Origin of the sequence: Affinundibacterium amnicola (genome assembly GCF_014284275.1) — a bacterium.
Lineage (GTDB): Bacteria > Pseudomonadota > Gammaproteobacteria > Burkholderiales > Burkholderiaceae_D > Undibacterium > Undibacterium amnicola.
The window spans coordinates 57,672-173,014 of the sequence record NZ_JACOFU010000003.1 but is presented as its reverse complement, the minus strand read 5'-3'; the positions used below and the strand labels follow the sequence as shown (position 1 = coordinate 173,014).

Genomic DNA, 115,343 nt, shown 5'->3' with positions numbered 1-115,343 from the left:
GCTGGTCGATGCTGTAAGGCACTGATAATTGCTCATCAAATGCTAATTCCAACATCTTTATTCTTTGTTCTGCTGTCGCTTTTAAACCGCCTTTTTGCCAAGGTTGGCCGGCAGGTATTAAACGCACTTCATCGACCTTAAGCAGCTTGGCAAAATGCTGTACCAACGCGACATGCCCTTGATGTACTGGATCAAAACTACCGCCAAATACCAACACTGAGCGCTGGATGTTTGTTGCGGCAGGATTTGCAGGAGCGGATTTTACACCCATTCCTTATGCACCAAAAAATCAGTCGCCAATTTGGCTTCTGCACTACCTGCTTCGGGCTTCCAATCGTAACGCCATTTCACTATCGGTGGCATCGACATCAAGATCGATTCGGTACGTCCACCCGATTGCAAGCCAAATAGCGTGCCGCGATCAAATACCAAATTAAATTCCACATAACGACCGCGACGATAAGCTTGGAAATCACGTTCAGTTTCGCCGTAGGCGAGATCCTTACGGCGTTCAAGAATAGGGCGATAAGCCTTCAAAAATCCATCGCCAACGCTCTTCATCATCGAAAAACTTTGCGCAAATGGCTGCTCATTAAAATCATCAAAGAAAATGCCGCCTACGCCACGTGCTTCTTTACGATGTTTGAGATAAAAATACTCGTCACACCATTTTTTAAATCGTGGATGAAGGTCAGTCCCAAATGGCGTTAAGGCATCTTTGCAAGTTTGATGAAAGTGTTTAGCATCTTCTTCAAAGCCATAATACGGCGTGAGATCCATACCGCCGCCGAACCACCACACTGGATCTTTACCTTCGGCATACGTAGTGAAAAAACGCACGTTCATGTGTACCGTCGGTGCATACGGATTGCGCGGATGCAGGACCAAAGACACGCCCATCGCTTCCCACTTGCGCCCCGCTAATTCAGGACGACTCGCCGCCGCAGATGGTGGCAAGTTATTGCCCATCACGTGCGAAAAATTCACACCGCCGCGTTCAAACACATTGCCTTCTTCAATCACACGCGAAATCCCACCACCGCCTTCCGGGCGCTCCCAGCTATCGGTAATAAAACGGCAACCATCAACTTCTTCCATCGAGGCGACGATGGAAGCTTGTAAGCCTAGTAAATATTCTTTTACGGAGTTAGCGTCGGTCATGGGATGTCAAAAATTGCGTGTGTAAGTTTATTTTTTGCGCCTCTGCGGCTTAAGTCTTTGACTCTTAATGCTTTCTATCAAGGCTTAGGTTCGGTGCTTACGCTCAGTGTTTTCTATTAAGCGCACGCCATCCAATATCTTTACGATACTGCGCACCTTTAAATTGAATTTTTTCAACCACATCGTAAGCATGTTTTTGCGCTGTCTTCACCGAGTCACCGAGACCTACCACGCACAACACACGACCACCCGTGACGCTGAGTTTGCCGCCAGCTAAGGCCGTGCCCGCATGGAAGGTAATGCAATCTGTAGTCTCTGCTGGGATGCCTGTAATGTCTGCACCTTTTTCAGGTGCATCTGGATAACCAGCGGCTGCCATCACCACGCCCATCGCTGTGCGTCTATCCCATTCGAGTTCGACGGTATCGAGCGTGCCATTGACTGCATGTTCCATCACGCTGATCAAATCAGTTTTGAGACGCGACATAATCGGTTGGGTTTCTGGATCGCCCATGCGGCAATTAAATTCCAAAGTCTTAGGGTTACCCTGCTCGTCTATCATCAAACCAGCATACAAGAAACCAGTAAACACGATGCCATCTTTGGCCATGCCTTGTACGGTAGGCTGAATAATTTCGCGCATAACACGTGCGTGCAACTGTGGAGTGACGATAGGTGCTGGAGAATAGGCACCCATGCCGCCTGTATTTGGTCCTTGATCTTGATCGAGCAAGCGTTTGTGATCTTGGCTGGTCGCCAATGGCAAAATATTTTTACCGTCAACCATGACGATGAAACTCGCTTCTTCGCCCGCTAAAAACTCTTCAATCACGACGCGCGCACCAGCGTCACCTAACTTATTATCCGACAACATCATATCGACTGCGGCGTGCGCTTCTTCCTCAGTCATTGCAACGACCACGCCCTTACCAGCCGCCAAGCCATCGGCCTTAATGACGATAGGTGCACCTTTTTGATTCAGATAATCATGTGCCGCTTGTAAATCGGAGAAGGTTTGATATTCCGCAGTTGGAATATGGTGGCGATGCATGAAGGCTTTGGCGAAATCTTTGGAGCTTTCTAACTGCGCCGCTTCCTTCGTTGGTCCAAAAATCTTTAGACCTTTTTCACGGAAGATATTCACGATACCAGCAGCAAGTGGCACTTCAGGGCCGACTACGGTCAAACCGATATGCTCTTGTATCGCAAACTCCGCTAAGGCATGCGGATCAGTGATGTTGATGTTCTTTAAGTTCTTATTTAATTCTGTGCCGCCATTACCAGGCGCAACAAAAATCGTTTGCGCGCGTTCTGATTGCGCTAATTTCCATGCCAGTGCATGTTCACGACCACCGGAGCCGACCACAAGAATTTTCATTTTTTACTCTGAATAGTTGAGTTGAATTGATGTTTGCTACGAATTGCGATAAGGCTTTTAGAAAACGATAACCATAAGATGAGATAGAAATTCAATTATAGGGATGCAGCGCAAGGCACCAAGCACAGCAATACGTCGGTATTGCGAGCATTGGTAACGAAGTGCTGCGCCCTAGAATTGGATTTATACTCATCTTATTCTTCGATGATCGCGTTAGTAAATACCTCTTGCACGTCATCGAGATTTTCCAGCGCATCAATAATCTTTTGCATCTTGATCGCATCATCACCAGTGAACACCGTTTCTGTTTGCGGCTTCATCACGACTTCTGCGACTTCTGGTTTAAAGCCAGCTTTTTCTAATGCGTCTTTGATCGCCGATAAATCATGCGGTGGGCAAGTGACTTCGATACCGCCTTCATCATCGGTGACTACATCGTCAGCGCCCGCTTCTAAAGCAGCTTCCATCAGCGCATCTTCATTCGTGCCTGGGGCGAAAAACATTTGACCGCAGTGTGTGAACAAGAAAGCCACGGAGCCTTCGGTTCCCATATTGCCGCCAAATTTACTAAAAGCATGGCGGACTTCGGCAACCGTACGAACACGATTATCGGTCATGCAGTCAACGATAATCGCCGCACCGCCTATGCCATAACCTTCATAACGAATTTCTTCATAATTAGCGCCTTCCAAAGTACCCGCACCGCGTTGAATCGCGCGTGTAACGTTTTCTTTCGGCATATTTGCATCTGCTGCTTTATCCACAGCCAGTCGCAAACGCGGATTCGATGCGACATCTTCGCCACCCATGCGCGCCGCCACTGTGATTTCTTTAATCAAGCGTGTCCAGATCTTGCCGCGCTTTGCGTCGGTCGCTGCTTTTTTATGCTTGATGTTGGCCCATTTACTATGTCCTGCCATGATTGCTCTTTCTAAAATTGACAATGCTTTGCACTTATCGATACCGATTTAAGGTAATTTTCATCATTCGCTGACAATTTGGACATGTCGCGATGGAAACTTTGCAAAGGATTGGTTTTATAATGAAGACCGCTATTCTAACATAGAGCACTTGCGCAAAACCGCCGCTGGCTTTCTCAGGTGACGAGGATTGCAGAAGTTTTCGACGCAGATCTGAATAATTATCTCTATTTACGCATATTCAACCCAGGCAAATCATGTCAAAACCACTCTTAGTCGCTAAATCTCTTGCGAAAAATCAATCTTTTGATCTCAATTTGCTCTCTGACTGGGCGAATCGCCACGGTTGCATTACCGGCGCGACAGGCACCGGCAAATCAGTCACTTTACAAGTGTTAGCACAATCCTTCTCTGATATTGGCGTACCGGTGTTCATGGCCGATGTCAAAGGTGATTTATCGGGCATGTCACAAGCAGGTCAATTAAGCCCTAAGATGCAGCAACGCCTAGAGATGCTAGGCGTAACAGCGCCAAATTGGCAAGCCTGCCCGGTGACGTTTTGGGATGTATTCGGCAAACAAGGCCATCCAGTACGCGCCACGATTTCAGATTTGGGGCCACTATTGCTAGGTCGCATGTTGAATTTGAACGAGACACAAGAAGGTGTATTGCAACTCGCATTTAAGATTGCCGATGATAATGGCTTGCTATTATTAGACGTCAAAGATCTGCGCGCGATGCTGCAATATTTGGGCGATAACGCCTCAGAGTTTCAAACCGAATACGGCAATATTTCTGCAGCCAGCATAGGCGCAATCCAACGTGCTTTGTTAGCGATGGGCGAACAAGGTGGCGAAGAGTTTTTCGGCGAACCTATGCTCAATCTGGACGATATGATGCAAACCGATACCAACGGTAAAGGTTTCATCAATATCTTGGCGGCCGATCAACTCTTGCAATCACCGCGTCTGTATTCCACATTTTTGCTATGGATGCTATCCGAGTTATATGAAAACTTGCCAGAAGTGGGTGATGTTGAACAACCGAAGATGGTGTTTTTCTTTGATGAAGCCCATCTCCTATTTGACGAAGCGCCTAAAGTTTTATTGCGAAAAATTGAACAAGTAGTACGCCTGATACGCTCCAAAGGTGTCGGCGTCTATTTTGTGACACAAAATCCGCTCGATATTCCTGATGCGGTATTAGGACAATTAGGCAATCGCGTACAACATGCTTTACGTGCGTACACGCCGCGTGATCAAAAAGCAGTGCAAGCCGCCGCCGAGACTTTCCGCCCGAATCCTGAATTAGATACCGCAGCGGTGATTAGCGAATTGGGCGTGGGTGAGGCTTTGATTTCTTTCTTAGATGAAAAAGGCCGACCAAACATTGTGCAACGTGGATTTATCGTGCCGCCTGCCTCGCAAATAGGTGCGATTACGCCGGAGCAAAGAAAAACCATTATGGCAAATTCTATTGTCGCAGGGGTCTATGAAAAAGCGATTGATCGTGAATCCGCCTACGAAAAAATTAAAGGCCGCGTGCATCAGGACAATGCGCCAGCGAATTCGTCAACACCACCGGTCGCTGATGACAATGCTGCTTGGGGGCGCTCTACAGGTTCCCCATCAGTGCCACCAGCTCAGCCAACTCAGCCCCGTTCGCAACAATCTGCACCAGCACAAGCAGAATCCGAAGGTGGCGGCATCGCAGGCGCTCTGGGAGGCATGTTCGGCAATCTGTTCGGCGGCTCAGGCATACGACGCAAAGATAATGTCGCCGAAACCATGGTGAAATCCGCAGTACGCACCATAGGTTCACAAGTCGGTCGCGAAATTATTCGCGGCGTGCTGGGTTCAATCATGAAGAAGCGATAGGTGGCAATAAATGGTGCTAAAAATTCCCGCAGCAGTTTATGGAAATGAAGTTATTGAGTTCGCTGAATTGCCGACGAAAATTTTGCCAAGCGGGTATATCGTGCCTCGGAACGATCAAGCCCCACTTCAGCCAATTAATCTCGTTGTCATTACAATCAGTGCGGGTATCGATAGTGAACTTGCATATTGGGTAAGCTGCTTAAATGACCAACAGGAAGTTGTTACTGGCGACATGTACTATACAGTTGAAACTGCTCGCGATTTTCTTAAGACTGAATACGGTGTCGAGGACGTCATATGGATAAAAGTTTGAAGCGCTTCCGTCATCAACCACCTAACAAAATGATCGATCGGACTGGCCGCTATGCGGCTCAGTATTTTTTTTAATTTATGGACGGCCATCCGTTCACCGTTGAGATAGTAATCCCCAGGATGACGGTAGGCTCGAAAACCTACCGTCCCAAGTATAATCGCCCCCCCTCAAAACAACTACACCAAGATCATGCAACTCATCATCGCCGCCGTCGGCCACAAAATGCCATCCTGGATAGAAACTGGTTTTCAGGAATACGCCAAGCGCATGCCACCTGAGGCACGTATTCATCTGAAAGAAATCAAACCCATAGAGCGCTCAGGTAGCAAAACTGCCGAAACAGTGATGGCACTCGAAAAAGAAAAGATTGAAGCGGTCATCCCCAAAAATGCACGCATCATCGCGCTCGATGAACGCGGTAAGGACTTGACCTCAGTCGGCCTTGCCAAACAACTTACCGAATGGCAGCAAGAAGGTCGTGATGTGGTGTTTGTGATCGGCGGCGCAGACGGATTAGACGCAGAATTTAAAGCAAAAGCCGACGGTTTGATTCGTATTTCGAGTTTAACTTTGCCACATGGCATGGTGCGTGTATTATTGGCAGAACAACTTTATCGCGCTTGGTCAATTACCCAAAATCATCCATATCACCGGGTCTAGCAAAAGCAGATACCACGCTCGACTTCTTTAGACTGTTTTTAATCGCGGGGTGTCGCTATGCAGCCATTCCATTCTATCTTTTTGTCTGCTTGTCTTGGACTAGCATTAGTCTGCCTTCCTTTTTCACAAGTTTGTGCACAAGAGACCAAGCTTAATGAAAAACATGACCTCAGCATGCGAGGAATGATTCGACTCGTTCATGAAAGACCCGCTCAATTCGACAAACTTTGGATGGAGCGCCGCCGCGAGCAAGAACACGCTCTTTCTCCCGACCATGCTCCCAACTTAAACCACACCGAACGCGCAGCGGCACTGCAGAATATCCAGTGGCAATGGGCAGCGGGCTTAATCAATTATCCTTATTTTCATCAACGAGAAACCAGTGGCTCCATTGCCGCCAATTGGAAACCGAAACATGATGCCATTCAATCGATCAACTTTAATGACGAAGCGAGCTTAGAGGAAAGCAACTTCCAACTCTTAATTGCAGCATGGCTACATGACACTGCAGGGCGACTGGTGAAGCAAGACCGTGAACTTCAACGTGGTGACAACCGCTGGTTACGAGCGAACTTTAGTGCACTCGACAAGGCCGTTCGTAGCAGCAAAGTGAAAGCCCATTTCATGGGTAAGCTGCTATCAGAACATATTGATGAGAACGGCGCCAAAAACGTGCTGCCGCAAATTCTGACCGCCGAGAAAAACGGTGTGGCCGCGGCGCAAATCAGCAAGTTCCGAGCGTCTTACGAACAAGAGATTCAAGCACCGAAAGACCACCTAGCCCACACTTACCAAACGGTCGACGGTGTTGATCTGCAACTGCACGTATTCCCTGCAAATGGAAACATCAAAGATGCGCCTGTATTCATTTGGTTTCATGGTGGCTCATGGAGTACAGGTCACTGGAGTTACTGTCCTGTCCTGTGCCGCGCACTGCAAAATAGCGGCTTCGTCGTAGTACAAGTCGAATACCGCACATCACAACGTTTTGCTGGCACACCGCTGAATGCTCTGGCCGATGCCGAGCGGGCAATTGACTGGACAATTACCCACAGTGACGAATTACAGATTAACCCCAAGAAATTGATGGTGGGAGGTTTTTCCAGTGGTGGGGCACTAGCATCACAGATGGCGGTTCTCAATCACACGAAAGTCAAAGCTGCCGCTTATGTTTCTGCAGGATTTGATCCGTCAAAAGACACTTGGTATAACAGCGTAGTCGGTCCGATACGCGATACCAAACAGCTGTCTCCGCTACTGATGGTCAACCATCATAGTCCACCACAAATTCTATTCCATGCTAAAGATGATGAAATGTGTGCATATCAAGATGCTCAAGCGTTAGCAAACAAGTTAAGTGCGCTTGAGATTCCCCACCGGCTAGTGAGTTTCGAACGAGGCGGACATTTCTTTGTCTTCAAAAATCCGACCGACCGCCAACGTATTACGACCGAACTGGTTAATTTTGTCGAGCAGCTGAAATGGTAACGGCTGTCCCTTGTTTTCCTTTGCCGCATGGCATGGTACGTGTATTATTAGGGGAACAACTATACCTAGCGTGGTCACTCACTGAACAATTCCCTTACCTTTGGGTATTAAGAATATAAAAATAATGCGACCACGCTCCGCATCGGGATTTTAGCTATGTCGCAACACCGTAAAATTTATCTCGCATCCAAAAGCCCACGTCGGCGTGAATTACTGCGCCAAGTCGGCATCGACTTTGAAGTATTGCTGTTACGTGATGCGCCGCCACGCGGCCCCGATGTCACAGAGATCGTGTTACCGGGCGAATTACCGGATGCTTATGTCGCCCGCGTCACCCAAGAAAAAGCTCAGGCAGCATGGGATGCAGTACTCGCGCGACGCCTATTCCCGCACCCAGTATTAGCCGCCGACACCACGGTCGTCATCGCCCAAGAAATTTTAGGCAAACCCACCAATCGCGATGAAGCTGTTGCCATGCTAAGCAAACTCGCTGGCAATACCCATCAAGTACTCACTAGCATCGCGATCAAATATCAACATCAACTTTTACAATGCACGCAAACCTCTGAAGTGACATTTGCGGCACTAGACAACGCACAAATTGCAGCCTATTGCGACAGCGCTGAACCTTACGACAAGGCTGGTGGCTATGGCATACAAGGTATGGCTGCGCGTTTTATCACACATATCAGCGGCAGTTATTCCGGCATCATGGGTCTCCCTTTGTATGAGACCACCGCCCTACTTGACCGCTTCAAACCAAATTAAATTTAAAAATACGATAGAAACCTAGCCATGAGCGAAAATCTTTTAATTAACGTCACGCCACAAGAAACCCGCGTGGCCCTGATTTTTCAGGGAGCAGTACAAGAGTTACACATAGAACGCACCTTATCGCGCGGCTTGGTCGGCAATATTTATTTGGGCAAAGTGGTACGTGTTTTGCCCGGCATGCAATCAGCCTTTATCGACATTGGCCTCGAACGCGCGGCGTTTTTGCACGTTGCCGATATTTGGGATGCGCGCCCACAAGGCCATGAAGGCAATTCCAACAATGTGCCGCTCACACCGATAGAAAAACTCTTATACGATGGACAGGCAATCACGGTGCAAGTGGTAAAAGATCCGATAGGCACCAAAGGCGCACGCCTTTCAACCCAGATCTCGATTGCTGGTCGTATGCTGGTGTACTTACCGCAAGATTCCCACATCGGCATTTCACAACGCATAGAAAATGAAGAAGAACGTGAGTCGCTTCGCACCAAAGTAAAGGGCTTGATGTTAGAAGACGAAAAAGGCGGCTTCATCGTGCGCACCATGGCCGAAGACGCTTCCGAAGAAGACCTGCGCGCCGACATCGAATACCTGCGTCGTACTTGGTCCACCATTACCAAGCTCGCCAAAACCAAGCCGCCGTGCAGCCTTTTGCATCAAGACCTGAATTTAGCGCAACGCGTCCTACGTGATTTCGTCAACGAAGAAACCAGCAGTATACAAATTGACTCACGTGAGAATTTTTTGATGCTACAAGAATTCGGACGCACCTATACGCCATCCGTATTACCGAAGCTCCAGCATTACACGGGTGAACGCCCACTGTTTGATTTGTACAGCGTAGAAGAAGAAATCGAACGCGCATTAGGGCGACGCGTCAATCTCAAATCCGGCGGTTATCTAATCATCGATCAAACCGAAGCCATGACGACCATCGACGTCAACACTGGCAGCTTTGTCGCCGGGCGCAATTTCGACGACACGATTTTCAAAACTAATCTAGAAGCAGCACTTGCGATTGCGCGCCAACTTCGCTTGCGCAATCTAGGCGGCATCATCATCCTCGACTTAATCGACATGGAAAGTCAGGAACACAAAGACGCCGTGTTAGCTGAACTCAACAAAGCCCTGTCACGCGACCGCACCAAACTTTCAGTTTCTACGTTCTCTGCATTAGGCTTAGTCGAAGTTACACGCAAACGCACGCGCGAATCGCTTTCACACGTACTCTGCGAACCTTGCCCCGCTTGCAGCGGCAAAGGCCAAGTCAAAACCGCCCGCACCATCTGCTACGAAATCCTGCGCGAACTCCTACGCGAAGCCAAGCAATTCAACCCAAGAGAATTCCGCATCATGGCATCACAAGTCGTGGTCGATATGTTTTTGGAAGAAGAGTCGCAACATCTGGCAATGCTGGGGGATTTTATTGGTAAACCGATTTCACTGCAGGTAGAGAATGTGTTTCATCAGGAGCAGTATGACATTATTTTGATGTAATTATTTTATCCTTTAAAATCAATTACTTAAAAATGTTCCCACAATAAACATCGACTTAACTACAAAGCTAGCTACAAATCGTTTTACGACTGTCACTCCCTGTTTAAGTCAAAGTCTCGGATGAAAGGCTATGGAAAATTCATGAACAATTTAAAACGTTTGAGCGACGAAGAGTGCCAAAATATTCGCGATCAACTTTTTCTTAAGCTCAATTCTGATGAAGCACCATTTGCTTTAAACAAAGATGAAGAGAAATTTGGCCCAGATGATTGGGCATGGCTATTTCTTAGGATGAATAAGCATTACCAGTTTGCTTATTCTAATCACCCCAAAGCCATTAATGAATTCAAGATTTTGGAATTCGTTCACGAAAAAGATCTATGCAATATTCAACCTGACCTCGATGAACACTGCAGAAGAAGTTTCGGGCTGGCAGCTTGGTTAGACTACGCGCAGCCAATTTTACCGAAACTAAAAAATGAAGATGATTCCTGGTTTGCACCTCTAAAGGCAGCAATTCCCGAAGATCACTCGCGCCGAACGGTAAGCAAAGAAATATATATTAGGCCGCTGGGTCCACAATCACGAAAGCTAGACAGGTATCCTTATCATCTAATCGAAGAAACACCTTTTGGCTATCGAATTAGAGGACTACCATCTACATCTGGCCATGGATTTGGAGGTGAGCGGGGTTGTATCGCTTTCGCTGTTGATTGTAGCGTTCCTCCAAGTGGACAAATCACGACCCTGAAAAAGATTGCACACAAAATCCGAAGCATCTTAATGGATAGTGATGAACAAACAGACGACGAGTTGAATGAGACGATGATTTTGGAAATCAAGAGCAGTGAGAATTTTAATTATATGAACTTCAAAATAGCAGGTGGAGCGGAAGATATTGTTCGAGATTATGAAATTGTGTGGCGCGCCGTTTACCTTAATGTACTTGGTCCAATAACAATGCAGATCGAAAAAATATTAGGTGAAGTAAAGGATGTATATCAAGAGTTGCAAGATGATGGCTTTGCAAAGCCATCCAGCCTCCTACGATTTAAGTACAATCTGGTCAATTCAAAGGATCTCGATGGGTTATCTCGGAATGGGGGCAACTATTTAAAATGCTTAGTCTTAATTGCTCAACTACACGATCAAGGATTTGGCAACAATCAGATTGCGCAAATTTTCGATCTTTGCAGCGAATCCGGAAAATACAAGAATACCTGGCGGGAGCAACTACACAACAAAATTGACAAATACATTGTCGAAGCCAAAGATATGATTAACGGTGGATATCGTCTATTAATTCAAACACAAAAGCCCGACCAAAACCAAAGCTAAACCTAAGAACCAATTCAAATCACGAAAATGGCCGCTTGTCAAACGACAAGCGGCCATTTTCGTTTGCAGCACTGTTTTCAAACCACCTCCCTCGCTTCTGACGTCCTGTCTTTAACAGTTCAAAGTATGGGCTGATTCGGGCCTGAATCTTTCATAAATCAATTGGAGCTTAAACATGAAACATTCAATCAAAGTGTGTGACGATGAACAGAGAACAACTAATAAAAATCAGGTCATGAGTCCAGAACTACTTGCGCTCATAGAACGTGTGCGAGCAGTCGTCAATGATCGCCTTCTTAGACTTACTCAAGTCAAAGTGAAGACTGGGCTAGCGTCTTCTACGATTTGGAAATATGTAAAGCACGGAACACTACCCCCACCCATACGCATTGGTTCTCGTTCTGCATGTTGGAAAGAATCAGAAATTAGTGCATGGATTGACGCTAACGCTTTTGCTTCGCGTTCTGAGAAACCCGTGAATATAAAAATGTTTGTCGCCTTACTGATCAATTCAAAAGTTCATTCAGATTGATTCAAGCGCTAGTTGAAGTGAATAAATGTTTGATCCAGAAAATATATTGAATGAAACCAAAATCAGGAGCGGCAAAAATGAGAAATACTAGACGTCATCAACAACAACCGCATGCATTGCGCTTAGGTGACATGCTAAAGGTGGTTTTACCACCCGACGAACAACTCCTAGGTGGAATGATGCTTGCAAAATCAATTGGGATGCTCGCTGGTCCGCGAGGTTCTGGAAAGTCATGGCTCGCACTTCTAATCGGTTACTCAATAGCCTGTAGCAAGGCACTTCCCCCATGGGGAACAGGTGCCGGTGTACCAGTTGCGATTCTTGACGGAGAAATGCGAGCCGCTGGCTTACAAGATCGCATCGCACTAATTCATGCTTACAACACCAATCAAAAATCTATCAAAGATGCCGAAAACAATCTTCATATTATTAGTAGAGACTTTATGGGTGATGCGATTGGCTCAATCGATACAGAAGAAGGGCAGAAAAGTATTAATGACCTCATCGAGCCTGAAGTGAAATTAATCATAATTGACAATTTATCCGCATGGACATCTGGGGGACGTGAGGACAGCAATTCATGGGCTAAGGTAAAAAATTGGTTGATAAAAATGCGTCTGCAAGGTGTCGCCATTTTATTAATTCATCACACAGGAAAAAATGGTCAGCAACGTGGAAGTAGTTCGCATGAAGACTTGCTAGATTACTCTATTTTGCTAAGCCCACTCCCGAGTAGCCAAAATCGACAAGATACTCGCTTTTCAATTGAGCACACGAAACTTAGGGACTACATTCCTGAATTGCGACAAACTTTCGAATACTCAATTTGGAGCGAAGACGGCGCATTCCGCTTCGATGGAGCTCCAGCAGGAATCAAGCTCTCCGTGAATGAAGCAGATATGTTGCGCTTACGTGAAGAGGGTCTCTCACTTGAAGCCATCGCAATCAAATTAGGCATCAACAAATCAACCGTCAGCCGCTGCCTTAAAAAGTTACGTAATTCATCACAGGATAACGATTTAATCGAATAGGCTGCATTTTTTGACTACCGTTGCACTGTTGCATGCGCTAAGTGAACGCAACAGTGCAACATAAAAAAGACTGGCATGGGTGTGTACTCATATGGCAAAACACCGCAATCGCGAGCGGTAATTTTCACGGCAACAGCTGTCGTGCCATCACAGTAATACCGTAACTAATACACTCACATCACCAACACCAGTCAGACAATATTTAGATATGCCGATGTATCAATGGTCACTACTTAGGCAATCGATACATGCTGCCAACGTACCTCACACAGAGATATAAGTATTACTAAACTAAGGACATTAAATGAATAACGATAAAAAGAACCTAAAACATATCGCAGATTGCATCATGGTAGATACGCTTGGCTTGCGAGTCAAAAACGTACACGGTGCTAAGCTACCTAAGACTTTTTCACGAGTTAGTGATGATCCTCAATTTGCAGCTAGTACGGAGTGGTCAAAAGCCAGTATAAAGGCTGTATCAGGCAAACTATCACTTCGAGTTCGTGGCATCAAAAAAAGCGGCGATCTCCTTGTTGAAGGTAGTAATGGATTCCACTACCAAGGTCACAATATAGTCTCGTCTAATGATGTAACTATGAGTGCTTTCTCTATGCTGCATGCACTTAAAGAACAGCATGAATTAGAGATCGACAAATTCCGCCAGCGGAACTTCATCCAAGGTGACGATATCGAGATCACGAGAATTGACACGCCGATTATGCTTAAAATCCCTGATGGTCTTCAGAAAAGCAGCATCATTAATGCACTTGCATTTGCCGGATTTCGTAGCGGAGTAAATACTAGCGTGTACATAGACGAAACTGTGTATTTCGATCAGAGCTCTCAGGACGTATCCCTTAAAGCGTACGATAAAACATCTGAGATGCAAAAGAAGCGGCCAAAAATCCAGTTGTCAACTACGACCAATACTCCCACGCTTCTCCAACTCTCGGAGAATACTATTCGTTTTGAGGCTGTGTATCGAAAGAAATACTTTAAGAATGATCCATTTTTCAAGCAGCATGAGATGGTTACGCCCGTTATGTTGACACCTCCAGTGCTCGCTGCAATGTTAATGGAATTATTTGAAAAATATGATTTGAGGTGTAGTTTGCGCCAGCGCTTAAGGGAAGAAGATTTGTGGCGCATACGTTCACCATATCGAACGACTGTCGCCCTCTGGCAAAGTGGCGTATCACTACTCAAGATGTTTGATAACAAAATCACTTTGCTACAAAAACACCAACGGATCATTAAAAATGACTACGGAATAAATATTTCTGCACCGCCACCTGGAGAAATTTATGTCCCGATTGAGCTTGGTGAAATTCTGGCCATCGAAAATTTTGTGCCAGTACCAGCGGCAATTCGCTCGGACCCAGTGCTATTCTACGAACGCGATATGCGCACAGAATGGAAACAGATTTGTGGCGAATTGGGATTTACGAGAGGAATAGGCGCAACATACATCAGTGCCGACCAGACGACAGATGTTGAAGAATATCGTGCGATGCGCAAACCACGAGGAATATATTAGCGGAACAATGTCCTAATCAAGTGGGCTGGCCTATCTACTAATCACTTAGTGCCGCCCCACCATTCCACTCAAAAGCATCAATTGAATTACCAACAAATGGTTCATCAAATAGTTACTTTGTCATCAATCCAGCAGCACCACCTTGAAGAGCCAAACTATTTAACTGGGCTCCACTTTCTTGCATAACCACAACACTGCTCTTGGGGCTTCGTTTGAACCTATCTGGGCGACCATCTTCGTCGATATTTTTAAGCAGCTGTTTATAGTTCAACTCTAAGCCTTCATAGTCTTTTCGCAGTTGAGTTACTTCACCTTCCAATTCCCGGATTCTGTCGTTTTTAACGATATCCGCTTCCGCCATTTTCTGATTCCGCATTTCATCTAACTTCTCATTAGAGCTTTGAGTTAACAATTTGTAGGCATTTTTTGATTTGCTAAGACTCAATTCCAAAGCAGTTACTCGCTCTTGCAATTCATAATTTTCCGCAGCGATATTCCTATTATCTAAACGAGCAGCGTTGAGTTTCTTTTTTGCATCCAGCAAGGATTTCAAACGCGCACCTTGCAATTCCACGTACCATTCGCGCACGCCTTGCAATCGCTGCTCCGCAACGGCAAAGAAGTTGAATTTGGAAAGAAATAGTAATTCCTCTGGAAGTTCCTCTTTGCCAGAAACAATATCTTTTTTCAGGAATCTTTTAAATTTTGCAGCCATCATTAATCCTTAATATTAGTATCTATTAATCAGGTCTATACCAGTTGATACCACAGAAGAAATGAAAATGTCAATGAAACAACCGCCCTAGCGGCACAGGTAACACGAGCCAGCTATTTGAAGAGTAACGGCTGATCCTAAATGCAGTGACTGCATTGCGCCTAACTCATCGTTTTCGCACCTCTATGCCTCAAAACATAAGTACAAATGGGCACTGGAACCGCCAATTTAGCTGATACACAATGGCTATACATTTTTAATTAGGAGAAAACATGCCAACTATCTGCAAATGGGGAAATTCACTGGGTCTTCGGTTATCGAAGTCTGTCTCAGAAGAAGCTGGACTAAAGTCCGGCACCTTCGTTGGAGTGCGCCTTCTTGATAACGGTTGTATCTTGATCACGCCGCTAAATAAGACTATCAAAGTGGCCGATGAACAATCGCTCGAAGTAACACCACAGCCAATCGGAAAATGGTGACACTGTCAGAAAATTCATCTGCCTTTAGTCAAAATCCGATTTACGTCTCGTGAAAAATTCAATGATGCCCTATTATCACTTGGTGTCTTTGGCACCGTCAGGACGGGTCGGCCAATGGGGTGCCTTATTCGTCCATGTTTAGCGCCCCAGTAAAAGAACCACCCTTGGCGAATCAGTTTTTGCACGATAACGTTTATTTCCTTGTTGGCACTGTATTTCATGCAAGTACCTCTTCGCTTATCCGCTCATAACGACCAATAAATTTTTCGGTCGAAAAAGTAAGCTGGGAAAATGCTGCCTCAATACCCTTAGATAAGATCGGTTCACTGTAAAAATAACCTGATCCGTTTCGCCTTTGCTTATTTTGAAAAAACCTACCATAAGGATCGACCATAATGTATGACTCAGTCATGTCACTATTATCTTCAATGCACATCACGTTCTTTAAGGCCAGATGACGATCAACAAAGCTATTGAATTCATCGTCCGAAACTGCCAAGTCATTGTTTAGCACCGGAAGCATCCGTAAGACTTTCCATCGCTCTGGTTGTAAAGTCTGGATAAGACAGGACATATCCTCGCTGGCATTCAAACTATTCACGACCGTGTTCACCTTTAATCGTATTTGGGGGTTAATTTGCCTACCCTTTACCAAAATTTCCTCAACACTCTGGGCTCTGAGCAACAGTCCATTCTTATCGATACGTCCTATTCCTCGGTTGGTTTGGTTATTGCTAGAATCAAGGCTTATACCCAATAGTGAAATGTCAGGCGCCATTGCCTCGATCAAAGGCTTAGTCAACCTACTTCCGTTTGTGATAATAGAAACATTCATACCAATATCACGAGCAACTCGAATAACTCGCAAGACTTTTTGTTCATACAGCAATGGCTCTCCGCCAGCGACATTCAATCTAACACTAGCCCACTGAAGACGGTTTTGTAGTGAATTTCCCTTGTTTTTAGCACAAAAGAAGCCATATAGCATTTCAATCAGTTTTTGTGATCGAGTCTCATCATGAATAATTTCACTTCGTATGTCAGATTTATTCCAGTGCGCATAGCAATAACGGCATGAATAGTTGCATGCTTCTGTCACATGCCAGTTGATGACTAGCTCATTGATTTGTCGCGGCTCGTACATATTGGGTTTCCTTGAAATTAAAAACCCCAATGTACAAATTTCCACTAATAGAAAAAATGAAGCTTCCTTTCTACCCCTTCTTTAATGCATTACAACCAAAACATTGAAGGGGTAGCAAACAAGTTTCAGTGACTTCGATCGTTGCGAATAAGATCATTCGCTCTCTATCATTATTTATAGGTATTACAAAATGGCGACTATTCCCTCAACTGAGCAACTACTTTTAGAGGTTCATCAAAGCCTAGGCCTGAGCGCACCAACGAAAAAAAAAGAACTAATAGGCTTTGAACGACCACTCGAAACGCATCAAAGAATCATTTCTGAACTTATAAGTGAAATATTCACAGCGTTAAATATCGATGAGCAGGCAAAGAATGATGCGTCCATTAACCTATGCCACTTACTAGGCATTAATAATTCTATTGAGCGTTCAGTTTGGACTCATGAAGCAAGCATGCAGCAAATAGTCTGGAATATGGCAGCATATTTATATGCGCCTTACCTCGGCCGCACCGTTGCATTTTGGAGCCTATGTCAAGCTATGGATGAGGGAATGCCTGGCGGAAAATTTTGGTATCTACCAAACGTCATCGAGAGAAATGATAAAAAAGAATTACGCCTGCCTGTTCCTCAAGTTCTTGATTGGCTATTGGATCTATCAGGACAGACCATCAGTGAACTTGCTCAAGGATTGGCTGGCAAAATAAATGCGGCAGGAAAATCAATCAGTGTTGGTGTCGAACTTGAATCTATTGAAAAAATCCTCTCAAATTGGGATAAAGGTGATGTGCCACGTGTAGGCAACATCAATCTATATTTTTCCAATATAACAGCACTTGATTTCAGAGGTGCATTTAAACTTGATACGGCATCAACTAAAGAAGAACAGTTTCAATCTACGCTCCAATTTATTAAACGTAAAAACCTTTCAGCTCCACTGCTGCGTGAGCAAATTCCAATGTCACAACCCAACCGCATTGAAGACATACTCAATGGTTTCGCAGATGAAGATGAAAAAAACAATTTCGTGGAATTGATCGCTACCCGCTATGCCGCTCCCACAATACAAACGATACGCCAAAGATTCCTTGTGGCGCGTGCAGTTCAAGATGGATATTTCCGCTTAGGTAAATTCTTACTTGAAAGTGACTTTGATAAGACCTGTGCAGATTTTTCCAAAAATAAAGTTCTACAGTTATTTGAGCTATTCAAACTGAGTTACAACCTTACAGTAGACGCACATAAACAGAGCTCTGATTGGCAGATTCAAGACGCATATTTCGAAAATAAAATTCCCCCTTGGGATAAACTCGGGGTTTTCCTTTCTGTCGTACCATCATTAAGACCCGACGTAATCAATATCTTGGCAGATAGGTTGAATCATTTATTCCCCAACGAATATCAAGGAAAGCCACTCGTTGACCATATTGGACATGATATCGAATCAGCGAAATTAATTGCTACACGTAATTTGGTCACACTGAAAGCAGAACAACAAAAATCTAAAATCGTGAAGGAATGCTCACAAAAACTGCGGACTCATTCACCTTGGCGCACATTACAAAATGTTCACAGCTTTTGGGTTGCTAATGAGCTAGCTCAAGATGATCACCATAGCTTCAAAATTCGTCAAATGGCGGCAAACCGTATGCGAGAGTTAGCTCAAACTCCCAGTGAAAAAATGGGTGCTATTTTCATCGAGCTTAGTCATCTTTTGAACAATGATGATCGCCAATACCGCGACAAAGACGCAAAGAAAAGAGTTGAATCACTGCTGATAGAGGCAAAAGAAAATCCAGCATTAAACGCATGGCACGCAGGCATTTTGCAATATGAAGCAAAGCACCATCTAGCCTTCAATGATTTTGATAACGCGCGTCGTCTTTTCAAGGATGCACTCGAAGCTTGTAAGGATAATGGATTTGGATCACTACGAGGAGAAATTGCGCGTGACGGTTTTGCACTAGTGGTTGAACAACCACCCACAAAATTCGACCTCAACAATTATGAATACTATTTCAGAAATGTTTTGGCATATGGTGAACTAGAAGGTGAGGAAGAAAATAAAACATTCGAGGATACGGCTTGCGCTATGTCCACTTATTTTTGGGAAACACTTTATCGCCCTTATCCGAATGAAACTAGCGTAGCACCATTATCGAAGGAATTGGGTGAAACATTTATCAAAGGGGCGATGCCATTTGTTTTTGAAGGGAATTTTGACGGCTTACTCAACTGGTTCAAAAATAATTCAAAACTGAAGGATAAGAAGTTTAGAGAGGTTCGAGGCAATACTGCACTAATGAGCTGGTTAAAAATGTTCTATGAGCTTGAGAAAAAATTGCCTGCTTTAGACCATTTTTTGTCTGCCGATAAAACCCCAGAAGATACAAAGCTTGCAGTTAATTGGCGAAAAGCGATATGCCTTATGATTGGAGCCTGGCCTAAATTGGTGAACATGCCCGACTTCAAGTTGCAATCCCCCGCCATGCTGGCAGCTAACCATGGTGATATCGTTGTTGTGAATGCTCTACTCAAGGAAAATGCCAATTTGAGGCAACAAGATTTCAAGGGAAGGACCGCTTTACACGCAGCCATCGCGTCAAATTCGCTTGAATGTGTAGAGGCCATACTAAATCACGATGCAGAGGTCGCGAATATATACGCAGATAAAAATCAATCAGTACTGCATACTGCCGTTAGATTTGGACAACCGAAGATCGTCGAGACGCTAATCTCAGGCGCACCTCATTTACACAGCCATACGGATACATATGGCAAATCCGCGCTTGAAATTGCGACGTATTTCGCTATTCCAAGCAATTGGCAGGAACATCATAAATTCATGAGTCGTGAGCGCAGGACAATTGCAACGCTCGATGATTTTCAAAAAGTATCTTCATTTTTATCGACACATTAACAACGCTGAAGTTACATATTTTTGAGCTAAAAAAGCAATCACACCATTATTGTTAGCCGCCGCTGACTATCGATAATGGTGGCTTTTCGATAGTTGATGACGAAGCGAAACTTAAAGTACTTCAAATAGCTTACGTACCTGCAATAGTCCGCTCCGTCTTTAAGAAAGAAAGTGACTCAAATAGGCGTAAGGAATTCATCAAATGACATGAGCATGTCTGGCTCACTTCGAAACCAAACTTTTGAGCCGATTGCAAGTTCACTAAAACGCTTTTTGAATGCAGAACTACTTCGATCTTCAAATGCCGTGACAAGTAAAACCCGTGTAGCGGGAATTCCAGCATCAGCAGCAATTCTCAAAAGAGCATCCTTTCGAAGCTCTGTTATAGGGCCGTCTGAGTGTACAACCTCTATAAAAGCGACCTTACCGTCGTCACTTCCCACATCGACGATAACAATATCAGGCAATTCTGAAGATGGATTGAATTTCAAATCATAGGCAGCGGCTTCGCCAATAAGTTCGGGGAAAGTTTTCTGATCTGAAATACTGACATGTACAACAATAGGTAGCTTCATGATTCTACCCGCCAACTCCTCGCACACATCACGGGTGATAACCGAGGCCTCACCAGCGGCTAATCGAAGGACTTTATTAGTTGATGGCAACCTGACACTAATCTGCCCCTCTTTCTCTGTCACACCTCTGGAAAGAAGTTTCATGCGTTTCAGTGTCATGGGATTTAAAGCTTTTTCCTGCCACTGAGAAATCGCTTCACTCAATTCAATACCCTGCAAAGCTGGTGATAAAAGCTTAGCAAAATCATTGGAAAGAGCATAAATGGGCGCAGGACTGGTCGGCGCGACCCCTTCTCGTTTGATAATAAGTCCAATAGGAACAGCTCTATTACGGATCATGTCATCTCGCAGAGGCTCACGAGTATTATCTGCATACCATTGTTTGCCAAGAGGCTTGTGCCCAGGCGTTTGGCAAGTTGACAACCAAGTTAGACGTTCGAGGTCATTTGTAAGTACAGATTGCTCAAGGCTAAATCGAATCACAGTGGATGGGCGAAAAAAGCGTCCACTGCCTTCAGTAAAGCCGCCGTAGAGCGTGACAAAATACACCCTAGCAGCCATTTCTCCAGTGAGAATGCGCCGATCAGGAAAGTTATCGGGAAAAATTACGTTTATACGTTCACGAATTTCATCGAGACTTGGAAGTTTTGGAAGTGGGTTCATATTGGCTCCTTATTGAAGGAGCCATAATATACCTGCACCTCAAGAACTACAACATATATTTTTTACGCCAGCTAAAAAGTAATCAAGCTCTTTGTAATATGCATGGGAATTCTCCTAAAACCTGTTCAACAGCTGCATCTATTTCATCTAGCGAGCTACCTGATTGGATCATTCTCCCTATCGCACAAATCTGCATAATTGGTGGAAGTTTAATTTTTCGTAGATCGGCCGCATTCACCTGAGTACTGCCAGCCGTGCTACGGAACTGTTGGTCGACCATACGACTCCCGAGAAATGCGGAAAGACCACGTGCCTCTTCTACCGACATACTTCCGCCAACTCGATAAATATAATTCAAGTGATTCTCTAGCCCAATTACTTCGGATGGCAGGTCACCAGCGTAGGCGGTAACATTTATTCGACGAGCATTTTCATTAGGACTAAAACGGCGCATCAACACCATTGGTGTATTTTTCACCAACATCCAACTTGAACCAGCATCCGAGAGTATGTACTCTCGTTTCTTCTGAATAGGCCATTTCACACCGTTTGTTGAGACATGCTGCATCCAAAGAAGCGGAACCGTTCCTTGCTCAGGGAATTCTCGAATGTATTTCAAAGAGCGAAAGGGAACTACAGGTCCGGTCGAAACTTTAAGTCCGTAAGTTTCAAGCGTCGCAGTCCAAATATCAAACTGAGTAGCATCATTCGACATTGGTAGAGCAACAGCTCTGCCAAAATCACTTCCAATCAATCTGGTTAAAGGCAAAGCTTGTACTATTGCTTTTTCCATGTCGACAACACCAACACTACGAGTCACGATAACGCTCATACGAGAATCGACTTCAGCAAATCCCGTTGCCCAAGTAATCACTGCCTCTTGCAAAATTGCTTCTTCTGAAAAATGGTCTCGTCGGCTCTCAAACGAATGCAGAGCATCGATATTCAAGTGGGAAAAAATCGTTCGGCGAACAGCTGCAAAGTAGCTACCACTCATCCATGATCGCGGGGTAATGAAGCACCACTTTCCGCCCCCAGCAGCAAGACGAGCGCACGCGGCCATAAATAGTCCGTAAATATTCGGCTGTCCGTAGACGGCATAGCTATGCGCAATTGCACGTGGATCACTTTTATTAAGTTTGAAATATGGTGGATTAGAAACTATGAGCAAGCTTTCCCCAGCAACTCCTGAAGTTGCCAGTTCAGACAGCAAGAAGTCTTCTTGCAATATTTTCCAATCAAAAACAATGTTTTGCTTTTCGCAAGCATCATGCATGACACGAGCTAATTGCTTAAGCCCACCGATAAGGCGTTCATCAAGCTCAAACATCAATAGCTCGATTCGCTCAGGCGGACATTCTTTAAGAAGCAATTCATGAACAACAGCGGCTGCTAGAATACCTGCGCCAGCGGAGGGCTCCAGAATCCGAGCGACGGGTTCATCAGCTCCAGCGACAATTCTACGTGCCATGAAAGTAGCAATTTCCGGTGGAGTCATAAACTGACCCATGCTCTTCTGAGCCTCTCGGGATAGTGTCGCAACGAATGCGCGACCGATGGAATGAGCAAAATTAATCATGCGGCATTTTCCTTTAACACAGGGGTTTTGTACATGTTTTTGTATGTTAAATTTATGTAAGTTGATGTAAATGTCAATCAGTGATGTGCAACTTTTTTGTTGCCAGATAAAGATTTGATCCGGCAATACTAATCAGAGACGTTTCGAACATAACTAACTATACAAAAAAGCAAAATATATCTATGCCAATCAACCGTTAGGTAGCAAGAGCCAACAAAAACATCGCGACAAACATCCACTTCACAATAAACTCGGTATTTTCCGCTTTGCTACTGGCCGAATATAGCGAGCAAGGGTTACGTCCGATTTATGACCGGTCTGTTCGCGAATTTGATACGGCTGCAATCCGACTGTTGCTGCTTCCGTGCAGTAACCAGCGCGCAAACTATGCCCCGCCACTTTACTAGCCGCATCATCGCCATCTACTCTACGAACAGCTGCTTTGACAATCAACGCAACGGATTGAGGAGTCAATGCTTTGGTGTTCACTATTGTGTCATACCGACTGACGGCTCGAAACAGTGCGCCCTCGTTGATACTCGCTAGTTTAAGCCAGCTTTTAAGTGCTTTCACTGGACACGTTTTGCCCTTAGCAGTCGGAATAAAGACCGTTCGCCCAACGCCTTCTTGATCAGTCTTCGAGCGCCGTATCAATATTTCTAATCCCGTGTCATAGGTGCTGACATCTTCAAACCGCAGGGCAACCAGTTCAGAGCGACGGAATGCCCCAGCAAAGCCGATCAACAGCAATGCCTTATCGCGCGCTGCTTTCATAGGGCTTTGCTGGTCTACCAGTACCAAAATTTCTAGCAGATCGTCTTTTACCAATGCAGTAACGCGGCGTTGTGCAGTACCGAAGGTTCGCCTAATTCCCTGCATCGTTCTTTTCACAGACTTATCCATAACTGGCGATACAATGCCAATGTCAGTATGGGCGCGGTGAATAGCGATTAGCCTATGCTGTAGAGTTGCAACCGCCAATGAATCGGCAAATTTAGCAATGTATTCAGCAACCATACTTGGCGTTGCTGGTATTGAGCCACCATGCTGTTCGAAATGGCGTAGGTCGGCGCTGTACGTGCGTTGTGTGGCTTTTGATTGAGCCGCTGCTGTGTAGCTTTCAACTAGCGATGATGGTGGCGCAGGGATCGATTGAACTAGCTTGATGCGTTGCACTTTTTTGGGTTCGATTAATTGTAATATTTTTGCTGTTTTGGTAGCCATTTTAAGTATTCACAATAGTGTATTTTCGATAGCTGACACGACGAAAAAAAAGCAACGAAAATTCTCGCCGCTTCTTTTGTTCTTAGTCAGTTCATGGTTTGGCATTTGGGAAGCACTCAACAGTGCCAGGGACATAATCAACAATCGACCTTCGGCAGGCTGCTGCGATACAGTGAATAACAGCAGCTAATTCACCCAACTCTCCTATCAGCCACCCAATGGCTTCTGCTGCGTCACCAGATATTTCACGAGTTTCTATCTCTGGCGCGGAATTGGCCAATAGTATGCCGATAGCGGATATGCCGAGATTGACAGTACGCATTGCGACATCACCGTTATTTGCGATCTGCAAAAGTAACGTTGGATTTGCGGCAAGGTAATCAATCTCAAATTCAGCAGTCACCGTCAAATGTGGCAGTTGCAAAAGCAAATCGCGTATCGGTCGCATGGCCTGCATTGTCGCGATGGCGTTACCGCTCTTTTGTGATGATCGTTTGGCGCACATATCAGTATTCCTCGGGAAACAGGAAAGTAGTAGCACTGCGATCCGCTTCCGTGATCACCCAAAATCGTCTGTTAGCTGCAACATACGCCGACAATATGCGAAGCCCGTTCTCTACGGCAAAATCATTTGCAATTGCGTCTTCAGGCGATACATCACCCCAATCGCTTTGCAAATGACGCTGAATTAGATACGGCTCGATTTCAATATTGTTTTCGCTAAAATGCGCCATGACTGCTGGAGTTGCCACGACTGTGCCACAAGAAAATAGCGACACTTTTTTCTGAGCGCCGTGCACATCAATCGCTGACATATTTGAATTGGTGTTGGTATCTTTTTTCATCATTTTTATCTCAGTAAAGGTAGGTATCCCAAGCAAGAAGACGACAAAATTCACTGATAGCATTCTGGCTTTCAGCGAAACATTACAGGACGTCTTTAGGGAAGTAGAAAGGGAACAGCGTTTGCCAAATCAGAGACGCAAATAGTGAAGCCAAGCTAGAAAGGCTTGATGAGAATACTTGCGTTGGTATGGGTTAGCGTTGGCTGCTGCGACGCATTGCACGCCACAGCAATATGTTAACATGGGGCACAAATCAATTTCATTGAAAATAACTTTGTGAAAACGCGACTCACGTCCATTATTTGAGGGTTCATTTATTGCACTTGCCTGTCAAAACTGCGATTTCTTTAAGCCTCGAAAACATCTCAATACACAGATTTCACCTACTTTCAACCTGCAAATATGCATCACTTTTTTAAGTCATTTTTACAAACCATGTTAGGTAGCTTCCGCCGAATTTCGAGAGCAACAAAGAATGAAATGTGAGTTGAAGATTTACACAGTGAATCTTGGATCATGGCTGATGCCATCAGCAAACGACGTGGATTCAACATTGATTTTTCTGACCCCGATGACGCCAGCCTTATCATCCGTGCGATAAATGTTGAACAAGTGAAAAGAGGCGACTGACAGATATGTAATTCCGTTCGCCTAGCTTTGCATGATGCAAAGACTAGTTTATATCACCGACGATTTCTAGATGCTGCGATAGTCAGAGATATATCGCTTGCGGAAAGAGAGAAAAGACCACTCGCTTTGATTATGTTAGACCTTGATCACTTCAAGAATGTAAACGATCAATTTGGACATGGCGCGGGTGATGAAGCTCTCAAAGCGCTTGCTGATATTTTGAAAAAGACGTCTCGTGACAGTGACTTAATTTGCCGCTATGGTGTTGAAGAGTTTATCGCAATTATTCCAAACATGTCAGCTTCGCAAGCAGTTGATAGAGCCGAAGTTTGGCGAAAGCAATTGGAAAAAAATACGGTAAATTGCGATGAAAATGCGATTAAAATCACACTATCTGCGGGCATAGCTTTTTATCCAGATCATGGAAAAAATGCCGAAGAGCTAGTTTTATGTGCTGATGGAATGCGCTATAAATCTAAACGATCTGGGCGCAATCAAGTGACTATTGCTTAAACATACTGTCATTAAATAATTTGAGAAGTGCTAATTGCCAAGAGTTTAGAAACAGCAGTTAATCAAATTTATTTCGTATTGAAAAAGCTTAACTTACAAAGGTCATCAGGATTTGTTTCCAATAATGATGATTCCTGCACCGAGCAAGGCAACGGCTGCCCCAAGGTAATCATTCCAGCTTGGCTTAATCCCGTCTACAACAGAAAGCCATGCAATGGCTGTGGCAATGTATACGGCACCATAGGTTGCGTAGACTCGGCCACTCGCTGCTGGATGCAAAGTCAATAACCAAACAAACACGGCTAAGCTCGCCGCCGCCGGGAGCAATAGCCAAGTTGTACCTTTGCCAGTGAGCCACAACATCGGCAAATAGCAACCAATGAGTTCGGCAATGGCCGTTGCGACAAATAAAGCGAAAGATTTTCCGATGTCATTTAACTCCATTAACGACCTCGCTTTAATTCAGTAACGGAAAAAGAATCAGGATTTGTCGCTAGTTGGATGCTGTCCTCAGGTCGTCTCTGCGGTATGACAGGCGCCTGTAAAGTTTCGATGATGGAGCAGTCTTTTGTTTGACCCTCTACGCAGCCAGTATTACAGGCACAGACATAAGCATTTAGCGTTTTTTCTAATTCGCGCATTTCAACTATTTTTTTTCGTACTTCATCAAGATGACGCTGTGCCAGATCTCGTACTTCGACGCAAGCGCGCTCACCATCCTCTAAAAGCTGACCCAATTGACGCACCTGCTCAATCGGAAAACCAAAATCGCGGCAGCGTTTAATAAAGAGCAGTCGTTGAATGTCTTCATGACGATAAAAACGATGCCCATTCGACACACGCTCAGATTGCGGCAAAAGACCTATTTCTTCATAGTATCGAATGGTCGGCACAGTACACTTAGTCTGCTGGGATAAGTGCCCGATTGTCAGTATAGGTTTGTTCATCATCCTAAAAATAAGGCTTGCATCTCAAGTGACTTTAGCATGTACCTTGCAACTTCGGTAAAACAATTTCATTTTTAAAGGAGATGGATATGGAAGTAATGAAGAGCAAGTCATGGCGTACTGCCTTAGGTGCTGCGGCGGTAATTATTGCGGGGTGTGGTTTGTGCTGCCTGCCACTAATAGCGCCATTACTTGCATCACTTGGCGTATCTATCGGGTTAGCAGCATATCTTGATGAACTGTCGATATGGCACTTCATCCCAATCACAGGTATAGGTATTGGGGTATTCGTCATGATAAGAAAACGATTTGTGCAACAAAAATGCAAAAGAGACTGCAAGTGCGAAAGCCAGTGCAATACGTCTTAAGAGCCGTTTTCACTAAACTGTTAATGGCAGCCTTCCCCATGACTGCCCAGTTTTTTTATTGGCATACCTTCTGTCGTAGCCAAGTTATGCAAAATGCCGCAGTCTTTGCCTGCGTTGGAATTATGGCAAAGACTACGTAATTGCATCAGTTGCTTTTGTAACTCAGTCAATTCATGAATGCGATGTGCTACATGATCAATATGTTTATCTAAAATTTGATTCACTTCCGTGCAGGTCTCCTGAGGTGCATCCTTAAAAAGTAAAAGCTGACGGATTTCATGCAAGGTCATATCCAATGATCGACAGTGGCGGATAAATAAAAGTCGTTCAGCATGGCTTTCACCATACAAACGATAATTTCCTTGCGAGCGTATGGCTGGGGGAAGTAAGCCTTCTTTCTCATAAAAACGAATGGTTTCTACCTGACAACCAGATCGTTTTGCAAGTTCGCCAATTTTTAATTCCATTTGGTTCATCCTCATCGCAAAATAATGCTTGACCCTATACCTACTACAGGGTTTTTAATAGCACTATACGCCTTAAGGAGCTTTTATGTCATCGACAACTGAGCAAACATCCATCTGTACCAGCAATCAACACGACTGTGCTTGTGGAGATACGCCGCTGATCACTGCAACGTCACCGGAGTCAACCGCTGCCGTCGGTGCGTCATCGGTGGTATATCGAATTGAGAACATGGATTGCCCCACGGAAGAAACCTTGATTCGTCAGAAACTGACTTCTGTTGAAGGTATTACGCAACTGAAATTTAATCTGTTAGAGCGAAAACTCACAATCGAACATCGACTAGCCGATGAAAAACCGATTCAGCGGGCTTTACAGGAAATCGGTATGCAAGCCGAGCTGGTCGACACTGCGACGCAAGCCCAACAACACCGAAGCACATCCCCTACGAGCAGTAAATCATGGTGGCTGATTGGTTTGGGAGTTGCCAGCGCAATTGCGGCAGAAGTGATTGCCTGGGTGAGTGGCAACGAATCAAGTTGGGCTGTGATTGCGCTATCCTTATTTGCCATTCTCATTAGTGGCGTTGGCACCTATAAAAAAGGATGGATCGCGCTCGCCAATCTCAATTTAAACATTAATGCCCTGATGGCAATTGCTGTTACAGGTGCTGTGATCATCGGACAATGGCCAGAGGCGGCAATGGTGATGGCTTTATTTAGTCTGTCAGAAATGATCGAAGCCTTATCCTTAGATCGTGCACGCAATGCTATTCGGGGATTAATGGCAATGGCGCCCGAACAAGCGACGGTAAAGCAGGCTGATGGTACTTGGCTCACCGTAGGAACCGACCAAGTTCAAATTGGCGAGATTCTACGGGTCGCGCCCGGAGAACGCGTTCCACTCGACGGCGTATTGACTGAGGGTGCATCTGCGATTGATCAGGCTCCCATTACAGGAGAAAGTATACCGGTCGCAAAAAATATTGGGGATCAGGTATTTGCTGGGACGATCAATCAAAGCGGCTCCTTTCTCTATCGCGTCTCTTCTTTAAAATCAGATTCAATGTTGGCACGCATTATTGTGCGTATTGAAGAAGCGCAGGCTAGTCGCGCGCCGACACAACGTTTTGTGGATCAATTCGCCAAAATTTACACACCTGTGGTCTTCTTGTTAGCGTTGGCAGTCATGATTGTGCCGCCTGTCTTTTTCGGATTATTGTGGTCGGTGTGGGTCTATAAAGCCTTGGTACTTCTCGTGATTGCTTGCCCTTGTGCACTCGTGGTGTCAACACCAGTGACCGTAGTGAGTGGACTGGCCGCAGCAGCTAAAGCGGGCATCTTGATTAAAGGTGGGGTTTATCTGGAAGACGGTCGAAATTTAAAAGTGCTTGCATTGGATAAGACCGGCACCATTACGCTGGGTAAGCCTAGTGTCACCGATATCACGCCACTTCAAGGGGATACCAACACACATTTAGGGCTTGCGGCAAGTTTGGCCAACCGTTCAGACCATCCTGTCTCCGGTGCCATTTGTCGTTATTGGAAAACGCAATTTCCTACAGTTTCTCTCACTGAAGTATCTCAGTTTGAAGCTTTGATGGGACGTGGTGTAAAAGCACGCGTGGATGATCAGTGGTTTTATTTAGGCAATCATCGACTGGTTGAAGAATTAGGTATCTGTAACACGAGCCTGGAAGCGACTTTACGTACCTTTGAAGGTGATGGAAAAACTGTGGTCATTCTCTGTAATGAAACAGCGCCACTTCTGATGGTTGCCGTAGCCGATACAGTTCGAGAAACTAGCCGACAAGCCATTGCCGAACTACATGCGATGGGCGTGCGTACCGTGATGCTCACTGGCGACAATACACTCACCGCTAAGGCGATTGCCAAACTGGTCGGTATTGACGACGCCCGTGGTGACTTGTTACCGGAGGATAAATTAGCGGCTATTCAGCAAGAGATAACACAATATGGTCACGTCGGGATGGTGGGCGATGGCATTAATGATGCCCCAGCACTGGCCAAAGCCCATATTGGATTTGCAATGGGTGCCGCTGGGACGGATACCGCATTGGAAACGGCCGATGTGGCATTAATGGATGATGATCTGCGTAAGATTCCCCAGTTTATCCAATTGAGTCAACGTACCTCTCGCATTCTGAAACAAAACATTAGTTTAGCACTCGGGATAAAAGTAATTTTCTTAATACTGGCAGTCTTTGGCTCTGCAAGTCTTTGGATGGCGGTATTTGCAGATATGGGGGCAAGCCTGTTAGTCATTTTTAATGGCTTACGCTTGGTCAAACTTACTACTACGTCCAAGACCACCTTAGTTTAACTAGCGCAGATAACAAATTTGTAACCCAATAGAGAAACCGATCATGTATATAATTCGCGTCATGTGTAAAAAATGGATCATCCTGTTAGTCCTTGCGTTGACCTTCCAACTAAGTTGGACGGCGGCAAGTGCTTTCTGTCAGCATGAAACAGATAAATCCACGCAACATTTTGGGCATCATCCTCACCAACATCACACTGCGGATCAAGAGGATCAAAAGAATAAGGCTGGCAATAAGAAACCTGTGTCCCATCCAGATTGTACGACATGTCATCACGGCGCATCAATGACCGCTGATTCACGAGTATCTCCATTTGATGATCTAGGACGTCAAGATTCCCGATCGCTCACACAACTTCAACCTCCCATGCCGTTTTTGGCAGAGCCAGAACGTCCCAAGTGGATACGCGTCGTTTAATCCGGTGCCAATTCACTGTCTTCTTCATTATTTTCTTTTGTATTGAGATCCAAGGGTTGACAGCGCACGACCGGATTTTTCCTATTGCTTCATTTTAAGAATAGTTTCAGGAATTATTTCAGGGGAGTTCCATGCAAAAATTGCTTTTGCCGCCCACGTTATCGTGGCTCGCGGCAGTATTACTAACGTCTTCACCCGCATACCTTGTGGCGCAGACATTACCGACTAATACCCACATAAAAGATCAAGCGAGTACGCAAATGCTCGCAGTCAATCTATCCTCCAACAAGTTGCCTGACACCGTTGCCGTTGGTCGCTTGGGCTTACAAGAGACCCTACGTTTGGCTCAACAATACCACCCGGATATCGCTGCTGCCAAACGAGAGATAGCGGCGACCGAGGCAAGCTTACGTCAAGCAGGTTTATTACGTAATCCAGAACTGGTTGCGATGATGGAAGATGCACGAACTGAAAATCGCAATACGACTTGGCAACTCAATCAAGCGATCGAACTTGGTGGCAAAAGGCGTGCCCGCCTATCGGTGGCCGAAAGCGGTTTGAATATCGCTAAAGTCGAGTTCGCCATAATGTTGAACGAGATTCGGGCCACCGTTACAACACGCTTTAATGAGGTACTGATTGCCCAAGAGCGTCAACGATTGGCGCTCACTTCGTTGGAGCTAACACAGCGCGCTTACAGTGCAGCTAAAAAACAAGTCACCGTGGGCAAAGTGGCGCCCTTAGAAGAGAGTAAGGCACGGGTGGCGCAGTCCAGCGCACAGCTTGAGTTAGCGAAATCCGAGAGTGAATTAGTGATTGCACGCCAACGATTGCACTCTATGATCGGCAATAACGCGACTTCATCCATTGAATTGGTAGGACGTTTTGATGCTTTACCTGTGGTGCCTGATAGCTTGGATGTAGAAAAGCAGCTGATGCAATCACCACAGATCATCAAAGCAAAAATAGAGGTGGAAAAACGCGCTGCAATGGCCGATGTAGAGCGCAGTAAACAAATTCCAGATATCACCTTAAGTCTTGGTGCCAAACGGGAACAACTGACCGGACGACAGCAGCCTATGATCGGTGTCTCTATCCCGATTAGCCTGTTTGATCGTAATCAGGGCAACGTGCAGGAAACCATTAGCCGTCTGGATAAAGCGAAAGACGAACTGCAATCGACACAGATTCGGGTGCGCAATGAATTGATGCAAGCTCAGCAGCGACTCCGATTTGCGGTCGACGAAGCACAGCTAAGTAAAGCAGACGTTCTCCCTAATGCCCAAAATGCCTTTGACCTTGCGCTCAAGGGCTTTGAATTTGGCAAATTCGGTTTCTTAGACGTACTCGATGCGCAGCGCTCTCTCTTGGCTGCAACAGCACAATATTTACGTAGTTGTGGCGATGCCCATCTTGCCGCGGCGGATATTCAAAGACTGCTGAATGATCAAGCGTTTGAATTCTATCCAGCGACTGACTCATTTTAGGAATAATCATGAAATTTTTATCTCAACTGACACAATCATCGCCAATCAAATATCGGAATCAGGCAATTGCAGTCGGCATCGTTCTCGTCGTTGGCGTTATCTTGGCGATAGCCATCTTATTTACAAATAAATCTGGGACTAAAGCCGAAGAACATGATGAAGCCGGTCATGCAAATGAGCATGCGGAACATGCAAAAGAAAGAAGTGAGGAACCAGCCACTGATCAGAAGGGGCCGCATGGAGGACGTTTATTGAAACAAGGAACTTATGCCTTAGAGGTCGCTATTTTTGAAGTGGATTCGGCACCAGTCTTTCGTCTCTATCCCTATCAAAACGGAAAAGCCTTGCCGCCTAAAAGCAGCGAAGTGACTGTCTTGGTTCAGCGTTTGGGTCAGGAAGTCCAAACCTACCTATTAAAAGCCGAACAAGATTACCTGACTAGCACTAAAGAATTGGAAGAGCCGCATTCTTTTGAAGTGAAGATTAAGGCAATATTTGACCAAAAGACCTATGATTTTCAGTATGAACAGATTGAAGGCCGAGTACAAATGAGTGAGCAGCAACGCAAACACAACGGCATAGAGACGCAAGTTGCTGGACCGATGTTATTGCAAAGCACGATGTCGCTATTAGGTGAGATTCGTCTGAATGCTGACAACACGGTACATGTCGTGCCACGCCTGACGGGATTGGTAGAGCGTGTGTTGGTAAATGCGGGAGATAAGGTCAAACAAGGGCAAGTATTAGCCATCATTTCCAGTCAACTCTTAGCGGATCAACGCGGCGAAGTGCTGGCGGCGCAAAAACGGTTTGTGTTAGCGAAAAAAAGTTTTGAGCGAGAGAAGAAACTGTGGGAAGAGAAAATTTCTGCCGAACAGGATTATTTGGCGGCACAAAACGCCTTACAAGAAGCCGAAATCACTCGCCAAAGTGCCGAGCAAAAATTAGCCGCTTTAGGGGCGAACTCTCCTTTAAGTGCGACTGGCGGATCACTTACACGTCTGGAAATTCGATCACCCATTAACGGCACCATCACAGAAAAAAATATCGCGATGGGACAAGTATTGAAAGAAGATGCCACGATCTTTACGGTGACCAATCTGGATACGGTATGGGTTGAGGCAGTGATTCCTGCGAAAGAATTAGGACAAATCAAAGTCGGGCAAAAGGCGACGATCAGCGCAACGGCGTTTGAAGCCAGTACCACTGGAAAAGTGAGCTATGTCGGCTCCGTGGTTGGCGATCAGACCCTAAGTGCGATGGCGCGCTTGGTGGTATCCAACGCCAAAGGTATGTGGTACCCCGGTCTGCCAGTCAATCTGGTTGTGCAATCTGCCGCGGTGAACACACCGGTTGTTGTTGCCAGCGAAGCCATTCAAAGTGTGAATGAAGTCTCCAGTGTATTTATCAAAGTCGGTGATCAATTTGAAGTGCGACCAGTTGAATTAGGGCGGACTAATGGCAAATTTACCGAAGTAATTAAAGGCTTACTGGCGGGTGAAACGTACGTCTCAAAAAATAGTTTTCTGATGAAGGCGGAATTGGGTAAGTCGTCGGTCGGTCATGACGATTAATTCCGATTCAAATGATCTTCTTATGAATCATCTTATGAATCATTCCATTCATTTCAGAAAGTAAAAATTATGTTTGAGAAACTTATTCGCTTTTCCATCGATCACCGATGGATGGTGCTGGCCGTGACCTTGTGTTTCGCTGCGCTAGGTATTGTCAACTATCAACGTCTCCCCATAGATGCAGTACCCGACATTACCAATGTTCAAGTGCAAATTAATACGGTATTACCTGGTTACTCCCCCTTAGAGTCTGAGCAACGCGTGACCTTTCCGATAGAAACCGTGATGGCAGGTTTACCAGCGCTACAGCAAACGCGTTCGCTATCGCGTTACGGCTTGTCGCAGGTAACGGTGGTGTTTAAGGATGGTACCGATATCTATTTCGCGCGCCAATTGGTTAATGAACGTCTACAAGAAGCAAAATCGAAACTGCCTGTCGGTGTTGAACCTTCAATGGGACCAATTTCTACTGGGCTTGGCGAAATTGTGATGTGGACGGTGGAAGCGAAACCCGGAGCCTTGAATGCAGCAGGTGAGCCTTACTCTGCAATTGAGCTTCGGGAAATTCAAGACTGGATCGTTAAGCCGCAACTACGTAACGTTGCCGGTGTCACCGAGATCAATACGATAGGTGGATATAACAAGGAATTCTTGGTTGCTCCCAGACCAGAAAAACTCGTTGCCTACGACGTCACTTGGCAGGAAGTCGCTGCCGCAATCGAAAAAAATAATGCCAATATAGGTGCTGGCTATATTGAGCGACGCGGGGAACAATACTTGGTGCGTGCACCTGGCCAACTCAACTCTATTGCAGATATTAAACAGATCATCGTGAAATCCATCCACGAAACACCGATTCGCATTGAAGATGTCGCAGATGTGGAAATCGGTAAGGAGTTGCGCACAGGAGCCGCTACTGAAAATGGTCGTGAAGTGGTGCTGGGTACCGTATTTATGCTAATGGGCGAGAATAGCCGGAAGGTGTCACTTGCTGTCAGTAAAAAAATCGAAGAGATTAATCATACATTGCCAAAAGGCGTGATTGTTAACACTGTTTATGATCGAACCATATTAGTGGATAAAGCGATTAGTACAGTAAAGAAGAATCTGCTTGAAGGTGCCGTTCTGGTGATCGTAATTCTGTTTCTATTCCTAGGAAACATCCGTGCTGCAATTATTACGGCGATGGTAATTCCACTAGCAATGCTGTTCACGTTCACAGGTATGGTCGGCAACAAGGTCAGTGCAAATCTGATGAGTCTTGGGGCATTAGATTTTGGGATCATCATTGATGGTGCCGTCGTCATTGTGGAAAATTGCGTGCGGCGTTTAGCCCATGCACAGCTTCACCATGGCAGGCTATTAACGCGACATGAACGATTTAACGAAGTGTTTGAAGCAGCAAAGGAATCCCGTAGACCTTTGCTATTCGGTCAGTTAATCATCATGGTGGTGTACTTACCCATATTTGCATTGACGGGCGTCGAAGGAAAAATGTTTCACCCCATGGCATTTACTGTTGTTGCGGCGTTAATTGCGGCGATGGTGCTTTCAGTGACATTTATTCCGGCCGCCGTTGCATTATTTATCGGTAATAGTATCGTTGAAAAAGAACATGGTGTCATGAGTCGCATTCAAAAAAGCTATGAATTAACATTGAATTGGACTCTGCATAGCAAAGCTTTGGTGCTCAGTATTGCAGCCACTACGATCATGTTGAGTGGCTTACTCCTAACTCGCATGGGGAGTGAATTTGTACCTAGCTTGAACGAAGGTGACATCACAATGCATGCGATGCGTATTCCGGGTACTGGCCTCAATCAGGCAGTACAGATGCAGCAGGATCTTGAACGTGTAATTCAAAAATTCCCTGAAGTTGAACGGGTATTTTCTAAAATAGGTACGGCAGAGATCGCAACTGACCCTATGCCGCCAAGTTTGACCGATACTTTTATCATGCTTAAACCAGAAAATGAATGGCCTAAGCCAAAACGAAGTAAGGACGAATTAATTGAGGCGATCCAAGAAGCGGTCGCGAAAGTACCAGGAAATAACTACGAATTTACGCAGCCTATTCAAATGCGCTTTAATGAATTGATTTCAGGCGTCCGTAGTGATGTAGCGGTCAAGGTATTTGGTGACGATATGGATGCCATGAATAAATCCGCTGAAAAAATCTCTCAAGTGCTGGCCAAAATTGATGGTGCGACCGATGTTAAGGTTGAGCAAACAACGGGCTTGCCAATGCTCAATATTCAAATTGACCGGGATAAAATCGCTCGTTTAGGCGTCAACGTCAATGATGTTCAAGCGGTCATCAGCCACGCCATTGGTGGGCTGGCAGTAAGTACGATGTTTCAGGGCGATCGTCGTTTTGATATTGTAGTTCGCCTGCCAGATCACTTGCGCAATGATGTTGACACGATTAAGCGTCTACCGATTCGTCTTCCGAAAGACGGTGCCAGCCCAGATAAAGCGGGTTATCTGCGATTGAGCGATGTGGCGACGGTCAGCATGGGAACGAGTCCTAATCAAATCAGTCGAGAGGAAGGAAAGCGCCGCGTGGTTGTAACCGCAAATGTCCGCGGACGCGATATCGGTTCATTTGTGACTGAAGCCCAACAGCGTATGCGTAAAGAAATTAATATGCCTGCTGGTTATTGGATGACCTGGGGCGGAACCTTTGAGCAATTAGAGTCGGCCAGCAATCGCCTGAAAGTCGTTGTGCCAGCTGCATTGGTGCTGGTCTTTATGCTGCTCTTCGCCATGTTTGGCAATATGCGAGATGGTTTATTAGTTTTTACCGGCGTGCCGTTCGCATTAACCGGGGGCATTGTCGCCTTATGGTTACGAGACATTCCTTTATCGATTTCAGCGGGTATCGGTTTTATTGCCTTGTCTGGCGTGGCCGTCTTGAATGGTCTGGTGATGATTGCCTATATTCGTTCACTCATTGATAAGGGCATGGATGTAGATGTCGCAATTAGTGAAGGTGCGGTAACAAGACTGCGCCCTGTATTGATGACGGCTTTAGTCGCTTCTCTAGGTTTTATTCCGATGGCCATCGCCACAGGCACAGGTGCTGAGGTACAACGACCGCTAGCGACGGTCGTCATTGGCGGAATTATTTCATCAACCTTGTTGACCTTACTGGTGTTGCCATTGCTGTACAAGCTCGTGCCTTCTTATTTCACGAAAGAAATCGAAGGCTAATGACATAATCTTGCTCGCCCCTGTATGTCACTTAATGCGTGCGGGGGCACTGTTCTAGCTAGGAGACATTCAACTAATTTCTTGAAGAAATCTCCCAAATCTTTACATTGCAATTGTGGATCTTGTGGTGATTTTGCAATACTGTACCGAAGTAGATTATTCTTACATTGGATATTTTATTAATAATTGGTTTTTAAATTAACCAGCAAATATTGTGTTAATTACTTTCGCTACTTGTTCAAATTAATTAAGTAAATTTATTGTCAACATTAATCAAACGTGTTGCTCAGATCGTAAAGATTAAACAATAGGCACTATCCCGGAACGCAGTAATGCGACCAAAATTCTATTAAAAGTCGACGTTGTTCTAATAAATCCGTTAGGTGATACGCTGCTTCAACTTTTCCACCTTTCGCAGGCGGCATCGACACGCTCACCATTCTTGGTAATGATTTTCTCTGAACCAGCCTTCACCTGTTCAGCCAACTCAGAAAGGTTGGCACGTGCCAGCGAAAACGGCACTACATCGCTTGCAGAGATTCCCATGAATAATCATCAAAGCACAAAATGTGCAAAACTTTATACAATTACATGCCGATGGTTAGGTGTGAAGGGGAGTTTTATCACCAAACTGATGTGGTGACCCTTGCGATGCACTGGAGTGTTGGCAACAATTCTCGCGTTTACTAGAGGCAGAGAAATCGTTGCCAGACATTTTAAGATCGAAGTTTTATTGATTCCGTAACGCTGCAAATAATTCTGCATAAAGCATTCGGATGTTCTGACTTGTAATACTATAGGACTTGCCATCAATCTTGGCAGCCGTGGGCACAAGCAGTGGAATCTTTGGGTCACCACCCGCTATACGTCGCGATTCAGGAAACACTTGTACAGTTCGCACTGCATTTTTCACCTCAAATCCTTCTTTTGAAAATAAACCACTCGGTAAGTAACGGATTTGCACTCCGGCGCTCATGGATTCACAGATCAAACCAAGAAACTCAGTAGAATTATTCCATTCAACCATTAAATACGCAGATCGCCATGCGGTAGGCAGATTAGCGCGAGCGTAGTTCACATCACAGGTTTTGCGAAACAGTTGGGCTTGAAGTTTTTTAATTTTTTCAACAGCAATCTGCAACTGCGGATGGAAATTTTGATCAAAACCGATGTGCAAAACGGGAGCGATCAACTGTTTATGCATGGCCTCAAGTTCTGCCAGAGCAGATGGCGTAATGTCTGGGCGTAACGCGACCAAATCGACTCGCTTGGAAAATACTGGAATAGCGGAATAAAACCGTGTCAAGGCGTCAACGTTTGCCTTAACTATATTTGCTGCCTCTTGTTTAATAGCGCCACTCGCCAGACAGGCATCAGAATATATGGCTAATTTTTTTATACTTGCTTCATCTAACCAGCCAATTTTCCTACTCCCACCAGCATCGTTGCACTCCCATTTTTTTTCACGGAAAGGTACTCCTTCGAATAAATACAACAGTATTTCAGTCGGTCTTCCACCACTTTGGCTGACAGGAATATCAATGCCTTGCTCTTTCGCAATCGCCACTATTTGCAGTGTTCGTGAACGCGTTTCGGCTGCGCGTAAATTTTCATCACGTCTTTGCAAGTAACTATCCCGCATGTCAGTAAGGCGTTTTGCTTCATTGCGCTCAGCCTTTCTCACGGATTCAGGATAATTACTTATAGCCATACATTCCTCATTTTTGACGAGCAGGGCGTCAAAATATTCGGATTTCCAATCCCTTACTTTTACACCAAACAATAACTTGTCAGGGTCTTTCTCCAATTGGGTTAGCAAATCCAATCTTACAGGACAAGAAAGTTGGAGGTCTGCGTGAGCGCTGAGAGACGATAGCGCTATACTCAAACCCGCAACAATTCGAAGGGCTAATAGTTTCATTTTTATTTCCTCTTGACGATTTGTCGGTGATCATGATGAGCTACTGGATGGCATCTAAGGACTGTCCCCCATACGCTCAAGTATCGAACGGATCGAGTGCTAAATAACTTTGCTAGGTTTCACAAATAGGCCAACCGTTTCAATTACTAAGCCTCTTTACCCATCTTCAAAAAAGTGTCCAACATGGTTGACGTTCATTAATAAAAACCTCGCACCATGAATGGCACCGGGCTTCTTGGTTTAGTTTATGAGGCTTCCGTACACCGAATAAAACTCAGCCCCGTTTTTCACTTTGTCGAGCAGATCGATCAGTGCTTGTTTACCGTTCTTCTGTATCCAGCTAGTAATCTCTTCTGATCCTTGGCAGTAGTGAGGTGCATCTATTTTCCACTGCGTTTGATCCTTCAAATCTGGCTGTGCTTTTGCAGGGAGAGTAACTCCAGGTGTAAATGGTCTACAAACAGGGCTGCCACCAACGTAGGTAGCTAACCCCTCATTGAACCAAGTTGGCACTCGTCCATTACCAAGCCTTGCTAGAAACTCCACGTGAGTCAATTCATGCGCAGAAACCAACAGCCTATTGAATTCGCTTCCGTAGGGCTTACCCACAACAAAAGTATCCCGTGGTGCAGTGAATGATCCATTTTGAGTTGACATACCTTGTGGCATGACGCGACCACCATAATCTGCATCCATAAAAAAAACTGAGCATTCCGCCGTCTTACAAACAATAATATCTGGCACTGTTGTCATCTTTGACGTGCCGAAGAACTTCTTAATAGAGTTCATTGAGAATGTTCTGACTTGTGCGACCTCACCATACTCAGCCGTACTGATTGCAGGATCAGAAAAGATGCCATTACATACTTCTACCAATGGTTTGCCGTTCATAACTGGAACACTGGTGCGTGGTGCTGTCTGATCACACACAACACTTGAAACTCTTGATCGGACTTTAAAGGTAGTCAAGATTGTTGAGTAGCCCTTCATGAGGTTGTTAGCCAAGTCCCGAGTGTCCGCATTATGCAGAGTAACCACGCAAGTTGAACCATAGGGTAACAACGCGGATGCGACCATGAATTTGACGCGCGAGGTAGTCTTATCGTAAACATCCGCATTATCCAAGTAGTTGGCGCTAGTCCCACCTGTACAACTATAGCTAACTCTTATAGTGGCAACCTTCTCACTCATATCAAACTGAATCTCAGTATTAGGCATAACATCGGTTGCACCATCTGCTGGAAAAATACCACCGAGATATACAGGTGGCGTTACATCTCCTGTTGGCGTGGTAGGACCCGTGTCTGGCGGAATAACTACCACCGTACCATCAGTAGTAAACTTTGTGATCAACCAGTTTTCCGAAAATGCATTGCCTGCCAAATCTTTGGAACCCGTACGGTCTATCAACAGGTTGCATGTCGCATTTGTGGGGTACGGTGCAACTGGTGTAACCGTCACTGAATTACCGCTAGTCCAACTTGATACTGCAACGGCTGCACTGTTTGCACCACAGAACATCAGAGTTTTAATGCTGCTCAAAGGCTCGGATACTTGGAAAATAACCTTCGCGTCTGTCGCTACATTTATCGAACCGTTTGAAGGGAAAACAATACCTGTCAAATTCGGTGGAGTCTTGTCTGAGGTCGGTGGAATGACTACCACTGGTGCCTGCTCTACCGTAAAACTGGTAATCACTACATTGGATACAAACTTGTTACCAGCCATGTCTTTCGTCATGCTGCTATCCACTGTGGCTATGCAAGATGCACCATAAGCCAGATTCTGGATTGGTGCAGCTACTACAACATCCGAGTTAATAGTATTGTTGGTAGGAATAGCTGTGCCGCTGCAAGTCAAAATCACTCTGACGGAACTTAAGGGCTCACTCGCCTTAAAACTAATATTGGGCATCAGCGACACGCCTGTTGATCCATTCAGCGGCGAGATTACAGCGGAGATTGTGGGTGCGGTAGTATCTCCTGGGGTAACCACAACGGGTGCCTTCTCAACCGTGAAACTGGTAATCAGAACGTTAGACCCGAACTTATTACCAGCCAAATCCTTTGTACTAGTGCTGTCCACTGTCGCGGTACATGCTGTTCCATATGGGAGACTCTGACTAGGCGTTGATGTCACTGTGTCCAACAGAAAGGTAGTCACTGTTGGAACAACTGCTCCACCGCAAGTCAAAATAACTTTGGCCGAACTAAGCGGCTCACTGGCTCTAAAGCTAATGGGTGCGTTCTTAGATACATTGCCGTCACCGTTAGGAGGAGAAACGATAGCTGTTGTCGCTAACGTGGGTGGTACAGTATCTGTTGCGGCTGGAATAGTAGATGTAGGGTTGGAAGACGCGGCTGTTGAGCCACCTCCACTTCCACCGCCACAAGCAGATAGCAACACGGAGCTTAGAAGCGCTATGCTGAATGACATATTACTTTGGCACATTAATTTCATTTAATAACTTTCAGCGGCATTTCCGCATTAAGTAAAATTTTATTTCTTCGAATTTTTGACAGTTCTGCACGATAATTTTGAAAATAACTTCGACGATTAACACCGATAAAGCTCCCCAAATTGTGGTCACTTAACGCCTTGCTCCTCAACGTCTATACCGCACAGCAGATTTACTCCGCTCACCACCAACCGTTATCGCCTAAGACCATCCTTTTGTAGTAATCAATATTGGCTCTCGTAGCAAATATTGCTGGCGATACAAAATAGGTAATTTTGGAATTTCCCATGTCCATTGACTCTAAAATCGCATCAATGATAAAAATCAAAACGATACTAATAGACGTCAGTACAATCGCTTTCTTCCACATTCCTTTTGCCAAGTAATACATAAAACAGAACAGCGCCCCTAAAACATTAAAGATGACCATTCGTTCCCCAGAGCTCAGTTCATTGAACTTTTGAAGGCGTACCCCACCTGCTTTTTCGATCAGTGCAAACTTATTCTTCCAACTATCGGATACGTCCAAATTTAATATGCTCGGCTCGGTTTCTTGACGATCTTTTTGCATGGACTTATCTTGCACGCCTTGCGGCGGCGTCGTCATTTTTGGCTCTTCCTCATGCCTCTTCAAGCTTGGCAAATCAACATCCAAAGTAAAAGCCGAAATATTCTCTGACTTCACTTCACATACACCACCCGCTAACTCAATCGCGCTTTTGTATTTAGACGCCATATCAAATGAAATCGCCTTCTTCACTACGAAATTTGGTGTACTTAGAATCTTATCCATCTGCTCTACCGTTGCTTTAAACAAAGTCGCTAGTTTTAGCTTGGCTTCCTCTTGTATAAAGCTTGAATGCAAGCCCTTTAAAACAACTTGAAATTTTTCATCAGGATTGGTACTGGTTGGCGGTATTACTTGGTTCACGAGCAAATCTCCTTATTAATATGATTGATAAAACACACTTTAAGTTTGGTATTATCACATGCAATTGCGACAAACCAAACCCAAAGTGTGTGGAAATTTATATAAAAAAACTGGATGCTTCGCCTTGTGCAAAGCAACCAAACCCAAAAGTGTGATGCTCAGAAATTATTTGCGGCAAACATGCGCCGTATTCGCCGCTCCAAGTGCTTAACTCAGGAGAAAGTCGCTGAATATGCTGAGCTACACCCCAACTACATTAGCTCGGTAGAACGAGCCGAACGCAATATCTCAATCTGCAACATTGAGAGGATTGCACACGCCTTAGGGGTTACGATGCCTGAACTATTGAGCCCACTTCCTGCTGGTGATTCTGCAACAGAATAAGACTCACGTTTTCGCTTTGGTCTCAACCTGAAAGAATGTCTACTTTCCTGCCTTTACAGTCGTTTTATTCATCGGATGTACTCCGATGTACCATGCAGGCTTTAGTACGTTAAGATCCGTTCGAATCTGCTGCTTTAGCTCTTTAGCCGCTGGATCAATCGCATACTGAATGATTTTCGCATCATGCGTGGTTTTTGCCTTATGAATGACGACAAAACGTCCGACTTCCCAATCGACATCGTAATCCACCAATGCCATGCAAAGATCAGGTAAGTTTGCAGCATTCGAGCCCTCCTTCCACACGGTAGCCACCCATCCAAAATGTGCCAAAAGTTTCGCAATGAAATCAGCATCTATCCATTGATAATAAGGTCCAGTCTTTGGCATGCCAAAATTTTCTGCTTGAAGACGAACGTCATCAAAACTGACAGAAGCGATAATGGCGATGGAAGCCAATGCGCAAGCATGCCTGTCTGAAGTCCCTATATGTTGAAAAGCAGGCTGAAATCCAGCACTGGTTGAATTAACGGTGGTGGGCAAAGTCGCCATAAATTACTCCTTGTTTTATCGAAAAAAAAAGAATGCAGCAGGACACCGCTGAGAATTAGCAAACTCAGAAAAGTAGTGAAACAGGAGGGTGAGATTTTGAATCCTGAAAACTGGATTAACATCGTCGTACTAATCCGATGTACCAAGTCTGAGAGATGTTGCCGCAAGAATGAATCAAGTGCTGTAACGAGCAACGAATAATTACTTCGAAAGACGCTTGATGACTATAGTTTATCGGAGTTTGACGAGAGAAATATGGCTAAAAAACTTTGCTAAAATAGCTGACCGATCTGGCTCAAAAAATCATTAAAACGTTTGATTTCAACACAAAACTGCAATCGACATTTGACGGCTGATTTATACATGCGCAGAGAGTGCATTTAACAGCCAGACAAGCGGCTTTGGCAAACTTTTGATGCCATTGCATACAGTAACGACTCAAATGCAGCCTAGCGCGGGGAATTCATATCGGCGATTTGACTATCAAACTAAAGCGCTCTCAATTTGCTTCAAATAGTCACCCCATTTTGCAAGCGCTGCTTTTCGTTCTTCAAAATACGTGTGAATATCGTAAATACCTTCAACCCCAGATAATTTATGGTTGAGGCACATTTCAGTGATGTCACGGGGAACACCCAACCGACGCAGATGACTTTTTGCAGTTGATCTCAAATCATGTGGTGTAAATCGTCTAACTTCAGGCGAATACTCTACAAACCAGAACTCTATCGCGGAGCCAATTGTATTCGGATTGATGCATGCATCCCCACCGAACCGCTCTTTTCGACTCTCCGCCCTAGCAGGTAAAACAAAACTGGAACCACCACTTAATAGCTTCAAGTCCTTAAACCAATCTAGCACTGCTATAGAAAGTGGAATTTGCATACCAGTACCCGTTTTCGTCGTGGGCACAGTCCAAACACCTTTGTCAGTATCGATTTGATCCCATTTTGCTCCAAATAATTCAGCAGATCTTACAGCTGTTCCTAATAAAATTTTTACAGCCAACAGATTTTCCGGTCGCATATTGGCGCTAAATAGGCACTTCAACTCTGCTTCATTTAACATTAATCGTCGCCGAACTGGTGGTCGTGGCCCCATAGTTGCACTCAGCTCAATCCCGAAACACGGATTCACTGAAATAAGCTTCTTCCCTGCCGCATGCCTGAATAACATCTTCACTGTACATAGCAGCATAAGTGACTCTGTCCACGTAGCATCTACGCCTTCTAGCATTACGACGATATCAACGGATTCAACCTTTGATACTGGGAAAGGTCCAATTTTTGACTCAATGCGGATCAGATTGCGACTATAACTTCTCTGGGTACTCGTACTTAAACCCGGTAGTATCTTTTCTCGATAATCCTCAATCAATTCCGCCACGCTCCAATCTTTTAAGGCAGAAGCCTTTGATTTGCGCTTATCAAGTGCTGGATTACTACCAATATCAATTCCAGCCCTTTTTTCTCTAGCGTATTTTCTCGCGTCAGATAGACTGATGTCTGGATAGTTGCCGATGGTGAGTTCCTTTGACCGTCCACCATACCGATAACGCAAGACCCATGTTGCAGTTCCTGATTTCGAAAGTGTGAAAGTAAGTCCTTCACCATCTGATCTTGCAAGCGGCAGAGGAAGCGGTACAATTTCGTTGGTTACTGAATCTTTTTCCGTAGGAATTTTTCCGGATTGCACGGCTTGTACCCAGTGCTTCAATTGAATTGCTTCAAGCGCTTCTCTTTTTTTTCGTTGCATAATTTTCTGGTTTTAATGTGTAGCTACACAGCTAGCTACACAATATAGTAGCAACACTATGATACGTCAATAGACCACACTAGACAAATTATGATTTAAATTCAAGCACTTACAGTTAATCGTAGACGTTAATAGATAGCAATAGAGTCAAAAAAAATAATATGACATTATTTTGATGTGATTAACCAAATAGACGTCAGACCGGTGACTTATGATAAACAAAGAAAGCAATTCTGTTGAATGGTCCGGCCTGATGTACGAACTTGAAGATGCTAGCGAACACCTAAACGTCCTAATTTCAGAAATGGAAAATGATCCAGAGTTTGATGAAATTAATTTCAAGATTCAGCTACAACATATTTTTTTTCATTTAAATCGAGCGTAGCATCGACGGAAATTTGATAGGAATATCTCAGAAGAAGAATGGATGGCTGCAAGTAAATTTCCAGACAATTTAGATACGTTAGGATGAATTAGAATTGCTCTGCATTCGTTTTTCAAAAAAATATCTATGAAATCAATCGCACTCTGGACAATCAGGTTTTATCAACGTTTTATTTCACCTATTAAAGGATATTGTTGCGCTTATCGATATCACACCGACCATGCTAGTTGTTCTACACTTGGATTTCGCGCCGTTCGGCGATTTGGCTTTATCGATGGCATGATTGTGTTACAAAAGCGACTTCATTTATGCGGCGTTGCATATCGTCGCTTTGCGCCGCAAACACCGAGGCCTCATCGCCACCAACGCGGAGACTGCGACTTACCGTGCGACCTTCCTTGTGACTCTTGCGACGCGCCAAATCTAAAATCAATCAAAGCATTAGATTGTCTCGATGCATGTAGTTGTGATTGGCCATCAAGAGAAAAAAGAAAGAAGAAAAACGAAAGTAAAATTTACATCCCGCCAAGAAAACTCCGCGCCAAATATCAATGAGTGACTTTAAAGGGTGGGCACGTTTTTTGTGCCCACGCTGATTGTTTGGATTTTCGCCGAACTTCTTTTTGCGCTTAATTCGTTCAACCCTTTTCAACCATGTCGCTACATACGTTACACCTTTTTCAACCGTAACGCGTGGGCACGATGAGACCTTGCCTACCCTACGCTACCACAAAATAATTCACAGCTCGTTCCAACGCACGTACGTCTTGCATCACCTCACCTGGACGATTGCCATAGCCGATCAAACTGCCCTTCCAAGACATCTCCATATATCCCGCTGTGAGACCTAAGCTTTCTACTAGCGCCTGGGCGTAGCTTTGATCTTCATCCGCAGTCACCGTGATATTCCACAAACGGTGACCGCGCATTTTTTCTTTGAAATCAACACCTGGTACCCGCATCCAGCCTGACCAATGATCGAGATATTTTTTGGCAGCGGCTGGCAGGCTATACCAGTATAGCGGCGTCACAAACACCAAATCCGTCGCGGCTAAAGTGGCGTCGAGTAATTCACGCATTGCGCCTTGTGGCGCGGGATAATCACCATCGCCCGCATGCCGTTGGTCGACAAAATCTGGCATGTCGTAGTCGTGCAGATTGATCCATTCTTGCTCGAACTCAGCGGGTAAAGACTGTGCTGCAACGCGAGCTAGTTGCTCGGTATTGCCTTGCGCTCGGCTGCTGGCGAGTAAAAATAGAAAACGCCGTGGGTGAGATTGCACCTGTGTGCTTGTCATAGCTTGCTCCAAATAATTCAGTATTAAAGACTCGATGGAGTCGCAGTGTAGGTGTCGCTGTCGCCGCTGACAAATGATGATTTTTGCGATTCGGATTAGTTCTGCTAAACTGAACTGATGACAAAATCTGTTCAGATCCGCTCTGCTCCACTTGGTGCCATTCGCGCCTTTGAGGCCGCTGCACGCCTTGGTAGTTTTAAACTAGCTGCCCATGAACTCTCGGTGACACCCGCCGCGATCAGTCACCAGCTCGCGGCTTTAGAAGACTATTTAGGCAGCGCGCTCTTTGTACGTTCGAATCGTTTGGTACAACTGACATCGAAGGGCCAGCAATTATCAGAGCAAGTGAGTGCTTCATTTTTGCAATTGCAAGCTGCCTTGGAGCAAGCGCGTACTCTCGATAGTGATAGCCAAGTTTTGGTGGTAAGTGCTGCGCCATCCATCGCGGCGAAATGGCTGGTGCCGCGCTTGAGTCGTTTTCATGCGCAATATCCTGAAATCGATTTGCGCTTATCGTCTGAAAATCAAACACATGATTTGATCAAAGACACCAGCATTGATGTGGTGCTGCGCTATGGCAAAGGTGGCTACGAGCAGGCATCAAGTGGTACAAAGAAAACTCGATTGCATGCGGAAAAATTGTGGGAAGAAACTTACTTATTTCCGGTATGTAGCCCGACGCATTTGCGTGAGGTGACAACATTTACGAAAAAATCTAAGCACAGTTCACTGCAAAGTTTGACGGATTTGACTAATCACACACTGCTTCGCTTACCACTACCACCCGATCGTGAAACGGGTAAAGTAGGCGAACGCTGGCAAGCTTGGTTGAGCAGTCTCGCCGAATTTAAAGTCTTAAGTGAAAGCGATCAAGCCGCTCTACTCACGCATGCGAAGAAAGGCCCATTCTATAGTCACGAACATTTGGCCATTGACACCGCCAAATCGCATCATGGAATTGATCTCGCTTTAGACGTGTTGGTGATTGAGGATTTATTGGAAAAGAAGCTGATACGCCCGCTTGCCATACGCAGTCGTGATCCTTACTCGCACTGGCTACTTTATCGTGAACAAGATGCACAACGAACGAGTGTTCAAGCGTTTGCGCAATGGATTCGAGATGAAGCTGCCTTGTCTTTAAAAACACTTTCGACCTGTCGTTCACGCGCATGGGCTTAGAGAATAATGCCGAAAACGATCGTCATTTCGATTAAGAAAATTCTATAGAAATTAAATGAAAGCCATATGAAATCAAATGTCGTGATCAGTTCTTACTCAGAAGAATGGCCGCGTATTTTTGCGCAAATTCGCAATGAATTATTCACGGTCTTTTCTTCGACAAACACGCAGATTGAGCATATTGGCAGTACCGCGGTAATTGGGCTTTGTGCCAAGCCCGTAATTGATGTTCTGCTGGGTGTAAACGCTTTAAGCGAAATTGAATCGCGAATCGCGTTATTAGAAGCGCTCGGATTTGACTATGTCTCTAAATATGAAAAAGAGATTCCAACACGACGCTACTTTGTGAAGTCTCCCGCAAACAGTTTGCGTATTCATTTACATGGTGTGGAAATCGGTTCACGTATTTGGTGCGAGCATCTACGGTTTCGTGACTTATTGCGCACAAATGACCAATTGCGTTCTGAGTATCAGCAATTAAAACTGCGCCTCGCTACGCAATATGCTGATGATAAAGCTACTTATACGGATGCCAAAGCGCCTTTCATTCAATCTGTATTGAAGACCTCGCCCTAAGCAGGAAAGACTGAAGTTTGTAGCGAAAAAAGTGTCGACAGAAAATACAAATAGACGACAAATTAAAGCTAGCAAAAGCAAGCTTTTCAACAGAGAATCCTGATCATAATTGTGGTGTGCAATTAAGGTGCAGCTATAGCGCTCGCATTTCAGCTTTCGGGTAGTAAGATACTTTTATGGGACTTACACAAAACAGACGCTAGCGTTGTTGGTTCGCCTCGCCGTACAACCGTACTGTCTTCGGCTTCCCGCCTAGCTAGCGCAATTTTGCGTAAGTCCTATTTTAATTAGATTCAAATTTTCTAGGATTTTGTATGCATCGTTGCGATTCCAGTTTTATTGATACAGAAGGTTTGACGCAGGCACTGAAATTAATGACCTCAAGGAGTACGGAAGTGTCTGATCTGCCAGCTAACTTACCATCAGCTGGTCTTGGGGAAATCCCAGTGCTGAATTTGCTAGCACCTCAGATTCTCGGCAATGCCGCACAGCTTGGTGCGCATACATCGATGGCACACATGGACCCACCAACTCCATGGATTACCTGGGCGATGGCGATGTGGAATGCGAGTCTCAACCAAAATTTACTGCATGAAGCAACTTCACCGTTCGCCACCCAAGCGGAAAAGCAGGTATTGGATTGGCTAGTCCCGTTTTTTGGTATGCAGGGAGGCCACTTTTGCTCAGGCTCTACCATCGCTAACTTAACTGGCATTTGGGCTGCACGTGATGTTGCGGGAGTTCGAAAAGTGGTGACATCGCAAGCTGCGCATCTGAGTGTAGAGAAAGCGTGTCGCCTGCTTGGTTTGGAGCTGGTCAAAGTTGGTCTTGATACACAGGGACGCTTGGATGTTGATCAACTCCCCAATTTAGAAAATGCATGCTTGGTATTGAACGCTGGCACTACCGCAACGGGCGCGATAGATCTCTTAACACTAAGTGGTGCCGCCGCATGGACCCACGTCGATGCGGCATGGGCTGGACCACTGCGCTTGAGTCCTAAGTATTCTGATCGTTTGAGCGGCATAGAAAAAGCTGACTCGGTCGCGATCTCAGCTCATAAATGGCTATTTCAGCCCAAAGACTCTGCCATGATTATGTTCCGCGACTTAAGCGCGGCAAATCAAGCAATCAGTTTTGGCGGCGGATATTTAGCGAAACCCAATGTCGGTGTGCAAGGATCACGTTCTGCTGCTGCAATTCCTTTACTTGCGACGCTGTTAGCGTGGGGACAGAATGGTCTGGCACAACGACTTGAGTATTTAATGCAAGCTGCTGATATGCTCGCCCAGAATATCGAACAAACAGACCATCTTGAGTTGTGGAATCCACCCCAAACGGCAGTTAATGTCTTTCGACCACGTCATCTATCCACCTCAGAATTTCTTGCTGCACTGCCTGCCGGTATATTGTCGAGCTGTGTATTGGACGGCGAAATGTGGTGTCGCTCAGTTGCTGCGAATCCGTTAGTCGATGTTGATCTCGTCACGGCTCAAATCATCGCCGCTAGTCAAAAAAGAACATAACTTCGGGCTTTCAATAGCAACTTGGCTACAACGAATCTTTATAGACTGAGACTAATCAGGACATTTCACGTCAAAATGAAAAATATCCTAGACGATCACACAATCACAAGCATCCTACTTAGTCATTAAGACTGGCTTAAAAACTGATCGCCATTTAAATTAAGCTTGATTCTATATTTCTATAAATATAGAATTATCGAAATTAAACAAATTTTGATTAGGACTTACGCAAAATTGCACTAGCTAGAGCCTGCCCTCGAATGCCTTAGTCGGGGGCGCGTTGCCGAAAACAGTACAAATTGTACGGCGAGGCGACTGTAACGACGCTAATATATGTTTTGCGTAAGCCCTATGAATTAAACTCAAAGGCATACATGGAAACCAAATCCGCCATCACCGCCCTCGCCGCACTGGCACAAGAATCACGCTTGGCTATTTTTCGTTTGTTGGTCGCCGTTGGCCCTGAAGGCTTAGCCGCTAGCAAGATTGCTGAGCAACTTGAGGTACCGTCTTCTTCTTTATCCTTCCATCTAAAAGAGTTGTCGCATGCTGGCTTGATCATGGCACGACAGGATGGGCGGTTCATCATTTACTCGGCTAACTTTACCGTCATGAACGGGTTACTAGAATTTCTGACGGAAAGCTGCTGCGGTGGTAATCCGTGTACAACCACAACAACGCTGGCATGTAGCGCTGCCAACTAAGAAACAAATCCCATCCTATTTTTTTCAGCGAGGCCAACATGACAGACAAAACCTTCAATGTGCTCTTTTTGTGTACCGGTAACTCAGCCCGCAGCGTGATGGCGGAAGCCTTAATTACGACCATGGGTCATGGACGCTTTCAAGGCTATTCTGCGGGCAGTTTTCCAAATGGCTCGGTCAATCCTTTTGCGATTGAGCAAATTGAGCACACAAATTATCCCGTCACGAATTTACGCAGCAAAAGTTGGGATGAGTTTGCTGCGGCCGATGCGCCTCAAATGGAATTCATTATCACCGTGTGTGATAACGCTGCTGGCGAAGTCTGTCCGATTTGGCCAGGACATCCTTTGACTGCGCACTGGGGTTTCGAAGACCCAGCTGCATTAAACGGTAGTGATGAAGAAAAGCGCGCACTATTTCACAAAGTTTTCCGTCAAATCATGGCGCGCATCAGCATTTTTGTGAGCTTGCCCTTGTCCATGTTGGAGAAAAATGCGATTCACCACGAGATGAAAAAAATCGGAGAAACCCTAGGGCGTGTTGACATAATATTTGGGCAATGCGTTCTTAGCAAAACGCAGGATGGCAAGGCGCATCTCGCCGCTGCGGCTAGCCGCCCCAGCAAGAGATGCAACGCTGTCCATCGTGTGTTTTGCCAAGAACCCTTCGGGAATGGCCGAAATGGACACATGGCGTTGTTGCAAGCCGCTTACAGTGCTCGCACTGCGGCGCGCCTTGACGCCTAGCCCTGTGTCCATTTCGACTCATTCGCATGTCCAAATATTATGTCAACACGCCCAAATATGACCGCTGGCAATTCCATGTTAAAAAAACTCGTCGCTGAATTTCTGGGAACCGCATTTTTGCTCGCCGTTGTGGTCGGCTCAGGCATCATGGCGCAAACACTTTCTAGCGGAAATACTGCTATCGCTTTACTAGCGAATGCACTGGCTACCGGAGCAGGTTTAATTGCTTTAATTCTGATGTTTGGTAATTTATCCGGCGCACATTTTAATCCTGTGGTGACCTTGTCCGAAGCATGGCAAAAGAACTTACCTACACAGTTCATCCTCCCTTACATCGTCGCGCAAATTCTTGGCGCTTTCGCGGGCGTCGCAGCAACGCATGGGATGTTTGATTTGCCCGTGTTTTTTGCCTCAACGCACGTACGTACAGGTGTATCGCAATGGTGGAGTGAATGCATTGCGACATTTGGTTTAATCGCCGTCATCATTAGTACTTCTCGTACTCGTCCAACTACTACGCCATTCGCGGTAGCGGCCTATATCACGGCGGCATATTGGTTCACTTCTTCCACTTCCTTTGCCAATCCCGCTGTGACTTTAGCGCGTTCAGTGAGCGATACTTTTGCTGGCATACGCCCTATTGATGCGCCGGGATTTATTGTGGCGCAGTTAATCGGTGCAGCATGTGCGACAGTTTTATTTAACTGGTTGTATCCGAAATCCTCCTCTCAATAATTGTCATTCAGGATCATCACGTCATGAACGTTTTATTTCTCTGCACGGGTAATTCTTGCCGCTCTATTTTGGGTGAAGCGACATTCAATCATCTAGCACCAGCGGGTTGGCGCGCGATGAGCGCGGGTAGTAAGCCGACTGGGCAAGTGCATCCTCGTTCGCTGGCATTATTGGCCCGTGAAGGCATCAATACCGATGGCTATTTCAGCAAGTCTTGGGACAACTTACCCGCGACACCCGACATCGTCATCACAGTCTGCGCAAGCGCAGCAGGCGAAACTTGCCCTGCGTATTTGGGACCTGTATTACGCACGCATTGGGGCGTGGAAGATCCAGCCCATGCGACCGGTACCGATGACGAAATCGATGCGAGCTTTATGCAGGCATATCGTATTTTGCGCGCACGGATTGAAGCTTTCTTGGCTTTACCGCTCGACACCTTGCAGCACGATAAAGTTGCTCTAAAGGCAGAGATGGATAAGATCGCCAATATCCTGGCTTAATTCAACAACTATGCGTTAGCGCAAAGTGCTACGAACTCTATGTGCTGTAATGTAAATTGAGTCGGTATGTCAACATTGAAATTGGAAAAGCAATATGAAAACCCTACAAATCTTTGACCCTGCCATGTGCTGCAATACGGGTGTCTGCGGTGTCGATGCAGATCAACAATTAGTCAGCTTTGCCGCCGATATCGATTGGGCGAAGAAGCAAGGTGCGCAGATAGAACGCTTTAATCTCGCACAACAACCGATGGCATTTGCTGAGAATGCAGTCGTAAAAAGTTTTTTAGAACGCTCGGGCCAAGAAGGCTTGCCCTTGATTTTGCTCGATGGTGAAATCGCACTCACGAATCGTTATCCGCGCCGTGCCGAGTTGGCGCGTTGGCTAGGCTTGAGCATCTTGCCTGTTATTGGCAGCACAGGCACTAACACAAACACTAGCGCAAACTCGGCAGCGTCTGCGCCTTGTTGTGGTGAAGGTCAAAGTTGTTAGTCGCCATTTTCGCTTTACCGAATTGATGCATTTATTCACGATGGGAGTCGCTTGTGAAATTTCTTGAACAAACCCCTGCGTTTCTGTTTTTCACAGGCAAAGGTGGCGTGGGAAAAACCTCGCTCGCCTGTGCCACGGCAATTTATTTGGCGGATCTTGGCAAACGCGTGCTACTGGTCAGCACCGACCCTGCGTCAAATGTCGGACAAGTATTTGGTATCACAATAGGCAATCACATCACGCCTATGAGCGCAGTTGCGAATTTATCTGCTCTAGAAATTGATCCACAAGCGGCTGCGCAAATTTATCGCGACAAGATCGTCGGCCCTGTACGCGGCGTATTACCGGATGCCGTGGCTAACAGCATAGAAGAACAATTGTCTGGGGCGTGTACCACCGAGATTGCCGCCTTTGATGAATTCACAGGCCTACTCACCAATCAATCTTTGATCAGTCAATTTGATCACATCATTTTTGATACGGCACCGACCGGTCACACCATACGCATGTTGCAATTGCCCGGTGCATGGTCAGACTTTTTAGAAGAAGGCAAAGGCGATGCATCGTGCTTGGGCCCGCTAGCTGGATTAGAAAAACAACGCGAGCAATATCATGCTGCGGTACAAGCCTTAGCTGATCCGCAACGCACACGCATGGTCTTAGTTGCGCGTGCGCAAACAGCGGCTTTACGTGAAGCAGCGCGCACACACGAAGAATTAGCAGCGATTGGATTTCAACATCAATACTTAGTGATCAATGGCGTGATGCCAGAAACCGAGGCGGCACATGACAAGTTGGCAGCAGCCATCGTACAACGTGAACAAAGCACTCTAAACGCGATGCCAGCAGTGTTGGTCAATGCACCGATTGACCATGTTCCTTTGCTAGGCTTCAACTTAGTTGGCTTGCCTGCGCTGCGTGCTCTGTTGAACCCATCTTCTGCGGCAATATCGACGAGCGAAATATCAACTACGGCAAGCTGCCCAGATTTATCCAGCTTGATTGATGACTTAGCAGCCGATGGTCATGGTTTGATTATGACCATGGGTAAAGGCGGTGTTGGCAAAACCACAGTGGCAGCGGCACTCGCAGTTGAGTTGGCGCGGCGTGGTCACGCCGTGCATTTAACGACCTCCGATCCGGCAGCACATGTATTGGCGGCAATCGGTGGCGAAGTCGAAAATATGAGCGTCAGCCGTATCGATCCACAAGCCGCGACGGAAGCTTATCGCGCACAAGTGATGGCAAGTAAAGGTAAGCATCTCGATGATGCTGGTCGCGCCTTATTGGAAGAAGACTTGCGTTCACCATGTACCGAAGAGATTGCCGTGTTTCAAGCATTCTCACGCGTGATTCGCGAAGCCGGAAAAAAGTTTGTCGTGATGGATACTGCGCCAACCGGGCATACTTTGTTATTGCTGGATGCAACGGGTGCCTATCACCGCGAAATCGCACGTCAAATGGAAAGCACTGGGGTGCGTTTTAATACACCGATGATGCAACTACAAGATCCGCAACAAACCAAGATACTGATTGTCACGCTTGCAGAAACGACGCCGGTGTTGGAAGCAGCAAGCTTGCAGCATGATTTGCGACGGGCGGGGATAGAGCCTTGGGCTTGGGTTATTAACAATAGCCTCGCCTTAGCGCATCCCACATCAGCCTTATTGCAACAACGGGCGCACAATGAATTAGCACAGATTCAAGCAGTGTCGGAACAACATGCTAAGCGCTGGGCGGTGATTGTCTTGCAAGAACAAGAGCCAGTTGGGGCTGCGCGTTTACAGGCTTTGTTGAAAAATTCCATTGAAGAAACTGACAACAACACTTCTCTCTCCTAGGTTCCTTGCCTTCAAAGCAGTGGTAACGACACAAGTCGAATCGCGCCAGAACATACTCCCTTCTCCCGCAAGCGGGAGAAGGGGCGGGGATGAGGGAGCTCCAGCAAGTGAAAACAGCGTTTATCTGCTTTTGGATATTTAAATACTGAAATTGTGCTAAATCAGCATTTCTCTAGTCTGAAACGCCCTCACCCCAACCCTCTCCCGCCTGCAGGAGAGGGAGTATTCGTCATCGTACAACTAAGAGTCAATGATCGACACATTCTCTTTTTCACTACCAACAATCCCATTTCAACAGTGAGGACTTATCGGTTATCATACAAGAAATGACTAAACCTGTATCTGACAGCAATCTAATAGCAATCCGATTTGGTTTAATCTCGCCACACAAAGAATCAATTCGACTATGACCAATACAAACACCAACCCTGTCCCCATCCGCAGCAAACCTCGCAATCTTGCCAGCGCAGTAGTCGATCACCTGACCACGCGCATCAAGAGCGACGATTTGAAGGTTGGTGAAAAACTACCAACTGAATCCGAAATCATGCAAGTCTACGGTGTTAGTCGCACAGTGGTGCGTGAAGCGATTTCGCAATTAAAAGCTGCGGGCTTAGTCGAAACGCGACATGGCATTGGCACCTTCGTACTTGCACCTTCGCATCATCTAGGCCTGCAAAATTCTTCTATCGTCACGGTACGCGACGTACTCGCGGTATTGGAAATTCGCATCAGTTTAGAAACCGAAGCCGCTTGGCATGCCGCTTCACGACGCACGGATACTCAGGTTGAAGAAATGCGTTCGGTGTTGCAGCTAATGCGTACTACGGTCGAATCAGGCGCGCACTCTGTCGATGCTGATGTACGCTTTCATTTACTAATTGCGCAGGCTACTGGCAATCCCTATTTTGTTGAATTGCTTGGGCATTTGGGACACACTTTAATTCCGCGTGCGCGTTTGAATACGGCGCAACTCAATCAAGATGATCCATCTGCTTATTTGGTGCGCGTGCATCATGAGCATGAAGATATTTTCAATGCGATTTTGCGTAAAGATCCTGAAGCAGCACGGGCGGCTATGCGGACGCATTTGAGTAATAGTCGGGAGAGATTACGGTTGGCGCAGGAAGTGATTGAGGGTGGTGGTTGAGTTGCTTTGCCTCTTTCCAGTTATTAAATTCGGTTTCTACGCTGACTGCATTTCCACTAAGCGTTCATCTATTCTCATCGTTCACAGGTCGGGTGTGGCCCGACAGCCAATTACCTTTTTTGCTTCGCCAAAAAAGGTAATCCAAAAAAGGCGACCGTAGACTCGCCCCTTCGGGGTGCTTACGCTTCGCTTCAGCATAATTTGTGCATGTCAAAAAATGGGGTGTTGCGAAAACTCGCTACGCTCAAACATTCGCAACCCTGATCCCATTTTCTGCCACGCACAAATTACATCGTCTCAAACGGGGGGAGGTCAAAAACAACGTCAAAAGCAACGACCTACAACCGCTATTGGAAAACTTAATGCCGTCGGTACTGATTGTTTTGGTGTGGCTTTTGAAGTTGTTTTTGACTTTGTTTTTGACGTTCATCCACTTCTGACACTGCCAATTGTGCGAGACAGAAATGGGATAAAGAGAGTTAGATGTTTGAGCGTAGCGAGTTTCTGACTCTCCCCATTTTTGTCTTGCTCAATTGGGCACCCGAAGGGCAGTGGCAGCGTGGTCGCCTTTCTTTGCTTCCTTTCTTTGGCGAAGCAAAGAAAGGAAGTGGCTGTCGGGCCACACCCGACCTACAGACCACAAACCATTCGCGAAAATAAACATTACCCAAGAAAATTCAGCCCCAAAAAAATAGCCATCAGCTCGACTCCCTGACAATAACCCATCCCCATCCCAGCCTTCCCCTTGAAGGGGAAGGAGCGAAAAAATATCCCCTAGCCAATACCTTCACCCAAAGCCTTTCATTAAGAACAACAAACCCTTCCGTACCAATAAAATCCAAAAAAACCCTTTGCAAAAACCAATTTTAAGTTGTACGATGACGTATCACTTAAACATAAACCCATGATTTTTTCCAATTCCACCCAATTTCCTGCATTTATCACTGGAGACACTATGCACCCGCAAGAACTCAAACAAATCCTCTCGTCTGGACTCTTATCTTTCCCTATCACCGACTTCGATGAAAATGGTGACTTCCGTGCTGATACTTATGCTGAGCGTCTGGAATGGCTCGCGCCGTATGGTGCGAGTGCTTTGTTTGCTGCGGGTGGTACAGGTGAATTCTTTTCTTTGACACCCGGTGAATACAGCGATGTGATTCGTACTGCGGTGGATACTTGCCGTGGCAAAGTGCCAATTTTGGCAGGCGTTGGTGGCCCTACTCGCACTGCGATTGCCTTGGCACAGGATGCGCAGCGTTTGGGTGCACAAGGTTTGTTATTGTTGCCGCATTATCTGACCGAAGCTAGCCAAGATGGCTTGGTCGCGCATGTTGCTGAAGTCTGTAAATCGGTGAGTATTGGCGTGGTGGTTTATAACCGCGCTAACTGCCGATTGACGCCAGAGTCTCTAGAGCGTTTAGCCGCAATGTGCCCGAACTTAATTGGTTTTAAAGATGGTGTCGGCGATATCGAATTGATGGTGTCGATCTGGCGTCGCATGGGTGACCGCTTTAGCTATCTCGGTGGTCTACCTACTGCAGAAATTTACGCTGGTGCTTACAAAGCGATTGGTACACCTGTCTACTCTTCTGCCGTATTCAATTTCGTTCCGAAATTGGCAATGGATTTTTACCATGCAACGGCAGCCGATGACTTCGCAACGACGAATCGTTTAATCGATGAATTCTTCCTCCCATACCTCGACATCCGTAATCGTAAGGCTGGCTATGCAGTGAGTATCGTCAAAGCTGGTGCACGCTTAGTTGGTCACAGCGGCGGTCCAGTGCGTGCGCCGTTGACTGACCTAACAGCGGAAGAAGATGAAATGCTGTTAAAGTTAATTCGCGCGCAAGGTCCGCAATAAACGTCGAAGTCAGCGTAAAAATAAGCACGAATGATGACGATTTCCATCAAGACTGGGCGCAATCGCCCAGTTAAAATGAAATGTTCATCAACGTAAGATTACGAATCAAGGAGTAATGCATGCAAATCACAGGAAGCATGGTCATCGGCCAGGAATCCCTATTCGGTAGTGCGGGCACGATCAAAGCGATCAATCCCGCCACTAACAGCGAATTCGAACCCGCATTTGGTTTGGCGACCAAAGAGGATGTCGATCAAGCATGTCAATTGGCAGCAGCCACATTCGATAGCTATCGTGAAACCACCCCGGATCAACGAGCGACATTTTTAGAAAAAATTGCTGAAAATATTTTAGCACTGGGTAACACGCTGATCGAACGCGCGCATCAAGAAACTGGCTTGCCAGTAGCGCGTTTGGAAGGCGAACGTGGTCGCACGATGAATCAATTGCGATTGTTCGCCAAAGTTGTGCGCGATGGTGCCTATCTGTCTGCCACACTTGATTCTGCCTTGCCAGAACGCGTTCCGCCACGTCCTGATTTACGTTTGCGTAAAATTGGTTTAGGCCCAGTTGCGGTCTTTGGCGCAAGTAACTTCCCGTTAGCGTTCTCGGTTGCTGGTGGTGATACTGCGTCCGCTCTCGCAGCAGGTTGCCCGGTAGTTGTCAAAGCGCATAGCGCGCATCTAGGCACTTCCGAATTAGTTGGCAAAGCAATACAGCAAGCCGCAAATGATTGTGGCTTGGTAGGCGTGTTTTCCATGTTGATCGGTGATGGTCGTCAAATTGGCCAAAGTTTAGTCGCCCACCCTGCTATCAAAGCGGTCGGCTTCACTGGTTCTCGTCAAGGTGGTATAGCGCTGGTGCGTACTGCTGCTGCACGTGCGGAACCGATTCCTGTATATGCGGAGATGAGTAGTATCAACCCTGTTTTCTTGCTGCCCGATGCATTAAAAACCAAGGGCGCGAGCATTGCGCAAGGCTTCGCCGATTCATTGACGATGGGTGCGGGACAATTCTGTACTAACCCAGGTATGGTGATCGCGATCGATAGTCCAGAATTACAAGCCTTTATTGACACCGCCAGTATGGCCTTACAAGCAAAACCAGCTGCGACCATGTTAACGCCTGGCATACATCAAGCGTACAGCTCAGGCGTAGCGCGTCTAAATCAAGTCGATGGCGTGAACGTTCTAGCACAAGGTCAGGCCGCAACAGCACCATGCGCTGCGCAAGCAAATCTGGCGGTTTGCCAAGCAAGTGATTTCTTGAACAATCGCGCTCTGCACGATGAAATTTTTGGCCCATCTTCACTCTTGATTCGCTGCAAAGACCTGGCCGAAATGCAAGCAATTGCAGAACACATTGAAGGTCAATTGACGGCGACTGTGCACGCAACGGCGGCAGATTATGCGATTGCTAAATCCTTGTTGCCTAGCTTGGAACGTAAAGCAGGTCGTATCTTGTTCAATGGTTTCCCAACGGGCGTTGAAGTCTGTCATGCGATGGTGCATGGCGGCCCTTTCCCATCGACATCAGACAGCCGCACAACCTCAGTGGGTGCCAGCGCAATTGATCGTTTCTTACGCCCAGTTTGTTATCAAGAGTTCCCTGCTGAACTTTTGCCAACCAGCTTGCAAGATGCAAATCCGTTTGGCATTCCACGTGTGGTCAATGGTGATTTGACTGTGCCAGCCAAGTAAAGCTTGATGTAAATCTTCCTTCTCTCGATTGTGAGAGAAGGATGGTGAAAAATGTAGGGCGGGTGCAACCCGCGCCGCCCGTAGAGTGGTCACGCCTGTACGACGTTTTAACGGCGCGGGTTGCACCCGCCCTACAAATCAAAGTCTAAATCGAAATTCAATTTAACAGCAGTGCCAAAAACAATAAAACCGGAGACACCTATGTCAACACATGCACAAGTCCATGCCACAGGCATAGGCAAATACCGTTGGACCATCTGCGCACTATTGTTCTTTGCGACGACCATCAATTATTTAGATCGTCAGGTCTTGAGCTTACTCGCACCTGACTTGAGCAAAGAGTTTGGTTGGACCAATAGCGATTATGCGAACATCACCGCTGCGTTTCAATTTGTATACGCGATTTCCATGTTGTTCGCAGGTCGCTTCATCGACAAGATTGGCACAAAAAAAGCTTTTATCCTTGCAATTACTGTCTGGTCGCTCGGTGCCATCATGCATGCGTATGCGATCTTTTTTGGTGAAGCCATTAACAGTATCGCGACTGGACTAGGCCTCGCTGCGGTTCCCGTCTCGATCGCAGGCTTTATGATTTCTCGCGCCGTTTTAGCGCTAGGTGAAGCAGGTAACTTCCCGGCAGCGATCAAAGCGACTGCGGAATATTTCCCTAAAAAAGAACGTTCTTTTGCAACGGGCATTTTTAACTCTGGTGCCAATATTGGCGCGGTATTGGCACCAATCGCCGTACCGTTGATCGCTGCGGCTTGGGGTTGGCAAGCAACCTTTATTATCGTCGGTGCTGTAGGCTTCATCTGGCTCGGCGCTTGGATTGTATTTTACGATAAGCCAGAAGAACAAAAACGCTTATCGGCTGAAGAGCTCGCTTACATCAATCACGATCAATTGAAAGACGGCGTGATCGATAACAGTGACGATGGTAAGAAATTTTCATGGTTCCAATTACTCGCCTATCGTCAAACTTGGGCTTTTGCCTTTGGCAAATTTATGACGGATGGCGTGTGGTGGTTCTTCTTGTTTTGGTTGCCTAAATATTTAGCTGCACAATACGGTATGAAAACCACTGAGTTCGTTGTACCACTGGCGGTTTTATATAGTATGACGATGGTTGGCAGTATCGGTGGTGGCTGGTTGCCAACTTATTTCATTAATCGCGGTGATGCGCCTTATGATGGTCGTATGAAAGCAATGTTAATGATTGCGATTTTGCCTCTGGTCGTTTTATTGGCACAACCGCTTGGTTACTTAAGCTTCTGGGTACCAGTGATTTTGATTGGTATCGGCGCTTCAGCGCATCAAGCTTGGTCAGCGAATATTTTTACGACTGTCTCTGATATGTTCCCGAAAAAAGCAGTGGCTTCTGTAGTTGGAATTGGCGGTATGGCGGGTGGTCTAGGCGGCGTGTTGATTACAAAACTTGGTGGCTGGCTGTTTGACTACTATGGCAGCCAAGGTCAATTGCAAACCGGTTACACGATTATGTTTGCAATCTGCGCGCTTGCTTATCTGGTCGCTTGGACAGTCATGAAAACCTTAGTTCCTAAATACAAAATCATCAGTGATCTCTGATATGGTGAACTTGCAGACTCCTGAAATCACACGCGTTACGACGCCACATGCGACCATTCGCTGTGGCGTCGGTGAAAGTCCAATCTGGGTAGCCAAAGAAGCAGCTTGGTATTGGGTCGATATCACGGCAAAGACGATCTGGCGTTTAGATGCGAGTAGTGGCGTGGTATCAAGCTGGCAAACTGCCGAAATGATCGCTTGTCTGTCACCTCAAAACAATGGTGGATTTATTGCTGGAATGGAGAGCGGCATCTTTCATCTCAAGCTAGCGACCGATGGCAAAGTCCAAGCACAACATCTAGCAGCGCCAGCGACATCGGAAATGGGAATGCGTTTCAACGATGGTCGCTGTGATCGTCAGGGTCGATTCTGGAGCGGTACCATGTTGATCGATATGTCAGTGCCGCGAGCTGCTGGGCATCTCTATCGCTATACCAGAGAGCAAGGCATCTCAGCACCCTTCATCTCGAATTTATTTGTCCAAAATGGCCTCGCGTGGTCACCAGATGGTCGTACCATGTACCTTTCTGATTCCCATCCAAATAGCCAACTGATCTGGGCATTTGATTATGATACAGATAGCGGCACGCCCCACAATCAACGCCTCTTTGTTGACATGAAAACGATGGATGGTCGTCCCGATGGTGCTGCCATCGACACCGATGGATGTTATTGGATTTGTGCCAATGACGCCGGATTGATTTTGCGCTTCACCCCAGAAGGAAAACTCGATCGACAAATCGCGGTGCCAATGAAAAAACCAACCATGTGCTGTTTTGGTGGTGACAAACTGGATACCTTGATGGTTGCATCCATCGCAGCAGGCCAAGCGGCGGATGACGAATGGGCTGGTGCGACTATCCTGCTCAATCCGGGTGTCCAAGGTTACGCCGAGACAGCGTTCGTCGGATAAGCCTACCCTGCCGTCAGTCATAACAAAATTCGTCAACACAAAACACCTTAACAAAGGAATTCCATGATCTGCTTGGGAAGAGCACTCTGCTGCTTGTCGTCGTCGATCTTATTACTTGCTTTGCCAGTGCATGCACAGAATAAAAATCAACACGACACAAAACAAGTCTGGGAACCTGATCTCGGCAATGGCCGCTATCGCAATCCGATTATTCATGCAGATTATTCTGATCCCGATGTGATTCGCGTCGGCAAACAGTACTACATGATTGCTTCGAGCTTCAACAGCGCACCGGGTCTTCCATTGTTGCAATCGAGCGATATGATTCACTGGAATCTGGTCGGACACGCCTTGCAGAATCTGGTACCCAATGAGACATTTTCTACGCCGCAACATGGTAAAGGCGTATGGGCGCCGAGCTTACGTTTTCATGATGACAAATTTTGGATCTTTTACCCAGATCCTGACTTCGGCATTTATGTCATGACCGCAAAGAACTTTGCTGGACCGTGGACTACCCCGCATTTACTCGTTGCGGGTAAAGGCTTAATCGATCCGACACCGCTTTGGGACGATGATGGCAAAGCTTGGCTATTGCATGCTTGGGCGAAAAGCCGCGCGGGATTTAATAATCAACTCACGCTGCGCGCTATGGCAGCGGATGCCAGCAAACTCCTCGATGACAAAGGCACGCTCGTTGTCGACGGCAATCTTCTACCTGGCTATAAAACCTTAGAAGGTCCAAAGTTTTATAAACGCAAGGGCTGGTACTACATTTTTGCGCCAGCGGGTGGTGTTGAATTTGGTTGGCAATCGGTATTCCGTTCTAAACATATTCTTGGTCCTTACGAAGACAAAATCGTTTTGGCCCAAGGCGATAGCAAGATCAATGGTCCGCATCAAGGTGCATGGGTCACCGCAGAAGATGGACGGGATTGGTTTTATCACTTTCAAGATAAACGTGCCTATGGCCGCATCGTGCATTTGCAGCCCATGCGATGGGAAAATGATTGGCCTGTAATGGGTCAGATGAACTCAACAACGGGTATCGGCGAACCTGTCATGGAATGGGAAAAACCTATCCGCAACAAGCAATTTAGTCAGTTAGTTAACCCACCAACATCCGATGATTTTTCTGCGCAAAAATTAGGTTTTCAATGGCAATGGAATGCCAACTGGAAAAGCGATTGGTATTCACTCACGGCACATAAAAAACATCTACGCTTGTATCCACAGGCATTGGCAGAATCTGCATCTTTAATCGATTACCCAGCAATTCTTCTCCAAAAATTACCTGCATCTGAATTTAGCGCAAGCGTCAAATTGAGATTCAATTCGACTAATGATGGTGAGCGTGCTGGACTGGTGTTATATGGTTTACATTATGCTTGGATCGGGATACAAAGACATCAAGATCATTACTTACTTCAGTACGTTACTTGCAGCAGCATCAATTTGACTACTCGTTGTAATGAAGAAGTCGTGCGAACCACGCGCATCAATCATGCCAAAGTCCAGCTAAAAATGGAAATGAAAGCAGGCGGTCTCGCGCAGTTTTACTATAGCGAGCAAGGGAAGGAATTTATCCCCTTTGGCACAGAATTTAATGCTGTACAAGGTCGTTGGGTAGGAGCAAAAATTGGCTTATTCAGTAGCGCTTCGACTAAAGCAGACATGGACAAACTGAATACAACGAAACAACAAGCAAAGTCGACAACATCATTTGCCGACTTTGCTGACTTTCAGATAAAAGCGAAAACAAATCACTGAGCACGTTGGTCCGATACGTGAAATGGCGCATACCAACATGCGATAAACGAAGGAATCGTCGCCAACATCACTAACACAAAATAACTGACATAACCGAGATACTCTTGCAGATGTCCGCTCAACACACCGGTCAACAAACCACACAGCCCCATCAAACCAGTACCGTAGGCATAATGTGTGGTGGTGTATTTTCCTGGCGCAAGCTCTTGCATCAGATAAATCATAAAACCAACTGAGCCAAAGCCAAAGAAGAATTTCTCAACGATCACGCCCGCACCTATCCAATAGAGATTTTCTGGCAGATAAATACTCATGATCAGAAAAGTGATGTTTGGAATATTCACCGCGCAGCAAAGCCAAAATAAAGTGGACTTCAATCCACGTCGGGCAACTAACCAGCCACCCAACAGTGACCCAAGCAAGACTGCGGCGAGGCCATAGGTACCGTAGATAATTCCTAGCAGCTCATTCGACAATCCCAAGCCCCCTTTACTAGCAGGATCCACCATGAAAAAGGGGCCGATTTTTTCGAGGAAGCCGATACTCAAGCGAAATAAAAACGCAAATGCGATCATGCGCCAGACATCGCGTTTCTCAAAGAAACTACGGAAAGAATCCACAATGATGCCCACGGTCGCGCTGACACTATCAGGCGTATTGCTCGCCCGTTCACCATCAGGCATAACACGCCAATGCCACACTGCCATTAACAAAGTTAAGCCGGCTACTAATAGAAAAATAACTCGCCAAGACTCCATCCATTCAGGACCAAAGCTAGTGCTACTATGCTGAAAAACTTCGGTATGTAGTCGCCCGCTGAGATACACCAATCCACCCGCGGCAACGATAGGGCCGATGTTCCAACTCAAGCTTTGAATCCCGCAATACAAAGACTGACTGCGGGTATCAAGCGATGTGACGTAGACACCATCGCATGCAATATCCTGGGTGGCACCAACGAATGACAGTATCCAAAAAAGAGGGATTAGTATCACCATATAATCTGGCAAAGCCATCGCCAAGGCGACACCAGCAAAGCCCAAACCAATCAACACTTGCGCGCACAAAACAAAAAACTTTTTTGTCTTATACATTTCAACAAAAGGCGCAAATAAAGGCTTAATCGTATAGGCCAGAATAAACATACTTGAATACTGTGCTGCCCTGCCATTATCCATCCCCAAATTCTTGAACATAATGGCGCTGACATTGGTCAACATCATGAAACCCAAGGCCATCGTAAAATAGCCGGTGGGTACCCACAGCAAAGGTGATCGTGCGGTATTAAGTTGCAGCATAATCTTTGTCCCGATTTTGTAAGTTTTCGTTTTGGCGTAGAATTTTTCTGGAGCCTATTTCATTCGGATGCGAACCCCATTGTGCGTTTTTTTCGGCTTGTTGCAAATGCTGTGCCAACAACACAGAAGCCCCCGTGAATGCGGGTTGCTGTGCAGTGATGACATAGGTAGGAATCTGCGCCGTAAAATCTGAAAAACGTCCTTTCTTTTCGAAACGTTCACGAAACGAGGAGCGCGCAAAAAAACTACCTAAACGCGGCACCACGCCACCGCCGATATAAATTCCGCCTTGGGTAAATAATGTGACGGCCAGATTCGCTGCGAAGGTACCGAGCATACCGCAAAAACAATCGAGCGTCTCCAGACAAACTGCATCACCTTGCAAACCCTGCGCAACTATCATTTCCGTCGTTAAAGTATGGTCTATCACCCGCCCAGCGGATGCTGCCAACGCGGCATGGATTAAGGTGATGCCGGGCCCTGAAGCAAGCCGCTCAGTCGACACATGTTGATACTGCTCCCAACAATAACGCAACACCGCGATCTCACGTTCATCACTGGGCGAAAATGCCACATGCCCACCTTCACTTTGCAACGACTTCCAAGCACCTTGATCTGCTACCAAGACACCCACACCCAAGCCTGTCCCTGCACCCAAGATACCGATCACGCTATCCTTGCGTGCGTAACCGCCACCAATCTTGCGTAACTCATTCACTTTCAAACTAGGCACCGCCATTGCCAAAGCAGAAAAATCATTCACCATGAGCAAAGTCGTTAATCCTAAAGTTTGCTTGGCTGCGCTTACAGAAAAAGCCCAATGATGATTCGTCATCTTAATGGCATCTTGTCCTACCGGATTGGCAATCGCAATCACCGCATGCCGCACAGTTAAGTCGGCATGATGTTCCAAGTAATGCATTGCCGCATCTTCGAAACGTGGAAAATCAAGCGTCGCCAAAGTCTGAATACGACAGATCGCACCCGATGCTAACTCAAGTGCAAAACGGGCATTCGTACCACCGATATCAGCCAATAATTTGGCTTCATGAAATTGTGCAGATTCTTGCATACCAACTCCTAGCGCAATATGAACTCAGACATCGTTGCGACACGCTGGCGTGACACATAGTCGCGATACCAAACCGCGCTGTCTTTTAATCGACGTGTTTGCGTCGCATAGTCGACATGCACAATACCGAAGCGTTTTGCATAACCTGAATTCCACTCAAAATTGTCGAGCAAACTCCATAAAAAATAGCCACGCACATTGACACCCGCTTCTATCGCCTGTGACAAAGCATCAAGATGCATCTTGATATAGTTAATCCGATCCGTATCAGGAATTTTTTCATCTTCTAACTGATCTGCACTCGCCATACCATTTTCAGTGATGTAGATCGGCGGCAGAATGTACTCTGCTTGCAGGGCCATCAATAATTCAGTTAAACCTTGTGGATAGATTTCCCATCCCATGTCAGTCACCCCTTGCAAAGCGGGTGCAGGTAGCGGTGGATTCGCGGCAGAACACCAAGCGCGGAAATAATAATTCACTCCCAGAAAATCGATCGTCTGATGAATCACATCCATATCGCCAGCATGGATCACTGGCGCATTCTCTCCGTGTGCACGCAGTGCGAGTTCAGGATAGTGTCCTTTAAAGATTGGATCCATAAACCATTGAACAGAACGCGCATATTCAAGTTCAGCCATCGCGCGATCCGCTTCGCTGTCTGTCGCAGCATCAGCGGTCCATTGGTTCAATACAATGCCGAGCTTCGCACTAGCGCCTACTGCACGCATCGCTGACATGGCTAATCCGTGCGAAAGCAAGAGATGGTGCGATACTTGAATCGCACTTTTCTCATCAGCGATACCTGGTGCGAACTGGGCATTTCCGTGTCCCAAATTAGCCGTGCACCAAGGCTCGTTATGCGTCGCAATTGTCGCGACGCGATTGCCAAATCGACGTGCGACCTCTTCTGCATAATCAGCAAAGCGATAAGCTGTATCGCGAGATAACCAGCCACCCGCATCTTGCAAAGCTTGCGGCAAATCCCAGTGATAAAGTGTCAGATGCGCTGCGATATTTTTTTTTGCCAAGGCATCTAACAAACGATCATAAAAATCAAACCCTGCCTCATTCCACGCACCATGTCCCAATGGCTGAACCCGTGGCCATGCCATCGAAAAACGATAGGTATCTAAATTTAAGGACGCGATGATATCGACATCTTCCTGATAGCGATGGTAGTGTTCACAAGCGATCAAGCCGTTACTGTGATCTTTAATATTATTAGGGTTTTCGCAAAAACGATCCCAAATTGATGGCCCCTTACCATCTTCGTATGCGGCACCTTCGATTTGAAAAGCGCTGGTGGCGACACCCCATTGAAAGTCGGCAGGAAAGTGCGATGTGTGCGTCATAGTAATCCATAAATCCAAGTACAGACGTAGGAAATCCCACACAGGCAAGAGATACACGAAAGTTGAGAAGCGAGCCGCCAAATGATTAGCTAGGCTCCACCTCATTTGTCTGGTGTTCTACAAATCTGTGAAAATGATCAAGTACGTCAATGATAAAAATTCAGAATAGGCATCAACCGTTTGCGAGAACCGCTGATGCCCTTGAACCGATAGTGTTAAGACTGAAATAATTTAAAAAGTAACTACCTACATCCCTTTAGAAATTAAATCCTGCATTCACCCCAACTGTGCGCGGAGGCAAATATTGTGCAACCCAAATCCCACCGGTGTTGCCGTTCTGTGCGCTGGTTTTGACGTTCGCATTCGTTGCATTGCGAACGAAAAAGTCCATATAGAACTTGTCACCTTCGTAGCGCAAACCTAAATCGGTACGGGAATACGATTTTTGTTTGTCTGGCGCACCGAAGTAATCACTGAACACGCTCAAATTACTTTCGGTTTCATAATGCACACTGACACGCGGTGTCAAAGTGCCTTGGCTCAAATGGAAAGTGTGCTGATATTGAATTTGCATTTGAATTTTAGGCGTATGTGCCATCGTCACACCGGTGACATCCACGCAGTTCGAAACCGTTTTATCCGCTTCACAAGTGGGAATAACATAGTCATTCGATCCGGCTAATAATTTGCCGAGCTTGGCTTTTGGGGTATAGGCTAAGGACAATTGAATTCGGTCGTCTTTGCTTAACTTGGCAGCGATTTCCGTTTCAAAGCCTGCAATTTTTGCGCCTTCCGCACTGGTGGTTGCCAATGTGCGACTTCCATCAGGATTGGTCACTGGTGCAGAAAATTGATAATCTTTGAAGTTCTCGTAGAAGATCGCATTGCTGATTTTCACTGCACCATCCATCAAGGTGTGTTTGGTACCGAACTCATAGTTGGTTAGTGTTTCAGGTGCATACGTGCGACCACCATCTTGCAGACCTCCTGATTTATAACCCGTTGAAATACTCGCATAGAACATATTGTTCTTATCGAGATCATAGCTAAGCCGCGCCAGACCAGTGAGCTTGCTACCGGAGTATTTACCATCATTTAAGCCAGGACTTCCAAAACCGGAATTCGGTTCCCACGGATTCACATTCTGATTCACAGGAATTTGCGCCACGGTATCTGGCGTTGCTGGGTAGTTGGCCCAACCATAGCCACGTCCACCAATATTGGCACGATCATCTTTGGTATAACGCGCACCACCAGTCAAATGCAATTCTTCAGTAACATTCCAAGTCGCTTGACCGAAAATCGCTTTCGAGGCCACTGTTTCTTTCGGTTGAATGAAAGAACCTTGCCATCCGACCGTACCTTGTTGGGTACCGTTCATGATCGGCAAATCAAAACGGATGTTGTTATCCTCCGCCGCATAGTAAAGTCCGAGCAACCAGTCGACTTCTTTCTTACCAGTTGATTGCACTTCAAGCTCATGGCTATAGTTTTTATAGTTAGACGAATTCGTGTTGTGCTGACGATGACTACCACCCGTAGTAAAACTCGTCGGTACGACCACGCCCGCATCACCATCAAAAGTTTGAGAACCACTGAATTTCGCATAACCTGCAATATACGCGAGCGAAACATCATCACTTAATGCCGTTTCAAAGCGACTACGAATCGCATCAGAATCACGTTGAATATTGGGTGCGGTATCGATTAGAGCCGACCACATTTTCTGTCCTGCACGCGGTGTTTGCATCAGATTCATATGCGGCGCGCCACGATCAGCAAACTTCTCATAGGACAAATCCCACTTGCTTGTCGAAGTTGGTTTCCACAACATCGAAAGACGCGCAGCAGTTTGACTCTGCGCACCGTATTTTTTTCCACCTGTCACAAATAGCGCCGTATTGATTGGCTGAAAATCAGACAGCTTTCCACCACCGGCAAGAAAAGCGGCGCGTTGGCTACTTAAAGGAATGGTTGGCATCGTTTGATAATCAACATAGCCATCATGTTGTTCATTCACGAAAGCAAAGCGCAATGCCATCGTGTCACTCACAGGTACGTTAAATGCGCCACGCATGCCCAAGCGCTTGTAGCTACCAACACCCAGCTCAGCACTACCAAAGGATTTACCAATCACTGGTTTGGTGGTTTGCATATTCACTGCACCAACCGTGGCATTGCGTCCCCACAATGTGCCTTGCGGACCGCGCAAAATTTCAATGGCCTCAAGATCAAATAACAAAGCAGTAGCACCTTCTGGTCGTGGCGAATAAATGCCATCAACAAACGAGGCAACTTCAGGATCGGCATATTCGGTCTTGGCGCTATCGTTACCAACACCACGCATCGTCATCGTCATGACGCCATGATCACCCTGTGCTGTCGCAGAGAAACCAGGCACCAAATTGACGATGTCTTGCAAGGTTTGAACGTGATTGTCTTCTAATGCTGCTGAATTTAAAGCGGTAATCGCAACTGGGGTACGTTGCAGTGAAGTAGTGCGCTTGGTGCCGGTGACCAATACTTCGATAATTTTTTCGGAATTATTTGCGGCTGCGGCAGATTGTGCCGAAGTCGTCTTGGTGCTGTCGGCGGTAGCCGCAGTCTGTGCATTCGCGACATTCGCTCCTGCTATCAGTGCCAACACAGCGAATTGTATCGGGGTGCTGGTTCGTTGCTTTGTTTTTAATGCGATGGTTTTCATCTTGTCTCCATTAGGATTTATTTGTTTACGCGGTTTTAACATCTAAACTGGTCGTGAAAACGATTTCATGATACATTTCGCTTAAAAATAATGTCAACAAGAATTTCAAGTGGTACTAAAAATCCCGACAAAACCCTTAGGAGACTTCATATGCAAAAAAGCACTCATATTCTGATTGTTGGTGGCGGCACAGCTGGCTGGTTAAGTGCTGCTTTTTTAGCGAAAACACTGTTAACTTCTGACAACAACAGCATAAAAATCAGCCTGATTGAATCTCCAGAAATTGGCATCATCGGTGTTGGCGAAGGCAGCTTCCCTTCCATTCGCGGCACTTTGGCAGCAATTGGTATCAGCGAAGCGCGATTTATCCGCGAGTGCAATGCAACATTTAAGCAAGGCATACAATTTTGTGACTGGGTTCATACGCCAACAGAGCCAGCCTCGACCACAAAGAATCACTATTTCCATCCGTTTAGCCAACCAAGTCAACGTGCTGGTAGCCCAGAATTGCTGCCCTACTGGTTGCATGGACTAGCTGGAAAAGATCGTGCATTTGCAGATGCAGTCACGATGCAAAAATATTTAGCGGATTGCGGGCGCGCCCCGAAACGAAGTTCGGACAAAGATTTTTTGGGTCCAATGAATTATGCCTACCACTTCGATGCAGCACGCTTCGCCACCCTGCTCGCAGAGCATGCACGCAGTTTGGGTGTTCATCATTTACTCGGCAATGTTGATGCGGTTGAATTAGCGGAAAGCGGCGCGATCGCCTCCATACACAGCAAAGAACATGGCAAACTCAATGCAGATTTATACATCGACTGCACCGGTTTTCGGGCGCGATTAATCGGCGAAGCCTTAGGGTCAAGCTTCCACAGTGTGAGCGATACCTTGTTTGTTGATCGTGCTTTAGCAATTCAAGTTCCCTATCCGCAAGCGGATAGCCCAATTCCTTCCTACACAATTTCTACCGCGCAGGAAGCAGGTTGGATTTGGGATATCGGGCTGCAACAAAGGCGTGGTATAGGTTATGTGTACTCGAGCAGACACAGCGATGCGGCACAGGCGGAACAAGTTCTACGTCGCTATGTCGGTCGTAGCATGGATCATTTACAAGCACGTTCACTGCAACTGGAACTTGGCTATCGCCCCATACAATGGATACATAATTGCGTGGCGATTGGGCTCTCCGGTGGTTTTCTGGAACCACTCGAATCCTCAGGAATTGGCTTGATCGAAACCGCTGCCTACTTGGTGAGCTATCTGTTTCCTTACAATGGTGAGTTTGCGCCAGTTGCTAAAACCTTTAATCATCTGATGTCACAACGGTATGAGCGGATTGTTGATTTTATTAAGCTCCATTACTGCTTAAGCCAACGAACCGATACGGCTTTTTGGCGCGACAATACGGCGGCGGAATCCATTCCAGCATCATTACGCGACAAGCTCAACATGTGGCAAGGTCGCCCACCTTCACGTCTAGATTTCATTACGGATCTGGAAATGTATCCACCCTCAAGTTGGCAATATGTGCTGTATGGCATGGAATTCGCCACTCAACTTCCTACCAATTTAATCCGCAAAGACGAATTAGCTGCAGCGCAAGAAGCGTTTCAAAATATTGCGACAATGCGAGAATTCGCAGCCAAGGACTTACCTGATCATCGCCAATTAATTGACTTCTACTGCGCCCAAGCCAGATCAACGACACCTTTAGTCAACTAATGATGAAAACGCTGTCAAAGCAAAGCTAACACGAACCGCAATGCAGTCAATGTAAAGAAAAATCAATCAAATACAGATTAAATATATTTAAAATACGATATCTTCTTTTATTAATGAAAAATCTGATATTTCTGGATAAGCACAAAAACCATAAGAAATCATGCCAGTTAAATAAGTTACTGACCATTTTGTGCTATTCTTCGGAAAAATTGGCTTGAAACCCTTTTCATAAATAAAAAAACAAGAATGACACAGCATCGTAGTAAATCGATGCAGTGAATCGCCAACCTTATTCATCCGGCAAGATGTCGAATTTCATGAATCAACTGAATCATTCAAGCACCAGCGATAACACTGACGCACCAACTACACTAATCGAGGTTGCGCGCACCGCTGGAGTATCACCAAGTACCGTGTCGCGCATTTTGAACGGCACAGCCAAAGTATCCGAAGAAAAACGTCAAGCCGTCATGGATGCGATTGCGAAAACCAACTTCGCGCCAAACCAAATGGCGCAAGGTTTAAAAAAGGGCAAATCGATGACGATAGGGATCGTCGTTCAAGATATTTCCAGCCCCTTTTTTGATGAGACTTTGCATGGCGTAGATGATGCGCTCAAAGGAACAGGTTATGCATCGGTGATTGTCAGTGGGCACTGGAATGCAGCAGAAGAAATTGAAAGAATACGACTGCTACTGGCGAGAAAAGTTGATGGAATTATTCTGTTATCAGGTCGCATCACGGACGAATCAGTTCTACAATTCTCACAGCATCGACCGATTGTTTCAACAGGACGTGCGATTCATACAGACAAAGCGCTAGGCTTTAAACTCGACAATGAATACGGCGCTTGGTTGGCGGTTCGTCACTTAATCGAACTGGGTCATCGTCGCATCGCATTTATCACTGGCCCAGAGAATAACTGCGACGCGGCAGAACGTTTAACTGGTTACACACGCGCGCTACGCGAAGCATCTATTCCGTTTGATGACAAATTAGTGGTCGAGGGTGATTTCCACGAAAGTAGCGGCATGCGCGCGGTGAATCATTTGTTCGAGAGCCAACAACAATTCACTGCCATCTGTGCAGCTAACGACTTGAGTGCTTATGGCGCACGTCTCAGTCTCTATCGCAAAGGCATCCGCGTTCCTGAAGATATTTCCTTAGTAGGATTCGATGATTTACCTGGTTCATCCTACACCACACCACCGCTAACAACGGTCAAACAACCACTATACGAAATTGGTCGCATCGCCACCAAAGCTCTGCTCAGCATCATTCATGGAGAAATCGTGGAATCGCAGATTCCACCGTTAGAATTGGTTGTTCGAGAAACCACCCGGCGCGTGCGGCAAGAAAAGTTCTAAGCCTATTTGATGTGCGACGAAATGGTCGACAAGCAACTGAAAACTGCGCGAAGAAACCGAACCAATGTTCGAGATTTCTGCTCAACCGATAGCCGCAAGTCAGGCGACAACTATTTCTTTCAAAATGGCCTCGGCCGTTGCAAAGTCTAAATGCTTGATCGCCTGTTCAAGTTTTTCAAAAGACCTTAATGGCATTGCAGACTTCAAGCTCTCATACATTTCTGAAAACAAATCACAAGCGGCCATATTATTTTGCAATAAATTGGCTCTAAGATTTTCTACTTGCGCAGCTGTCAGGTTCGCTGAAACTACATTCGCAACTTGCACTTGATCCGGCGCCTGTTGCTGCCCCAACCAAGCCTGCGTTGCAGCTATTGTTTTATCTAATTCAAGTAAAGCATCGTGCAATAGTTCTGGCATCTCGTCTAGGACATGACGACGAATACCTGATTCAATCTCGCTAGCCAAAGCAGCAAATGATTTCGCGCCAAGCGTACCAAGTGATCCACGCATGGTATGTAAAATCCGAGCCGCGTCATCATGACGATTTTCATTCAAGGCTAACTGCAAATTCGCGACATGTTGAGGCGCTTGATCAACAAGTGCACGCATAGAATCAAGAATTTTCTGCGCACTTGCCGGTGCTGCATTCAAGAGTTTTTCAAATGGTATAGGATTAAAGAAATCAAGTGCAGAAGCTGGTATGGCATTTATCTGTTGATTGAATTTTTGTTCGGTTTTTTGGTGGTTTTTTTGATGATGATTTTGGTCATGCTCTTGATTAGATTTTTGACTAGGCGCTGCTACAGTTTCGTTCAAACGATCAGGCAAATACTTGGCGATAACATGAAACAACTGATCCACATCAATTGGCTTAGCAACGAAATCATTCATGCCGACCTGCGTACAGCGATCGCGTTCTGCAAACATCACACCAGCACTCATCGCAATCACCGGAATCGATAAACCCAGCTCCTGCCGTATCATTCTGGTCGCGCTAATGCCGTCTAAAACGGGCATTTGCACATCCATTAATACCGCGTGATATTGATCAGCGTGTGAACGTAAATGATCTACCGCCAGCAATCCATTTTCTACTGCATGAACAATCGCTCCGCCCTGCTCTAAGAAGCCTCTCGCAACCACTTGATTGAATGGATTGTCTTCCACCAATAGTAATTGAGCACCTTGGATTTGATGCTCAGACCATTGTGTTCGGGTGCTAGTAAGTTGTTGATTAATGGTGCCAGTGCGTAATCCAATCGCTTCATGCACCGTATCAAACACGCTAGATCCTGTCATCGGCTTCATCAAAACGGCGTCGGCGTATTTCGATGCCAGATCATGTAACAAGCTGCCCCGGCTAAATGGATTGGCCATGATGATGCATGAGGTTCGCTGCTTCGGTAATATTTCACGCAACTGTCTAATTGTGGCGAAACCATCTAACTCAGGCATCTGCCAATCCAGCAAAATCGCATCGAAGAATTGTTGACTGGCCATTTTTTCGCGGACAATCTCTAGCGCTTGTTGTCCACTACTCGCTGACTCAACTGTCCAATTCCATGATCGGATTGTTTGGCAGATAAAGTGCTTGCTAGTGGAATTATCATCAACCACCAATAAGCGTAATCGCTGCTCGGACTGATGATGACTTTGCGTTTGCCGCTTGGCTGAGGTCATCATAGGCACCACCACCGTGAACGCACTGCCATTTCCAAGTTCGCTATGGACAGTAATCTGCCCACCCATTAAATTTAAGATACTCTTTGAAATTGATAACCCTAAACCCGTACCGCCAAACTGGCGCGTAATCGATGCATCTGCTTGTGAGAATGGTGAAAATAAACGTTCCAATTGCTGACTATCCATACCTATGCCAGTATCTCGCACGCAGAATCTCAGTCTGACCTGATCAAGGGTTTCAGCATCAACACCATGCTCAGTATCGACAAATACCGAGACCTCACCTTGATGCGTAAACTTGATGGCATTCCCAATCAAGTTGGTCAATATTTGCTGTAATCGCAGTTGATCACCCATCAAATTTTTAGGCACACTGGCATCCACACCTATCGCCACTTCGATCTCTTTTTCGGCAACAGAAACCGACATCATGCCCGCTAGCGTACCGAGTAAATCATCCAGCAAAAATTCGGTATTTGATAATTCCAAGCGATTTGCTTCTATCTTAGAAAAATCAAGAATATCATTTAAGATACCGAGCAAAGATTGTCCAGAGATCGAAATCATCTCCACGTATTTGCGCTGTTCTGCATTCAAATTCGTTGATGCCAGCAACTTAGACATACCCAGAACGGCATTCATCGGTGTACGAATTTCATGGCTCATATTGGCAACGAAGTTACTCTTGGCCTGACTGACTTTTTCCGCATTGTCTTTGGCGTCGATCAATAATTTCTGCAGCTGCTTTTCATCAGAAATATCATTCGCGATACCGAGATAACCGATAATGTTTTCACTAGCATCCACAACTGGCGTAACCACCAGACGCACAGGAATTTTTCTGCCAGATTTGTGAACATAAGTCCATTCGCGCGTTTCTGTTACACCGAGCTTTGCCTTAACAACGAATACCTCAAAACCAGTGATATCACGATTAAATTCAGCACTCAATTCTTTGGCTCTTAACTCAATTTCTTCCGAAACATGCAGTAAAGCTGTTGATGTTGTATTCAAAAATTCGGCACCAGTATATCCCAACATTTTCTCCGCGCCCTTACTGAAAAGGCGGATCACTCCCTCTAAATCTGTAGCGATAATAGAGAATTCAGTTGCCGAATCGATCACAGATTGCAAGCGCTCCTGCGCCGCCGATTCAGCACGTCGCGCTTTCTTGATTTCAGTAATGTCGGTGACGAAGGCATATACGCCATCGATGTCGCCGTGTCGATAACTGGTGACATACGAAGTCAAGGTTTCTCTTTGCTGCCCTTGCGTATCAATCAAGGTACGCTCAAACATCTGGTTCTCGCCACGTAGCGCTTTCTCCATAAAAGGTAAGTTTTGCGCGTATAAGCTATCACCAACAATCTCCCGCACATGCCGACCTAGAATGTCTTCCGATTTCCAGCCGAAATAATCCAAGTACATGCGATTAGCAAAACGATTTTTTAAATCCAGATCCCAAAAACCAATCAACGCTGGCATGTTATCAATGATCATCTGTATATCGTTATGCTTACGTTGCAAGGCAAGTTCAATTTCGCGTTTTTGCCGGTCCTGGCTACGAAAAAAATTCATACTTGCGGATAGTACCAACACGGGTACAAACGTGACTAAGATGGGCAGGTAATTCAGGAAAATCAGTCCATTCTCAGAAGACATCACCTGCTTCAAAAAACCCATATGAATAATCACGCCAATCACCAGCGACTCTAAAAAAATTAAAAAAGCGACGGTCTTGGTATCGGTTTCGACTGCAGCCAGAATCAAGGGAATGACCAGATAGATAAAGGGAAATGGCAGATAGCACAAAGCAAAATAAGTGCTCAAACAAACAATCACCACATACAAAAGCAGACGTCTTCTGGTAGTCGCTCTCAAACCGATCAGATTGCGATCGCGGCGAAAAACTAATAACAGAGGTAACAAAGAAAGCATGCCAACAGAAGAGCTGACAAACCACATCAGCAAAATCGGTAGAAAAGGAGAAAATTCAAGAAAACTGATCAGACTTGCACCAGCCAAAGCCCCTGCTGCACTTGGAAACAAACAAATCAGCAAAATAAATCGCAACATTTTTTGGGGAGATTGATCAAAGTCATGTGCCACTTGAAAATGCCGTGCTAACCATGTTGCAAGCACCATCTCGACGACATTGGGGATGACAAAAGTCGCAGACAACCACCAAGAACTACCAGCTACCCAGTTCGCCAAAAAATTGGATGCCGCCAGAACAGCGAGTAAACGCCAGCGAAATTGTTCCCCATAGAAAAGTAAGAAGGCAATCCCGATCGCGTTCGGATACCAGAAGTGGGCGACATCGCCCGCTCCCCGTGAAAAATAGATCGAGATTATCGCCAGAACAAAATACCCTATCCCCATTAAAAGAACAGGGAATGCATCAAATTGTTTTTGAAACCTTAAATTCGCCATCGTGTCCTTCCAAAATCATACGCGGTTCAAGTTGGCGCTGGCCTATCACTCAGCTGCAAGGCGTAATCAGAGTTCAGCGAAGTAAGTGGTATTGATTTCGACCATTTTGCTTCGCCAGATACAATGCTTGATCTGCTTGCTTAATTAAATCTTCTGGTAAAGATTGGCTATTTGGGATGACCAGTGCAAGGCCAACACTGATCGACAGCCAAGCGGAAGTGTCTGATGTGGCATGTGGTAATTCTAGGGCTTGTACTTTGTCACAGATCATTTGCCCGTATTGGCTCAAAATTTCTGCATCGACTTGCGGTAACAAAACGACGAATTCCTCGCCGCCATAGCGGGCGACGACTTCACCAGGCCGTTTGGTTGCATGCTCTAAGGCTTTGGCAACGGCGCAGATCGCACCATCGCCAGCAATATGCCCGTAGGTATCGTTGTATTTTTTAAAATGATCAATATCGACCATCGCCAAACCCAAAGGCAGTTGATGACGCTGCAAACGCCGATATTCTGCTTCGATCGCCATGTTGAAATAGCGGCGGTTATACAGACCAGATAAGGAATCATGTTGTGCTAAAGACTCTAATGCCGCGGTATTTTGTTGCAGGCGTAAATGCGTGCGAACCCGCGCTTGCACCACCAAGGGATTAAGGGGTTTACAAATAAAGTCAACCGCGCCTGCGTCGAGACAGGCGATCTCACTTTCCATGCCAACCTTGGCGGTAACGAAAATAATTGCACTGGCACTAGTCGCCTCGTCACTTTTCAAGCGCCGGCAAACTTCATAGCCATCCATTGGTGCCATTTCAACATCCAAAAGAATTAAATCCGGCTTTTGCTCTTGCGCGATGTGAAGACCCATTTCGCCGTTGGTAGCAAATAAAATGCGCCCAAAATCCTTCAACATTTGACTCATCAGGCGAATCAAGTTGATATCATCATCGATGATCAAGATCGAACTATCTTTTGGCGAATAGGCGGACATGCAGTTAAATCAGTCAATTAAAACATCATGTGAACAAGAAATTAAATTTCTAGAATTCAACAATAACCGCTAGACGCGTTTTAATCCATTTTTTTTAGGGCAAAGTCGCTAAAAAACCAATAAATCGGCCAGTTTTACGAAAAACTGGCCGTCCTTTACGGTCTATTAGTACGCTAGCAGCATTTTAGCCGTCCTTTATTCGCCCTCTTATATGCTCCTTATTTGCTCCTTATTTGCTCCTTATTTGCCTTTCTTTCGCAAATAATCTGCCACCCATCAAGCATCCAATATTTGATCCATGCTTTTTCCGCCTATCTTCACATTTTTCAAATGCATGCCGCTGACATTGTATAAAAACAAAGGCTGAGCATGATGGACTGGTGATCCAAAGTCACAGTTTTCGATATACACATGGCGAACTGGCAGAACGGTTGGCATCGGTAGCGCACCATTATAGTCAGACGCGACTGGGCCTAAAATCACAATCGCCTGATAACAAGAATATGTACCGGATTGACTGACCACGTTGCCGACCTTCACATCGGAAATGTGTATATGGCTTACCTCTGGTGGACGCGTTCTGACGTTATCCGCCACTGGTGCATAATCACAATCGAACACCACCACAGCACCCGCTGCGCTGGCAACCGTTTTTGCGGCGAAAGGTGAGTTAGGTAAAAAAGCGTAATACGATGGACTCAGTTGTACACCGTTTGGAATCGAGACATTACGCACATAGAAATGTTTGAGAAAACCACCGCGATTCATATTGGTCTTTAGACGAATCGCAATGTTTAATGGATTAGTCGCCCAATTCTTATTTTCGAACAAAAGATTTTGTGCATAAATATGTTGAATGCCACCGGCCATTTCACTACCCAAAGTAATCGCGCCATGGCCACTTTGCATAGTGCAATTCTGAATCACCATATGCTGCGAAGGACCGTACTGCGTGTCGCGATTTTTACCAGCTTTAATCGCAATACAATCATCTCCAGAATCAAACGTACAGGATTCGACCAAGACGTTTTCACAAGCTTCAGGATCGAAACCATCACTATTGGGACCATGGCTATTCACGAGTACCTTGGCGATTTTCAAATCACGGCAATTGACCGGATGATGCACCCAGAAAGGAGCGTCTTTCGCCTGATAGCCTTGGAGTAAAACTTTGTCGCAGCCTATCAATTGAATCAATGGTGGACGAAGGAAATGTCCCTTGCCAAATACGCGTTGAGCTAAGGGTATGTTTGCCTCAGACAATGCTGGCAAATAGGCCGCATCAGCACGCCAACGATCGCCTTCTCCTTGTATCAATTGCGCTTGCGCGGCATCCATCTTTGTTATCTCATGCAAGGATTTTGCATTGGTCGGATTGACGGTATTTTCCGACATTTTTCCAGCCACGAAATTGGGCGTTTTCCCTTGCCCAATCGAATTGATCGTGCGCTGTTTGCCTTTCCATGTCCACCAACAATCACCGTCTGCATTAAATGGCACACCACCTTGTCCATCAAGAATACTAGTCCAGTCTTCGCCGGTTAAAGCAATATTTGTCTGACCGAACGCATACACCATAGGCGAGTAATTCAAGCAGTCATTGCTCTGCCAACGAGAAATCACGAGGCGGCCTCGCTCACCGCAATCAATGCTTCCGTACTTCGCATAGTCATCCGGTTGATGGCTGAAATAAATATGCGCACCAGCTTGCAGATGCACGTGCACATTCGAAAGCAGCACAATTGGGCCTGCACAGTACCAATTCCCTCGTGGAATAAGTACACGACCGCCACCAGCCTGATGACAAGCCTGAATCGCGGCCGTGATGGCAGGATACATATCCAATGCTTGTTTGGTCGGGGTCGCCAAATTTGCCTGCGACTCGAACGAAACCCAAGCTTTCACCTGTTGCAATTCACATGGTTTTGCACCGTAACTTGTGATCAAAAAATCTTGATCTCGGAATACCAAAGGCTGGGAAAATCTATCCACAATCTTTTGTGCTGCACCCCAAGGATCTGGCATCAAGCTATCTTTGTTGGCATCAGGCTTTTCAGGCACAGCGTCTGCCATACCCGCGCTAAGCAATGACACGCTCGCCAGAGAAGTATCGCGTAGAAAGCGACGACGAGTGGATTCATTCACCGTATCTTTGATTGTTTTTATACGCATTACTTGACTCCTGTTGGCATCGTTTTTTGACTGTCTGCAGATGGCTGTAAAGGTACATGCGTGTTATTAAATTCGGACAAAAAGATACCCGATGTTGCGGGTGCCAAATTATCCAAACTGTCATACCCAAGATGTTGGATTGGCTGCAATCCCACTTGTGTCAAATTGCGCAAGTAATCCGCCACTGAGAATTGCACAGGTCGAAAAGCCAGACTACCTTTTTTATTCCAATCAGCCCAAGGATGCTGGAGATGAATATGTTGACCGATTTTCGAATTGAGAATAACCGTCTTACCAACGGTTTCTAAAACCTTTTTCGAGATGGTGCCTACCGGAGCCTGATAGCCATCAACATCGCTCAACGTGCAGCGATAGGATGCGACGTTAATTGTCGCGTATGGCGTACATTTTTGGGTGTGGAACCACTGACGTCCCAAATAAAACTTACCGGCAAGCGCGTTCGCACTGCCATCATGGGTAAAGTTCACTTCATTAAAGACGAAACCATATGGTGTCCGCACATTGGTATTCGGTGCTGTCACGTAAGAGGTCGAGCGATCACCTAAAGATTTAATCTCAGAGCGATAGAAATACGCCGTCGTGTCGCCGAAGATAAAATCCACGTTTCCCTCCACATAAGAACGGTGAAAGAAACTTCGCGCAGTATGGGCAATCGCACTTGATTTCAAGAACAAAGTATCTTGAAATCCCAGCACGCGCACATTCTCAAATTGCACCTTATCTGCGCCTTCGACCATCAAGGCAACCGCCTGATGTTGCACTACCACGACGGGTGCGGTTCCGGCGGTTGCTCCGCAGACGGTATTAGGACATTCTGCCTTCGTATCGACCTGATCTTTGTTGTAAGTGTTCTGGAAAGTGATATTTTTTGCTTGGAAGCCATGTCCACGTATCCATGCAATCGCCGAACCGCTAGTGCCGATCACGGGTCGATCTTTCAGCGACGCATACATCTCTTGAATGCTGCTGTCCACTTGTGCAAATTGGGCGCCATAACGATGAATATAGGCGGCGCCCAAAAGTGCTGCATGGGCGCTGGCGGCGATCTTGGTTTTCGTCGCATCGCTCTCATTTGAATACACAGTGATCGGCAATGCCGTTGCTGGTACGTACAGCAATTCTTGATACGTTCCTGGCTTAAGCAAAATAAAAAGTCGTTGCTTGCTCGATTGCTCAGCCACTAGTCGACGACCATCCAACAACGCTTGGTTGATCGCGGCCTGTACGGTATTAAAACGGGTTTTACCATCGGCGACGGCATTTGCATCCACCACATAATCGATGGGCAAATTGGCGGCCTTCACCAAATTGTCTTCAAGAGGATTCCACGGATCGGTCACTGGTTTGTCGGCTGGACCTGTGGTGCGTAAGACATTTTCTAGCGTGTAGGCTTGTGCCTGCTGGCTGGTTAATTGAGGTCGGAAGTTAATTGGTGTGTGCGCTGGAAATTCAGTAAAACGATGTTCACAGCTTGCAGCAATCGCCGTGTTCCAAACGATATTGTCCGCCTTGTCGGCGACGGTGATTTTTTTCTGATCAATATTCAGATTTGCAAACTGAATCAACTGCGGTGAATTAGCAGCGATGCTGCTTTGCCTAAATTCAAGCGACATCGGGTGCGCTGCATCGTAGGCGCGTAATACGATACGTCCGGGGCTAAGGCTATGAACGCGGTCAAACACAATGTCGCGATACAGTGGAATCTTGTCACCCAAGGCTTTTTGATCGTAACGCGTGTCTAAATCAATCGGACGCTTACTATTGCGTATGCAAACATCTTCATAACGCACTTGTTCGACCACACCGCCGCGCGACACATCACTCTTAATTCGCAGTCCTGAGGTGGTGCCATCTAAACTCAGATTTCTCACAAGAATACGTCGCACACCGCTATTGGTTTCACTCCCAATCGACATCCCATGGCCACTATAAAAATGGTTGTTGATGATAGAGACATTCTCAGTTGCGCCACTATTGCCGCCTTTGATCGCGATATTGTCGTCACCGGTACGAATATAACTATGCGCTATGGTGATATTGCGGGAAGAGATGGGATCAATGCCATCGGTATTGCGCGCATCAGATGGCGTATCAATCTTGACGCCCCAAGCCGTAAAACCATCAGACTGACTCACGGTGACATGAAAATTCGGCGAGTTACGCAAACGTATGCGATAAAAAGTAATGTCCTGCGATTTCTTAATTTCGATTAAACGTGGAATATTGTGCTCGTTCTTCTCACGCTGTGCACGGCGCGCCATTTGCCACCAGCTTTCCGTCTTGCCTTGCACCAGTTGCCCACCTTGTCCGTCGATCACACCATCACCATAAATGCCACTACCCTTGGCCTTCTCGATGGTGATAAATGGCATGCATGTACGCCCTTTCTCTGCATTAACACCGCAAGTTTTCTCGCCTTTGTCATACAAGTTCGCATCCGTACTTGCATACAAAGTGGCATCACGATCAATGATGAGACCAACCCCACTTGGGATTTGTAGCGGCCCAGAATGGAAACTATCTTTCTCATTATTCGCTGCAAGTTGTACCGCCTGCCCTGCTGGGCAGGCATTCAAAGCAGCCTGAATTTTTGTCGTATCTAATTGACGTAATCCCTCGGCATACACTTGCGTTGCGGTGAGCACGGTACATACCGCTGGCATACTTGGCTCACTGACCTTTCGCGTATCTTGTGCCTGCGCTGCTGGTACATGCAAGGTACCCACCAAAGCTAAGAGTACTAGGTGATGCTGCTTCTCGATTCGAGTCATTTGCTTGATCTGCTTCATATTGATTATTCTCCAGCTAGTTTGAAGAACACGCTGATGGCCGCAAGATGTTGACGCAATTGACGTTCGACCATATTGGCAAAGTAGGCTGCGCCTTTGACACCGACATGCGTACGATCAAAAGCCGATTTCGCTGCACCTTGTGGTTCTAGTTTATTTGGATCCGACGAGGCAGTCGCCTCAACTTTTGGCGGCGGTGGTGCAACCGCCAAGGTATCAGCCTCAGCTTCCCCCATCGCTTGCACGGCAGCGTGACTTTCTGCATTCAGTGGTAACAGTACAGCCTGCGTTTGCTGCGCTACTTTTTCAATGGCGTCTGCCCAAGGTTTTAAATTGTTTTCTAGTACGCCTTCACGAAAACTACGACGTGTCAGTGGAGTGACCAAAACAGGCACACCACCCCATTGTTTTACCTCGTTCACATAGCGTGCCATATTCATCGGAAACTCTGTCACCAAATCAGTTGAACGCCCGGGCTTGCCCGGTTGATCATTATGGCCAAATTGAATCAAGACATAGCTTGTGATGCCGCTACTAGCCGATTGCGTCAATAATTCTTGCACACGATTCCATAAACCTTCCGCTCGAAAACTACCCGAGCTACGGCCACCGCGCGCCAAATTCACACAATCGACTTCTGGTTTAAAACGCGCGCATAGGGCATCGCCATAACCACTTTTTGTCGCCATAGTCGAGTCGCCTACGAGTATCACCCGTAATTGAGGATTTGCTGCCGTGGTTTGCATTTGAGCGTTGACGACACTGCTCGCAAGCAGCGCGATACTAAAGCTACCAACACGAAGAAAAGTACGAAGACGACTTGTAAAAGAGAGATGTTTCATATTGAATCCATTGTTGCAATCAGGTCTTCGATTGATGTTTCACGAAAACCCGACGCTATTGTATTGATGGGCAATCAAAAAAGCCCGGTATCAGTTCGATCAGTGTGATCAACTTGAATACCGGGCTTGTCTCATGTCCGAACCTGAAATGTACTATCCAAGCTTAAAAAGTATAAGTCACACGCGTATTAAAGGCGCGACCGATAGGGCTAGCAGCACTACTTAAATAACCGTTGTAACCACTGTGATTGGTAACAGGCGGATTCACATCGAACAAATTATTCACACCGAATACGATACTCAGGTTTTTAAAGCCTTTATAACTCATCGTAAAGTTGTACACCGTGTACTGCTCAATATCACGATGGTACTGCGCCGCAACCAAGTTTTGATCGTAGTATCCAGTGTTGTAGTTTTGAGTCAGCTGAGAAGTCCAGTTGCCCTTAGACCAGGACAAAGCCAAATTGTGTTTCCAACGGAAAGTGATGATCGGCAAACTACTAGTCGTACCATTGCTCGCCAAACCGAAACGGCCGATATTAGAAACAAACTCTCCACCCTTCTCTAACTGATTATCAAATTGCGTCAAATACGTGCCGTTCAATTGCACCTTGAAAGTCCCCAAATCGGATTTTGGGAAAGTGTAATTCGTCGCAACGTCAATACCTGCGGCTTTTTGTCCGCCCAAATTCATCGTGGTGTTTTTGATGTACAACAATTTACCTGTCGCATCACGCACGAAGAAATCAGCGTACTTCGTTGGATTTAAGAAGTAAGCTTGTTCAGGTAAATTCGCCAGCATGTCGTCCATATTTACACGCCAGTAATCGAAAGACATGGTCAGATTTTTCATTGGCTCTAACACCACACCTAAAGTACCACCAACGGAAGTTTCTGGAACTAACTCTGCATTACTACCCGTTTGTTTTGGTAACTTGACGTTACACACTGTCGCTGCCACCAAACCTGGCAAAGGCTTACCTGTATTCGCGATTGCTGGTGTCGCACTTGGACACTGCAAAGGATCATCCCAGTTCGATGAAGTGGTCGTAGTGGCACCCGGAAGACGATAGCCATAGCGATCAAACAAAGTCGGCGCACGGAAACCTGTGTTTGCCGAGCCGCGGAACATGATGCTGGAATTTGGTTGATAACGGAAACTCGCTTTAGGATTGAGTGTATTTCCAAAATCACTGAAGTGATCATCACGCAAAGCGAGATTGACGTTCAAGGTTTTTGTCACTGGAATTTCCAACTCCGCAAACAATGCTGCCACATTGCGCGAACCCTGACCACGTGATGGCGTCGAAGCAGCATAAGTCGCCGCCAAACCAACATCCGTCTTCACGTCTTCCGTCGTATCACGATGAAAATCCGCCCCCAATGCCAAACCAACAGAACCTGCTGACAAGGTCATAATCGGCTTACTCACCGTCAATTCCACACCAGTAAATGTACTTTGCGAAACACGTAATTTCTGACCGTTGAGCGAAATACTATCGAGGTAAGCTTTACCAGTGGCGTCTTGAACGCCGAAAGGATTGAGCACACCGCTCGCAATTCCAGACAATAATTTCGGACCATCCAAAGAACCAGAATCAAGATAACCAACGCGATCACTGATACCGATTACCAGACCTGCTTTGTAGTCCCAACCACCGATCACACCTTCATCGGAAAAATTTAAGCGCTGATTGATTTGCTCATCTTTCGTGATATACATGCCTGCATCAGCCACGCTCCAAGTCACCAGCAAAGGCGCGCCATTGGTACCAGCGACTGCTGGAACTCCACCGCTTCCACCCGGATACCATTTGCTTGTCGCTGGCAATAACGCAGTCACGCCATTCGCCGCCAGACTCGTGGTTGGAATTTTAGTGCCAAAAATCTGACCTTGACCGCGTGAGTAATCGATAGAAAAGATATGATCATCACTGATTTTTTTTGTCGCTTTGGCGAAAAACGTTAATTGTTCACGACCATAAATCGCCGTGTTGTAATTACGATTATCAATGACACAGGTATTCTTGCCACCTTGAATTGAGTATGGTGCTAAGCACCCGCTTGCGTAGTACGGATTGGCAGCAGCAAATGATTTATTACTAGGAATAGTGAAGTTTGCTGGGCTGGCAAAACCACCACTTGCCAATGAAGGCGCGCGCCCAATACTGCTTAATAATTCATTCGATGTGAGCTCAGCACGATCAGAGGCCGCCAAACGACTGCGACGTAATCCATCCATCGTTGCATAAATATTCCAACCATCTTTTTGCAAATCGCCAGCACCTACCGTAAAACTCAAACGCTTCTCATCGCCACCGCCATCACGTTGCGGGTCAAGAATTTGACCAGTGATGGTAGCGCCTTGGAAATCACGCTTAGTGATGAAGTTAACCACGCCACCAATCGCATCGGAGCCATAAATCGACGATGCACCGTCATTCAAAATCTCAACGCGTGCAATCGCACTCATGGGAATCACATCCAGATTGGCATAACCATCGGCAATCGCTTCGTTTGCGAGACGACGACCATTCAACAGCACTAGGGTGCGATTCACGCCCAAGCCACGTAAATTGATGTTGGTACCAGAGCCTGCATTGGACGGCGCTAAGGAATTTGATTGCGGCAATGCCATCATCAAATCTGCCAAGGTAGTCATGCCGCGCTTTTCAAATTCTTCACCAGATACGCTGGTGATCGGTAAAGATGCTTCACTTGCCAGGCGCTTGATGGAAGAGCCGGTTACCTCAACGCGCATGGGTTCTTGCGCGGAAGCTTGTTGCATCAGACCCATGACGGCAATGGTAATTGCGGACAAGGCCAATTGTTTTACTGGTGATTTCTTTGGATTTTTCATACTAACTTGCATCACTGTCTCCTACTATTTTTTTAAATTGAAGCCCATCCATCGCCGAGTATTTTCTCTTTGTATGGTGAGACCTTAGTCGGAGTACCTCGCGTACCCGTTGCCGTCGCGACGAAGGGCAGGCTTGCTGCACCGAGGTCTGACCGGTCAATTTTCACTACAAATTCTTTACCTGATTAGCGCAACTACTCGTTAACCATGTTTAGCTACACTGAAGCACTTAGCCACGCGAGAACGTTCTGGTCACGCGTTCAAGGTGTGCACGCATCGCACGTCTTGCCTCGGCAGGATCATGCGCAACGATTGCCTGCAAAATTTGGCGATGATCACCCAAAGTTTGCTGACGCAATTCTTCAGTCTGAAAATGTTCCTTCAAGCGATGCCACAAACTACCGCGTTGATTCCACAAATACTCCATGGTACCGACCAAAGCACTGTTGCCAGTAGCACGCGCAATCGACAAATGAAACTCACGATCTGCTTGTTCATTGCTCGCTGGATTATGGTGATGCTTTTCCATTTCCAATACCGCTTTCCAAATCGTATCAATCGCACCGTCAGTGGCAACGCGTGCCGCGATTGCCGCCACTTCTGCTTCAATCAAACGACGTGCTGATAAAACTTCAAATGGACCTGGGCCAACTTCAGGGATGACCTCATCCAATGTATCGTCACACAAATACACACCAGATCCACCACGCACTTCGAGCACACCACCCAACTCCAGCGCCAGCACAGCTTCGCGTAAAGAAGCACGACTCACTTGCAAGCGCGCCGCCAACTCGCGCTCGGATGGCAAACGATCACCAGCAAGCAAACCTGTTTCAACAATCAAAGCCTGAATGCGATTAGCTACCACCCGGTAAAGTCGCGGTTCATGCTCTGCTGTTGCTGCTGAATAGGCTTTTTTACTCATGCTCGACTAGGTGCGCGCTCTCTCAAATTCTTCTGTATGCAGAAATAGATCGACTGTCGAACTACAGACTGACAAGCAACAAAAGCAAGTTCAGGCTGTCTCTATTTTGCCGCATTTGGTAAGACCATTCTAATGTGGTTAGACCAATTTTGCAATGCGGACTAGCCAAATATTTTTTTTGGTGGCATACTCGCCACATCAAGAAAGCTCCGAAGAGAGTCGAAATTGATATCGCATTAGATTTCGTAATAAGCGTATCTTTTTCCTTAAGCCATCAAGATCACCAAAGAATTACCAAGAAAAACAACGCGAATGAAGCGGCAAAGTGCATCCAATCTGCATCCCTAATGTGTCGTAATAAAGTGTCTTTTGTGAGGTTTGAAAGTAACAATAGATCAAAGCTACTGGTCAGACCAGTGACTAAAAGATAGATAGCATTCATTAGATGATGTGTGATTAAGGCAAAAAAGAACCACGAATAAAAAGACTGGAAGAGAGGAAAAGATGGCTGCAGATACACAGACACCCTTATTCATACGTATGCATGAAAAGGATAACGTCGCCATCGTCGTCAATGACGGCGGCCTGCCAGCAGGTACGCAATTTAATAATGGCTTAATGCTACGAGAAGCAATACCGCAAGGGCATAAGGTCGCACTCATTGAGATCGCGAAAGATCAAGCGATCACACGCTATAACGTGACGATTGGTTATGCACAAGCTGACATCGCCGCAGGCAGTTGGATACAAGAAGCGCTAGTGCAATTGCCGCCAGCGCGCGAACTACAGAATCTCCCGATTGCTAATCGCAAAGCACCAGAGATGCCGGCTTTAGAAGGCTATACCTTCCAAGGTTTCCGCAATGCCGATGGCAGTGTTGGCACCCGTAACATTTTGGCGATCACCACCACCGTGCAATGTGTCGCTGGTGTGGTCGATTATGCGGTGAAGCGTATTAAAGAAGAGTTGTTGCCACGCTATCCCAACGTCGATGATGTCGTTGGACTTGAGCATAGCTATGGCTGCGGTGTGGCAATCGATGCTCCTGACGCGATGATACCAATTCGTACTGTACGCAACATTAGTCTCAATCCCAACTTTGGCGGCCAGACCATGGTGGTTAGTTTGGGGTGTGAAAAACTCCAACCGACGCGCCTGTTTCCAAAGTCAGTAATTCCAATTCAGGCGCAGACGCAAGAACAAGCAGAACCCGATGTCGTGTGTTTGCAAGATGCTGGCCATATCGGTTTTCAAAGCATGATCACCAGCATTATGCAAACCGCTGAAAAACATTTAGACAAACTGAATCAACGTCAACGCGAAACCTGCCCTGCTTCAGAATTAGTCGTCGGCGTGCAATGCGGTGGTAGTGATGCATTCTCAGGCGTCACTGCGAATCCTGCGGTTGGCTTTGCGACCGATTTATTAGTACGTGCTGGCGCTACCGTAATGTTTTCTGAAGTAACTGAAGTGCGTGATGGGATTGATCAATTGACCTCACGTGCTGCGACGCCAGAAATCGCCGAAGCGATGATCCGTGAAATGGATTGGTATGATCAGTATTTGAAACGCGGCGGAGTTGATCGCAGTGCGAACACCACACCAGGTAATAAAAAAGGTGGACTGTCGAATATCGTTGAAAAAGCCATGGGTTCTATCGTGAAATCAGGCAGCGCAGCGATCACTGGCGTGTTATCACCCGGCGAAAAATTGACACAAAAAGGCTTAATCTACGCCGCAACGCCTGCCAGCGATTTTATCTGTGGCACATTACAAACAGCGGCGGGGATGAACTTGCATATCTTCACCACGGGACGTGGCACGCCTTACGGTTTAGCCGCCGTACCCGTGATCAAAGTCGCAACGCGCAACGATTTAGCACGACGCTGGCATGATCTGATGGATATCAATGCAGGCCGTATCGCCAGCGGCGAAGCGACGATTGAAGAATTGGGCTGGGAACTTTTTCATTTCATGTTAGAAGTCGCCAGCGGTAAAAAGACCTGGGCTGAGTATTGGAAGTTGCATAATGCACTGGTGTTGTTTAATCCAGCGCCAATTACTTAAACTTGTGACCACCGTGATAAGTCCCCTCTCCCGCATGCGGGAGAGGGTTAGGGTGAGGGTGGTTCAGAATGAGACATCGATTAGAACTAGCTAAATCGATGATGGGATTTTGAAGTGGATACTTCTCATCTCTGTGCTCAGTTCTGAACGTCCCTCATTCCCACCCTTCTCTCGCTTACGGGAAAAGGGAGTTTATAACCACAAAAAACTAGTTGAGAACGACCATGACAGCAAATCAAAAACCATTTAAGCGTATCTTATTAACCGGTGCAGCAGGTGGTCTAGGCCGCATCTTGCGTGAGCGAATTAAACCTTGGGCAGAGATCGTGCGATTAAGCGATATTAGTGACATGGGTGCAGCACAAGCAGGTGAAGAAGTCGTGCAATGCGATCTGGCAGATAAAGCTGCAGTCCATGCGCTGATGGAGGGTGTCGATGTGGTCTTACACTTTGGCGGTATCTCTACCGAGAATAATTTTGAAGCCATCATGACGGCGAATATTCAAGGCACTTACAATATCTACGAAGCCGTACACAAAGCTGGCGTTAAACGTGTGGTGTTTGCTAGCTCAAATCACGCCGTGGGATATTACAAAACGACCGACTACATTGATGCGAATAGCCCACGCCGCCCCGACGGCATGTACGGCATTAGCAAATGTTTCGGCGAAGATTTATCACGCTATTATTACGATCGCTTCGGCATTGAAACCGTCTGCCTGCGAATCGGCTCCTCTTTCCCTGAACCAATCAACAAGCGCATGCTGGTGACTTATTTTAGCTACGATGATTTAGTCGAAATGCTGCGCTGCTGCTTGTTCACGCCGCGCGTAGGTCACACGATTGCGTTTGGCATGTCAGATAATCCGGCAAGCTGGTGGGATAATCGCTACGCCAGCCATCTCGGTTATCAAGCCAAAGATAGCTCAACTCAGTTTACCCATAAATTCCCTGATAGCGGTGACTATCCTGAGAAAGATGACATCACAACGATTTATCAAGGTGGTGGATTTTTACTGACGGGACCGCAGTATAAATAAGCAGCCGACCTGCGCTTATTTGGCCTAGAAGTTGGTCTGAAAACTGTATCTCTGCGATTTCAGAGCGTTCTTCAGACCAATTCAGTTCACAAGTCAACGCAACATCAAGCGTCGTCAATTCTCTGCCAACATTTCATCCCTGCATAAAAGTATCAAACTCCGCGCTTTCTGCCGACACTCCCGCCTCTTCAGTCAATGCTGAATTTTTCGACTCAGCATTTGTGGCGCGACAAGTACATCGATTTAGTTAATAGTGCTTTTCGTATTCATTCAGAATGACGTCTTAAATTTGGTGTAGACGTCATTTCACACGTCAAAATTTCATCTTTTTACACAAGACACCAGAGATGCGCCACGCAATCATGTCACTGCGATTGAACTTCATATAAATCCGCATAGTTCTTTTTCGTTTAAGTCAGCTTTTACACAATCAAAAATCCCTTGTAATGCGAGCACGGTGTGCAGGTTCCAACCGTAGACAAACAAAAAACGCTTTGCCTTTTTGCGCAGGTGTTTTATCTATCCACACATTTAAACTAGGAAAACAGCGATGAAATTTCCCTTGAAAACTTTAGCGATCAGCATAGCCATGTTGACGTCGATTCCTGCTTTCGCCCAAGGTGCTAGCGGCACACGGCTTGCCTTTGACGCACAAGCAGTCGCCAAAGCGTCTGCCGCCAAAGAACCAGCTGGTTTGCGTAATGCAGCGACTGCTGGCTTACGCACATTAATTTCTGACATCAGCAAAGACATTAAAAATGGCGAACTACCCGAAGGTTTTCCCTTCGATGTGAATGATATTTCGGAATTGAAAAACGCCACGCTAGGACTCGGCTTTGAGGTGTATTCCGCGCATCCACAAACCTTATTAGCCGGTGGCAGACCATTTGATCAAATGCTGATGGGTACTGGCGTCTGGAATTTTGTTGTACTGGTAGACAAAAACCCAGTAGCGCTGCTCGAACTGGAAAAGCTCAATGGTAAATGGCAAGTGAATGGTGCGGGTGCGGCGAAATTAGCGCAAGACGTACACGTATCAACACAAAATCACGCGGGCAAAAATGCTTTCCGCTTTATCCGTATTTATCAAGCAACCGCTGATTTTATGGAAGTAAAAGATATGGAAGGCCGCGCACGTTTTGCACCGCTACTCGCCGCCCGTCAATCTTTGCGCAGTATCCAAGGTGTCAACGCGGATACACCTCTGGCAGCGAGCCAAGATGTACTGCCAGCCTTGCAAGATGCAGTACGCAATCATCTTGAACGCTTTAGCAAGTAAGCAGCGAAGCTTAAGTAACAAGGCCCTGGCAATAAAACATCAATAACCTATTTGAAAAATCACAGATCTTGATCGTGATCATCAAATTTATTTCGTTCCGGAGACAAGAACATGAAAAAAATAATTCGTCGTTTACAAATTCTTTCCATACTAGGTGTGTTGGCGGTTAGCAGTTATGCGTCAGCACAAACTAAAAATTTGAATGTACCTTTGCGCGTGCAAGAGCATAGCCAATGGTGCTGGGCGGGTGCCAGTCAGATGGTACTCAATTTTTTCGGCAAGACGCCTAGTCAATGTGCCGAGGTGAACTACGCAATTGGCATCAACTACGCTTGTGGCAATACAACATTTAATTGGAATAGCACCGCCAACCAACCCAAGCCAACCAATACCATCACCTATATTTTGAACGGTTGGGGTGTCAGTTCGTCTGTAGTTGGTCGTTTATCGCAAGCCAATTCCACTGCAAAAATCAATGCGAATCGCCCGTATGTTTTGCTATGGCAATGGACTGGTGGTGGCGGCCACTTTGTGGTCGTGAAAGGCTATACAAATAACGGTGCGACTTTGTATATCAACGATCCTTGGCCTGGTAACGGTGCGTATGTTAGAACCTACGCCAGCACGGCTTCTGCGTCTGATCGCTATTGGTATAACACCGCTGTGACAAATTAAATGACTTGTCTAAACACAGTCTTGTAAATTTATTCGTCCAATGAAACCTGCGCGCAATGGAATTTTTTCTTTCTATTGCGCGTAATGCTTATCACGCTTCTATTTAAAAGATTTCGACAAGGCGGTCAACGGGATCAACGCGATTGTGCCTCGCTGATCAGCCATTGGTGAAAAGCTTGAAATGCCGCGTTCTCTTTCATATCCGCCGCGTAGATCAAATAGTAATCGAGACGTAATGGAGTCTCGACATTAAATGGTCGCACTAATCGACCCGCAGCAATATCGTATTCAACCAAGAGAGCCTGTCCTAAGGCCACACCCTGGCCATCAATCGCTGCTTGCAAAGCCATCAACGCCAAGGTAAACAAAGGCCCTTTGCGCACGTCTTTATCATTCACACCTAAAGTTGAAAACCATGATTGCCAGCTTGGGTAGTCTGGATCATTCATGGCACTGACTTCATGCAATAACGTCTGCTTACTGAGATCTGCCGGTTGCACCATATTTTTGGCGATTGCAGGACTACACACCGGAAACACTTCGGTCGCGATAAAAGGCTCTATCCGAAAATCGGCAAACTGCGTGCGACGAAAGTCGATTGAGATATCACAATCACGATAACTACGATCCACTTCTGAGACGATTTCTACACGAATATGTGGATGACGATTGAGAAAACGATAAAGCCGTGGCACTAACCATTTGGAACCAAATGAGGGTGGCACACCCACTCGAAGCAAGACATTATTGTCGTTCAGCAGCGTATCAGTGGCTTGTTGAAAAATCTTAAAACCTTCGCGAATACGCGGCAGATAACGCTCGCCAGCCTCGGTCAGTTTCAAAACATTATTGCTACGTTGAAATAGATCCAACCCTAAAAAATCTTCCAGTAATTTAATTTGATGGCTAACAGCGGCATTCGTCACATGCAATTCTTCCGCCGCACGCGTGAAGTTTAATCGCCGTGCAGCGACCTCAAAAACCTTCAATGCGTTTAATGGTGGAAGACGTTTAGACATAATACCCTCGTTGAAAACCGATACCATATCAGAACTTCATTTAATAAAACTTAATGAAAGCTTGAAATTTAATTGTCGTACCCAAAAACCGACGCGCGCAAGAAATTAAGTAAAATGTAGCTGCATTTTATGAATAATTTAATAATACAACAAACACATCGGTATACCACGCAAGCAAGGGAAAGGCAGCAAGGATAAGCTTCTTATCAGCCTGATCAGCGAGAAAAATGCTTTTCATTTAGTTTTTTTTAACGACATCTCAAATATTCCTCGCTTGCTCACTCATGCTTGCACCGTTAAGCTGCTAGACATCTGATTAAGTTGCACTCACGACATACATTGACAATGTGAATGACACCATCATTCACACGAACAATGTACGATCAATCCAAGATAGGTCGTGCGGCACACCCCAATTTCATTTAGGTCTTATTTGACATGACTCATATCATTACCATCGATACCGGCACCACCAATACACGCGTCACTTTATGGCAAGACAATCACGTGCTGGCACATGAGGCTTGTGAGGTTGGTGTACGCGACACCGCCATCACTGGTAACCGAGAAAAGCTACAAACTGGCGTTCGCAATACCATCAACAAAACGCTGGCGAGCGCGCAAGTCGATGCAGAGCAAATCGATCTTGTGATCGGTTCTGGCATGATTAGTTCCAATGTCGGCTTATTTGAATTACCTCATGTATTGGCACCCGCTGGTTTGCAACAACTGGCACGTGGCATGGTGTCGGTGACGATTCCCGAAGTGTTTTCAAAACCAATCTGGTTTGTCCCTGGCGTGCGTAATGTGGTCGACAACATCGGCTTACATAATTGCGAAGCGATGGACATGATGCGCGGCGAAGAAGTCGAAGTCATGAGTGTGATTGATCAACTCGGCATGACAGGTCCCGCCATGATGGTGATGCCAGGCTCACATTCCAAGTTTGTTTGCATCGACGATAAAAATCGCATCACGGGTTGCGTCACTACTTTAGCTGGCGAACTGATGTATGTGATCACCCACAATACCATTTTGGCGCAATCTTTAGATTCGCAATTCGCGACATCGATCAATCAAGAAATGCTCTTAGCTGGCGCGCAATCGGCGCAGACCATAGGTTTAGGGCGCACATGTTTCAATGTACGTACCCTTGATCAATTCACGATCTACGAGCGCAATGACCGTGCAAATTTTCTACTAGGTGCAATCCTTGGTGCCGATTTACTGACATTAAAAAACAGCACGGCCATCAAAATGATGCCAGGCACACCAGTTGTCATCTGCGGCAAACCGATCATGAAAGAAGCCCTAGCGATTCTCATCAACAACGATGATTATTTTTCTGGAAAAATCACCGTGGTTTCAGACGAAACACAAGCCCATCTCGCAGGACGCGGCGCAATCCTAGTTGCATCCGCACGGGGCTTGATCAAGTGATTGAATCAGACAAAGTAAATTGGGAAATTTACCCGCACGACGGTGAATGACGAGAACTCGCGAAGCAAGTATGCTTCATCCCGACAATCAACAACGGAAACAATTAAATTTTTAACGAGCACAACATGACAAAAGAAATCACCCGCTTCGGCAATATTCCATCAGGTGCAGGCGGTCAACGTCTACCTTTCTCGCCCGCCGTTCGCGCTGGTGATTTCGTGTTTTGCTCTGGACAAGTGGCAATGAAAGAGAATGGCGAGATTGAAACCGGTGGCATCGAATCGCAAACGCGTCGCACCATGGAAAACGTCAAGAAAGTATTGGCGCTAGCGGGTTGCGAATTAAGCGATGTCGTCAAAGTGAGTGTATGGCTGGATGATACACGCGACTTTTGGACTTTCAATCGCATCTATACCGAATATTTTGGCGACAATCCACCAGCCCGTTCCTGTGTGCAATCCGCCATGATGGTCGATTGCAAAGTTGAGATTGAAGTCACTGCCTACAAGCCGATGTAATCCCACTGAAATTAGCAACAACGCCAGCTCAAGGATGCCCACACGATGGCCTACCGCTCTCTTTATACTTATGCTTGGGATATCGCCGACATTGGTGTCACCCAATTCATCGATGATATGCTCAACATGGGCATCACGGATGTGACAGTCGCAACCGCCTATCATGCTGGCAAATTCATCCGCCCTCATGCAAAAAATCCACCGCGCGTGATTTTCCCTGAAGATGGTGTGACCTATTTCGATCCTGATCTTCAACGCTATAGCGAAATTCAGCCACAAGCACACAGCGATGAAACCCTACTTGCGGTACTCCCAGCGCTGTTGAAGGATGGCAGATTGAAAGTACATGGCTGGACCGTATTACTTCACAACACACGCCTTGGCACTGAGTTTCCACAATACACGGTCAAAAATGCATTTGGTGATCCTTATGTTTATAGTCTCTGCCCTATGCAGGCAGCAGTGTTTGACTACGCGGTCAATCTCTGCACAGATTTAAGCCATCAACATGCATTGCACAGTATCGTTTTAGAAACCCCAGGCTGGCAGCCTTATGGCCACGGCTACCATCATGAATTTGCCCAGGTGGCGAGCAATCCATGGTTAGACAATATGCTGGGCATGTGTTTCTGCGATGCCTGCAAATCAGCGGCAAAAGATAAAGGCATTGCCATCGACGCCTTGCAAACCCGCGTGCAAAACAATATTAGCAATTACCTTGCACTACCCGCCGATGCACAAGCAGATCAAGCTGCTAGTTGGACACAAGCTGAACTTTTGACAGATCCTGAACTGTTAGCCTTCATCAGCATGCGTCAAGATCGCGTCACCCAATTAGTCAGCGCCATTCGTGCTGCGATTCCAAGCAATTGCGAACTGGCAGTGATACCGACAGTACAACGCCCAACAGCGGCTTGCTGGAGCGAAGGTAGTGATCTAAAAGCTTTGTCCGAAGTCGCAGACTATATTGAAATTCCTTTCTACGAACCGACTGCCAGTCGCGCCATCGCGGATGCATGGGAAAGCTTGCGTCAAATTGGCAAGCCAGAAAAAATACGCGCGATCTTACGACCAGGCTTACCCGATCTCAATCAAGGCGCAGATTTAGCACCGGCGATGAAAGGCATACAAGCCTTAGGCATTAAGGATTTTGCGTTTTACAACTATGGACTACTGCCGCAATATCAGCTCGACCATCTAGCAAATACGCTCAAGGAACAAGCATAAATGACACGCAATATTCTCATCACTGGCGCCTGTGGAGGCATCGGTCGCGCACTCTGCCAAGCCTTCGTGAACGCAGGTGATCACGTATATGCACAAGACCGTGAGACTGCGCAATTAAACGATTTAGTTGAGCAACTTGGTGCGGATAAATGCACCGCCGTACTTGCCGACATCACCAATGCAAATCAACTTAAACAAGCTTTAAGTGCAGCCGTCGCAATCCACGGCGATGTTCATGTCTTAGTCGCCAATGCAGGCGCTGCCCAAGCATTGACTTTGCAAAGCACGACCGAAGAAAGTTGGAAGCAAGACATGGATCTCAATTTAAACGGGACTTTCCATACGGTCGAAGCGGTGCGTCCAGCCATGCAAGCGGCGGGCAAAGGCAATATCGTCATTATCGGCAGCGTCAACGGCATGAGCTCGTTCGGGCATCCGGCGTATAGCGTGGCGAAGGCAGGTTTAATCAGTTATACCAAGGCACTGGCGATGGAGTTTGGTCGCTTTGGGATACGGGCAAATATGGTTTGTCCAGGCACGGTTAAGACACAAGCTTGGCAAGCACGCGTAGATAAAAATCCACAGGTGTTTGAGGATTTGAAGAAATGGTACCCATTGCGCGATTTTGCAACGCCTGAGGATATTGCAGATGCTGTCATGTTTTTAGCGTCTGATGCAGCGCGTGTGATTACTGGGGTGGTATTGCCGGTGGATGGTGGATTGATGGCGGGGAATCAGGTGTTTGCTCGGGAGTTGACGCAGGAGGAGATTTAGGGGTTGGGTTGCTGCACGGTCTGTAGGTCGGGTGTGGCCTGACAGCCAGTTACCTTTTTTGCTTCGCCAAAAAAGGTAACCCAAAAAAGGCGACCACGCTGCCACTGCCCTTCGGGTGCCCAATTGTGCAAGACAAAAATGGGGAGAGTCAGAAACTCGCTACGCTCAAACATCTGACTCTCTTTTTCCCATTTCTGCCTAGCACAATTGGCAGTGTCAGAAGTGGAACAGCATTAAAGTCAAAAGCAACGGCAACACCAAAACAATCAATACCGACAGACGTTCAATTTTCTACTTGCAGTTGTAGGTCGTTGCTTTTGAATTTGTTTTTGACTTTGTTTTTGACCTCCCCCCGTTTGAGACGATGTAATTTGTGCGTGGCAGAAAATGGGATCAGGGTTGCGAATGTTTGAGCGTAGCGAGTTTTCGCAACACCCCATTTTTTGACTTGCACAAATTATGCTGAAGCGAAGCGTAAGCACCCCGTAGGGACGAGTCTACGGTCGCCTTTTTTGGATTACCTTTTTTGGCGAAGCAAAAAAGGTAATTGGCTGTCGGGCCACACCCGACCTGTGAACGTCGATCAATCGAAGCATTAAAAAATATGAAGAAGTAATCAAATACAACCAACAAACCAAAAGAGACACTCTCAACCCACCGAGAACCATCACAAAAAACGGAAAAACCATGACCAACAACGCACCAACCCAATCCAAAAAACAAGTCGTAGTCGCCATGTTCTTCATCGCCCTACTCTTCTTCATTCTCGGCTTCGTGACTTGGCTCAATGGTTCTCTAATTCCCTTCCTCAAAATCGTCTGCGACCTAAACGACTTCCAAGCGCTCTGGGTTACCTTTGCTTTCTACATTGCCTACACCGTGATGGCGCTGCCATCTGCAGCGGTGCTCAGTCGTATAGGCTATAAGAACGGCATGACCGCCAGTCTTGGTGTCATGGCGATCGGTGCGCTGATGTTTATTCCAGCGGCAAAAACCAGCTACTACGGCTTATTTTTACTCGCCTTATTTACACTCGCCACTGGCATGACCTTGATGCAAACAGCGATTAATCCTTACATCGTTTGCATAGGTTCACGTGAAAGCGCGGCGATGCGTATCAGTATCATGGGTTTATTTAATAAAGGGGCTGGCATTGTTGTGCCTATGGTTTTTACTGCGCTGATCTTATCTGGCATCGATCAAAGTACCACCTCAACGGCGGCATTGGCAGCGATGGATCAAGTCGCACGTGAAGCTTTGCGTGACGATCTCGCCGCTCGTTTGGTAACACCTTATATTGTGATGGCGATTGGTTTAGTGATCTTCATGGCGATCATTCATTTTTCTTCTTTACCAGATCTCAATTTAGAGAATGAAGACAACGGTAGCGATAGTGGTACTACTCGATTTGGCGTGCTGCAATTTCCGCAGTTAGTATTAGGTGCGATTACGTTGTTTGCCTACGTCGGTGTTGAAGTCATCGCTGGCGATACGATAGGTCTGTACGGACAACATCTTGGCGTAGAACATTTCTTGAAACTCACTTCTTACACCATGGGTTTTATGGTGTTGGGCTATCTATTAGGTGTAGTCGCTATCCCACAATTTTTATCACAAAAAAGTGCACTGATCTTGTCGGCCTTAAGCGGCATCCTTTTCACCGCTGGTGTCGCGATGAGTTCGTCTAACGACACTAGCATCGCACAAGCCTTAGTTGGCTGGGCTGGTGTGCCCGTCGTTCCTAATTCCGTCATGTTCTTGGCACTGTTAGGTTTTGCCAATGCCTTAGTCTGGCCTGCAGTTTGGCCTCTAGCGCTTGAAGGCTTGGGCAAGTACACTGCGGCAGGATCTGCCCTATTAATCATGGGCATTGCGGGTGGCGCAATTTTACCGATGGTGTATGGTCACTTTTCCGATACCAGCGGCGCACAAAGTGCTTACTGGGTGATGTTGCCTTGCTATGCGATGATTTTGTTCTATGCGCTCAAAGGCCACAAGATCACCAGTTGGAAATAAACTTTTTTTACTTGAATCTCCATGTCAAATCTCAGTTCGCTTGATCTCAGTTCGCTCAATCACCAAATGCTACAGCCCGGCACCAAAGGCTTAGCATTAACGAAGCCTTTGCAACAACAAGACATTGCCAATCAACATTGGAATGTCTTGAACGCTGACACAAGCTTCCCAGTCGCGGTATTGAAGCAATCCGCCTTGCAACATAATTTGCAATGGATGAAGCAATTCTGCGCAAGCATGCAAGTCGTGTTAGCACCACATGGCAAAACCACGATGTCGCCACAGCTATTCGATATGCAATTGAAAAATGGCGCATGGGGAATCACGCTAGCGACCGTCAATCAAACTTTGATAGCTCATCGCTTTGGTGTGAAGCGTGTTTTGTTAGCCAATCAATTAATCAACCGCAGCGATACCCAAGCGATATTGGCATTAATGCAGGCTGATCCTGAGTTTGCGTTTTTCGCCTTAACCGACTCACTCGATGGCGTCGCCCGCATGTCTGCGCAAGTGCAAGCATCTGGTCTGAATCGCCCCTTACCTTTATTGGTCGAACTCGGCTTTGCAGGTGGGCGCACGGGTTGCCGCAGTCAAGCAGATGCCTTAGAGGTCGCTCGTGCGATTCATCAAAGTCCTTATTTGCAATTAGCGGGGATTGAGGGCTACGAAGGTTTGTTAGTCGGCAAACATCGAGATCAAGATTTAGTCGCTGTCAAAGCCTTCATCAATGATCTGATCACGCTCACCAAGCAAGCCGATGCTGAGCGTTTATTCGGCAGCGAAAACATCTTGTTATCGGCTGGTGGCTCGGCGTATTTTGATTTGGTTGGGCGCGGTTTTGAACACGCATTGCAACTATCGCGTCCTGTCACTGCCATTTTGCGTAGCGGTTGTTATGTGACCCACGATCATGGTTTCTACCATCACTTACTGCATGAAATGCAGGCACGAGAAAGTGCCGTTGACGTGGATAATTTACGCCCAGCCTTAGAAGTTTGGAGCATGGTGCAATCGCGCCCAGAACCTGATCTGGCGATCCTAACGATGGGCAAACGCGATGCGTCTTATGACATCGATTTACCGTTTCCAGTACAAACACACAGACCGGGAAATGCATCGGCACCCATCGATTTGCCAGTTGGCTGCAAGATAGAAAAAATGAATGACCAACATGCGTATATGCGTTTACCAAAAGATAGCGAGATCTGCAAAACCCTGCAAGTCGGCGACCTAATCACCTGCGGTATTTCTCATCCGTGTACGACTTTTGATAAATGGCCGGTGATACTAGTAGTTGATGACAACTATCAAGTGCAATCTGCAATTAATACTTTCTTCTAAACCGAAACGTGTGTGACGCTTCATAAACACTATTCAAACTAAAAATTAGCTGCAATCCGACGAGTTATGAAGTTCCCGCCCTTTCAAGGGGCGGGTTAGGGTGGGGATGGGTTTGATTTGAGAAAGAAATATCGTCAATTACTCGATTAGACCCATCCCCATCCCGACCTTCCCCTTGAAGGGGAAGGAGAAAACCGAAGTATCTCAATAGCCTTTATTCTGAATTGTGTTTGTGAGATGTTATTCACTCCACTTCATATTTTTGATTGGCACCAAAACCATGACGAAGCCAACCTACGACATCATCATCCGCAACGCCGACGTCATCGATGGCAGCGGCACCGCACCCTACCGTGCCGACATCGGCATTGCCGATCAAAAGATCGTCGCGATTGCCCTTGCACTCAGTTTGCAAGGATATGAAATTCTAGATGCCACTGGCTTAGTAGTTGCCCCAGGCTTTATTGATGTGCACACCCACGATGATAGAGAAGTCATCGATGCGCCAGCGATGTTACCCAAACTCACACAAGGCGTAACGACCGTCATTACGGGCAATTGCGGCATCAGCCTATCGCCGTGGCTCGCCGACAAAATACCACCAGCACCGCTGAGCTTAATTGGCACACAAAAAGACTACCGTTACGCCAGCGTACAAGACTACGCCAAAGCAGTGAAACAAGCACAGCCCGCAGTGAATATTGGCATGCTGATTGGTCACTCCACTTTGCGTGTGAATGCTGTTGCCGATTTACAGCGCGGCGCGACAGAAGACGAAATCAAGGTCATGCAAGACTTGTTAGCCGAAGGCATGCATGCAGGTGCATTGGGCTTTAGTTCTGGTCTTTTTTATCAGCCCAGCAAAGCCGCCGACAATACCGAAGTCATCGCTTTAGCCAAAATTAGTGCCGCTGCTGGTGGCGTTTATACCTCGCATATTCGCGATGAATACAATGGCGTGCTCGATGCCTTAGGCGAAGCATGTGACGCGGGCAAAGAGGCACAATTACCCGTTATCCTCTCGCATCACAAATGCGCAGGCCCCGCCAACTGGGGCCGCACCGCAGAAACATTAGCTTACGTGACCGAGCGCCGTAAAACGCAGGCCGTCGGACTCGACGCCTACCCTTACACCGCAGGTTCCACCGTGCTCGATCCCGATTATGTCGATGGCGTCATCCGCATCATGATTAGCTTCTCGCAACCGCATCCAGAAATGCAAGGACGCGACCTGGCCGACATCGCAGCCGAATGGCAAGTCGATCAAAAGACAGCAGCGCGCCGCTTGCATCCAGCTGGGGCTGTGTATTTTCAAATGCGTGAAGACGATGTGGAACGGGTCTTGAGCTATCCACACACCATGATAGGTTCAGATGGATTACCACACGACAGCCATCCACACCCACGCTTATGGGGCGCATTTCCCCGCGTATTAGGACACTACAGCCGCGACAAAAAATTATTCACTTTGACTGAAGCAGTACGTCGCATGACGACGCTATCCGCCGATTATTTTGGGCTAAAGCAACGCGGGCGTATTGCCCTTAATTGCTGGGCGGATTTAGTCGTTTTTGATCCAGCAAGCATCTCCGATCAAGCGACGTTTGCATCACCAAAACAAGCCGCAACGGGCATACATTGGGTACTCGTCAATGGTGAAATTGCATTGGCAAATGCGAAGCCAACCGCGAACCGGGCTGGTCGTTTTTTAGATAGACAAAGTGAACGCTATCCTACGTAAGTAGAAATAGCACGTGCAGCGCAAGAACTTCAAAGAAGCTTTACTTCACGCTTATCTTTACGACTTCGAATTTTTCGTTGTACGTTTCGATAGATAGAAGAACGCAAAACCCGATGCCACACTAACGATCCCGATTCCCAATCCACGCCAAAGCCGTTGAATAAAATCGAAATTATTGGGATTGAGTAGTGCAAAAATCAAAAAGACAGATAAGGGTAGGATCACTGACAAAGCCCAATAGCCTCGTTTAAGCAGCCAAGGCAGCAAAGACATTGACAATAGAAAGAGCACCAAAGTCTGCGCAGGTAAAAAAAATGTTTTATCCATCTTGCTCGCCAATATCGTTAATCAGAATTCAATAACCATAGCTGAATTTTAATCGGATGAATAGCCTTCGCGCTGAAATCAATCATGCCACCAAAGCTTCCTCTTCGCCCTTCGCAACATGACTATTTGCGGCGGAGTTCGCTGCGGTACGAACTTCCAATGCAAGCCCGTCTTTTAACATCACGACACGCTCAGCAGCGTTGATAGTTTCTGGTCGGTACGCTACCAATTTGTACCTCGCGCAGAGGTGCCGGGATCGCCAACACCAGAAAATTAACAAATACGAAAACCGCCATTGGCGCTCCCTAGCCGACCGACTTGTTAAGCCGTTTTATTGCTTTCATAACTTGAAAATGGTCCAGTGAAAAAAAGCTCGTTGGAAAGATCAGCAAGCACCTTTTCTTGAGTCGGAAAGATTGATGCGTAATCTGACCAAGCCTCGCTTACAAAAATATTCCATTTATTGGGATCGAGTTCGTCAATTTTTCCATCAGCTATATCAATAAACTCGTATCCGTTCTTTGTCAAACTTTTTACGGCCATGATTGCGGCCGACTCGTGATCAATCGCGCCTACAAAAACAGGAACAAATGCTCCGACAAGGTGTGCAGGCATTTCCGTGTTTGATCCGCGTCCAATATGCAAAGTTATTCGAAACAATTTATTCGTTGCGATAGAAGTTTTCTTTCTAAATATTTCAAACATGCCGGTTTCCTGATGCTTAACGCTCAGCTTGAGCGAGGGGTTAGGCCACATTCACGCTCAAGTTCGATGATGGCTCAACTGCGATTGTCTCGATGATTTCAGCAACCTTCTCATGAGAGTCGACGAACCATGTCGCAACCCCCAAGCTCTTCATGTCTATCTCGATGAGCTTGCGCAGACGCTTGTACTCTTCAAGATCAGCAGGCGAGCATCGAGCGGTCGGATCTCGAAAAACCGCGAAGTGTTGATTAGTGAAACCCCTTCCACGTGATATGTCGATCAGCCGACGCAGATTCGGGTCCTGCATCGACAGCCCTACGAAAAGGACTGACTTGCTCGTAAGCAGTGAGAGTTGAGCAATGTTCGCCCAAGAGTACGGGTCAGAGTACAGGTTGTGATAGTCGTCTTCTGAGAAGACGATCTTGGCGGCATCGAGTTCGCCATCCCTGTACAAACGCGGCAGGATGCCATGCAGGTGATAGACCGTGCTGCCTTCATGCGTTGTTTGAAAGGGTTCGTCCGGTGTAGCAATGACGCACTCTCGTCCCTCGGTGAGTAGTGCCTCGGCGAGCAAGTCATCGAAGTTGAATGTGCAGATCTGACGCACTCCCGACCGTGCGATAGCCCATATGCATCGCGAAAGCTCGACGTCGTCCTGGTACAGAGCTCCGTGAACGATGCGATTGAACTTGGCGCCAGCCTTCTGTCGCGCATATCGGGCGGCGAGAATGTTCTTGTCTCTAAGCAGGAGTGCTGCGAGTTCAGGCTGATCATTCCAGGTTGCTTTCAGCACGCGCGAGACAAGTTCGCCCCACCCAGGCAGGCCGCACCCCATGGAGACTCCTGCTCCGACAAAGAGCGCAAGTCGCCCATCGGCGTTCAGTTCTTTCGTAACGCGCCAGAGAGAACGTCGTGTCATATGCGGCCTAACGTTTGACATGAGAGGCGACGTAAGGGCGCAGCCCTTGTGGCGTCCTCTCGATGGAGTGGTTAGACATCTCGGGTCGTTAAAAAATCGCGCCTACTTTCGCGCCGACTCGAACAGTAACCCGTGCACAAACTCGCTTCCGGACTTGATTGAGAACTCTAGCTTTGACGGGGACGCTTCACTTGATGGCTCCGGCTCTCTTACGGCAAGTGTCCCCTTGGACATGGGAGCCACCTCAACGCTAGCGAAGTAGGGCGAGCCGATCTCTCGCTTGCCTTGAAGATCCACATAGACCGTCATCGGAAGAGCGGTCTTGTTGTAGACCTCAAAGGTAAGGTCGGTCTTCTTGCTTGATTCTGCTTGGCGGCTGGATGCTCGAATAGGAAACTCTTGATCGCTGTAGCTCGTGCGCAGGTCAGACGCGTGGTAGCTTGCCAAGTTGGACCATCCGGCTTTATAGGGCTCTCGGAGTCGATATTCGACGTAGCTAGCGTTGAGTGACTCATAGACCTTGATGCCGTAGATCATGGCTGGGAAAAAGCCGATCAGGAATGCAAAAAAGAGAAACGTGAGCGCGAAGTTCGGAGGTACGTCGGAGACCTTCTTGCAGACCGTTCCCTTCTTGGCCTTGGATGAAACGGAAAGAATCTTTGTGTGATCTAGAAGGCCGTTCTCCACAAGCAACATTGCGGACGCCTCACAGCCTTTGTGCAGCCTGTCAACTTTGAGGGTGGCTGACTCAAGACTGATATCGCTTGAGCTAGAGGCAAGAAGTTCGAGCTTTAGATCAGGATCAAGCGCCACCTGGATGCTTTCCTCCGCCTGATTTCCTTTGTTGTAAACGATAAGTTCGCATAGAGACCCCGCGCGAGAAATTGGGGCATGCCGATACAGCTTTGGGGCGGCGGCATACAGCTGGCGCATGCGGAACAAGTACGCCACTACCGAAGTCACGATAAAGAGAATCAAGCCGATGATGACTTTCTCAATGTGCTCCACAGTACCTCCCTGTACTAAAGATGTCTAACTTGTTTTCCGCGACCGTTTGTCGAATAAAACCGACACAGTTCGCATAAAAATTTTAAAAATATTCTTAAAACCCTTTTGCAGTAAGGCTCTTCATAGATATACCGTATATTTAATCAGTATTAATTTTCTATGAAAACCGACACTGCAATCCCTTTGCATTCTACCAAGCTTCTGGATCGCGTCAAGGAAGCAATTTGGTATAAACACTATAGCGCCAGCACTGAACAAGTGTATGTGTATTGGTGTCGATCCTATATTCGCTTTCATCAACTTAGGCATCCCAAAGACATGGGGGCGGTAGAAGCGGCGGCCTTTTTTGAGTTATCTCGCCAATGAGAAAACTGCATCGACATCGACGCATAAGCAAGCACAAGTAAGCACTGGCCGCACTTCTATTTTTATACAAACACGTTCTTCGTATTGATCTGCCTTGGCTCACTGAGATTGGTAAACCTCGTAGCAGTCATCGCTTGCCAGTCGTGCTGTCTACGGAAGATGTCAGTACATTGTTTTCTCATTTGTCAGACGTGCATTTGTTATTAGCGAAGCTGTTATACGGTACAGGGATGAGACTCAATGAGGCAACTTGTTGACTCGTTTGATGCAAATACCCATCACCCCGCACAAGCCAACCAAGCCTCTACCTTAGGTCGTATCGCTCGCTCCAATGCCGCGCCTTTTGTAAATGTACCGAGCTCTCCTTGTCTAGCGAGTATGCCGACATAGGATTTGCTTCTGTCCCAAAATGGGTAAGCGCCATAAGCGCCCGGGCTGGAAATACGTGTCGCTGGTGCACAGTTAAAACTGGTGCTTTGACATTCATGCCAATAACCGAGACCGTAATGCCATACCTCTCCCAACGCAGCAGCAGGTGAGTAAACAAGCTTTGCCGTCGCGGTGCGATCTACCAGTAACTGTGACATTAAGGTCGCGTTCAGCAGGCGTCCTTTTTTGAGCGCAGAGAGAAAGTCGAGATATTCTTCTCCTGTCCAATGCATACCGCCCGCCAAGCGTGGATTGTTTAATGAAGGTAAGTCATAACTCGCATTTTTAAACAATCCTGTCTGTTGTTTAAACTCACTGAAAACTTCTTGCCACGAAGGCACACCGCGCGCTTTGATCGCCATTAAGCCAGCCACTTGCAGATGCGTGCTGGCGTAATAGAATTCACTGCCTGGAGTGATTTGATTGCTCGCGTTAGCGTTTGCGATGGTGTTGACGCAAGATTCAAAATTGATGAAGCCAGCATTCACACATAAAGGCTCTTCAGTTAAACCAGAAGTGAAACTCAACAAGTTCGCTAAGTTCATCGTTGCTAATGGCGAACTCGTCGTAATTGGCCAAGTGGCGATGCGGTCTTGCGGCTTATCTTCCAATTTAAGATAGCCTTGTTCCACTAAACGCAAAATAATCACAGCGCTAACTAGCTTGGACGTGGAGGCGGATTCATATGACGTCTGCATACGCGAGCTGCCTCGTTGGTAGACGTAACGGCGACCATCGTCACGTTCAACACCAAATGAGAAATCAGTGTCGCTGACCAACTGCGCCAATTGAGTGTTCATATCTGATTCTAATTGCGTCACCGAGCAAGTGCTGCCAGGCGTACCAGGTGTAGTTGGAGTGCCAGGATTTGGATTGCTACTTGCACTACCGCCACCGCAAGCGCTACAAAATACAGTAGCGACTAGCAAAGTGAGTTTGCGTGCGATGAAAGGTTTGCGGGAAACTAGCGTTATCGACATAAATCACCTAAATATAGAAAGAAGAGGATGCATTTAGCTTAATTCGCTGCTAGATATGCCACAGTTCTTTTTACAAAAAATTACAGGACTGAACACTTTCTTACCAAGATCAAGTCAAGTGTTGTCTACAAGCCTACTTTCATGCTCTAAGAGCAAAAATTGCGGTATTCTAAGATGTCATCGCCAAGCGCAGAACCAGTTCAAGATCAACTCTCGTAAGCTTTACACAATTTCAGTCACCAGATCAAACCTACCATTCAAGCACAGGATACTTCATGGCATTCAAGAAACGCTGGCAACTAAGTTATTTGAGCATTGCCCTACTCTCTGGCGCAAGCCTATTCACACCAGCGATGTATGTCACGGCACAAGCTGGCGTCGCGGCTAAAATAGAAACCAGCCACGTAGCAAGCAAAAAACAGCTAGACCAGTTAGCAGATGCGTTCTACGAATCTCGCGCCAAATTTGATCCGCTTTTATTCGCTAGCATTAATGGCGATAACCGTTACGACAGCCAATTGGCGATCAGTATCGCGCCGCAAAACCGCGCTAAACAATTTGCGTTGATGCACAAAATGCAGGCGCAATTGAAAAAGATCGCACGCACGCAACTCAATGAGAAAGATCAGTTAAATTATGATTTGCTCGCTTATGAGCTAGACAGTGCATTGCACCTTGAACATTTCCCCGAACATTTGCTGCCGATTAACCAAATGGACAATGTGCCAAGTACCTTGGCTAATTTTGCTGGAGGTGATGGTTCGCAGGCATTAAAAACTGTACCGCAATACTACGCGTATCTGGCGCGCTTAAATGTGCTGCCGGCTTGGATAGAACAGGCGATTAAGAATATGCGTGAAGGCATACAGCGCGGTATCGTACAACCCAAAGCAATCACGCTAGCAATGTTGCCGCAATTTAAAGCACTGCCAAATGCCAACGCGGAAGCAAGTATTTTTTATACGCCAATCAAAAATTTACCTGCCCATTTTTCAACAGCAGATAAGCAAAAACTGACCAAAGCCTATAATCAAACAATCCGCACCAAGCTCACACCAGCCTTGCAAAGACTGGTACATTTTTTAGAGACGGACTATCTGGCCGCAGGACGTGACACTAGCGGTTACAGTGCCTTGCCGAATGGCGCAGCATGGTACCAAATGCGGATTAAAAATAACACCACGACCGATTTAACGCCTGATCAGATCCACGCCCTTGGCTTACAAGAGGTCGCGCGAATTCAACAGCAGTGGGCAGAACTTGGTCCAAAACTGGGTTATACCGGTGCAGCGATTGATTTGCCACAGTGGGTCAGCGCGCAAGATAAATTTAAATCATTTACTAGCGATACAGAAATCTTAGATGCCTATCGCCAAATTGATGTGCAAGTTCAAAAGAAATTGCCCAATTTGTTTAGCTTGCTACCGAAAGGCAAAATGGAATTGCAGCTAGAGCCTGAACTGAGCCGTGCCACTGCATCAGATCATTACACACCACCATCAGCCGACGGTTCACACCCAGGCATCTTCTGGCCCGTGGTCAACGACCCCAAAAAATATAGCCGGGTCGGCATGGTGACTTTATTTTTACACGAAGGCCAACCTGGACATCATTTGCACGCCGCGTTATTGAAGGAAATTGATTTACCCAAGTTCCGCAAATTCAATACTGAAAACCTCAACAGCGCTGCTTTTACTGAAGGCTGGGCTTTGTATTCCGAAACACTAGGTCACGAACTAGGTTTCTATGACAATCCAGAGTCTTACTTCGGCCATCTCAACGATGAACTCATGCGCGCCGTGCGCTTAGTGGTGGATACCGGAATACACGCAAAGGGCTGGACACGTGAAGCGGCCATTGACTATATGCAGAAAAATTTGGGCTACAACGAAGCTAGAGCCAAAAATCAAATTGAGCGTTACATGGTTTTACCTGGCCAAGCACTCAGCTACAAAATAGGTGCACGTAAAATACTTGATTTAAGGGCACGCGCACAGCAAGCTTTAGGTGCACAATTTAGTTTAGCGAAGTTTCATGAAATTGTGATTGGTGACGGTACACTACCGATGCCTATCTTAGAAGCGCAAGTGGAGAAGTGGATTGCAAAAAGCAAATGAATTAACTAGGCTGATTGAGTGAACAGCGCTTCCATTCAAGAATGAAAAAGGAAACGCGAGCAATCAAGTACTACGCTGACGAAGATTAGGAATCTATGAAGCAAAACCTGAATCGACTGTTGAGCTGTTGTTTGCTATTGCTGCCACTAACAACGACAGCAGCAGAACTAAAAATTGCGTTTGCCACCGACAGGCCACCCTATTGTTTTCGCAAAGACAATCTGGATCAGGGCATAGAAATTGATTTATTACGTCATATCATGTCCTTGCAAGGCCATACAATCAAAATTATCACCATCCCTAAAGTTAGGTTGATCAAAGCTGTCAAGGACAAAGAAGTCGATGCAGCGGCAACGGTTCAGGATAATCAAGATCGTGCACTGTACTTCTCTGATCCCTATCTAGAATTTCAAAATGTCGTGATCAGTAAAAGTCGCCGAGCAATTGAGCTAAAGAGCATGCAAGACTTAGCAAAATTCAGCTTCATTATCTGGCAAGATGGCTGGAAAAATCTGGGTGCGGAATTTGAAGCGCGTTATCGACCGGATGCGAATGGGAGCTTTCCTAAAAATTACAATCAAGCATTCAATCAACTAAGTCAAAACAAAATGTTCTGGGCAGATCGTGTGCAAGTGATCATCATTGACAAGACAATTTTTGAGCATCATCAACGCCTGCTGGCGAAAGAATTCGATACATCAACACCACTGACTTTTCACGATCTAATCAAAACCAAAACTGCCTATAACGTCGTGTTTCATAACCCAGAATTACGTCAGCAATTCAATGAGGGTTTAAAAAAGATTCGCGCAAATGGCAGCTATCAAAAAATCATAGACGCCTATAGATAACGCGTTCCAGCACGCGTACATTCAAATTGATTGACGTCATACACCAGAAAAAGATTCAGGTATCTGTAAATAGAAACCATGCTTTTAAGACAAACCGACACATTTTGATCCCAGATTTTCTGCATTCCAGTAGCTAAAACCCACCGTTTATCCCAAAGTAATTGCAAAGTCGCAGCAAGACTTGCAAACTTCACTTGACGCAATTGTACGGGCTAGCCAAGTCAGCATGTACACATTGTTTCAACCTCCCTTTTCCGTCATCTCAAGCCCTCTTGAGATGACGTTTTTTTTTCGCCGCCCTCTCCCGCTTCACTGTGGTTTTCCAGAATCCTTTTGGATTTAGTTCTAAACACGACTATACTTTCCTCGAAGCAAACCAACAGGCAAGCAGTTTGATCACCCAAAGAACTTCACATCGGTTTCGAGAAGATTATGCTAGCTTCAATAAAGTGTTTTATGGCTTTTTTATGTCAAGCAGCTTGGCACAAGTTTTTACTGTGTTTGATATTGCTCATGCCAGTACTTGTCTCGCCGGTTTTAGCCGCACAACAAAATAAAATTACTTTATTGATCCGTGAGTTACGTAATGATCGCGGTGAGTTAATTCCTGTCAAAGACGATATACGCCAACTATTGCTGTTCTTTGAGCGCGAAGCACAAGTCAATTTTGACGTACAGTATTATCCAATGGCACGCTTACTCAATCACGTTAACAATGGCGATGGCATCGCTTTCGGCTTATCTAAAAATAGCGAACGCCTAGAAACCATGCAATTTTCTGAGTTCATTTATGCCAATTACGTTTGGTTGGTTGCATCAACTAGGCAAGCATTTGAATTCAATCATATCGATGACCTGAAAGGAAAAACGGTCGGCATTATTCGCGGTGTCAGTTATGGCGATGAATTTGATCGCAAGAAAAATGTCTTATTTAAGGTCGAAGAAGATACTGCATCCCATGTGGCGCGATTGAAAAAGCTTGCGATGCGGCGTATGGATGTCATGTTATTTGGCGCAAGAGAGTCTGACCCTCGCCAGGTGGAAACGCTACTACGACGTATGCAAAGCGTCGATAAATCCCATGTCCTCGATGCCAGCGAAATGGCATTTACCGTCCTGGGAAAACCATTACGAATCGATGAACTTCACTTCGCCGCCGCACTTCACAAACATACTGATGTGATCCAACGGCTTAACTTAGCGATTGGGCGCGGTAAAAAGAACGGCGAAATTATGCGCATTCTCAATCCACCAAAATAAATTCGCAGAATGTCAATGTTCGCACACGACATTGAAGATCAAGCTCATATCAACTTAGCGTTTTTGCTTCAAAAAACGTACCAACATATCGCCAAAATCAGCGATGTTCTTATTTGAGATAATTTCCAAAGTATCTTTGGGTGTGTGCCATTCAGACAGGTTAGTCCAATCAATGATATGCAAAAATGGCAAACCTAATTGGGCGAATGGCAGATGATCATCTTCTATCGCAATATTCGCAGCGACAATTTTTGTATTTGTTTTCTGTCCTAAAAATTTTTGCGCCAACTGTGGATTGGAACCACTTGTAATAAATAAATTTTGGTTTTTATGGCCGATCATATCCAAAATCAAGACCGCTTTTACTGGCAAGTTTTGATAGGTCACGCCTTCAAATTGCTTCGTCATCGTGGCGGCAAATGCCCGTGAACCATGTGTATTATCGGTAATGCCAAGCAGACGGTCGGCATCACTCCATTCCGGCAAAGTGGCTTCCTCACCATCAAAAAAAATGAGGCCGATGCTGCAATCTAAAAAACGACCCGCTTCTTTAGTTCCCGACTTGTTGCTATTTTCTTGCACACGTATCGCATGGATAACTCTTGCCAGTTCTTGCATTGCGGCGGTAGAAGAACCACCGTCATTCGCACCAACGAACGAAAAATCTTTATAAAATTTAGTGTCGTAGTGCCCGCCTATCAATAACATACAACGCTCGCTACCTTTTGAAATCGCGATGATATTTTCGCCCTCGACTTCTTTAATCGGTGCCGCTTTTTTGTCTTTGCCACCTAACTGATGATGGGCAAGATTAGGGATTTTCGTTTTAAATTTTTGGCTTTGCACTTGCCAGCCATGTTTGCTCAAACCCGATTTAATATCCTGCGCCAACTTCTTTTGCTCTGCGCTCGCCATAGGATGAGGCAACTTCGTAAAGCGCTTCATCGCGGCATCGATGTTCGCCACTTGAAATTCGGTGCTTTGTGAAGTATCCGCTGCAACCGCACCAGAACTTGCGGTGAAACCCACTGCAACTACACTCAGTAATAAAGCGTTTAACAAACTAGGCATGCTTACTCCTGCTTTCAAATGTGTTCAAATGTGTTCAAACCGCAAACTGCAAACGATACAAGTTTGCATAGGCAGCATCTTTCGCCAGTAATTGCGCATGAGTTCCCACTTCCACAATCTGACCTTCAACTAAGACCACAATTCTGCTGGCGCGTTCAATCGTTGATAAACGATGGGCAATCACCAATGTTGTACGACCTTGCATTAACTCATCTAAGGCCGCCTGTACCGCCCGTTCTGATTCACTATCGAGTGCTGAAGTTGCTTCATCCAAAATCAAAATCGGTGCGTTCTTGTAAATTGCACGGGCAATTGCCAAACGCTGACGCTGCCCGCCGGACAAGCGCATACCATTGTCACCTATCATGGTTTGCAAGCCATCGGACATTTCATTGACGACCTCTTGCAGATGAGAAGCTTGAATCGCATAGGCGACTCTCGCCGGATCTGGATTGGCATCACCATAAGAAATATTCGCGGCAATCGTGTCGTCAAACAAGATCACATTTTGGCTCACCATCGCAATTTGCTGACGTAAGCTTTTGAGTGAAAGATCTGATAAAGCGACACCATCGAGCAAAATCTGTCCACTATCTGGTTCATAAAAGCGGGGAACCAAGTTGACCAATGAAGTCTTGCCGCCGCCAGACATCCCGACTAGAGCAATGGTTTCACCAGCTTGTACCTGTAAATTAATCTGATTTAATGCACGCTGTTCTTGACCGGGGTAAGTGAAATTCAGCTCTTTAAACTCGAGCTGCCCTGAAGCGCGTCCTTCAATTAACCGACCACTCTCATTCTCTGGGATTGCATCCACCATGCGGTATACGGATTCAGCGGCCGCCATGCCACGCTGTAAGGGACCGTTCAAGTCAGCCAAGCGTTTTAAGGGCGTGAGCAACATCATCATCGCGGTAATAAAAGTCACAAAATCCCCGACTGTCGTGGCATCTTTACGTGCCTGTGCTAAAGCCAACATGATCACAATAGCGACAGCGACGGATGCCAAGATTTGCGTCAAGGGTGTAGTGAAGGACACCGCCACTGTACTTTTCATGGTGTAACTACCGAGCTTCTTATTCTTTTCTTCGAAGCGCTGCTGTTCATATTGTTGTCCACCAAAAATACGAATGACCTGATGTGCACGGGTGGTTTCTTCAATGACTTGCGTCAGCTCACCACTCACTTCCAAAGACTGGTGATTTAATTTACGCAGGCGTTTGCTCACGCCTCGAACCAAGATCGTCATACCCGGAATCAGAATGATCGTCACTAAAGTTAATTCCCAATTGAGCCAAATCAAATAGCCCATCAGCACCATGACGGTCAGTGAATCTCGGAACAAAGTCGTGATCGACACTTTGACCATTTCCACGATTTGCTGGGCTTCAAACATAATCGTATTAATGATGCGCCCGCTTGATTCGGCATGATAAAAACCGACTGGCACATGCAATAATTTATCAAAGACTTTTGCTCTTAATTCGTTCAGCAAATTAACTGAAATACGGCTCATCAAATAACTGGTGGTAAAGGTGCAAGCGCCGCGGATGACGAAGATACCGATCAAAATCGCGGGCACATACCACAGAGGAAAATTCATGATCTGGTTGGATGGCGCATTCGCTGTACTGCGACCAAAGCCATTGTCGAGTAACAACCCCAAGCCCCAAGGCAAAGCGACTTCTGTCAAAGCCGTACCACACATCGTCAATACCGTCAGAATCAGATAAGCACGATACTGCGTAACCGAAGTCCACAGTCGTTTCAAAATAGGTTTATTCAGTTTAGCCATATTTTTATCTAGGTTTTAAGGCTGTGCGCGTAACGCCAGCCATAGGAATCGCCAGCAAGATCAACATCGCAAAGGCGAATACGCCATCACGTAAGATCGCATTAAAGCAGGCGGCAAACATCATCGCGACTGTCAACGCAGAAACCAACATCGCTCGTTCCGTATGTTCTGAATTCACCATTTGATAAGCGACCCGCAACTGCGTAAGCCAGATCGTTAATAAAGCAAGCAAGCCACCAAGCCCTAGCTCAAACCAATACAGCAAATAGTCATTATGTGGTGTGGTCATTTTTTCGCTAATCTGGCCTTGGGCTTTTTGCTGATACATCGGCAGCCAATTACCGACACCATGTCCGATCCAAGGACTCTGCGCTATCATCTGCCAAGTGTTCAGATATAACTCAAGCCGCATACCATCTTGTGTCGCTTGCTTGGTTTGTCCAAAATCACGAACTTGATGCACGGTACAAATGCCGCGATTAAGCACTATCTGTGCCCCGCTCATCTTGAAGTTTTCATGCATTTCTTTCGCTAGGCAAGTCACGGGTGCAGGCAGCTG

General features: G+C 46.2%; 93 protein-coding genes and 2 pseudogenes (2 of these 95 cut by a window edge). 52 read left to right on the top strand and 43 right to left on the bottom strand.

Annotation, left to right across the window (positions count from 1 at the left end; all coding sequences use genetic code 11):
• From nadD to H8K33_RS08725, 4 genes are all read right to left on the bottom strand, one after another.
• Positions 1-271 carry the start of a nicotinate (nicotinamide) nucleotide adenylyltransferase gene (gene nadD, locus H8K33_RS08740; RefSeq protein WP_186890642.1) on the bottom strand. Its footprint begins 455 nt before the window's first position, so only the first 271 of its 726 coding nucleotides appear in the window; it begins with the start codon at positions 269-271; its stop codon lies beyond the left edge, outside the window.
• Complete coding sequence (hemF, locus tag H8K33_RS08735; protein ID WP_186890641.1) at positions 262-1,161, bottom strand: oxygen-dependent coproporphyrinogen oxidase; 900 nt, start codon at positions 1,159-1,161, stop codon at positions 262-264. The genes nadD and hemF overlap by 10 nt, the downstream gene beginning before the upstream one ends.
• 103 nt (positions 1,162-1,264) lie before the next feature.
• Positions 1,265-2,539 carry a phosphoribosylamine--glycine ligase gene (gene purD / locus H8K33_RS08730; RefSeq protein ID WP_186890640.1) on the bottom strand — a complete coding sequence of 425 codons (1,275 nt, stop codon included), beginning with the start codon at positions 2,537-2,539 and terminating at the stop codon, positions 1,265-1,267.
• 194 nt (positions 2,540-2,733) lie between these two features.
• Positions 2,734-3,459, bottom strand: a complete 726-nt coding sequence (locus H8K33_RS08725) for a YebC/PmpR family DNA-binding transcriptional regulator (RefSeq protein WP_186890639.1) — start codon at positions 3,457-3,459, stop codon at positions 2,734-2,736.
• A gap of 257 nt (positions 3,460-3,716) precedes the next feature.
• On the opposite strand from H8K33_RS08725, the gene H8K33_RS08720 reads away from it, so the two are divergent.
• The 10 genes from H8K33_RS08720 (at position 3,717) to H8K33_RS08670 (ending at position 14,509) form a co-directional block, all read left to right on the top strand.
• Positions 3,717-5,336, top strand: a complete 1,620-nt coding sequence (locus tag H8K33_RS08720; protein ID WP_186890638.1) for a helicase HerA-like C-terminal domain-containing protein — start codon at positions 3,717-3,719, stop codon at positions 5,334-5,336.
• Positions 5,337-5,346: 10 nt separating this feature from the next.
• Positions 5,347-5,649 (top strand): hypothetical protein, encoded by a 303-nt coding sequence (locus H8K33_RS08715; RefSeq protein WP_186890637.1) that lies wholly within the window; start codon positions 5,347-5,349, stop codon positions 5,647-5,649.
• 189 nt (positions 5,650-5,838) lie between these two features.
• A complete protein-coding gene (gene rlmH, locus H8K33_RS08710) occupies positions 5,839-6,309 on the top strand; it encodes a 23S rRNA (pseudouridine(1915)-N(3))-methyltransferase RlmH (RefSeq protein ID WP_186890636.1) in 471 nt (156 codons plus the stop codon).
• A gap of 183 nt (positions 6,310-6,492) precedes the next feature.
• Positions 6,493-7,797 carry an alpha/beta hydrolase gene (locus tag H8K33_RS08705; RefSeq protein ID WP_186890635.1) on the top strand — a complete coding sequence of 435 codons (1,305 nt, stop codon included), beginning with the start codon at positions 6,493-6,495 and terminating at the stop codon, positions 7,795-7,797.
• A 156-nt stretch (positions 7,798-7,953) separates the two neighbouring features.
• Complete coding sequence (locus H8K33_RS08695; protein WP_186890633.1) at positions 7,954-8,565, top strand: Maf family protein; 612 nt, start codon at positions 7,954-7,956, stop codon at positions 8,563-8,565.
• Between the two features lie 27 nt (positions 8,566-8,592).
• Complete coding sequence (gene rng, locus H8K33_RS08690; RefSeq protein ID WP_186890632.1) at positions 8,593-10,068, top strand: ribonuclease G; 1,476 nt, start codon at positions 8,593-8,595, stop codon at positions 10,066-10,068.
• 141 nt (positions 10,069-10,209) lie between these two features.
• Entirely contained in the window at positions 10,210-11,406 is a 1,197-nt protein-coding gene (locus tag H8K33_RS08685; protein WP_186890631.1) for a hypothetical protein, read from the top strand.
• Between the two features lie 175 nt (positions 11,407-11,581).
• Positions 11,582-11,938 (top strand): helix-turn-helix transcriptional regulator, encoded by a 357-nt coding sequence (locus tag H8K33_RS08680; RefSeq protein WP_246443455.1) that lies wholly within the window; start codon positions 11,582-11,584, stop codon positions 11,936-11,938.
• 50 nt (positions 11,939-11,988) lie between these two features.
• Complete coding sequence (locus tag H8K33_RS08675) at positions 11,989-12,969, top strand: AAA family ATPase (RefSeq protein ID WP_186890630.1); 981 nt, start codon at positions 11,989-11,991, stop codon at positions 12,967-12,969.
• Between the two features lie 304 nt (positions 12,970-13,273).
• On the top strand, positions 13,274-14,509 hold the full coding sequence (locus tag H8K33_RS08670; RefSeq protein WP_186890629.1) for a phage/plasmid replication protein, II/X family: 1,236 nt from the start codon (positions 13,274-13,276) through the stop codon (positions 14,507-14,509).
• A 112-nt stretch (positions 14,510-14,621) separates the two neighbouring features.
• On the opposite strand, the gene H8K33_RS08665 is transcribed toward H8K33_RS08670, so the two are convergent.
• Together H8K33_RS08665 and H8K33_RS08655 are read right to left on the bottom strand one after the other, a co-directional pair.
• Positions 14,622-15,224 (bottom strand): hypothetical protein, encoded by a 603-nt coding sequence (locus H8K33_RS08665; RefSeq protein ID WP_186890628.1) that lies wholly within the window; start codon positions 15,222-15,224, stop codon positions 14,622-14,624.
• 696 nt (positions 15,225-15,920) lie between these two features.
• Entirely contained in the window at positions 15,921-16,847 is a 927-nt protein-coding gene (locus H8K33_RS08655) for a viperin family antiviral radical SAM protein (protein ID WP_186890626.1), read from the bottom strand.
• Between the two features lie 190 nt (positions 16,848-17,037).
• On the opposite strand from H8K33_RS08655, the gene H8K33_RS08650 reads away from it, so the two are divergent.
• Positions 17,038-19,767 (top strand): ankyrin repeat domain-containing protein, encoded by a 2,730-nt coding sequence (locus H8K33_RS08650; protein WP_186890625.1) that lies wholly within the window; start codon positions 17,038-17,040, stop codon positions 19,765-19,767.
• Positions 19,768-19,943: 176 nt separating this feature from the next.
• On the opposite strand, the gene H8K33_RS08645 is transcribed toward H8K33_RS08650, so the two are convergent.
• From H8K33_RS08645 to H8K33_RS08625, 5 genes are all read right to left on the bottom strand, one after another.
• Positions 19,944-21,005, bottom strand: coding sequence for a BsuBI/PstI family type II restriction endonuclease (locus tag H8K33_RS08645; protein WP_186890624.1), 1,062 nt, complete (start codon positions 21,003-21,005; stop codon positions 19,944-19,946).
• A gap of 82 nt (positions 21,006-21,087) precedes the next feature.
• A complete protein-coding gene (locus H8K33_RS08640; RefSeq protein ID WP_186890623.1) occupies positions 21,088-22,584 on the bottom strand; it encodes an Eco57I restriction-modification methylase domain-containing protein in 1,497 nt (498 codons plus the stop codon).
• 240 nt (positions 22,585-22,824) lie between these two features.
• On the bottom strand, positions 22,825-23,808 hold the full coding sequence (locus H8K33_RS08635) for a site-specific integrase (RefSeq protein ID WP_246443452.1): 984 nt from the start codon (positions 23,806-23,808) through the stop codon (positions 22,825-22,827).
• A 91-nt stretch (positions 23,809-23,899) separates the two neighbouring features.
• Positions 23,900-24,313, bottom strand: coding sequence for a hypothetical protein (locus tag H8K33_RS08630; protein WP_186890622.1), 414 nt, complete (start codon positions 24,311-24,313; stop codon positions 23,900-23,902).
• Between the two features lies 1 nt (position 24,314).
• On the bottom strand, positions 24,315-24,656 hold the full coding sequence (locus H8K33_RS08625; protein ID WP_229827205.1) for a hypothetical protein: 342 nt from the start codon (positions 24,654-24,656) through the stop codon (positions 24,315-24,317).
• 654 nt (positions 24,657-25,310) lie between these two features.
• Here H8K33_RS08625 and H8K33_RS08620 point away from each other — a divergent pair.
• On the top strand, positions 25,311-25,796 hold the full coding sequence (locus H8K33_RS08620) for a GGDEF domain-containing protein (RefSeq protein ID WP_186890621.1): 486 nt from the start codon (positions 25,311-25,313) through the stop codon (positions 25,794-25,796).
• A gap of 105 nt (positions 25,797-25,901) precedes the next feature.
• On the opposite strand, the gene H8K33_RS08615 is transcribed toward H8K33_RS08620, so the two are convergent.
• Together H8K33_RS08615 and H8K33_RS08610 are read right to left on the bottom strand one after the other, a co-directional pair.
• Entirely contained in the window at positions 25,902-26,240 is a 339-nt protein-coding gene (locus tag H8K33_RS08615; protein ID WP_222613357.1) for a YnfA family protein, read from the bottom strand.
• Entirely contained in the window at positions 26,240-26,743 is a 504-nt protein-coding gene (locus tag H8K33_RS08610; RefSeq protein ID WP_246443449.1) for a MerR family transcriptional regulator, read from the bottom strand. The genes H8K33_RS08615 and H8K33_RS08610 overlap by 1 nt, the downstream gene beginning before the upstream one ends.
• Before the next feature lie 89 nt (positions 26,744-26,832).
• On the opposite strand from H8K33_RS08610, the gene H8K33_RS08605 reads away from it, so the two are divergent.
• Positions 26,833-27,111, top strand: coding sequence for a hypothetical protein (locus tag H8K33_RS08605; protein ID WP_186890619.1), 279 nt, complete (start codon positions 26,833-26,835; stop codon positions 27,109-27,111).
• Between the two features lie 20 nt (positions 27,112-27,131).
• Here the strand turns inward: H8K33_RS08605 and cadR are convergent, their stop codons facing one another.
• Positions 27,132-27,587, bottom strand: coding sequence for a Cd(II)/Pb(II)-responsive transcriptional regulator (gene cadR / locus H8K33_RS08600; protein ID WP_186890618.1), 456 nt, complete (start codon positions 27,585-27,587; stop codon positions 27,132-27,134).
• Between the two features lie 76 nt (positions 27,588-27,663).
• Between cadR and H8K33_RS08595 the strand changes: the two genes are divergently transcribed.
• The 5 genes from H8K33_RS08595 to H8K33_RS08575 all read left to right on the top strand — a co-directional run bounded on the left by H8K33_RS08595 (position 27,664) and on the right by H8K33_RS08575 (position 36,611).
• Complete coding sequence (locus H8K33_RS08595) at positions 27,664-29,919, top strand: heavy metal translocating P-type ATPase (RefSeq protein WP_186890617.1); 2,256 nt, start codon at positions 27,664-27,666, stop codon at positions 29,917-29,919.
• A gap of 43 nt (positions 29,920-29,962) precedes the next feature.
• The gene (locus H8K33_RS08590; RefSeq protein ID WP_186890616.1) at positions 29,963-30,337 is read left to right on the top strand and encodes a hypothetical protein; all 375 of its coding nucleotides are present in this window, start codon (positions 29,963-29,965) and stop codon (positions 30,335-30,337) included.
• Positions 30,338-30,468: 131 nt separating this feature from the next.
• Positions 30,469-31,824 carry a TolC family protein gene (locus tag H8K33_RS08585; RefSeq protein ID WP_186890615.1) on the top strand — a complete coding sequence of 452 codons (1,356 nt, stop codon included), beginning with the start codon at positions 30,469-30,471 and terminating at the stop codon, positions 31,822-31,824.
• A gap of 8 nt (positions 31,825-31,832) precedes the next feature.
• Positions 31,833-33,398: an efflux RND transporter periplasmic adaptor subunit gene (locus H8K33_RS08580; RefSeq protein WP_186890614.1), complete on the top strand. Its 1,566-nt coding sequence runs from the start codon at positions 31,833-31,835 to the stop codon at positions 33,396-33,398.
• A 69-nt stretch (positions 33,399-33,467) separates the two neighbouring features.
• A complete protein-coding gene (locus tag H8K33_RS08575; protein ID WP_186890613.1) occupies positions 33,468-36,611 on the top strand; it encodes an efflux RND transporter permease subunit in 3,144 nt (1,047 codons plus the stop codon).
• A gap of 432 nt (positions 36,612-37,043) precedes the next feature.
• On the opposite strand, the pseudogene H8K33_RS08570 reads toward H8K33_RS08575, so the two are convergent.
• The 4 genes and pseudogenes from H8K33_RS08570 to H8K33_RS20170 all read right to left on the bottom strand — a co-directional run.
• Positions 37,044-37,157: pseudogene (locus H8K33_RS08570) on the bottom strand (prevent-host-death protein); the annotation flags it as partial.
• Between the two features lie 184 nt (positions 37,158-37,341).
• Positions 37,342-38,532: a hypothetical protein gene (locus tag H8K33_RS08565; RefSeq protein ID WP_186890611.1), complete on the bottom strand. Its 1,191-nt coding sequence runs from the start codon at positions 38,530-38,532 to the stop codon at positions 37,342-37,344.
• A 240-nt stretch (positions 38,533-38,772) separates the two neighbouring features.
• Positions 38,773-40,968 (bottom strand): Ig-like domain-containing domain, encoded by a 2,196-nt coding sequence (locus H8K33_RS08560; protein ID WP_246443496.1) that lies wholly within the window; start codon positions 40,966-40,968, stop codon positions 38,773-38,775.
• 203 nt (positions 40,969-41,171) lie between these two features.
• Positions 41,172-41,921 carry a DUF2628 domain-containing protein gene (locus tag H8K33_RS20170; protein ID WP_186890609.1) on the bottom strand — a complete coding sequence of 250 codons (750 nt, stop codon included), beginning with the start codon at positions 41,919-41,921 and terminating at the stop codon, positions 41,172-41,174.
• Positions 41,922-42,101: 180 nt separating this feature from the next.
• Between H8K33_RS20170 and H8K33_RS08550 the strand changes: the two genes are divergently transcribed.
• Positions 42,102-42,305, top strand: coding sequence for a helix-turn-helix domain-containing protein (locus H8K33_RS08550; protein ID WP_229827207.1), 204 nt, complete (start codon positions 42,102-42,104; stop codon positions 42,303-42,305).
• A 39-nt stretch (positions 42,306-42,344) separates the two neighbouring features.
• Here the strand turns inward: H8K33_RS08550 and H8K33_RS08545 are convergent, their stop codons facing one another.
• Positions 42,345-42,854 (bottom strand): hypothetical protein, encoded by a 510-nt coding sequence (locus tag H8K33_RS08545; protein WP_186890607.1) that lies wholly within the window; start codon positions 42,852-42,854, stop codon positions 42,345-42,347.
• 483 nt (positions 42,855-43,337) lie between these two features.
• On the bottom strand, positions 43,338-44,609 hold the full coding sequence (locus tag H8K33_RS08540) for a tyrosine-type recombinase/integrase (RefSeq protein ID WP_186890606.1): 1,272 nt from the start codon (positions 44,607-44,609) through the stop codon (positions 43,338-43,340).
• Positions 44,610-45,120: 511 nt separating this feature from the next.
• Between H8K33_RS08540 and yidD the strand changes: the two genes are divergently transcribed.
• Positions 45,121-45,549, top strand: a complete 429-nt coding sequence (yidD, locus tag H8K33_RS20235) for a membrane protein insertion efficiency factor YidD (RefSeq protein ID WP_186890605.1) — start codon at positions 45,121-45,123, stop codon at positions 45,547-45,549.
• Positions 45,550-45,713: 164 nt separating this feature from the next.
• On the opposite strand, the gene H8K33_RS08530 is transcribed toward yidD, so the two are convergent.
• Entirely contained in the window at positions 45,714-46,292 is a 579-nt protein-coding gene (locus tag H8K33_RS08530) for a flavodoxin family protein (RefSeq protein WP_186890604.1), read from the bottom strand.
• 117 nt (positions 46,293-46,409) lie between these two features.
• On the opposite strand from H8K33_RS08530, the gene H8K33_RS08525 reads away from it, so the two are divergent.
• The 15 genes and pseudogenes from H8K33_RS08525 (at position 46,410) to H8K33_RS08455 (ending at position 63,582) form a co-directional block, all read left to right on the top strand.
• Complete coding sequence (locus H8K33_RS08525; protein WP_186890603.1) at positions 46,410-47,471, top strand: LysR substrate-binding domain-containing protein; 1,062 nt, start codon at positions 46,410-46,412, stop codon at positions 47,469-47,471.
• Positions 47,472-47,537: 66 nt separating this feature from the next.
• Positions 47,538-48,047 (top strand): GrpB family protein, encoded by a 510-nt coding sequence (locus H8K33_RS08520; protein WP_186890602.1) that lies wholly within the window; start codon positions 47,538-47,540, stop codon positions 48,045-48,047.
• A 314-nt stretch (positions 48,048-48,361) separates the two neighbouring features.
• On the top strand, positions 48,362-49,573 hold the full coding sequence (locus tag H8K33_RS08515) for a pyridoxal phosphate-dependent decarboxylase family protein (RefSeq protein WP_186890601.1): 1,212 nt from the start codon (positions 48,362-48,364) through the stop codon (positions 49,571-49,573).
• 374 nt (positions 49,574-49,947) lie between these two features.
• Complete coding sequence (locus H8K33_RS08510; RefSeq protein WP_186890600.1) at positions 49,948-50,277, top strand: ArsR/SmtB family transcription factor; 330 nt, start codon at positions 49,948-49,950, stop codon at positions 50,275-50,277.
• A gap of 38 nt (positions 50,278-50,315) precedes the next feature.
• Positions 50,316-50,807: pseudogene (locus H8K33_RS08505) on the top strand (arsenate reductase ArsC); the annotation flags it as partial.
• A 291-nt stretch (positions 50,808-51,098) separates the two neighbouring features.
• Entirely contained in the window at positions 51,099-51,758 is a 660-nt protein-coding gene (locus tag H8K33_RS08500; RefSeq protein ID WP_246443448.1) for an aquaporin, read from the top strand.
• Positions 51,759-51,781: 23 nt separating this feature from the next.
• The gene (locus H8K33_RS08495) at positions 51,782-52,261 is read left to right on the top strand and encodes an arsenate reductase ArsC (protein WP_186890598.1); all 480 of its coding nucleotides are present in this window, start codon (positions 51,782-51,784) and stop codon (positions 52,259-52,261) included.
• A gap of 94 nt (positions 52,262-52,355) precedes the next feature.
• Positions 52,356-52,754 (top strand): arsenite efflux transporter metallochaperone ArsD, encoded by a 399-nt coding sequence (gene arsD / locus H8K33_RS08490; protein WP_186890597.1) that lies wholly within the window; start codon positions 52,356-52,358, stop codon positions 52,752-52,754.
• Positions 52,755-52,807: 53 nt separating this feature from the next.
• Complete coding sequence (gene arsA, locus H8K33_RS08485; RefSeq protein WP_186890596.1) at positions 52,808-54,595, top strand: arsenical pump-driving ATPase; 1,788 nt, start codon at positions 52,808-52,810, stop codon at positions 54,593-54,595.
• Positions 54,596-55,001: 406 nt separating this feature from the next.
• Entirely contained in the window at positions 55,002-55,745 is a 744-nt protein-coding gene (locus tag H8K33_RS08480; protein WP_186890595.1) for a FadR/GntR family transcriptional regulator, read from the top strand.
• 955 nt (positions 55,746-56,700) lie between these two features.
• Entirely contained in the window at positions 56,701-57,612 is a 912-nt protein-coding gene (gene kdgD / locus H8K33_RS08475; protein WP_186890594.1) for a 5-dehydro-4-deoxyglucarate dehydratase, read from the top strand.
• A 119-nt stretch (positions 57,613-57,731) separates the two neighbouring features.
• Entirely contained in the window at positions 57,732-59,312 is a 1,581-nt protein-coding gene (locus H8K33_RS08470) for an aldehyde dehydrogenase (NADP(+)) (protein WP_186890593.1), read from the top strand.
• Between the two features lie 201 nt (positions 59,313-59,513).
• Entirely contained in the window at positions 59,514-60,899 is a 1,386-nt protein-coding gene (locus H8K33_RS08465) for an MFS transporter (RefSeq protein ID WP_186890592.1), read from the top strand.
• Position 60,900: 1 nt separating this feature from the next.
• Positions 60,901-61,812 (top strand): SMP-30/gluconolactonase/LRE family protein, encoded by a 912-nt coding sequence (locus H8K33_RS08460; RefSeq protein ID WP_186890591.1) that lies wholly within the window; start codon positions 60,901-60,903, stop codon positions 61,810-61,812.
• A 63-nt stretch (positions 61,813-61,875) separates the two neighbouring features.
• Positions 61,876-63,582 carry a glycoside hydrolase family 43 protein gene (locus H8K33_RS08455; protein WP_186890590.1) on the top strand — a complete coding sequence of 569 codons (1,707 nt, stop codon included), beginning with the start codon at positions 61,876-61,878 and terminating at the stop codon, positions 63,580-63,582.
• On the opposite strand, the gene H8K33_RS08450 is transcribed toward H8K33_RS08455, so the two are convergent.
• The 4 genes from H8K33_RS08450 to H8K33_RS08435 all read right to left on the bottom strand — a co-directional run bounded on the left by H8K33_RS08450 (position 63,576) and on the right by H8K33_RS08435 (position 70,011).
• Positions 63,576-64,880, bottom strand: coding sequence for an MFS transporter (locus H8K33_RS08450; protein ID WP_186890589.1), 1,305 nt, complete (start codon positions 64,878-64,880; stop codon positions 63,576-63,578). The genes H8K33_RS08455 and H8K33_RS08450 overlap by 7 nt on opposite strands.
• Positions 64,867-65,952: a glucokinase gene (locus H8K33_RS08445; protein ID WP_186890588.1), complete on the bottom strand. Its 1,086-nt coding sequence runs from the start codon at positions 65,950-65,952 to the stop codon at positions 64,867-64,869. The genes H8K33_RS08450 and H8K33_RS08445 overlap by 14 nt, the downstream gene beginning before the upstream one ends.
• Before the next feature lie 8 nt (positions 65,953-65,960).
• Positions 65,961-67,307: a GH1 family beta-glucosidase gene (locus H8K33_RS08440; RefSeq protein ID WP_186890587.1), complete on the bottom strand. Its 1,347-nt coding sequence runs from the start codon at positions 67,305-67,307 to the stop codon at positions 65,961-65,963.
• 256 nt (positions 67,308-67,563) lie between these two features.
• A complete protein-coding gene (locus tag H8K33_RS08435; protein WP_186890586.1) occupies positions 67,564-70,011 on the bottom strand; it encodes a TonB-dependent receptor in 2,448 nt (815 codons plus the stop codon).
• Between the two features lie 150 nt (positions 70,012-70,161).
• On the opposite strand from H8K33_RS08435, the gene H8K33_RS08430 reads away from it, so the two are divergent.
• On the top strand, positions 70,162-71,736 hold the full coding sequence (locus tag H8K33_RS08430; protein WP_186890585.1) for a tryptophan halogenase family protein: 1,575 nt from the start codon (positions 70,162-70,164) through the stop codon (positions 71,734-71,736).
• 317 nt (positions 71,737-72,053) lie between these two features.
• Positions 72,054-73,103, top strand: a complete 1,050-nt coding sequence (locus H8K33_RS08425; RefSeq protein WP_186890584.1) for a LacI family DNA-binding transcriptional regulator — start codon at positions 72,054-72,056, stop codon at positions 73,101-73,103.
• Positions 73,104-73,202: 99 nt separating this feature from the next.
• Here H8K33_RS08425 and H8K33_RS08420 read toward each other — a convergent pair whose 3' ends face one another.
• The 8 genes from H8K33_RS08420 to H8K33_RS08390 form a co-directional block, all read right to left on the bottom strand.
• Entirely contained in the window at positions 73,203-77,222 is a 4,020-nt protein-coding gene (locus H8K33_RS08420) for a response regulator (protein WP_186890583.1), read from the bottom strand.
• Between the two features lie 73 nt (positions 77,223-77,295).
• On the bottom strand, positions 77,296-78,210 hold the full coding sequence (locus tag H8K33_RS08415) for a GGDEF domain-containing response regulator (RefSeq protein ID WP_186890582.1): 915 nt from the start codon (positions 78,208-78,210) through the stop codon (positions 77,296-77,298).
• A 276-nt stretch (positions 78,211-78,486) separates the two neighbouring features.
• Positions 78,487-80,382, bottom strand: a complete 1,896-nt coding sequence (locus H8K33_RS08410) for a glycoside hydrolase family 28 protein (RefSeq protein WP_186890581.1) — start codon at positions 80,380-80,382, stop codon at positions 78,487-78,489.
• Positions 80,382-83,174 carry a pectinesterase family protein gene (locus H8K33_RS08405; RefSeq protein WP_186890976.1) on the bottom strand — a complete coding sequence of 931 codons (2,793 nt, stop codon included), beginning with the start codon at positions 83,172-83,174 and terminating at the stop codon, positions 80,382-80,384. Before H8K33_RS08405 ends, H8K33_RS08410 begins: the two co-directional genes overlap by 1 nt.
• Positions 83,175-83,197: 23 nt before the next feature.
• Positions 83,198-84,034 carry a rhamnogalacturonan acetylesterase gene (locus tag H8K33_RS08400; RefSeq protein WP_246443446.1) on the bottom strand — a complete coding sequence of 279 codons (837 nt, stop codon included), beginning with the start codon at positions 84,032-84,034 and terminating at the stop codon, positions 83,198-83,200.
• Between the two features lie 163 nt (positions 84,035-84,197).
• Positions 84,198-86,906, bottom strand: coding sequence for a TonB-dependent receptor plug domain-containing protein (locus tag H8K33_RS08395; RefSeq protein WP_186890580.1), 2,709 nt, complete (start codon positions 86,904-86,906; stop codon positions 84,198-84,200).
• Between the two features lie 20 nt (positions 86,907-86,926).
• Positions 86,927-87,061: a hypothetical protein gene (locus H8K33_RS20080; RefSeq protein ID WP_281387309.1), complete on the bottom strand. Its 135-nt coding sequence runs from the start codon at positions 87,059-87,061 to the stop codon at positions 86,927-86,929.
• A 62-nt stretch (positions 87,062-87,123) separates the two neighbouring features.
• Positions 87,124-87,819 (bottom strand): FadR/GntR family transcriptional regulator, encoded by a 696-nt coding sequence (locus H8K33_RS08390; RefSeq protein ID WP_186890579.1) that lies wholly within the window; start codon positions 87,817-87,819, stop codon positions 87,124-87,126.
• 504 nt (positions 87,820-88,323) lie between these two features.
• On the opposite strand from H8K33_RS08390, the gene garD reads away from it, so the two are divergent.
• From garD to H8K33_RS08370, 4 genes are all read left to right on the top strand, one after another.
• Positions 88,324-89,886, top strand: a complete 1,563-nt coding sequence (gene garD, locus H8K33_RS08385; RefSeq protein WP_186890578.1) for a galactarate dehydratase — start codon at positions 88,324-88,326, stop codon at positions 89,884-89,886.
• Positions 89,887-90,110: 224 nt separating this feature from the next.
• Positions 90,111-90,926, top strand: a complete 816-nt coding sequence (locus tag H8K33_RS08380) for an NAD-dependent epimerase/dehydratase family protein (RefSeq protein ID WP_186890577.1) — start codon at positions 90,111-90,113, stop codon at positions 90,924-90,926.
• Between the two features lie 550 nt (positions 90,927-91,476).
• Positions 91,477-92,205, top strand: coding sequence for a hypothetical protein (locus tag H8K33_RS08375; RefSeq protein WP_186890576.1), 729 nt, complete (start codon positions 91,477-91,479; stop codon positions 92,203-92,205).
• Between the two features lie 111 nt (positions 92,206-92,316).
• Positions 92,317-92,880 carry a papain-like cysteine protease family protein gene (locus tag H8K33_RS08370; protein ID WP_186890575.1) on the top strand — a complete coding sequence of 188 codons (564 nt, stop codon included), beginning with the start codon at positions 92,317-92,319 and terminating at the stop codon, positions 92,878-92,880.
• A gap of 134 nt (positions 92,881-93,014) precedes the next feature.
• On the opposite strand, the gene gcvA is transcribed toward H8K33_RS08370, so the two are convergent.
• Entirely contained in the window at positions 93,015-93,899 is an 885-nt protein-coding gene (gcvA, locus tag H8K33_RS08365; protein WP_186890574.1) for a transcriptional regulator GcvA, read from the bottom strand.
• Positions 93,900-94,337: 438 nt separating this feature from the next.
• On the opposite strand from gcvA, the gene H8K33_RS08360 reads away from it, so the two are divergent.
• The 7 genes from H8K33_RS08360 (at position 94,338) to H8K33_RS08330 (ending at position 102,956) form a co-directional block, all read left to right on the top strand.
• Positions 94,338-95,339 carry a 2-dehydro-3-deoxygalactonokinase gene (locus H8K33_RS08360; RefSeq protein WP_186890573.1) on the top strand — a complete coding sequence of 334 codons (1,002 nt, stop codon included), beginning with the start codon at positions 94,338-94,340 and terminating at the stop codon, positions 95,337-95,339.
• 125 nt (positions 95,340-95,464) lie between these two features.
• Positions 95,465-95,857: a RidA family protein gene (locus H8K33_RS08355; protein WP_186890572.1), complete on the top strand. Its 393-nt coding sequence runs from the start codon at positions 95,465-95,467 to the stop codon at positions 95,855-95,857.
• A 45-nt stretch (positions 95,858-95,902) separates the two neighbouring features.
• The gene (locus H8K33_RS08350; protein WP_186890571.1) at positions 95,903-97,084 is read left to right on the top strand and encodes a hypothetical protein; all 1,182 of its coding nucleotides are present in this window, start codon (positions 95,903-95,905) and stop codon (positions 97,082-97,084) included.
• Complete coding sequence (locus tag H8K33_RS08345; RefSeq protein WP_186890570.1) at positions 97,085-97,858, top strand: SDR family oxidoreductase; 774 nt, start codon at positions 97,085-97,087, stop codon at positions 97,856-97,858.
• Positions 97,859-98,545: 687 nt separating this feature from the next.
• Positions 98,546-99,874: a sugar MFS transporter gene (locus tag H8K33_RS08340; protein WP_186890569.1), complete on the top strand. Its 1,329-nt coding sequence runs from the start codon at positions 98,546-98,548 to the stop codon at positions 99,872-99,874.
• Between the two features lie 21 nt (positions 99,875-99,895).
• Positions 99,896-101,215, top strand: coding sequence for an amino acid deaminase (locus H8K33_RS08335; protein ID WP_186890568.1), 1,320 nt, complete (start codon positions 99,896-99,898; stop codon positions 101,213-101,215).
• A 280-nt stretch (positions 101,216-101,495) separates the two neighbouring features.
• The gene (locus H8K33_RS08330; protein ID WP_186890567.1) at positions 101,496-102,956 is read left to right on the top strand and encodes an N-acyl-D-amino-acid deacylase family protein; all 1,461 of its coding nucleotides are present in this window, start codon (positions 101,496-101,498) and stop codon (positions 102,954-102,956) included.
• Positions 102,957-103,013: 57 nt separating this feature from the next.
• On the opposite strand, the gene H8K33_RS08325 is transcribed toward H8K33_RS08330, so the two are convergent.
• The 5 genes from H8K33_RS08325 to H8K33_RS08305 all read right to left on the bottom strand — a co-directional run bounded on the left by H8K33_RS08325 (position 103,014) and on the right by H8K33_RS08305 (position 105,915).
• The gene (locus tag H8K33_RS08325) at positions 103,014-103,283 is read right to left on the bottom strand and encodes an FUSC family protein (RefSeq protein WP_186890566.1); all 270 of its coding nucleotides are present in this window, start codon (positions 103,281-103,283) and stop codon (positions 103,014-103,016) included.
• An 82-nt stretch (positions 103,284-103,365) separates the two neighbouring features.
• Positions 103,366-103,512, bottom strand: coding sequence for a hypothetical protein (locus H8K33_RS08320; RefSeq protein ID WP_186890565.1), 147 nt, complete (start codon positions 103,510-103,512; stop codon positions 103,366-103,368).
• 92 nt (positions 103,513-103,604) lie between these two features.
• On the bottom strand, positions 103,605-103,988 hold the full coding sequence (locus tag H8K33_RS08315; protein ID WP_186890564.1) for a hypothetical protein: 384 nt from the start codon (positions 103,986-103,988) through the stop codon (positions 103,605-103,607).
• 40 nt (positions 103,989-104,028) lie between these two features.
• The gene (locus tag H8K33_RS08310; RefSeq protein ID WP_186890563.1) at positions 104,029-104,907 is read right to left on the bottom strand and encodes an SIR2 family protein; all 879 of its coding nucleotides are present in this window, start codon (positions 104,905-104,907) and stop codon (positions 104,029-104,031) included.
• Between the two features lie 102 nt (positions 104,908-105,009).
• Entirely contained in the window at positions 105,010-105,915 is a 906-nt protein-coding gene (locus H8K33_RS08305; RefSeq protein ID WP_186890562.1) for a hypothetical protein, read from the bottom strand.
• Between the two features lie 159 nt (positions 105,916-106,074).
• Here H8K33_RS08305 and H8K33_RS08300 point away from each other — a divergent pair, with 159 nt between their 5' ends.
• Entirely contained in the window at positions 106,075-106,281 is a 207-nt protein-coding gene (locus tag H8K33_RS08300; protein WP_186890561.1) for a phage integrase N-terminal SAM-like domain-containing protein, read from the top strand.
• A 278-nt stretch (positions 106,282-106,559) separates the two neighbouring features.
• On the opposite strand, the gene H8K33_RS08295 is transcribed toward H8K33_RS08300, so the two are convergent.
• The gene (locus tag H8K33_RS08295; RefSeq protein WP_222613356.1) at positions 106,560-107,690 is read right to left on the bottom strand and encodes a serine hydrolase; all 1,131 of its coding nucleotides are present in this window, start codon (positions 107,688-107,690) and stop codon (positions 106,560-106,562) included.
• Between the two features lie 275 nt (positions 107,691-107,965).
• On the opposite strand from H8K33_RS08295, the gene H8K33_RS08290 reads away from it, so the two are divergent.
• The 3 genes from H8K33_RS08290 to H8K33_RS08280 all read left to right on the top strand — a co-directional run bounded on the left by H8K33_RS08290 (position 107,966) and on the right by H8K33_RS08280 (position 111,918).
• On the top strand, positions 107,966-109,807 hold the full coding sequence (locus H8K33_RS08290) for a DUF885 domain-containing protein (RefSeq protein ID WP_246443444.1): 1,842 nt from the start codon (positions 107,966-107,968) through the stop codon (positions 109,805-109,807).
• Between the two features lie 95 nt (positions 109,808-109,902).
• Entirely contained in the window at positions 109,903-110,658 is a 756-nt protein-coding gene (locus H8K33_RS08285; RefSeq protein ID WP_186890560.1) for a substrate-binding periplasmic protein, read from the top strand.
• Positions 110,659-111,171: 513 nt separating this feature from the next.
• Positions 111,172-111,918 (top strand): substrate-binding periplasmic protein, encoded by a 747-nt coding sequence (locus tag H8K33_RS08280; RefSeq protein WP_186890559.1) that lies wholly within the window; start codon positions 111,172-111,174, stop codon positions 111,916-111,918.
• Between the two features lie 54 nt (positions 111,919-111,972).
• Here H8K33_RS08280 and H8K33_RS08275 read toward each other — a convergent pair whose 3' ends face one another.
• The 3 genes in view from H8K33_RS08275 to H8K33_RS08265 are tightly spaced (at most 34 nt apart) and all read right to left on the bottom strand, a layout consistent with a single transcriptional unit that may run on beyond the window.
• Positions 111,973-112,989, bottom strand: coding sequence for a M28 family peptidase (locus tag H8K33_RS08275; protein ID WP_186890558.1), 1,017 nt, complete (start codon positions 112,987-112,989; stop codon positions 111,973-111,975).
• A gap of 34 nt (positions 112,990-113,023) precedes the next feature.
• Positions 113,024-114,784: a lipid A export permease/ATP-binding protein MsbA gene (gene msbA / locus H8K33_RS08270; RefSeq protein WP_186890557.1), complete on the bottom strand. Its 1,761-nt coding sequence runs from the start codon at positions 114,782-114,784 to the stop codon at positions 113,024-113,026.
• 4 nt (positions 114,785-114,788) lie between these two features.
• Positions 114,789-115,343 carry the end of an O-antigen ligase family protein gene (locus tag H8K33_RS08265; protein ID WP_186890556.1) on the bottom strand. The gene runs 750 nt beyond the window's last position, so 555 of the gene's 1,305 nt are visible here — the last part of the coding sequence; its start codon lies off the right edge, out of view — the gene reads right to left on this strand; the stop codon is at positions 114,789-114,791.

Bases quoted from the DNA above. Each gene is read 5' to 3' on its own strand.
- hemF (WP_186890641.1), bottom strand. From the start codon at position 1,161: ATGACCGACGCTAACTCCGTAAAAGAATATTTACTAGGCTTACAAGCT.
- purD (WP_186890640.1), bottom strand. From the start codon at position 2,539: ATGAAAATTCTTGTGGTCGGCTCCGGTGGTCGTGAACATGCACTGGCA.
- H8K33_RS08725 (WP_186890639.1), bottom strand. From the start codon at position 3,459: ATGGCAGGACATAGTAAATGGGCCAACATCAAGCATAAAAAAGCAGCG.
- H8K33_RS08720 (WP_186890638.1), top strand. From the start codon at position 3,717: ATGTCAAAACCACTCTTAGTCGCTAAATCTCTTGCGAAAAATCAATCT.
- H8K33_RS08715 (WP_186890637.1), top strand. From the start codon at position 5,347: ATGGTGCTAAAAATTCCCGCAGCAGTTTATGGAAATGAAGTTATTGAG.
- rlmH (WP_186890636.1), top strand. From the start codon at position 5,839: ATGCAACTCATCATCGCCGCCGTCGGCCACAAAATGCCATCCTGGATA.
- H8K33_RS08705 (WP_186890635.1), top strand. From the start codon at position 6,493: ATGATTCGACTCGTTCATGAAAGACCCGCTCAATTCGACAAACTTTGG.
- H8K33_RS08695 (WP_186890633.1), top strand. From the start codon at position 7,954: ATGTCGCAACACCGTAAAATTTATCTCGCATCCAAAAGCCCACGTCGG.
- rng (WP_186890632.1), top strand. From the start codon at position 8,593: ATGAGCGAAAATCTTTTAATTAACGTCACGCCACAAGAAACCCGCGTG.
- H8K33_RS08685 (WP_186890631.1), top strand. From the start codon at position 10,210: ATGAACAATTTAAAACGTTTGAGCGACGAAGAGTGCCAAAATATTCGC.
- H8K33_RS08680 (WP_246443455.1), top strand. From the start codon at position 11,582: ATGAAACATTCAATCAAAGTGTGTGACGATGAACAGAGAACAACTAAT.
- H8K33_RS08675 (WP_186890630.1), top strand. From the start codon at position 11,989: ATGAAACCAAAATCAGGAGCGGCAAAAATGAGAAATACTAGACGTCAT.
- H8K33_RS08670 (WP_186890629.1), top strand. From the start codon at position 13,274: ATGAATAACGATAAAAAGAACCTAAAACATATCGCAGATTGCATCATG.
- H8K33_RS08665 (WP_186890628.1), bottom strand. From the start codon at position 15,224: ATGGCTGCAAAATTTAAAAGATTCCTGAAAAAAGATATTGTTTCTGGC.
- H8K33_RS08655 (WP_186890626.1), bottom strand. From the start codon at position 16,847: ATGTACGAGCCGCGACAAATCAATGAGCTAGTCATCAACTGGCATGTG.
- H8K33_RS08650 (WP_186890625.1), top strand. From the start codon at position 17,038: ATGGCGACTATTCCCTCAACTGAGCAACTACTTTTAGAGGTTCATCAA.
- H8K33_RS08645 (WP_186890624.1), bottom strand. From the start codon at position 21,005: ATGAACCCACTTCCAAAACTTCCAAGTCTCGATGAAATTCGTGAACGT.
- H8K33_RS08640 (WP_186890623.1), bottom strand. From the start codon at position 22,584: ATGATTAATTTTGCTCATTCCATCGGTCGCGCATTCGTTGCGACACTA.
- H8K33_RS08635 (WP_246443452.1), bottom strand. From the start codon at position 23,808: ATGGCTACCAAAACAGCAAAAATATTACAATTAATCGAACCCAAAAAA.
- H8K33_RS08630 (WP_186890622.1), bottom strand. From the start codon at position 24,313: ATGTGCGCCAAACGATCATCACAAAAGAGCGGTAACGCCATCGCGACA.
- H8K33_RS08625 (WP_229827205.1), bottom strand. From the start codon at position 24,656: ATGATGAAAAAAGATACCAACACCAATTCAAATATGTCAGCGATTGAT.
- H8K33_RS08615 (WP_222613357.1), bottom strand. From the start codon at position 26,240: ATGGAGTTAAATGACATCGGAAAATCTTTCGCTTTATTTGTCGCAACG.
- H8K33_RS08610 (WP_246443449.1), bottom strand. From the start codon at position 26,743: ATGAACAAACCTATACTGACAATCGGGCACTTATCCCAGCAGACTAAG.
- H8K33_RS08605 (WP_186890619.1), top strand. From the start codon at position 26,833: ATGGAAGTAATGAAGAGCAAGTCATGGCGTACTGCCTTAGGTGCTGCG.
- cadR (WP_186890618.1), bottom strand. From the start codon at position 27,587: ATGAACCAAATGGAATTAAAAATTGGCGAACTTGCAAAACGATCTGGT.
- H8K33_RS08595 (WP_186890617.1), top strand. From the start codon at position 27,664: ATGTCATCGACAACTGAGCAAACATCCATCTGTACCAGCAATCAACAC.
- H8K33_RS08590 (WP_186890616.1), top strand. From the start codon at position 29,963: ATGTATATAATTCGCGTCATGTGTAAAAAATGGATCATCCTGTTAGTC.
- H8K33_RS08585 (WP_186890615.1), top strand. From the start codon at position 30,469: ATGCAAAAATTGCTTTTGCCGCCCACGTTATCGTGGCTCGCGGCAGTA.
- H8K33_RS08580 (WP_186890614.1), top strand. From the start codon at position 31,833: ATGAAATTTTTATCTCAACTGACACAATCATCGCCAATCAAATATCGG.
- H8K33_RS08575 (WP_186890613.1), top strand. From the start codon at position 33,468: ATGTTTGAGAAACTTATTCGCTTTTCCATCGATCACCGATGGATGGTG.
- H8K33_RS08565 (WP_186890611.1), bottom strand. From the start codon at position 38,532: ATGAAACTATTAGCCCTTCGAATTGTTGCGGGTTTGAGTATAGCGCTA.
- H8K33_RS08560 (WP_246443496.1), bottom strand. From the start codon at position 40,968: ATGTCATTCAGCATAGCGCTTCTAAGCTCCGTGTTGCTATCTGCTTGT.
- H8K33_RS08550 (WP_229827207.1), top strand. From the start codon at position 42,102: ATGCGCCGTATTCGCCGCTCCAAGTGCTTAACTCAGGAGAAAGTCGCT.
- H8K33_RS08545 (WP_186890607.1), bottom strand. From the start codon at position 42,854: ATGGCGACTTTGCCCACCACCGTTAATTCAACCAGTGCTGGATTTCAG.
- H8K33_RS08540 (WP_186890606.1), bottom strand. From the start codon at position 44,609: ATGCAACGAAAAAAAAGAGAAGCGCTTGAAGCAATTCAATTGAAGCAC.
- yidD (WP_186890605.1), top strand. From the start codon at position 45,121: ATGAAATCAATCGCACTCTGGACAATCAGGTTTTATCAACGTTTTATT.
- H8K33_RS08530 (WP_186890604.1), bottom strand. From the start codon at position 46,292: ATGACAAGCACACAGGTGCAATCTCACCCACGGCGTTTTCTATTTTTA.
- H8K33_RS08525 (WP_186890603.1), top strand. From the start codon at position 46,410: ATGACAAAATCTGTTCAGATCCGCTCTGCTCCACTTGGTGCCATTCGC.
- H8K33_RS08520 (WP_186890602.1), top strand. From the start codon at position 47,538: ATGAAATCAAATGTCGTGATCAGTTCTTACTCAGAAGAATGGCCGCGT.
- H8K33_RS08515 (WP_186890601.1), top strand. From the start codon at position 48,362: ATGCATCGTTGCGATTCCAGTTTTATTGATACAGAAGGTTTGACGCAG.
- H8K33_RS08510 (WP_186890600.1), top strand. From the start codon at position 49,948: ATGGAAACCAAATCCGCCATCACCGCCCTCGCCGCACTGGCACAAGAA.
- H8K33_RS08500 (WP_246443448.1), top strand. From the start codon at position 51,099: ATGTTAAAAAAACTCGTCGCTGAATTTCTGGGAACCGCATTTTTGCTC.
- H8K33_RS08495 (WP_186890598.1), top strand. From the start codon at position 51,782: ATGAACGTTTTATTTCTCTGCACGGGTAATTCTTGCCGCTCTATTTTG.
- arsD (WP_186890597.1), top strand. From the start codon at position 52,356: ATGAAAACCCTACAAATCTTTGACCCTGCCATGTGCTGCAATACGGGT.
- H8K33_RS08480 (WP_186890595.1), top strand. From the start codon at position 55,002: ATGACCAATACAAACACCAACCCTGTCCCCATCCGCAGCAAACCTCGC.
- kdgD (WP_186890594.1), top strand. From the start codon at position 56,701: ATGCACCCGCAAGAACTCAAACAAATCCTCTCGTCTGGACTCTTATCT.
- H8K33_RS08470 (WP_186890593.1), top strand. From the start codon at position 57,732: ATGCAAATCACAGGAAGCATGGTCATCGGCCAGGAATCCCTATTCGGT.
- H8K33_RS08465 (WP_186890592.1), top strand. From the start codon at position 59,514: ATGTCAACACATGCACAAGTCCATGCCACAGGCATAGGCAAATACCGT.
- H8K33_RS08460 (WP_186890591.1), top strand. From the start codon at position 60,901: ATGGTGAACTTGCAGACTCCTGAAATCACACGCGTTACGACGCCACAT.
- H8K33_RS08455 (WP_186890590.1), top strand. From the start codon at position 61,876: ATGATCTGCTTGGGAAGAGCACTCTGCTGCTTGTCGTCGTCGATCTTA.
- H8K33_RS08450 (WP_186890589.1), bottom strand. From the start codon at position 64,880: ATGCTGCAACTTAATACCGCACGATCACCTTTGCTGTGGGTACCCACC.
- H8K33_RS08445 (WP_186890588.1), bottom strand. From the start codon at position 65,952: ATGCAAGAATCTGCACAATTTCATGAAGCCAAATTATTGGCTGATATC.
- H8K33_RS08440 (WP_186890587.1), bottom strand. From the start codon at position 67,307: ATGACGCACACATCGCACTTTCCTGCCGACTTTCAATGGGGTGTCGCC.
- H8K33_RS08435 (WP_186890586.1), bottom strand. From the start codon at position 70,011: ATGAAAACCATCGCATTAAAAACAAAGCAACGAACCAGCACCCCGATA.
- H8K33_RS08430 (WP_186890585.1), top strand. From the start codon at position 70,162: ATGCAAAAAAGCACTCATATTCTGATTGTTGGTGGCGGCACAGCTGGC.
- H8K33_RS08425 (WP_186890584.1), top strand. From the start codon at position 72,054: ATGAATCAACTGAATCATTCAAGCACCAGCGATAACACTGACGCACCA.
- H8K33_RS08420 (WP_186890583.1), bottom strand. From the start codon at position 77,222: ATGGCGAATTTAAGGTTTCAAAAACAATTTGATGCATTCCCTGTTCTT.
- H8K33_RS08415 (WP_186890582.1), bottom strand. From the start codon at position 78,210: ATGTCCGCCTATTCGCCAAAAGATAGTTCGATCTTGATCATCGATGAT.
- H8K33_RS08410 (WP_186890581.1), bottom strand. From the start codon at position 80,382: ATGCGTATAAAAACAATCAAAGATACGGTGAATGAATCCACTCGTCGT.
- H8K33_RS08405 (WP_186890976.1), bottom strand. From the start codon at position 83,174: ATGACTCGAATCGAGAAGCAGCATCACCTAGTACTCTTAGCTTTGGTG.
- H8K33_RS08400 (WP_246443446.1), bottom strand. From the start codon at position 84,034: ATGAAACATCTCTCTTTTACAAGTCGTCTTCGTACTTTTCTTCGTGTT.
- H8K33_RS08395 (WP_186890580.1), bottom strand. From the start codon at position 86,906: ATGCAAGTTAGTATGAAAAATCCAAAGAAATCACCAGTAAAACAATTG.
- H8K33_RS08390 (WP_186890579.1), bottom strand. From the start codon at position 87,819: ATGAGTAAAAAAGCCTATTCAGCAGCAACAGCAGAGCATGAACCGCGA.
- garD (WP_186890578.1), top strand. From the start codon at position 88,324: ATGGCTGCAGATACACAGACACCCTTATTCATACGTATGCATGAAAAG.
- H8K33_RS08380 (WP_186890577.1), top strand. From the start codon at position 90,111: ATGACAGCAAATCAAAAACCATTTAAGCGTATCTTATTAACCGGTGCA.
- H8K33_RS08375 (WP_186890576.1), top strand. From the start codon at position 91,477: ATGAAATTTCCCTTGAAAACTTTAGCGATCAGCATAGCCATGTTGACG.
- H8K33_RS08370 (WP_186890575.1), top strand. From the start codon at position 92,317: ATGAAAAAAATAATTCGTCGTTTACAAATTCTTTCCATACTAGGTGTG.
- gcvA (WP_186890574.1), bottom strand. From the start codon at position 93,899: ATGTCTAAACGTCTTCCACCATTAAACGCATTGAAGGTTTTTGAGGTC.
- H8K33_RS08360 (WP_186890573.1), top strand. From the start codon at position 94,338: ATGACTCATATCATTACCATCGATACCGGCACCACCAATACACGCGTC.
- H8K33_RS08355 (WP_186890572.1), top strand. From the start codon at position 95,465: ATGACAAAAGAAATCACCCGCTTCGGCAATATTCCATCAGGTGCAGGC.
- H8K33_RS08350 (WP_186890571.1), top strand. From the start codon at position 95,903: ATGGCCTACCGCTCTCTTTATACTTATGCTTGGGATATCGCCGACATT.
- H8K33_RS08345 (WP_186890570.1), top strand. From the start codon at position 97,085: ATGACACGCAATATTCTCATCACTGGCGCCTGTGGAGGCATCGGTCGC.
- H8K33_RS08340 (WP_186890569.1), top strand. From the start codon at position 98,546: ATGACCAACAACGCACCAACCCAATCCAAAAAACAAGTCGTAGTCGCC.
- H8K33_RS08335 (WP_186890568.1), top strand. From the start codon at position 99,896: ATGTCAAATCTCAGTTCGCTTGATCTCAGTTCGCTCAATCACCAAATG.
- H8K33_RS08330 (WP_186890567.1), top strand. From the start codon at position 101,496: ATGACGAAGCCAACCTACGACATCATCATCCGCAACGCCGACGTCATC.
- H8K33_RS08325 (WP_186890566.1), bottom strand. From the start codon at position 103,283: ATGGATAAAACATTTTTTTTACCTGCGCAGACTTTGGTGCTCTTTCTA.
- H8K33_RS08315 (WP_186890564.1), bottom strand. From the start codon at position 103,988: ATGTTTGAAATATTTAGAAAGAAAACTTCTATCGCAACGAATAAATTG.
- H8K33_RS08310 (WP_186890563.1), bottom strand. From the start codon at position 104,907: ATGACACGACGTTCTCTCTGGCGCGTTACGAAAGAACTGAACGCCGAT.
- H8K33_RS08300 (WP_186890561.1), top strand. From the start codon at position 106,075: ATGAAAACCGACACTGCAATCCCTTTGCATTCTACCAAGCTTCTGGAT.
- H8K33_RS08295 (WP_222613356.1), bottom strand. From the start codon at position 107,690: ATGTCGATAACGCTAGTTTCCCGCAAACCTTTCATCGCACGCAAACTC.
- H8K33_RS08290 (WP_246443444.1), top strand. From the start codon at position 107,966: ATGGCATTCAAGAAACGCTGGCAACTAAGTTATTTGAGCATTGCCCTA.
- H8K33_RS08285 (WP_186890560.1), top strand. From the start codon at position 109,903: ATGAAGCAAAACCTGAATCGACTGTTGAGCTGTTGTTTGCTATTGCTG.
- H8K33_RS08280 (WP_186890559.1), top strand. From the start codon at position 111,172: ATGCCAGTACTTGTCTCGCCGGTTTTAGCCGCACAACAAAATAAAATT.
- H8K33_RS08275 (WP_186890558.1), bottom strand. From the start codon at position 112,989: ATGCCTAGTTTGTTAAACGCTTTATTACTGAGTGTAGTTGCAGTGGGT.
- msbA (WP_186890557.1), bottom strand. From the start codon at position 114,784: ATGGCTAAACTGAATAAACCTATTTTGAAACGACTGTGGACTTCGGTT.